We start from the raw sequence: 112,946 nt of genomic DNA, 5'->3' as shown, positions 1-112,946 counted from the left end.
CAATATGATTGAATTTAATTTCCTCTTAACTTAAGTAGGTATAAATTGTAGTTTTATAAATTAATTGAGATTTATAAAACAAAAATAAAGAAAAAAACCTATCCTAGTGTTTTAGGATAGGTTTTTAGTAAATTAAAAATTAATATATTTCATAGGATCTACTGCATTTGATTTAGCATAATTCCATTCACCTTTATGTAATTCAAAGTGTAAATGTTGTCCAGTAGAATGACCTGAATTTCCCATATAACCAATTTGCATACCTTTTGAAACAGTTTGTCCAGTTGATACATTAAAACTAGCCAAGTGAGCATATACTGTTGTCCATACTTGTCCATCAATATTATGTGTAATAAATACACAATTTCCATAAGAAGATGAGACATAAGCACGAATTACAACCCCATCGCCTGCTGCTACAACTGGTACAGTTCCCGCTGAGGCAATATCAACACCTTCATGGAACTCTCCACCCTCAAATGAACGTTGTCCAAATCCAGAAGAGACATAACCATTTGCTGGTCTTGTAAAGTTGCCACTAGACACGGTTGGTGTATTATCAGAACTACCGGCACTATCTGAATTACTAGAATTACCTGAACCACTTGAGCTTCCAGATCCACTTGAATGACTTGTACTTGTAGATGTCTTTTTACTTTTTGCAGCAGCTTCTGCTTTACGTTTAGCCTCTGCTTTACGTCTAGCTTCTGCCGCAGCTCTTTCAGCAGCTTGTTTCTTAGCGATTTCAAGAGCTTTTTGCATTGCAGCCTGCTGACTTGCTAATAATTGATCTTGTTCCTTTAAATCTAAAACATCTTCATGAGCTTCACTTTCTTTAGCTTTTAATGAAGCCATTAATTTGTTCTTTTCGCTAACCTGACTTGCAAGTTGATTATTTAGACTCTTTAAGTTCGCTAAATCTCTTTCGATTTTTGCTTGTTTTATAGTCAAATCATCTTTTTTAGCACTAACTTCTTTTAAGTCCAAGTTTTGCTGGTTAATTATGTCCTCGTCAGCCTTCATAATAATTTGTACGGCACTCATTCGTTGAATTAAATCTCCGAAACTATTAGCACCTAAAATGACATCAATGTATGATACCATTCCACCAGCTTTTTGAAGAGAACGCATACGGTTTTTCAATAATTCTTCACGAGATTTAATGCGTTCTTCAATAAACTTAATTTCTTCCTTTAGTTTTGAAATTTGCTTTTTCCCATCACTAACTGCATCTTCAGTTTGGTTAACTTTCTGCTTAGTCAGTTTCATCCGAGCATCAAGTTTTTCAAGCTCCGCAACAACTTCTTGCTGGTCATGCTTTATATCAGCAATTTTGTTGTTTGTTGCATCAGTCTTATCCTGAACTTCACTACGCTTCTTTTTAATGCGGTCAATTTCTGATTGGTATTTACTTTCAGCAAAAGAAACGGATGGGATAGCACCGACTATGAAAGTACTGCATAACATAATCGTTATTACTTTCGATGATTTTCTCTTACTCATCTAAGATCCCTCCTTATATGTATATAGAAAAGCCCTAGTACCTGTATCAACTCAGACAGACGTTAAATTGGGAACTAGAGCTTATCAATCGAATTACACTATTAAAACAATAGAACTACAAATGAAAAAATTTATCTTATTTACGTAAAAACTTACGAATTGACATGACAGAACCCCACATCCCGATTATTGCACCAATAGCTATTAATATTGCAGATAGCTGGTACACAAACGGTGAAAATGGCAATAATGTAAACATTGTTCCTGCTAATTTTGGCATTAGCATATTATAAATGACTTTATAGCCAGTTAATAGTAAAACAATCGGAATAACCGATCCTAACACACCTAGCAGTAAACCTTCTATTAAGAACGGCCAACGAATAAAGTTATTAGTTGCCCCTACTAATCTCATAATCTCAATTTCACGTCGTCTTGCCATGATCGTTATTTTGATAGTATTAGAGATTAAGAACATCGCAGTAAATAATAGTCCGAAAATCAGTACTAAACCGATATTGCGACCTACCGAAACTGCATTAAATAATTTTTGAACCTGTTTTTTACCATAGATTACTTCATCAATATATTTTAAGCCTTCAATTTTTTTGGCTACTGGTGCGATTTGTTCTGGAGAATCCGTTTTAACAATATACGTATCATTTAATGGATTTTGCTGTTCAAACAGTTTGAATGCTTTTCCATCTTCTCCCATACTTTTGATTAGATTGTTTAATTCTTGATCTTTCGACGAGAACTTTACAGTAGTTACATGATCTAATTTTTTGATTTCTTCTTTTAAAGTAGCTTGTTGCTCTTTGTTTGCTGTTAAATCAACTAAAACACGTACCTCTACATCTTTTTCTAAAGTTGTTCCAATGTGATTAACATTCATAATTACGGTTAAAAATACGCCAACAAGCATTAAAGTAACTGCAACAGCACTTATCGATGCAAACGTCATCCAACCATTTCGTTTTAAACTACGTAAACCCTCACGAACATGTCTTCTTGCAGTTCTAGCTTTCATAACCGTACACTCCTCTCGCTTGGTCGCGTACAATTTTTCCAGCTTCAATTGCAATTACTCGTCGCTTGATCGTATTTACGATATCTTTATTATGAGTTGCCATTACTATAGTTGTTCCACGATCATTGATTTCTTTAAATATATCCATAATCTCCCATGTAGTTTCAGGGTCTAGGTTACCCGTTGGCTCATCGGCGATCACTACTTGTGGTTTATTTACAATAGAACGAGCAATCGAAACACGTTGCTGTTCACCACCAGAAAGCTCTGTTGGTAAAAATCGAGCTTTATGTTTTAACTTAACAAGGTCAAGTACTTCCATAACTCTCTTCTTTATTGTTTTCGGGTTTTCTTCAATAACTTCAAGTGCAAATGCAATATTTTCATAAACTGATAAAGTCGGTAATAATTTATAGTCTTGGAAAACTACTCCAATATTTCTACGTAATAAAGGAACTTTTTTATCCTTCATATGGCTTAAATCCATTCCATTAATTAAGATTGCACCCTTTGATGGTTTTTCTTCGCGATACATCATTTTAATGAATGTCGACTTTCCGGCACCACTCGGGCCCACGACATACACAAATTCACCTTGGCGAATTTTTACATTAATACCATCTACCGCAAGAACACCATTAGGATAAGTCTTATAAACATCTTTTAACTCAATCATGACATTCTCCTTAATTTTTGTTCCGTTTTCTTCTATCAAACTATAAGATCCATTCTGGATGAAATTATAATTAACTTAACTTTACTTGATCTTGATCTTATTATTTCGCCTGCTATTTACATATTTCGATAATTTCAGCTAAGCTCCTCTATTATACCACTTAAAAAATGTCAAAATTGATAAATTTATGTTACATTTTAATAATAGGCTAGATTTTTTCCGAACGATTTATGGGTTTGTTTAACAAATTATGGCAAAATGTAACTAAAATGAAAAGAAACAGACCTTTTCTAATTAACAGAAAATTGTCTGTTTCTTTAATTCTTTTCGATAGAAAACATTTTATTTTTTAGTCGCAAGCCATTTCGCTACACTTTTCGCGTCATTTCCTTGAACAACTCCGCTAGGCATTGAACCTCTACCATCATGGATAATATTTTCTATTTCTTTTTCAGAATATTTCGCTCCGACCTTTTTTAAGCTTGGTCCAATTATACCTTCTAATTCTCCACCATGGCAGCTAGCACAGCTTTGTTTAAATAGCTTTTCCCCATTAGCAACTGAAACCGGCTCACCTGAATCATTATTTTTACTTGTATCATTATTTGAACCACATGCTGTAATCGTTAACAGCATACCACCAGTTATAAAAGCAAGAAGTAGCTTTTTCACAAAAATCATCGCCCCTTTAAAAATCCCATAACTATAGTCTACTACTAATGAAAATATTTATTTTACCTTTTTATGTCAAATTTGTGAAACCTTCTCCAAGAACTTCTGTTGCATCTACAACTGTAATGAAAGCATTTCGATCAACTGTCCGAACGATATCACGTAGAGAAGAAAATTCAGTTTGATCAAGTACACACATTAATACTAAACGGTCTTCATTTGTATATCCACCAACACCAGTTAGTTTTGTAACTCCACGATCTAATTGGTGAACAATTGCCGTTGTTACAGGCTCCACTTCTGAAGTAATAATAAGTGCCATTTTTGATCTAGCAAGACCAATTTGAACTAAATCAATTGTTTTACTCGTAACAAAAAGTGCAATTAGTGCATACATACCACTTTCAAGATTAAACACGATTGCAGATGTAAGAACAATTAATCCGTCAATAAAGGCTACACAAATCCCAAGTGATAAACCAGTATATTTATGAACAATTTGAGCTGCTAAATCTGTTCCACCAGTAGATGCTTTACCACGGAACACGATTCCTAGACCTAAACCAATAAATAGTCCACCAAAAATTGATGCTAAAAGTGGATTATCAGTTGCAGGTTTTATATTGTATAAATCAACTAAATAAACAACAAGTGGAATAAAGATTGTTCCAACTAATGTTTTAGCGCCAAATTGTCTACCTAAGAAAAAGACACCTGCTATAAATAAAGGAATATTAAATGCCCATTGTACAAATGCAGGATTAAATCCCATTGTACTCTTTAGAATTGTCGAAATACCACTTACCCCACCAGAAGCAATATGATTTGGTAATAAAAACACACAAAACGCGACAGCAATGATTGCAGAACCAATTAATACAAAAAAGTACTCAAAAAACGTTTTTCCCCACCCTACAGTTAGAGCAGTAGAATATCTGACCTTTTTCAAACTTATCCCCCTCAAAATTTCTCACTTACAGACAACTTTTCTATTTTATATCCTTTATATCGGATACTCTCTCTATTTTTTATTATGAAAAAAACAATAAGATTTAATTACATATAAACAAAATTTACTTTCTTCTATTTGTAAAACAACTTAAAAATAAATATGATTCATGTAACTCCTTCACATTAGTAAGGTAAAATCCTTATTAATCCTCTAAAGAAAAAAAGCTCAAAAGAATAACATCTCCATAATTAGAAGATGTCCGTTTAGACAAAGTCCAAAAAACTTGATGATCAGACTAATTGCAAGTGTTTGGCAGGCAGTCTGGTAGATGTTCTAGGTTAAAAGATGGATTTACAGCTAACGCACTGATAAAATATACCTCTTTTGTCCCCAAAGATTAGGGCTGGTAAGAAAGAAGTTTCCCCCAATCTTATCAGCCCATTTTTCAACATTAAATCTTAGAACGTAAGTAAGCATCAATAAATGGATCAAGATCTCCATCCATTACTGCATGTACATTACCAACCTCTGTGTTTGTTCGATGATCTTTAACCATTGAGTATGGATGGAAAACATATGAACGAATTTGACTTCCCCAGCCAATTTCTTTTTGTTCTCCACGGATTTCATCTAGTTGAGCTTGTTGCTCTTCTATTTTACGTTGATATAGTTTTGCTTTTAACATTTTCATTGCATGTTCACGGTTTTTAATTTGTGAACGCTCTGTTTGACATGTTACTACAGTGTTAGTTGGAACATGTGTAATACGTACTGCTGAGTCAGTTGTATTAATGTGCTGACCACCGGCTCCACTTGCACGATACGTATCAATCTTTAAATCTTCTGTACGAATATCGATTTCAATTTCTTCATTGAACTCAGGCATTACTTCGCAAGAAACGAAAGAAGTATGACGACGACCTGATGAATCGAATGGAGAGATACGTACTAAACGATGAACGCCTTTTTCTGCTTTTAAATAGCCATAAGCATTATGGCCTTTAATTGCTAAAGTTACGCTCTTAATACCAGCCTCATCTCCAGGTAGATAATCTAAAGTTTCAACTTTAAATCCACGTTTTTCAGCCCATCTAGTATACATACGTAATAACATTGAACCCCAATCTTGAGACTCGGTTCCACCTGCTCCTGGGTGAAGCTCAAGAATTGCATTATTTTTATCATATGGCTCGCTTAATAATAATTGAAGTTCAAAATCATTCAGCTTTCCAGTTAAAGATTTTACTTCAGTTACTAGTTCTTCAAATAGTTCATCGTCATTTTCTTCTTTAACTAACTCATATGTTACTTCAAGATTCTCATATCCATCATTTAAATCATTGAATTCATTAATGACTTCTTTTAAACCATTTACTTCACTTATTACTACTTGTGCAGCTTTTTGATCATCCCAAAAATCTGGCTCTGACATAAACGCTTCAAGCTCATCTAGTCTTGCTTGTTTTGTTTCGACGTCAAAGAGACCCCCTAAATGCTTGAAGGCGTTTCGCCATCTTTTCTAGTTCTTGCTTTACTTCTACTAATTCCATTACATAACACCTCGATTAAATTTTACGAACAATAAAAAGCAGGTAAAGACAAGTAGTGAAGTAAGAATAACCTTTGAAGGTTACTCTTCTTTCCTAATAACTACTTGCCCTTGCCCCTTTTCATATAGTTTCTATTTTATTAGATTCCTTTACCGTGGCAGTTTTTATACTTCTTACCTGATCCACAAGGACAATCTTCATTACGTCCAGTTTCTTCGCCTTTTACGATTGGTTTTTTCTTTACTTCACCATCACCATCATTACTTACATGAATTGCATCGCCTTGTATAGCTTCACGCTCTACATCAGCTTCAATTTCAGCTTTCATAATAATGCGAGATACTTCTTCTTCAATTGAAGCAATCATCTCTTCAAACATTGCGAAGCCTTCCATTTGATATTCACGTAGTGGATCAATTTGTGCATATGCACGTAAATGGATTCCTTCACGAAGTTGATCCATTGAATCGATATGAGCCATCCACTTGTTATCAACAGTACGTAATAATACAACTTTTTCAAACTCACGCATTTGTTCAATTGGTAAAGCTACCTGTTTTTCTTCGTAACGCTCGAATACTGTTTTTTGAATTAATTCAACCATTTCATCCGGTTCAATTACACGTAATTGATCAACTGTGATTTCATCTTCATTTAATAAGTTTGCTTCTAAGAAATCAATGATTCCTTCTAAATTCCACTCTTCTTGAAGCTGCTCGTTTGGAGTATGAGCTTGAACTACTCTGTTAATAGTACCTTCAATCATATTCTTAACGATTGGTTGTAAATCATTTGAATCAATAACTTCAGAACGTTGAGCATAAATAACTTCACGTTGTTGACGTAATACATCATCATATTGAAGTAATTGTTTACGAGCATCAAAGTTATTACCCTCTACTCGTTTTTGTGCAGATTCAACTGCACGAGAAACCATTTTACTTTCAATCGGTTGAGAATCATCTAATCCTAAACGGTCCATCATAACTGATAAATTTTCTGAACCAAAACGACGCATTAATTCATCTTCCATTGATAAATAGAAAGTTGTCACACCAGGGTCACCTTGACGACCAGAACGACCACGTAACTGATTATCAATACGACGGCTTTCATGACGCTCTGTACCAATAACAGCTAATCCGCCAAGCTCACGAATACCTTCACCTAATTTAATATCTGTACCACGACCAGCCATGTTTGTCGCAATAGTAACTGCACCACGGTGACCAGCTAATGCGATAATATCAGCCTCGCGTTCATGGTTTTTCGCATTTAATACTTCGTGTTTAACACCTTTACGTTTTAACAATTGAGATATTAACTCTGAAGTCTCGATCGCAACTGTACCAACTAGAACTGGTTGCCCAGCTTTGTGACGTTCAACGATTTCATCAACAACAGCATTAAATTTACCAGTCATTGTTTTGTATACTAGATCAGGTTTATCCATACGAGCGATTGGTCTGTTCGTAGGAATAACTAGAACATTCATATTGTAAATATTACGGAATTCTTCTTCCTCAGTTTTAGCTGTACCTGTCATACCCGAAAGTTTTTTGTACATACGGAAGTAGTTTTGGAAAGTAATTGTAGCAAGCGTCATACTTTCATTTTGAATTTTTAATCCTTCTTTAGCTTCAATCGCTTGGTGAAGACCTTCACTGTAACGGCGGCCTTTCATTAAACGACCAGTAAATTGGTCAACGATTACAATTTCACCATCTTGAACTACATAATCTACATCATGAGTCATCGTAACGTGAGCACGTAATGCCTGAGTAATATGATGGTTTAAGTTAACATTTTTCAAATCAAATAGGTTTTCAACGCCAAAAGCTTTTTCTGCACGTGAAATACCATCTTCAGTTAATAAAACTGATTTTGTTTTTACATCGTACGTATAATCTTTGTCTAGCTTAAGCATTCCAACAAATGCATTCGCTGCAATATATGATTGTGCAGACTGTTTTGCTTGTCCAGAAATAATTAATGGAGTACGTGCTTCGTCAATTAAAATTGAGTCAACCTCATCGATAATAGCATAGTTTAGTGGACGTTGAACTCGTTGTTCAGCGTATACAACCATGTTATCACGTAAATAGTCAAATCCTAATTCATTATTTGTACTATACGTAATATCACAAGCATATGCTTCACGCTTTTCATCTGGTTCCATACTATTTAAATTTAGACCAACAGTAAGTCCCAAGAACTCATATAATTGACCCATCTCACGAGCATCACGACTAGCTAAGTATTCATTGACTGTAACAACGTGAACACCTTCGCTACTTAATGCATTTAAGTAAACAGGTAAAGTGGAAGTTAAAGTTTTACCTTCCCCAGTTTTCATTTCTGAAATATTACCTTCATGTAAGGAAATTCCACCTAATAACTGTACAGGATATGGAGTCATACCAAGCACACGAGTAGCACCTTCACGAACAACGGCAAATGCTTCAACTAAAATATCATCAAGAGTTTCACCTTTTTGGATACGCTCTTTAAATTCAAATGTTTTACCTCTAAGTTCATCATCAGATAATTTTGCATACTGATCCTGTAAAGATAACACTTGATCAACTTGTTTTTGCATTTTATTTAATTGTCGCTGATTAAGATCAAAAACCTTTTTTATCATTCCAAGCATTCGTAACGCTCCTCTATTATAAAGTCATAAACTAAAATGTCATTAAGTTAGTAGATACTATTTCTAATTTTATCATTAAATGAAGATACGTGACAACCTTATGTCGAGATTGTTCTATTAGAATTAATTAATATTTTAGAAAATAAGCAAAAAAGGACTAAGCTAATTGTTCAGCTCAGTCCTTTTATTATTATTTTATTAATTTTTATTTGGCTTCAATTAAACCATAACGCCCATCTTTTCTAGCGTAAACGATGTTCGTTTTATTTGTTTCACCGTTTAAGAATACAAAGAAGTTATGACCTAACATATTCATTTGTAGCACTGCTTCTTCTGCATCCATAGGTTTTAAATCAAATTGCTTTGTTCGAACTAACTCAATATCATTTTCGTGTTCTTCTACTGCTACAGCTGATTCAGTAGTTGATGGTGCAAACATGAATTTTAATGATCCTTTTTCTCTTAACTTGCGATTTACTTTTGTTTTGTGTTTTCTAATTTGACGATCTAGTTTATCAATAACTAAATCGACAGCTGCATACAAATCTGAATGCTCTTCTTCTGCACGTAATAACATATACGTTCCAGGAATAGTTACTTCAATTCTTTGCTTGTCGTGGAATACCTTAGCATTAACTCTCGCCGTTAACTCTTCGTCAAAATAACGATCAAATCGCGATAATTTTTTATCTACGTAATCACGAATTGCTGGAGTAATTTCAATATTTTCGCCTCGGATGTTTAGCATCATATGGGTTTCCTCCTTCATCAAGCTCCAAAAATGAAAGCTGTCATACTTATATTCTACACCTCTATCTCAATTTCCTCCTTGAAATATTTGTCAAATATGAGAAAACTCTGTGTCCATTTTTTGAACTTTTATGGTTTATATCTGATTATATTTTTATAATAATTTAAAGATACTTAAAAATTTTCCAAAACAAACAAAGGCTTACTCAAATGAGTAAGCCTTCGTGGTCCGAATCTATATAAGCAAATACTTACTTATTAACGGAAAAAATTAAATTTTAGTCACATTAGCAGCTTGAGGTCCACGGTTACCTTCAACGATTTCGAAGCTAACTGCTTGGCCTTCTTCTAAAGATTTGTAACCTTCTGCGTTGATAGCTGAGAAATGTACGAATACATCGTCTCCATCTTCACGCTCGATAAATCCAAAACCTTTTTCTGCATTAAACCATTTTACTTTACCTTGCATTCAAATCCATTCCCTTCAGTCGAAAACTTGTGAATCTTCTCCACATTTCAACTATACATCATAAAACTAGGGCAAGTCAAAAGTAGCTTATCGCCTTTTTTTTCACGAATTCGACAAATAACGAAAAATTCTAATTATTTCCCTACCTATCTTATTCGCTTACCTTTTGACTTGTCCTATTATTTTTTTCCTATTTTTATAAAAAGTAAATTTATGCCATTTTTCCTGCAAAGTTTTTTTCTTCTATAAAAAACTTTACTATACCTTAAATCTATAAGGTACAGTAGTTACAATAACACTTCGTTTATGAAGTAAATACGCTCTTAGTAATAAGCTTGATTGATTATGTAAAACATTATGCCAATTTTTTCTCGTAATAAACTGTGGTATTAAAACTGTAATTTCAAAGCCTTGTGCATGAGCTTTAGCTTCCATTTCATCTATTACTTTTAAAAGAGGTCTAGTGATTTCTCGATACTCAGAATGTTCAACAATTAGTTTTACGTTAGGGTTCCAAGCTTCCCATTTTTCTCTCATTTGCTCTTCACTTTCTTTATCAAAAGAAATGTAAACAGCATAGACTTCATCAGCAATTCCTTGAGCATATTGCATTGTACGTTCAACTACTTTTGTGATCCCAGCGACAGGAACTACCATGATATTTCCACTAATTTTTTCAGGAATATCATTGTTTAATCGTAATTGGTCACCTACTGCTTCATAATGCTTACGAATTCTTAAGAATAGAATAACAATCAAAGGTAAGAAAACAAATATTGACCAAACTTGATTTAACTTAGTAGTTAAGAAAATAATCGAAACTGTTGCTGAGATAAATGCCCCAACAAAGTTGGCAGTTAATTTCGGTAACCAGCCAGCCGGTTTTTCCCTAATCCATTTAATTACCATACCAGTTTGAGAAAGTGTAAATGGTACAAACACACCAACAGCATATAATGGAATTAATGCTTCAGTTTTACCTTGGAAAGCAATAATTAATAAAATTGAAGCTACACCAAGTGTAATAATACCATTTGAATATCCTAAACGATCTCCTCGAAGTAAGTACATTCTTGGCATAAATTTATCACTTGCTAAGTTATAAGCTAGTAATGGGAATGCAGAAAATCCTGTATTAGCTGCTAATACAAGGATTAGCGCTGTTGTCCCTTGTATAAAGAAATAGATTATATTTCGTCCAAAAATATCAGAACCTAATTGGGACATAACTGTTTCTTCTGCATTTGGTACAATTCCATACCAGTAAGCTAAAAACATAACTCCCGAAAATAGTACTGCTAAAATCGAACCCATCAACAATAGTGTTTTTGCCGCATTTTTATCTGAAGGCACTTTAAAGTTCGGAATTGCATTTGAAATTGCTTCAACACCAGTTAAGGCTGAGCAGCCAGATGAAAATGCTTTTAAAAGAATAAAGAGAGAAATCCCTGGAACAACTGTACCAATCGCTGAATGTGCTGTTTGTGGTGCATGGCCTGTAAAGACATTATATAAACCTACGATAATGATAATAACAAGTGCTACAACGAATAAATAAACTGGATATGCCAAAATCGAAGCAGATTCAGTTAGTCCGCGTAAGTTTAAAATTGTAATACATATAACCAAAATAACAGCAATAAAAACTGTATGAGCGTGCAAAGCTGGGAAGGCCGACGTAATCGCGTCCGTACCTGCTGACACACTAACCGCTACCGTCAAGATATAGTCAACTAACAATGATCCACCGGCAACTAAACCAGGAATAACACCGAGGTTTTGTTTAGATACGACATAAGCGCCTCCACCGTGAGGATAACTAAAAATAATTTGGCGATAAGATAAAATTAATGCTAGTAATAAAATCAGTACGCCTATACCAATCGGAACCGAATACCAATACGCTACCGCCCCAACCGTAGTTAAAACGATCAGAATCTGCTCCGGACCGTATGCTACTGAAGAAAGCGCATCTGACGATAGAATTGCCAAGGCCTTCGTATTCGATAACTTTTGTTCACTTAACTCTGTTGACTTAAGTGGTTTACCAATTAAGTATCGTTTTAAAATCGATAACATATGTACACCTCTACATAAAAAGTAAAAAACTAAACTATTTGAGTTTATCACATTATTAGAAACAATTGTGTGATATATTAAGAAAATCTTTCCATAATTTTATTAAGTTTTTTTCAAAATAATTAATATTAACTTCCCTCCAAATCAAATTAAAATACAATAAAATGAAAGAGTACTTTAAAAACTTCAAGACACAAATAAGATAAGATTTTGATTCGTATGTAAATCCTTTTTATTTCCTTGCCTAGACACAGAAAGAACTTAACATTTTGCTAAGTTCTTTCCTATTTTTTACATATATAGCTTAACAATTTTAGTAACAATCCGGTTCGGTTGTTAACCTTTATTTCTTATTAAAATAGCTAAGCATTTTTTCAGCCACTTTCATTGGTTGAACTTTGTATGTTCCCTCGTCAATTTGTTTTTTTAATTGCTTAATACGTTCATCACGTTTTGCGATTATCTGATTGGCGTTTTGATTATCCTTTGCTTGAGGGGAGATTTCTATTTTTCCTTCTTGTTCTCGTTTATTTTGTTCATTTTTTTCTACTTTGTATCGATGTAAATGAACTTTATCCTCATCAGATGTATTACCCTTCATATTTCTCACCTCATCGCTAATCGTTTTATACCTCGGATTTAATATTAAATTACGATCCTTTATCTGTATTTTTTTTTTATTCTGTCCAATGACCACTATTTATATCGGTAAAACTCGTAGTAAAATTAAGTTCTTTTATAATTAACAAGCCGCCAAGCTTTATGCCCGAATTAATGTAAGAGAATGTACTTCAGTAGCACCATTTTGTAACAATATCGTTGCGGCATCTTGTACCGTTTTACCAGTTGTATACACATCGTCAAGTAATACAATCGGTTCGTTATCGATTTTTTCCGCACAACAATAAGAAAAAACTTGTTCTCGGCTAAGTCTTTCATAACGGTTTAACTTACTTTGTTTTTCCGTATGAATTCTTTCTAAACAATTTGTTAAGTTTAAACCTGCATATTGTGCAAGCACTTCAACTTGATTAAAGCCTCGTTCCTTTAGTCTCGCATCACTTAGAGGTATTGGAACTATTTTATAATTTTTGAAAGAATTTTCATAGTATTCCATCAAATCATCCGCAAATATAGATGCTAACTGAACATCACCACAAAATTTAAATTTATTGAGCCACTCTTTTATTTCATTTGTGTAATGAAAGATCGACTTATTAATAATTAACGGCATTTCTAGCTTTAAACTTATATACTCGATACAATTTTTACAAAGCTTTTGATTCTCTATAATGTAACCACAACAAATTTCACAAACAGGATCAATTATTTTTTTAAATTTCGATATACATTGTGAACAAGTTAATTCATTGGTTTGAAAAAACAATTTATGAAAGGAAAACTTCTCAACAAATCGAACACCACAATATACACAAATCACTTATTATCCAACCAGCCTTTCTTGATACCTAAATGATTCATTAGAAGTATTTGCTTTTTAGCTTTGACCATTTCTTCGCTTATTCCATTATGAAAAAAGATAACTTCTCCCTTTGCATAATTTATATGCCTACCAGCACGTCCAGCAATTTGGACTAATGCACTTTCAGTAAAAATCTCTTCATCAGCACCTAATACAGCTATTTGGCTATTCGGAATCGTAACGCCTCTCTCTAAAATTGTCGTTGTAATTAAAACTTGCGTATCACCATTTCGAAAAGCACTCACTTTTTCATGTCTTTGTGGATCTTGACTATGAACTGATGCCGATTTAACTGTTATCTTTTTAACGGCCTCTTCTATAAAAATACATTCATTAATTGTAGGGACAAACAAAAAAATAGGGCAGCCTTTCTGAATAAATAATTTAATCCATTTTTCTAAAGAATTTGGGAGTTTTTGTGTTTTGCGGATTGTTTTACGCCAGTTGCCAATCCATTTAAAGCTTGGTACTGGCAGGGGTTGCCTATGGTATCTTGCGGGAACCATTACATTTTTGATTTTATTTTTTAGCGCAAGTAGTTGTTGTTCACTAGTGGGAGTAGCAGTCATTTGTACTGTAGAACCTTTAATCGTTCTTGATTCATTTGCAACCCAGTGCAAATGTGTTTCAATATTATAAGGAAAAGCATCAACTTCATCGATAATTAATAAGTGGAAGGTATGTCTAAATTTCATTAACTGATGTACTGTACAAATCGTTATCCTATTTCCATCCCATATCTCTTCACTACCTCCATAAAGTACTGCAATTGAAATAGTAGGGAAGGCTTGTCTGAATCGAATCGATAGCTCCAAAACAACATCTACTCGAGGAGTTGTAATACAAACAAATTTTCCTTGCTGTAGTGCAGCTTCAATCCCTTCAAACAACATTTCTGTTTTTCCTGCACCACAAACTGCCCAAAGTAGCAAATTCTGATTTTCGTTCACAGCTTCAACTACTTTAATAGAGGCTTCTTTTTGCTGAGGTGAAAGTTTACCATCCCATTCGAGTCCAGAAATTGAGGGATCGAATCTCAAATCATCTTCATTAATGATTAACTCAGTACATGTCGACATCTTTCCCATAGTGATGCATTTTCGACAATATGTACAATGTGATGAACATTTAGCACAAAAATGAGTAGCGAAAAAGTGTTGATTTTGATTACCACAACGAAAGCATTGATAACGATTTTTAATTTTTTGAACCGCTTGAATGATTACACTTGTTGGAGGGATTTCCTGAAGGTTTATTGTGGGGAGAAGTTGGAGTTTTCTACCGTAAAATTTGTCCATTTTTAACCTACTTTCTTATATTATTTATTTTGAGGGATGAAACTTGGGAGCTTTTAAAAAGGTTCCACATAAATATGGCCATCTTCAAATATTACATCCAATCATTCACTAACGAAGTAAAATCCAGTGAAATTTCTTTGTCAAATATATAGATATATTGTGACGAGTTTTTAATGATAAAAATCCCTCTTCAATAATTCTACAGTTCGTTTGTAAAGTAGACTAAAAATAATTTAATTCTAGTTAAAAACGAAGCATTTTTGATCAAATTCTATATAAACTCTAAAAAAACTTTAAGTGAAATTGAATAAAATCTTCAATAATTTATCGAGTTTTTCTCTTTCATTGCGATTTCTCTGGTTTTATTTGTGATTTTCTATTTTTAATTGCGATTCTCATTATTTAATTGCGTTACCTAGATTTTATTTGCGATTCTCTATTTTTAATTGCGTTACCTAGATTTTAATTGCGATTCTCACTATTTAATTGCCTTACCTAGACTTTATTTGCGATTCTCTATTTTTAATTGCGTTACCTAGATTTTAATTGCGATTCTCACTATTTAATTGCGTTACCTAGATTTTAATTGCGATTTCTAGTTTTTATTTCAAATACTCACTTTTTAATTACAATAACAAATATTCACTGCTAAAAAAAAAGCCCCTAATCAAAGGAGCTCCTACTCAAACAACATACCAACCCAATCCTAAAGCACCTTCACCAAGATGCGTTCCAATTACTGGGCCAAAATATGAAGTTTCTATTTCAACATTCGGATATGTTTCACTAAGTTGTTGGGCTAACTTTTTTGCATCGTCTTCACGATTTGAGTGAATAACAACTGCTTTCATTTTTTCGCCTTTTGATGCAACTTCGCCAAATAAATCTGTAATTCGTTTCATTGCCTTTTTTTCAGTTCGAATTTTTTCAAAGGCAACAATTTGTTTGTCTACAAATGTTAGAATTGGCTTTACTTGTAGTAAACTTCCTACAAATGCTTGTGCACTTGAAAGTCTTCCACCGCGTTGCAGGTGATCTAAATCAAAAACCATAAAGTAAGCATCAGCAGATTGTTTTATTTCATCTAATCGCTCTATGATTTCAGTTGGTCCAGCACCATTCTTTGCCATTTTCGCAGCTTCAATGACATAAAACCCTTGGACCATGCAGCTAATTTCTGAATCGTAAGCGACTACTTCTAAGTTATCAATCATTGAACCTGCTGATACAATACTTTGATAGGTTCCACTAATTCCACTTGATAAAGTGATAGCAACTACTGCCTCATATTCTTTTGATAGCTGTTCAAATTTTTCAATAATCGTGCCATATGCAGGCTGTGAAGTTTTTGGAAGTTCCTTTTGTTCACGGACCTTGAGGAAAAATTGTTCAGCAGTAATTTCAACTTCTTCTTGGTAGGACGCGTCTCCGAAGATTACATTAAGAGGCAACATATGTATATCTAAAGAATCTCTTACTTCCTTTGGGATATAGGATGTACTATCTGTAACAATTGCAGTTCTCATGTTCATATCCTTTCTTATATATATTAACGTTTAACTATGTATTTATTGGTTTTAATTTTACACAACTAATTAAGTAAAATCATTGTATTTCATTCTCTTTACTCTTTAGCCCATTCGACAAGTCAGCTAGACTTAGAAAGACTATTATACTCAAAAGCCTATTTATTGAAAAGATAAAGTGGGCATTTATTGTTGCTATGTTTCAGACTAAAAGTGAAATATCAAATATAATGTTCTTTGTCTACAAACTAAAACAGAGTACCGATCCTCCGATACTCTGCTTTTTGTATCTAACTATTTCACTTCTACCCAAGCATTTCTAATTGCCGTCACTACAGCATGAGTACGGTCATTTACTTCTAGCTTTTGTAGAATATTACTTACATGGTTTTTGACAGTTTTTTCACTAATAAAGAGAGCTTCACCAATAGCACGGTTACTTTTACCATCTGCTAGCATTTGAAGCACTTCACATTCTCTTCTAGTAAGTAAATGTAATGGACGGCGCACTTCTACTTCGCGAGATTTAAATAATTGTTCTTTAAGTGATAGTCTTCTAAATTCTTCAACTAGGTTGTGAGTAATCTTCGGATGTAAATAACATCCACCTTTTGTAACGACTTTAATCGCTTCAATAAGTGTATCTGAGTCCATTTCTTTTAATAAATAGCCTCTTGCACCTACTTTCAGGACATGAGTTACATACGATTCATCATCATGAATTGATAAAATGATTACTTTTGCATCAGGATGTTTTTCTAGTAATGCTTTTGTAGCAGTTACTCCGTTCATTGTCGGCATGTTTATATCAACAATAAATATATCTACTTGATGTTGATCCATGATATTTACAACCTCTGTACCGTCTGAACCTTCAGCAACAACATCAAAACTCTCTTCAAAATCTAGGATTCTCTTAATTCCTTCACGAAACAATTTATGATCATCTACAATTGCAATTCTAGTTTTCATTTCATTACTCCTCTGTTTATTTGATCTAGTTTGCTAATCTATCGAAATTTGTAGAAATTGGTATTTTTTTCTAAATTATAGTATATTTTAACATATTTTCTTATTGCTTACGACGCAAATCTCCAAAAAACGTGAAATAAAATTTTACTTTTAGGAATTTTCAGACGCTTTATTTTGAAATGACATTTCTAATTCATTCTCTATTTCTACATCTAAAGTGATCCTAATTGTCGTACCTATGTCTAATATAGATTCGATTATAAAATCTCCACTTAATAACTCAACGCGTTCTTTCATTCCTATTAATCCAAAAGAGTTTTCACTTTGCCCTTTGCCAACGGGAAAACCAATTCCATCATCCTGTACGAAAACTTTAATTTTGTTTCTTAAAAACTCTAATCTTACAAAAATTGTTGATGGATTGGCATGCTTACATGCGTTTTGAACCGCCTCTTGGATGATCCGAAAGATTGCAACTTCTATTTTTGAATTAAGTCTTTTTTCGCTTTGACCGCAATAGTCAAATTTTATTTCAATATGCTTATACGACTCTAGCGATTTTAAATATTTATTAAGGGCTGGAACTAAACCTAAATCATCTAATGCCATTGGGCGTAGATCATATATAATTCTTCTAACTTCCCCTAATGCGCAACGGACTTGTTCCTTTATATCACCTAATTCTTTTCTTGCATCTTCTTCTGGTCTTTGGCGATATGTTTTTATTAAAAAGTCTGACTGCATTAATATACTGGCTAACGTTTGGGCTGGGCCATCATGAATTTCGCGTGATAACTTTATACGCTCCTCTTCCTGAGCTTGTATCAGTTGGAATCCGAACTCTTGTTTTTGTTTTGCCTCTTCATGTAAATGACTAACTTGCTTAAAGTCTGTATTAAGGTAGTTTAAAACAATTGAAATACGGGAAACTATTAATTCGGCTTTTTGTAGTTTCTCTAACAAAGTCTGAAGTCTATTTTCTAATTCTTTTCTACGATGATTTAGGACTTTTTCTTCCTTTAATGAAAGAAAGTGCTGTTCCTGAATGTTTTGGACAGTTTCATATACTGACTTTACTTGAGATTCAGTATACCGATTAAATTCCCCATCAACTTCAGTTAGTTTTTTGCGTGCCGCTCGGGCTAATAAATCTAATCTAACCGTATTTTCAATCTTCTCTACTACTTGTAATTTTACTTCTTCAAGCTCTACTCTTAATTTCTCGTATTCTGAGCGAGTATCTTCAACAATTCCAAACACATGGGACTTACTATCTATAACAGATGAGAGCATATTATCCATAATTTCGTCTAGTGTCTGATTGTCCATTTTTCTAGCTGTCATTCACCTTTTCCCCCATTAGCCTATTACTAAATGACTAATAAATTTATGTATATTTAATATTATAATGTAAATAGAATTATAATTGTACAAAAATTTGAAATAAGCAAAAATTTTAATTTTTCCGATTCAAACCTTATATTACCAATATATATTGGTATTTTATTATAAATTTTAAAAAATACATACCTTTATATAACATCCTTAACACAATGTTAACAAGTATTACAAATATATTACGATTGACCCAATAAAAAAGCTGATTCCTGTAAAAGAATCAGCTTTCTGCCTATTTATTTATTGGTACTATTTTCATTTTCAGAACTACTATCTGAATTAATTGTATTAGTTGTATTCGTTTTAGATGGTTTTTCTAAACCTAAGTGAACTCGGAATTTGCTAGTAATTTCTTTTACACTTTCCTCTTCAGGAACATAGTAGTAAATACCGTGAATCGTATCATCGTTACCTTTTAATTTTATTGTTTCTAAGTCATTTTCAGTAATATTAGGTAAATGCTTCGCAAGTGAAATACCACCGCTCATTTTCATATTCGTACTAATATTTTTACTGAACACTTTCGCATATTGATCCATTTTCATGATTGTTTCAGGTGATTTAATTTCATTTAAAATCGCTTTAATTACTTGTTGTTGTCTTTCTTCACGTCCAAAATCACCACGAGGATCACGTTTACGCATACGTGAATATGCTAATGCCTGTTGTCCATCTAAATGCATCATACCCTTTGTAAAGTAAACCTTTTTCCTTGGTGTAGTATCTGTATTTTCCCAGAAATCAAATGGTACATCAACATCAATTCCACCAACTGCGTCAACTATGTTTTTAAAGCCATTAAAGTCGACTGTAACGTAATAATCAATTGGTACATTTAAGAATTGCTCAACTGTATCAACTGTTAATTGTAAACCGCCATATGAATATGCATGGTTTATTTTAGTTTTATCTGCATGTCCAGGGATACTTACATATGTATCACGAGGAATACTCATTGTTTTAATTGTCTCTTCTTTTGGATTAAAGGTAGCAAGGATCATCGAGTCAGTTCGTCCACCCTTTCCACCGGTTGAATAGTTTTCAATCCCTAAGAAGAGAATAGATATTGGGTCTTTCGATATTGCAACTTTTTCATTTCTTAAGTTTGAAGAAATATCTTCCCCTTTTGTTGCTTTATTTAATTCAAGATATGTTCTAACGCCTTTATATCCTACAAACACTAAGGCTACTACAATGATAAGTAATAATACCCTAGCAATTATACCTCTCTTTTTCTTTCTTCTTTTCTTGGCCATTTTTCGAGAATGATTCTGATTCATATGTTCGAATAGACCTCCTTTAAAATTAGTATGATTGTTCTATTTAAAATTAGTCATAAATTTACTATTTATAAAGCTAGACTACTACATGTATTTAACAATACTTTCATTTATATGGCAACTACCATTTGTTAACTCAATCATCCAGTTTTTGAAGATATCTACTTCATCAATCTTAATCCAAAGTTCAAAGCTTACTTCTTCCATGTGGTTAACATTTTCTAAATGATAATGCGAGTTCCGTAAAGCGAACTCTACTTTACCTAACAATTTATAATTTATCTTTACGTTCATTACTTTAACTAATGACCGCTCAACAATTCCAACGGCGTTTAGCCCTTCACTGACTGCTTGTCCATATGCACGAATTAATCCTCCTGCTCCAAGCTTTTTACCGCCAAAATACCTTGTTACAACAACAACAGTATCTTTTAAATCTCTCTTTTTCAAAACTTCTAACATTGGAACTCCAGCCGTACCACTCGGTTCACCATCATCATTGGCTTTTTGAACTTCATCATTTTCACCGATTAAATAAGCTGAGCAATTATGTGATGCATCAAAATGCTTTTTTTTAATTTCTGAAATGAATCGTTGCGCATCAACTTCAGTTTTCGCTTCATTTATGTAACAAATAAATTTCGATTTTTCAATCTCAATCTCATGACTACCAAAGCCACAAACAGTGAAATAATTCGCTAGCATTTAACACCTAACCTTTCGACTAAATTAAACAAAATTTCGACTCACTTCAATATATTACTACAATTATTCATTCCATTCCTTAAAAAACACTAACATTCTTCAAAAGTAAGTATTTACTGACAAGATTTTATACAGTAACATTAGAAATAATGCTTAATAATTTAGTTTTAAATTTTAACCAACTTCAATGATCAACCATTATGATTTAATCATTTCATACAAAAAAGTAAAGATTTCATTTTCGCACGAATATCAAACTGTCTATCCACAATGCATAAAATTTATATCAATTACTGATACCACTTCAAGAGATTTCTACTCAATTTAAATTAAATTTAACAATATTGAAAACTAAGTGATAAATCCATTTCATCGTTGGTCATATCTAGGCATATCCCCACTAATTTATTTGTTTTTTCATTTAAAAATTAAAGTTTACACCTTTTTTAAGAAGAAGATTATCCTAAATGATCAAAAATATTAGAATCATATTTCTTCTGTGGTAATAAGTTTAATAATGCGGTAATTAAAAATGCAGTTAATAAGAGCATTTTATTTACAATCATATGATAAAAAAGCAATACTCCTCTCTGAATATTAATATAGTCCTTAATGGAACTACGTAAATTATAAATTGCGCCTACTTAATTCAAAATTAAACATAACAGCAATGAAAAGTGCTAAAAGAGGTTTTCAATAAGTAAAAAAATTCTTGAGCAATTACGAAGAGGGAGCTGATTTTTGGAGAAACAAAAAACAAGGTTTTAAAGGAAGGATAAAAAAACTATATTTATTCATAATAATTATAAGGAGAATCATCAAAATATTGTTATTACATACCCAATTACAAAACCAAGGTTATAAAAAAGATTAATCCCCACAAATAGTTAGATTCTTTGTTTATTTAACAAATGTTTTTATTTACTTATTTTCTTACAATAGCGTATGAAAATAAGGGAAGACAAATAGCTGATAAAATATCTATATGGGGTTTTATTCCTTTGGGAAAGTGCTATTTTAACGCGACGTATTATTCCACTTACTTTAAGCTAAAATAATAATACTTAAAAAGTCGACCTGGACAAAAGTTTGATCAATTACTAATTATTGTAATGCCGATTAATAATTCATTCTTGCACACACTATAAGTGTAAGGTACCCTTGTGAACTTTTTATGTGGAGTAATAAGCTTGTAACATAAAAATAATTTGATTTTTTTCTGCGAACATTTATAATTGTTATGATGTTATAAAACGTAAACGTTATACATTAGGACATGTTGCAATGTACTTGCAAGGATGGGCCTAAATTATAAACTGGGGTGTTTAAATGGCCTTACAGAATACTCAACAAAAGGTTGAAAGCCGCTACTCAATTCAACAACTTGAGTCATTAAAAAAGAAAAGTATTTTTTATTCATTTATAAAAAGAACATTGGATATAGTCTTTGCGTCGCTCGCGTTTGTGATTTCTTTACCATTCGTATTGTTCTTTATCGCATTAATTAAAATTGATTCTCCTGGTCCTGCTCTTTTCATCCAAGAACGAGTTGGATTAAATGGGAAGATTTTTAATATTTACAAGTTAAGAACAATGCGTATGGATGCAGAGATAAATGGACCACAATGGGCTAGTACGGATGATCCTCGCATTACAAAACTTGGTCACTTCCTTCGAAAAACTCGTATCGATGAATTACCGCAGTTCGTCAATGTCTTACGTGGAGATATGAGTCTTGTTGGTCCTAGACCAGAAAGAGCGTTTTTTTTAGTAAAATTTAATCATGAAGTACCAGGCTTCACTAATCGCTTAACAGTCAAACCAGGGTTAACAGGTTGGGCACAAGTGAATGGCGGGTATGAATTAACTCCGAAAGAGAAGTTAGTTTTGGATTTACACTATATTGAACATCGCTCAATTATGTTAGACATTCGAATTATGTTTAAAACAATTAAAGTTGTATTAACTGGTGAAGGTGCTCGTTAAGTAATTTAAGATAAGTTCAAAATTCTCTTATTAAAAATAATAGTTTAACACCAAAAGGCCATTTCTCAATTGGGAAATGGCCTTTTAATTTCTTTAATAATATATAGTATTGATCATAAAAATACTTTGTAAGGTAAAAAACATTTTAAATTCCGAAAATTACCCACAATTTCAGAAGTTTATTAACAATTTGTGGATAACATATAATACTTATCCACAAACCGCTTGTTTATAAATTAATTCAAGTAGGCAAGAAATATAAAGATACGACAAAATTCTATCAAAATGAAAATTGTTAATCTTTTCTTCCTGTCGATAAGTATTAATTTTATTCACAAGTTATCCACATATTAAAAACAAATTGCATTCTTCTTAAACATATTTTGTAAAAACAGATCCTCGTCTACTTAATTATCGAGCATTGGAAATGAAGCAATTGTATAGTCCGAAACAAATAAATTTACTCTTTCCAATAAGAACTTGAAAAATAAAAAAAATACAATGCAATAAGAAAAAAACTTATCGCATCGTATTTAAACTATTTTACAACTTTAATTGTACGAACACTTTTGTTTCCTGATTTATCAATGACATAAACCTTTAAATATGTGTTTGCTTTCTGTACTTTTATTGATACAGAAAATTTACCACTGGAATTAACCGAGCTTTGACCTATTAATGTGCTTCCTCGATAAATCTTCACTGAAGCATATTTCTCAGCACTACCTGTAACAGTTTTAGATTTTGAAGTAACTTTATTAACAACTGGAAGAGCTGGTGGTGTTTTATCTAATACTTTTAAAGACTTTGTTGTACTTACATTTCCAGCTTTATCCGTAGCAGTTACACTAACTGTCGTTCCACTTTTTTGCTTTGAAATTGTAAATTTGTAGCTTTTATTTGAAGCAGCTGTTGTGCTTTTTTGAAGCTTACTATTTATATATAGTTTAACTGTAGAACCTGCTTCTGCTGTTCCGGTAATAGTAGTTGATTGATCTGAAACTGTATTCATTGTTGGTGTTGTAGGTTTTGTTTTATCGATTGTAAAGATGATTGTCGTTGTGTTACTTTCTTCATCTTTCACAACTAAAGTGTATTTACCTGGCTTACTAACGATTTGACCATTTTTAAAACTTGCACCATTTAATAAAGCAGTACCTTCATCAAATGTAATCTTTACGTCTTTATTATAAGAAATATTGTTTTTCACCCCTGTTACGATTGGAGCTACAAAATCTTTCTTTTTGGCAATATATGAAGAAGCAATATAGCCTGACGTTTTTCCATCAGTTGATTTTACTGGGAACCATACAAAATGATTTAAGCTACTATTTGGATCAGTATATTTAAATTCTCCATCAATAACAAAAACCTTATTTAAAGGTTGGGATGTATATGATGATGAAGTATTTGGTTGAGTTCTTAGTTTTGTACCAGCTGTTGTTACCTTAACGATATCGCCTTTTTTCAATAAATACACAGACTCATGTAATCCACTTGTCATTGTATAATTCAATTTATTAAATTTTATACTTTCACTTAGATTTGGATCATAACTAAAATCATCATAGGCAAATGGAAATTGAGCAAGTTTTGTACTTCCTAATAAACTTTGGTCTTCAATGATTTTAAACACTTTATCTTGGTAAGTTTCCAAATTCCTTATGATTAAATGATCATCATTTCTTTTTAACGGACTATTCACAGGCATTGTACCGTTATACGCCATAACAGGAAAATACCAGTTTTCAATAATTTCTCTTCCCGCACCATTTATTTTCGGTAATGAAGATAATCCGTACTTCTGATTTAAAATATTAACGCCCGTCTCAATATTATAGACGATGTCATTTTTTAATTTCTCTGTATCAACGTTTGGATCTGTAACTTGCATAATTCCAAATCCATTATCTGAAGAAATAACCGGTTGCCCCTTTTCATCAAATTGTCTCCAAGATGATTCTTTCATTGCTATTGATTTTACAACTTCAGGTGGAATATTCTTACTTAATGCTGCATTCGTTAGTAAACAGTTAACTTGTTGATTAGATGGATTTGCATTTTGTTTCATTTCGCCCATTGGTAAACATTTTGTAGACCAATCTGTTGCTGCTGATGCTTTTCCAGCAACTAAGCCAATGGAAAGCGTCGTTAATAAGCCTACTTTTAACATTGTTGATTTCAAAATTTTACTCCTCCCCAATCTACTTAAATAATTTTCTATCTTTCATTGTATCATATAAACATATTTTTCTTTAAAGTTGTTACTCAATTAAACTAGTAAAAAAGTGACTCACAAGGAGTCACTTTTTTATTTTAATTCTTGCTTAACATAACTTGAAGATACCCATCCAAAGCTTCCATTCGCTAGTTTGATTTTATACCATTTTTTTGAACTATCCATTGTTAAAGTACCATCTGTATTTGTAACAATACTTACGTAATTATTAAGGTTTAATGTGCCAATTACATTATTTTCAATTGTAGTTGCAGTTGAGCGCACGTTTAAACCATCTGTTGTTACTCTACCTAAGTTTTTAACAGATAAAGTTTGGCTATATACATTTAATTTGATACTGTTTGTCCAAAAAACATTTCCATTTATTGATAATTTAAACCAATAATTATTTGTTTTTTCAAGAAGAAGGAAAGTTGTACCGGCTGTAATCGATTTCACTTTAGTCGTATCTCCCTTTGCGGTATATAGATCAATATTTCCTTTTGCAACCGCTTGGATATTAGCAGGGAATACATCACTACCAACAGGAGTAGTTGGACTGCCTGGAATCGTGGTATTCGGTTGAGCTTTATCATAATACGCTTTATCAAACGGTAGAATTTTTTGCATATGTTGAGCAATCAATTTACCCCAGTTTGGATCAGTCGCGTAATAAAAATTCATCCCTTCACTCGCTCCATCTATTCTTACATTGCTCATATCTTTTGTACTGAATCCAAGATATGCACCTTTATATTTCCAGTTACTTGGATTTAAGTAAGTAGATTTAATTGAGCGAGCAATATACTCTACATTCTCCTGAACGCTCATAAATTTATATGATGCTATATATGGCGTTGAATCATATGAACCAAATCCAAATAAGTTATTTTTTCCTAATGAAATTTGAGATGTACCAAATCCACTTTCATGAATGGCATGTGCTGCTAAATAAAGTGCATTTACACCATATTTATTTCCAGCATCAATAAATAATTGTCCTTGACCAGTCAGAATACTCTTAACTCCACTTTTCACATTATTAGCAATATAGGTATTAATTTGCGAAGCAGTTACAGGAGATTGTGTACGCAGATCAATAAACTGGTAGCTATCTCTTGATGTCATTGGGTCACCAGTTTTTACTTGTTTGATATATGTTCCGGATACATATCCCGTTTTCCCATTGTAACTAACCTTATACCAATTGTTAGAAGTTTTATCAGTTGCAATTAAAACCATATTAACCGGTATTACCGTAAGCAATGATGAAGAAGCATCATACGTTTGACGTAAATTTAATTCTGAAGTCGTAACATACGTCGTATCTGTTATATTCGTTATCGTCACGACATCACTTTTTCCGAAATCTCCTGCTCTTACATATCCATTTACACCGTTATAAGACACACTATACCAATTACCAATTTTTTTGCTAATCGGGATAACTGTATCTTTTGGAATTTGAATAAGCTGTTTTGATGCATCGCCGAACGATTCATATAAATATGTTGCATTTAGTGCCTTATAATTCGTAGTAGTAAATGTTGTGAAGCTATTTGCAGTTACGTCTTCACTCTTAACATAAAGATTTTGTCCATTGTAATTAATTCGATACCATATCTTCCCTACTAAATCTGTCGCTTTTTGAGTTGAAGCAAAGCCATTATCTCCATTAACTGTAGTTACTACAGGTTTTGTCGCATCTGGAGTTGCATATAAGTTAGTGACTGCTTTCGTAAAATAATATGCAGTACTTGTAGTTTCATATTTTATTTCATTTACTTTAGTAAAGTTACTTATATAAACATAACCTGTTATTCCATTAAACGTAACGTTATACCAGTTACCAATACGTTTTGATGATGAAACAACGGTACCAATTGGAATATGCGCTAGCACTTTATACGAATTTCCAAATGATTGATATAGACCAGCTATATTAATTGCTTTATACTTTGTCTGTTCAAATGTAGTTAAAGCACTTTTCGTAACATCAGCGCTATTTAGGTATAATGTTTTTTCATTATAACTGACGCGGAGCCAAGTTTGGCCAATGCTATTTACTACTTTTTGAGTACTGATAAATCCATTATTCGCTACTACAGTATATACTGAAGCATTTTTTGTATCAGGTGTTGGATATAGCTTTGTAGTTTTATTTGTTAAATAATAAGCCGTGTTTTGAGTAATATATGTATTAGTTACTTTAGTAAAGTTACTTATATAAACATAACCAGATTTTCCATTAAACGTAACGTAATACCAGTTACCAACTCGTTTTGATGATGTAACAACGGTACCAACTGGAATTTGCGCTAGTACTTTAGAGGCATTTCCAAATGATTGATATAGACCAGCCATTTTAATTGCTTTATACTCTGTCTGAGCAAATGTAGTTGCAGTACTTTTCGTAACATCAGTGCTATTTACGTATAATGTTTTGCCATTATAACTGACGCGGAACCAAGTTTGGCCAATGCTATTTACTACTTTTTGAGTACTGCTAAATCCATTATTCGCAACTACAGTATATACTGCAGCTTTTTTGGTATCAGGTGTTGGATATAGCTTTGTAGTTTTATTTGTAAAATAATAAGCCGTACTTTGAGTAGTATATGTATAATATTCATTTAAATAGGTACCATTTACCCAACCAGTTATTCCACTGTAGGTTACTTTATACCAGTTACCATTTTTCTGTGTTGCAGTAATTACTTTTCCTTTTGGAATAGTCAACAATGTCTTATAGGTTGCACCTGCACCTTGCCTTAAATTGAGATTTGCTGTCGTTTGATACTTCGTTTTAATATTTACGATCGCTGCACTCGCTTTTGATGTTTCCAGACCGATATTAGGACAGGATATGCTGGAGGTGCCTACTAATATACTTGTTGATACCAAAAGTACTCTTCCCATTTTTTTCATGTATCAAATTTTCCTTTCTTACCCTTTTTACATTTAAACCGTAGAATAAAACAATCCAATTCTATTAAACTAGTAAAATTAATAAACTATAATTTTTTTTAAATGAAATTAACAAAAAATTACACTAAAATTAAGTATAAGTCATAAAATGTCGGAATTTGAATTGTTTTTTCAATAATTATATCGGTAAAAAAAGGAAATTGTTTTATTTTATCGAAAGGACAACCATTTTGTAATTAAATTGACACAATTCTAGAATAAAAGTTAAAAAGTCCATAAAGAAGACATTTATCTCTTCTTAATGGACTATGGTTTTCCTACTATATTATTTTTAAGCGGAACTAAAATCTCGAAGTACTTTGTTTTCTTCATTACTTTTTGACTATATGTGAAGTCACCATAACAATATGGATATCTGAAATTTTTCTTATTATTATTACACGTATAAAGCTCAGGATTCTTCTCCACCATCGATAGAGAATAAGTTTTAGCAAGTTGATCTGTATGTTTACCTCCATGTGTTTTTACAAAATCAATATAAGCAATCCCCATATTGTAACTTTGTATTATGGTTTGTAAATCAACGCCTTGCTTTTTACCATAGGAATACACGTCTTTAAAGTGTGATACCCCTTGTTGTATGCTTTTTGAAGTATCTTGAATACTATCCTTTGCTAGCCCTAGTGATTCTGAAGCCTGCATTGGATCTTTTCCTTTACCCTTCGTTTCTTGCATCATTAGTCCTAGTAATAAAGGTGTATATTCTTCTAAATTAGACGTCTTTAATTCAGTGTAAACTTGTGTTTCATACTTCAATACATCTTGGAAATAGTAACGATAGATCGCAAATAACCCAATAATTGATATCAGAAGTGTAAATAAAAGAAGTTTTTTAATAAATTTCCACATTCTATTCTTTTTCATTACCTCCAAACATTTCTCTTTAATACATTATAACGAATATTCTTATTTAAAAAAGCAATGTGATAAAACTACATATATTTGACATTAAAATGTGAAAAAAGAAATATTTCTTATAATAATCATTTAATAAGGATTGTGCTCTTTTAATCTCAGTTTAATAATTGTGGAATCTTCCAATTCGAATTCAAAAAAAGAGCCCAACTTATTTGGACTCTTTTCACGCTATAGAAAAACAATCTTACCAATTTAATTATCAAATTTACGTAAAGGGGTAGGATGATGTTGATTTCCACTTCAGGGTGCTCGCTTTCCATGGGGCGAGACCTGAGCCTCCTTGGCAAGCCTGCGGGGTCTCAGCCTTCCCGCTTATCCCATAGGAGTCGAGCACCCCTCCGTTCCAATCAACTTATTCATCATAAAAAAGCCTAAAATAAAAACCTAATCAAATAGCCTTTACTTAGCGTATACTAGATAGTTGTTTGTTAATAAGTTTCAGTCAAAAATATCACTTGTTTTTCTAAAGATTAGCTCATAAATATATTCAACTTCTCAAGAGTATCGATTACTAGAGTTTGTTGATATTAAAAAACTGCTCAAACATACTAATCATAGAATAAATTATATTATCAATAAGTTTCACTTTATATACATTTGACGCTTTTATATTTCAACACTCTAAAAAGAGTCCAACCTAAATTGAACTCTTTTTTACAATTTACTTTATCTCTTTTACTTCTATTATACGATCCATTTTTAATTCATCTTTTTCTCTTGAGAAGTGGTAAGTAATTTCAAATGATTTCATTTTAGTTTTACCATGTTTATCAGTTATCTCATATGACTCATTTGTTGTAATGATCATACCTGAATCATCTTGCTTTGAATTTTTCATAGAAAAGCTTGTGAGTTTTTGCGTTGTATCTTTTTTCTTAATTTTGTCTTGATATTCCTTAGACTGTAAGAATGCTTGGCCATTTTGATTAAACAAGCCGTTGATTAGTTGCTTTTCTTCTAAATCAGAAGAAGGCTTAGGACTTGGTAAATACTTATCAAAAAATCGTTTAAGTCCAGCAAAGAAACCATCTTTTTGATCTGTAGTGTCTTGATTTTCTACTGGGGTATCAAACATTAAATCTACATATTTTCCTGTTACCGGAATATCATCCGTTTTAAATAATTCACCATTCTTTTCAATTTCAGCGTGAACTACTGTTTTACCATTTAATAAAAATGGACCAAAGCGGTCTAGTTCACTTACTTTTTGCCCCGTATCTTTTCCATTTACAAATAGTTCTGCCTCAGGTTCGTTTGAATAAATTTGGACATAACTAACATTAAAAGTTAATTCTTGTGATAACTTATTTTTTGAAGCAGACGAAAAATCTATATCAACTGAATCCTTAACATCACTATAAACACCTTTATATGAAACAGCCATAGTGTACTTTCCAGGTAAAATTTTGTGGTATGTTGTTTCATATTCGTCTTTATTCAAATGAGTAATATGATTATTTAATTTTAATTCAATGTCATCAATTGGCGAAGTAATCTTTAATTCGAATGGTTGGGCACTTATTAAATACGTTTGATAAATCCCTAAAAATTTACTACCCTTTTTAATTGAAAGTACATAATTTCCACGACCATCTATTAACTTACTATTAATTACTTTATTTTTTTGAACCATATCGTCTAATTTATCTAATACATTATAGCTATTTAAGTAATCCATAAATGCGATTACCGATTCTTCATCTAGGGATGCCCCGGTACCGCCTTTTTGTAACATATGTGTAACTTCTTTAAAATTATTATCTGACACAGCTTTATCAAAAATCTTCACTAATCTTTTAGGCGAATTTAAGTAATTTAACGTTAAATGTGTAATTAATATCACGATAATTGGTATTAAAATAAACATCCATTTTCTTTTAAAACTAGGTATTCGTGTTTTTCGCATTGTTCGTATACCCGCTCTTGACAAGGAATTTTGTTCTCTTAACTGAGTTTCCATTTATTTTTAACTTCCCCTTAAATTTTCATTCTATTATAGTGCATGTTTTTAATATATAAATTGAATCTAAATAAATACTTAAAAAAGTAAACTATAGTCTATCATACTATTTTTTATTTAAAGGGTAAAAAGAAATTTTTTTATTATTTAGTGGCAGTAATTGGTTTCATTTCTCTTAAATATATGTATGACATCCTTTCCATTTACTTGTTAAACTATAGGAATTGAGGTATAGGAGGAGAAAAATTGAAGCCGTTAATTAATAGGAAAGAATCGATTTATTTTATATTACTTTTACTTTTAAGTATTCCAATTTATTTTTTACTTATTTTAAGTGTTGTTGGTCTTATTATTTTAGGAATTTTAATTGTTTTACCACTCTTTGCCCATTTAATTTCCACTGCCCACATACGTATAAATGGCGTTAAGATTACTGAGAAACAATTTCCAGAGGTATATTTCAGAACAAGAGAAATTTCAAAGGAAATGGGTTTTTATTTTCTACCAGATGTGTATGTAGTCCAATCAGGAGGACTATTAAACGCCTTTGCTACGCGATTCTTTGGACGAAATATGATTGTTTTATATTCAGATCTATTCGAAGAGATTGAATCAAATCCAAAAGTAGTTGATTTCGTGATTGCACACGAACTTGCACATATTAAACGAAACCATCTTCTAAAACAGGCTTTAGTATTGCCTGCAAATTGGGTTCCTTTTTTAGGCTCGGCATATTCCCGTGCATGTGAGTATACAAGCGATCGAATGGCTAGTCATTATATAAATGATTTTGAAGCATCGACTCAAGCACTTACAATGTTAGCCGTTGGTCGGAAATATTATCAACAAATTGATCAGCGTGAATATTTATTAAATAGTAGTAATGAAAAAGGCTTTTTAATTTGGTTAAGTGAACGATTAATGTCCCATCCAACTTTACCTAAACGTATTAACGCTTTGCATCATTTTAATAATGTAGAAAGTGATATTAAATTTAAAACACCAAAACGCGTATACGGAATTGCAGTAATTGTATTCGGTTTGTCATTCGGGGTTATAGTCGGTGCAGGTTTATTAGTAGAAAAAGCGATTCCGCTAGCACAATCATTCGTTGATGGCTTTTTAGCTGCGGAAACACCATTAACGCAAGCAGTACTTGATAACGATATTGAACAAGTTAAAAAGTTAATTGACGAAGGAGCAGACGTAAATGAATTGAATGATAACTACGAATCTCCACTTCTCAAAGCTTCATATACTGATGAAGATCATCTTAACTTGGAAATTTTAAAGTTATTACTTGATAACGGAGCTAATCCTTCTATAGGAGATGCAGATGATTGGACAATCTTACACGCCGCTGCTTCTATGGGAGACAAGCAAGCAATTGACTTACTACTAAAATACGGGGCAGATATAAACCAGCAAGACAGTTCAGGAGAATCACCTATTTTTGATACAACTTATGAAGTTGATGATGTAAAAACATTCCAGTATCTAATAAAAAAAGGTGCCGACTTATCAATAAAGAATGTGGAAGGAATGACAGTAAAAGAAGTAGCTAAGAAAAATGGAGCAAAGAAAATCTTAAAATGGTTAGATAGTCAAGTAACCGAGATTAAACTTTAAGACATACTCAAGTATTTCCTTATCAAAAAGCGTCAGTAAAAAAGCAAAGTTCATCAATCACTGAACTTTGCTTTTTTACTAGCTTTTGATGTAACTGTCATTTTCCAACTATTCCCTAGATTTAATTAAACTTAAATTATATTTTTCAACATCATTAAGCTCTCCGCCATATGCTGGATTAGGTTTATACCAAGACTTCGAGCTGAAATAAATCGTCAAGTCACTAGATTTAAATACTAAACCATGCCTAGCATAAATCTCATTTCTAGCTAAACGCAATTCATTAGGAGCTAATTTTATTAGATCTGCATTCGTTAGTTTTCTACTATTACTTTCCGGTAAAACATAATCTTTTGATTGCTTTTCTTCATCGGTGACTTTTGTTTCCTTAGAAGTCGCTTCCTTCTTAGTTGTTTCTTTAGCAACTTCCTTAGTTTTTGTTTCAGTCGCCTTTTCACTCTTTGCTTCTTTTTTTACTTCCTTATCCGCTGCTGCCTGTGTAGAAGCATTTTGCGGATGAATATTACCTTCATTCATTATTTTTGGGTAAACATAAAAAATTGCTGTAGCACCAATTATAAGTACTCCAGCTATCGAGAGTATTAACGAAAAATATCGTTTACTACTTAAACCATCATCCTTATTCTTAAGTTTTCTATGTTCTGAACGACTTTCAACATTGTTTTCTGCCTTATTAGCCAAATTCTTTCACTCCCCTGATACAGTTATAAATAAATACACTTATCATATTATCTAATCTATTTGCTTAAAATCCAATTCTTTTAATAGAAGTTTAATACGTTATTAACACAATTGAAAAGACTTTATCAAATAAACAAGAAATCCCTAGCTCCGCAAACGGAATTAGGGATCATTCATCACTATAATTATTTAATATTGACGCTAATATATTTACCTCCTCTAGTTCCAACAATTACTTGTTGTCCAACTACAACTGGAGACGCCTCAATATTTGCACCTAGATTGATCTTATTAATAATTTTTCCGCTACCACTTATTAAGTACAGGTTACCAACGGAATCACCTTGAATGAAGTAAGCTTTATTGTCCTTTGTATAAACCGCTACTGTAGATGACCAAGCATAGTTTGGTAACTCTAAATGCCATTTTTCTTTCCCCGTAACAGTATCATAGCTAATTAACAAGCCCCCATTCATCCTTTTATACCTTGAAATATTAAAGATAACCTGCCCTTTTAATGGCCCGGTTCCAACAATTGGCGTCGCTAACAGTCCACCATTAACAGGATGATTACCTTTTATCGAATAACCGGGTATCTTCTTCTCCCAAATTACTTTACCAGTAAGCCCATTTAACTTTTGAATGCGTGCATAGCCTTTAGTTCCTTGTTTATCGATTTCAGAACCTGTGTATAAAAACGGTGTACCATTTGAATTCTCTATGACAATTGACGCATCCGTATCATCATATGCATTATTTGCCCAAATTGGCCTTTTCTTAATAATATCCAGCGCTTGAATACCACCACCATTATCGGCGAAGTATGCAATATTTTTAAATACCGCTACTGAATTTTCAATACCTTGATAAGAATTATTTTTAAGTTTATATCGATATTTTGAAATTACTGGAGAAATTTTTATCTTTTGAGCCTTTGGATCATATTTAGTATTTAGTTTTATAAAATAAACTAGTCCATTTTCCCCGCCGACTAACATAGCATCATCTTCACGGTTAAATAACGCAGAGCCATCAAAAGCTCCCCAACCGCGAAAAGAATAAGAATCAATTCCTGGAATAAATGCTAATTGAGAGCCATCAATCAGACTAAAAATCCTCATACCTATTTTTCCGGTTTGTGGTATACCTTGTCCAACATATAAAAGAGGATAACCACGTGGATCAAGAGCTACACTACCCTTAATTGGATTTTGAATATTAATTGGATTTCTTGTTTTCTTACCTGTTGCTAAGTCTAAAAAGTAAACTCTTCCATCTAAAGATCCATAGACTACTTCTTTAAAATTTGACTTTGTTTTAAATTGAGAATATAAATTCATAATTTTTTGTTCTTGTGGTTTCCATTCAATTACACTAGGTTGGCCAGTCCATCCTGATCCCCCGCCCCATCCAGATGAAGAAGAAGTTTGAAACGACCAGCTCTTAACTAACATTTGCTTTGAAATAATTGTCGTTCCCATCGAACCGTTATTTCGGAAAGGTCCGCCTCGAAAGCTCAATATTCCATTAATCGTTTGATACTGCTCTGGGAAAGGCCTCGTAAACACTTTTGTACTATTACTGAAACTATACGATAAGTTTTTACTACTTGGGAGTGGATTCAGTTGTAGTGCTTCCCATTTTTTTGTTTGATTTGTCTCAACCTTTTGAAGTGTCGATTGCTCACTACTCTTTTGATCTGTTGCAGCTTTTACTTCATTATTACTTATTAAATTGGTCTCATGTTTTGTGCCTCTATGTTTCAACGATGGTGAACTAAATATACTTGTTAAAAGTATTGCAGCAGAAAAGATTATTCCGATCTTTGTCTTCAATTAAGCTCTCTCCCTCATATCTTAGTAGACTATTAATATGAAACTACTAAGATTATATATAATAGGAAGTAAGCAATTTGTCACATTTTGAAATTAACTAGTTATTTTTACTTAAAGATTGATCGCTTCATTTTGATTCCTAATGATTTTTACTTTAGTATTAATAATATAATTTTCAATCTTTTCTATAAATTCCCACTATTTACACCTTGAGTCCCGTAAAACTTATGATACATTTAAAGAAGAGGCTTGATAGATTACCAGCTCAGGAGGGAACACCCTTGATCCAGACTTTGCAAAAAATTATTGGCAATCGAAAATTAAAAGAGTATGAAAAAGTTGTTCAAGAGATAAATACAAAAGAGCCATTCTATGAAAGTCTTCTAGATGAAGATTTGCGTAAATTTACTGATCTATTAAAGCAAAAAATTTCTAATAACGAAGCCGTTACTCATGAAATTACAATAGATGCTTTTGCTCTAGTACGTGAAGCATCAAAACGTGTTTTAGGGATGCGCCCTTATGATGTTCAATTAATTGGTGGACTTGCATTACTAGATGGAAATATTGCTGAAATGCCTACTGGGGAAGGAAAAACATTAGTTTCTTCATTACCTGCCTATACTCGTGCGCTTGAGGGAAAGGGCGTGCATATTATTACCATAAACGAATATTTAGCCCGACGCGATGCGGATCAAATTGGGCAAATTCACAAATTTTTAGGTCTTACAGTAGGTTTAAACATTCCCAACTTAACTCTAGAGGCTAAAAAAGCTGCTTACAATGCAGATATCACTTATGGAATCGGAACAGAATTTGGTTTTGATTATTTACGAGATAATATGGTTACTTCTTTAGTTGATCAAGTTCAACGCCCATACCATTATGCAATTATTGATGAAGTCGACTCAATATTAATAGATGAAGCAAAGACACCATTAATTATTGCAGGAAAAAAACCCGCACAGTCACACTTATACTCGCTTTGTGCACGCTTTATTCGTACGTTTATAAACGATAGGGATTATTTTTTAGATCAAGAAACTAAAGCAATTACTTTAACTGAAAAAGGGATCTCAAAGATTGAAAAAGCCTTTATGATTGAAAATTTATATGACCTAGAACATACAACGCTTTTCCACTATGTTCATAACGCATTGCAAGCCGATTTAGTATTCCAACGCGATGTTGATTATATTATTCAAGAAGGCGAAATTAGACTAATTGACTTATTTACTGGCCGAATTATGGAGGGACGCTCATTAAGTAACGGTCTCCATCAAGCAATCGAGGCAAAGGAAGGGTTAAAAACAACTGAAGAAAATCATACGGTTGCATCAGTAACAATACAAAATTATTTCCGGATGTACCCAATTCTTTCTGGCATGACTGGAACTGCAAAAACGGAAGAAAAGGAACTCCTACAAATTTATAACATGGAAGTTATTCGAATTCCTACTAATAAACCGGTAATTCGTATTGACCATGAGGATATTGTGTTTGAAAAAACAGAAGAAAAACTCAGAGCAGTTCTAGAAGATGTAAAATTACGACATAAAAAGGGACAACCAATTCTAATTGGAACAGCCTCCATTCGTCAATCTGAAGTACTCGCAGAATTATTAGAAAAAGAATCGATAAAGTTTCAGCTCCTTAATGCAAAAAATGTTGAAGAAGAGGCAAAGATGATTGCCATAGCTGGGCAAATAGGTATGATTACCATTTCAACCAATATGGCGGGTCGAGGGACTGATATCTTATTAGCTGAAGGTGTATCAGATTTAGGGGGTCTTCATGTAATTGGAACCGAACGTCATGAAAGTGAGCGCATTGATTTCCAATTAAGAGGGCGTGCAGGGAGACAAGGGGACACTGGTTCATCTCAATTCTATCTGTCATTAGAAGATGAATTATTTGTAAAATATAATCCAGAAAAGCTAGAGAAATTATTTAAGAATCTACAGGCTGATCAATTTGGTAAAGTACTAAATTCTACGATCCAAGACTTTGTTTCATCTACACAAAAGCTCTGTGAAGGAAAACAATCTTCAATTCGTGAATGGCAGCTTAAATTAGATGGTGTTGCAAATGAACATCGACGTATTATTTATAAATTAAGAAATAACTTGTTACAAAATGAAACTGGTTTAGACTGGTTTATTGGTCAAGCTGAAGAAACTGTTAATCACTTATTAATGCAATTCTATCCTAAAGATAGTACACCTGAAGATTGGGATCTACTTGAAGGAAAAATAGCACTTGAACAACTTATACCACCACTTCGAATAGATATTGAACATTTTAATACTGAACAAGAGATTTGGCATAACGTTAAAGAAGCTTTTTCAGTATATAAAGATGTATTAAGCGGTATAGAGGAAGAGAAAAAAATAATACTTATTAGTATTTTAAAAAGCACGGCATTAAGTACGATAGATTTATATTGGACTGAACATTTAGAGCATTTACAACAATTGATTGAGGGGATACACTTAAGACAGTATCAACAAGAAGATCCAATCCGACTATATGAATTTGATGGATTTACTCTGTTTGAACATACTTATAACTCGATACAACAAGAAATATCAGCAAATCTTGCTTCAACATTCCAAGAATTATCTTGTCCACAGGGGGTAGAAAAACAAAATGTTATCATCGATTAAGCGTTTATTACAAAAGGGTAAAGATTCAACAGTTTCATCGAGTGATTTATTGCAACAAACATCTACTGATCAAGCAGTTCAAGTTGAAGAAAATGAAGTGGTTGAAATTTTTCCTAAAATTTCATTCCATCCATTAATGCATATTGAGGATGAAAAGCGTTATGTTTATCAATTTTTAAACAACGAGCTTTCTCCTTTAAAACCAAATCAATTATCATTATCTGCAATCGAACTTGAAACTAATGATGACGGAAGTGCAACTGTTACAGCATTTGTTCGTAACAGTTTAGAAAAATTAGTTCGTTTAGAAGATGCTATTCTATTATTGATTAGTGAAGAAGGAGAACTATTAGCTAAAAAAGGCTTTAGACTAGAAGAGCTTGGCGAAATGCCTCCTTGCAGTAGCCGCCCATGGCGCTTTGTTTTTGAACGAGAGTATTTACTAAAAGAGGACTTGCCTGAAAAAGGTTTTGAGTTAGCATTTGATTTATCAAAAACTATCCACCGATTAGATATAGATCCAACATGGGAAGGTCGACTTACTGAAGAACAAATTACAGAATTAAGCAATCTTGTAAATTCTTTACCTAAATTACGTATAAATGAAGTGAGCTTACATGCTTTACGAGCAAGCTATAATGAAGAAGGCAACTTAGGCGTTAATATTTTAGTTCGAAATGGATCAACACAAGCTGTTAGTCTAGAATTACTACCACTGGAAATGTTAAATGAGAATGGCGAAATAATTGCGAAAGGCTTATTCACACTACCTCCATTAACAATCCAGGCAAATACGAGTAAACCATGGACATTTATCTTCCCTAAAGAACTAGTAGAAATAAATGCGTTCTCACAATGGACAATTAGAATTCCTGAACAAGAAGTTATTTAAGGCATAATTAAAGAATAGATTCACAGTGTTTAAAGCAGGATTTACGATCAATAAGATCTTAAGGCCTGCTTTTTTGTATTTCTTGCCTCTAGCCTACCCATCAAAAGAATATCCTTCTATTAATTCCTTAATCATCATTAACTTTTCTTCATCTGATTTTAGTTTATATTCCACTTTCTGACTTAAATACATACTAATAATCTTTGTTGCTTTACTAACTTGTTTATCAAAAATGTAATAAGAAATTGAGAATATCCTCTCTTCTCCATTCCTAAACTGTATTCTTGTTTTTCTTTTTTCTTTTATATATTTATTTATTTGGATAAAATTTAGCCATTTGCAAGATATGTTATTTTGCGAAGATGTAGGAATCATAATAATAGATAATGTGGGATTAATCATAAGAGGAATCTTTTTCATAGTTGGGTATTTACTTTTTACGACTTCGAGATGACCTTTAATAGATTGATTATGGTAGAGGGCTGATTCTTTCAAGATTACTTTCATTGGCCGCTTTGAATAGATCACTCCTTTGTTTTTATCTGTTATTTTGGTTAAATACTCTGGATGATCCGCAGCTTCAATCAGCATTGTTTCATACGATACAACATAATCTAATTTTGACATATGTGCCTCCTTTGAGGATTTTTTACATATCGATTATACCAAAATTATCTTTTCTTATTTTTGAAACTTCTATGACCGTTTTTCCAGTGTTTAGTAAACTTTACTTCTTTTAAAAATATAAATAGATAAGGTTTCATTTCATTATTTCTGGCAAATTTAACGTTTTAAATTCAATACTCACGTTTCACTCTATTTTATTTATTCTTAATTGATGTATCCAAATATGATATATTTCTTATATTTTTATATAGTTACTTCACCGCGGAATACACTCAGGGGGCATGCCTTTAAGAAAGGCAGTAAGCGTGAAATATAGTGAAGAACATGTAGACTATCAAGTTGTTTCAGGAAAAATGAAGCCAAATACATTCGAGGAATGCTTAAACCAGTATTCCCGAATGATAAAAGCAACTATGAAGAAGTTACATATATATAAAAATTTTGATGAATATTATCAAATTGGTCAAATAGCATTATGGATGGCTTATCAGCAATATCAAACTGAGAAAGGGAGTTTTTCAAGTTATGCTTATATTACAGTAAGAGGCTATTTATTAAACGAGCTATCCAAAGCAATTAAATATGATGAAAGAAACGTATTCTCCGAGCAAGGTATAGAAGATTTAATACATTTTGATGAGGCATTTCCACTTGTTAATTTTAAGAGTTTTCTAGATGGAATTTCCCCCTTGCAGAAGCAAATTCTTATTGAACGTTTTTATTTCAATCACGAATTTCCTCAAATTGCAAAAAATTTAAATATGAAAGAATCTAGTGTACGATCTAGTTATCGTTATGCATTAAAAAGATTAAGAGATTCAAAATAAACTTTTAAAAATAAAGTAATCTATTTATTGGTTACTTTCAGATTGTTGAAATAAAAAATGGTCAATAGGGAAAACGGACATTAAATGAACATTTATTAATGATGAAATTATCATTTTTTGGATGATCTACTAATGGTTTTAACTGTTAATATGTTTGAGCAGTTTTATGATACCAATAACAAAATTCAATTGATTGTTTAATTAATGTTCGATATTAATTCTTTCAAACTGATTAATAAACAGCTGTTAGGTTACTTTAAGTAAAGGCAATTTGATTAGATTTTATTGCAGACTTTTTTCGATGAATAAGTTGATTGGAGCGGAGGGGTGCTCGACTCCTATGGGATTAGCGGGAAGGCTAAAGACCCCGCAGGCTTGCCGAGGAGGCTAAAGAATCTCGCCCCATGGAAAGCGAGCATCCTGTAGTGGAAATCAACATCACTCTACTCCTTTTACGAAAATTTGGTAATTTAATTGACAAGGTTGTTTTCAGCAACATGAAAGTAATCTATTTATTGGTTACTTTATTTTTTAGTTTAAGTTTATCTATCCAAATTCCAATCAAATCCAAATAAACCATTACTTTCCTCCTACTTTTACAAATTTCAGAACTATGCCATTTTAAGTAGAACTTCATACATTTTTTAACGTAATCTTCCATTTTGGCCTACTCTAGAATATTATTCTAAAATTACTAAGTTTTTCCAGTGTTTTTTTGGTATTTCGACATTTTTTTTGTATATGTCGAAATGTTTTTCCTTAAAATTTTTCCTTTTATTTCAAATGTAAAAAAACACCTTGATTTATCTAATGTTTTTAATATAATTGAAATATTATTAATATTATTGTTTTTTTTGAAACTACAAATTACTACAAACTATGTATTGGATTCATTATATAATTGTTATATAAATTTTTTGAAAATTGTAATAAATCAACCAGAACTCTCTCTAGAAAAAGGCAAACCAATTGAGAGATTGGGACGCAAAGCCACTGATCTTAGTTGTAAATACAGTTAAAAAGAACTAGTTCACTGTATTTTTTTATTATCAAACGGACTAAGATAGCAGGGTTACCTAGGTATTTTATACCTTAATTTTAGGAGGCTATTATCCATGTACAGTCAATTGGAAAAACATTCTGCCGAATTAAACTGGATCGACTTACTTCTAGAGTGCATTGAAGTAGGCATAAGTCCTGATGAAGTGCGATCATTTCTTTACAATTGCGTTAAAGATTCATGTCAAAACTAGGATAACTACTCCCTACTATGATATACTTTTTGTAATAGTCAAAAAGATATGGAGTAGCTTATATGATTGGAGAACGAATTAAAAAACTACGTTTACAACATGGAATGTCACTTACAGAGCTTGCAGAACGTGCTGGTATCGCAAAATCTTACATAAGTTCGATTGAACGAAATCTACAAAGCAATCCTTCAATTCAAGTACTTGAAAAAATTGCTGGCGTCTTCAATACAACGGCAGAAAGCCTCCTGAAAGATGATATTGATCCAACAAAAATTATTGATTCTGAATGGATGGAAATCCTTCAAGAAGCAATTAATTCAGGTATACCAAAAGATGAATTATTAAAATTTATTGAGTTTAATAAGTATAAGCAAGGCAAATAAACCTTCGAATTAAAATGTTTCCATTTTAATTTGAAGATTTTTTTTCACACAAAAATAAGAAGGGCGCACTTCAAAATGAAGAGCGCCCTTCTTATTTTTTATTTACGTAAATCATACTTTAGAGAAATGTTATCGATATAACCAGCATCTTTACTAGAGCTGCCAGATTTATCCTTAGCATAAGTAAGTTTTAACACATGTTTACCTGGTTGAATAGTAAGTTTTTTATTTGTCCAATGGTTATCTGTACCTGATTCACTAACTAGTACATTGCCATCTAATGAAATCGTTAAGATATCTTTATCTAGTTGAGAAAGTACTAAATAATCAAAAGATAGGAATGCGTTATAGGCATTATCTGGTACATTAATTGTTACTTCAGCAGTAGAAGAACTATTATTAGGAATGTTATTGCTAATTAAATAATAGTCAGTTTTCCCATCTACTTTTGAATTAATTCTTCCCCAATCACCAGCAATTGAAAATGGTGAACTTGCACTTTCAAAGTCTGCTAGAAAACTATTTTGGGGAGTATATAATCCACTAGCTAAAGAATCTAAATCATTAAGTGTATCATTTTTAATAGATGTAGCTTTATTAGCTAGAGCTGTTGCTTTCTTAAGCTCTAATTGATCTGTTGCAGCGTTAATAATATTTGTTACTCTTTTTATTTCATCTGATAAATATGTTTTTACAGTTGCATCAGTCGATTTTTTTTGCTCATCAATTAGTTGTCCTAAAGTTACTTTTGCAGCATTTATAGCGTCTTCTAAATCATCAAGCGCCTTAGCTTGTTCAGCAGTAATTTTTTGTTGCCCATTTGAAACTTGTGAACTAAAGTCAGGTTTTAACCCGTTAACTTCACCTTCAACTCCAGCAGTAATTTGAGCATTTAATTGTGCTACTAGCTGCGAAAATTGGTCTGTAGTATTTTGATTAATTCCAGGTAAAGCATTGTTGATTGCTTTAATATGCTCATCTGACTGACTGTTAATTTTATTAACACCAGCTTGTTCTAACTCGCCTTGTTTATTATTAACGCCGTTTTCTGTATCAGAAGCATATGCATTTAATTTATTCTTTAATGCCCCAATCATATCTGAAGTTTTTGAACCTAATGTGCTACTAACCGTTGACTTCGCATCATTTAATAATTGAGCTGCATAATTTGTAAATAACTCCCCGGCATTAGTAGATGCAAACGCCAAACTAGAAGATGTTAAGATTCCAGCAGCCAGTATTCCAACTGCAATTTTCTTTTTCATTGATTTTTTTTCCATTTTCTTTCGTGCCTCCATTAGACAGATTACACTTTAAGTGGTTTTGCTATTTTATGAATAGGTAAAATTGAAACAAGTACATAACCTTTAATGTCATTAATAGGTATAAATCCAAAATCTTTACTTCGACTATCGAAGCTTATTCCCGGCTCTCGATTATCACCAACAACAAATATCTTGTTTTTAGGAACCGTTATTTTATCCATATCTTCAGAAGTTCCATTTGTAGAGATTTCTTGAACCGGTTGGTTATTCACATAAATAATTCCATTTTTTATAAAAACTGTGTCCCCAGGAACTCCAATTATTCGTTTTACAACATCAAATCCTTCTGCTCTTAATTTCATAATCGCAACATCTCCAAGTTCAGGATCATGAGTAAAACGCGCTAATTTATTCACAAAGACTACATCCCCATCGTTTAAAGTAGGGTACATTGAAAATCCACTAACTTTTGTAAGTCCAACTGTGTTTAGTAAAATAACTAAAAGAATACTTAAAATTAGAAAGAACCTCAACCATTCAAATAATGACTGACTAAAAGTTTGTACGTTTTTATCTTCCACCGTTTTTTGTTCTTCAATTTTTGAAGCATTCATTACTGTTGTCCTTCCCCGCTAGACTGATCTTGGCTGTTTGTATTTTGTAAATCATCATTTTTGGAGTCAGATGTTTCGTTGGATTTATTCCCATTATTTGAGTTCACCTTAGGAACCTGCTGTTTCATTTCTTCTTTTGCTTGTTCCTGAGCGTTCTGTATAATTTTATCAATTCTCGCTTTTGCTTCTTGTACATCTTTTTCGTTCTTACTATCAATTTGTTTAATCAATTGATCTCCATACTCTTGAAGCTCCGCTTGAGATTCTAAGCTTTTTTGTGTCGCATATTCTTGTATTTCATCAGCAGATTCTTTAGCTTTTTCTTGCACCTCTTGAATTAAGCGTGCTTTTTGCTTAATAGACTCTGCTTCGGTCATTCCAATAATATAATCACTTGCTTGTTTAGTTTGTTGGCTTGTCCATGCAGTCATCGCTGCAGGTAAATTTGTATCGGCAAATGAAAACGTCGTTGCAACGAGTAAACCACCACTTAACGTAACAGATCCAATTAAAAGCTTTTTAAATTTTTTAGAGACCCATGTTTGTTTTTCTGTTTTTTCAGTATGATTCTGCATAATTTACCTCCTAATGACTACATGAAAAAAAACAAACTCTTTAATTTTATGAATTTAAAAGTCATGTTTACTACTAATAATGTAAATTATCTTATTTATTAATAGCGTCCACTAAATCTTGCATATCTTTAATAGCATCATTAGTAGTTTTTGATTGTGTATCTTCTAAAGTTTTAAATGCTGCTTCTTTTTGCGTGTCAATTTCAGTTTTTAATGAAGCTTCAATACGATCAATTTCAGAAGATAAGTGCTCTAAAACAGCTTTTTCAGAATCAGATGCTTGAGTATTAATTAGTGTAGTAATTTCAGCTTTAGCATCTTGAATTTTTTGCGTTAAAGTGTTCACAGCTGTTGTGCGAGAAGAATTTAAATTAGATTGAAGTTTTGAATCCGCACTTTTAGCAACCGCTGAAAGCTGTGCGTTAAAGCTACTATTTAATGTATCTGCTAATGCATTTAAATCAGATGTTGTTTTACCATTTGTTGTTGAAACATAATTAGCAAAATCAGCAGGAATGCTCATGTTTAAAGCAGCCATAGCTTGAGAAATTGCAGTAATATGCTCATTTAAAGCCGCACTAATTTGTTGATTTGCCAATTTTGTTTGAGCGTCTCCTACTGATTCAATCGTGTTTGCAGCATTAACTTTGTAATTATTTACGTTAGTTTTCATATCTGCAACTGAAGAATCATATTTTGGTTTGTATGATGAAGATAGCTCTGTTTTTGCATCAGAAGTTTTCGAATTAGCCCAGTTTGTTAATAACTCCCCTGCGTTAGTACTTGCGAATGCGATTCCTCCAGAAATAACTAAACCAGCGGATACAATCCCTATTACAACTTTACTCTTAACCTTTTTCATCTCTTTCTCTCTCCCTAAATTGTATATAGTTTGTATTTTGTTCTCCTATGAGAACGTATACAATTTAACTATACAAAAGACTAAATAATCTAACAATTGAGTTGAATCTTTATAAAAAGTGCTATTTTGATAAAAAACGACAATGTTATTATTTTTTTTAATCACTTATTGAAGAATAATGTATTTATTTGTTTATTGTTGTTGTAAAAACAGAACTATACTAACTATCACACTGTTAACTAGTTCTTTTTATACATAAAATACGGAAATGATTAAACGTAAATACTGTTGATTCTCTATTTTTTTTCATATTTTAATGGAAAAACCAGGAATATGTACTAGGTCTATAGTAGCGTTCGGATTTACAAACAAATATTAATATGTAGAAATTTGTAGAAACCTCAGGGGATAAATGGGAGGAGTAGTCTTTCCTTTTAGATTAGAGATCTTATCTTGAACAAAGCAAAAAAACCCCGATTTGGTATATAGTTAAACTATTTACCAAATCGGGGTTCTTTCTCTTCATAAAAATTCACGCTATTGTGTTAATCCTAACTGATCGCGTAGTTCATTTGAAAGTGCTAAACGATTTTCTTCCGGTACTAAATAATAGTAGATTCCCTTGATCATTTTCCCATTTCCTTCTAGTTGCTGTTGTTCAATACTATCAGTGGCACCTCGATAGCTTTTCTGAATATCAAACATTTCATCTAGGGTTAAATTAGTTTCTAGGTTTTTACTAATCGAATTTAATATATCCTTATAACCCACTAAACTTTTAATTTTTGTTCCTTTGTTAATTACTTCTTGAATGATTTGACGTTGTCTTGCTTCTCGTCCAAAATCACCTTGTGGATCCTCGTAACGCATTCGCGAGAAACTTAACGCCTTTTCTCCATTTAGAGACAATAATCCCTTTTTAAAGTGATAACCGTCATTTGTAAAGTCTAGTGTATTCATAACCTCTACTCCACCAATTGCATCTACAATGCCTTTAAACCCCTCCATATTGACTTCTAAATAGTAATCAATAGGTATGTTTAAAAATTTCTCCACAGTGTTTACACTCATTTGTATACCACCGAATGCAAATGCATGATTAATCTTATCAGTACGATTTTTCCCTACTATTTCAGTACGAGTATCACGTGGAATACTAATAATTTTCGTCGTATGTTTTGTAGGATTTACGGTTATAACCATTAGCGAATCAGATCGCCCCTGGTCACCTGGTCGTTTGTCTACCCCTAGGAGTAAAACAGAGAATGGATTTTTTTCTTTAACGCTGACGGGTTCAACCCTTTTTTCCGTCTTTTCTATTGGGTGATAGATAACGCTCGTTGTTTTCGTTACTTCATGATAAATATAAAATCCAGTAGCCCCAGCTATAGATACCAGTACGGTCAAAACAATTCCAATGCGCAACATTATTTTTTTCCAGCTCACGGATATTGCTCCTTTTAGTAAAAATTAAAGTGTAGTTAAACAATATTTAAGAAAATATGTTTCAACGTCTTGTTAATTAATTTTTTGTTTTAATGTTAAAACATTGATTTCAGGAGGGTTAAATAAACGAAACTTTAGGAACCGAATAAAATTGCTACTTCCAAGACCTGTACTCACATATTGTTTAGTATGTTTGTACTCCCAAAGACCTTTAACGCGGTTTTGTGGAGGAAACAGACCACCCCACTTATACCATCCCTCTGGTACGAATGGTGCTCCTATAAAGGGTAAACGAATTTGTCCTCCATGATAATGTCCAGCAATAATCAAATCGTATTTCCGATCTCTAAACTTCAGACTTGCATCATTTAAAAGACTATCAATTCTCGCGTCAACTATAGGATAGTGATTAAGCGCAATTAAGACATCATTCTTTTTTAATTGATTAATACCGGACATCTCTTTAATTAATGATTTACGGTGCTCAATATACTGCTTGGTTTGTACATATTCAGGTAAGAAGATTCCATTTGTTTGTTTATCACTTTGAGAAGCGTTCAGGATTGACGTTTCAAAGTCAACGAAGTTAATTGTGGAATTGTTTTTTTTGACTGAATAAATAGATTCCAAGAATTTGACACCACGTTTTTCAATACCTTTTATGAACTTACTTTTTACTAATACATCTTTTGAATTTACATAATATGCCTCTGGATCTTCATTTCCAGGTATATAAATGGCATTCTCTTTGTTTTGTATTCCTTCTAATAATTGATAAAAAGGCTTAATATTAGTACTTTGGCTTTTAAGAATCATATCACCAGTAAAAACAATGGCGTCATAATCGGTGGAGTTAATGGATTTTAACAAGCGACTTTGATTTTTACCAAACTCTTTACTATGCAAGTCTGAAATTTGAAGAATTTTATATCCCTCAAATTCTTTTGGTAAGTGGTCTACTAAGACATCTTGTTTTGCTATTGTAATTCGGTTATTATCCCAAATTATATAAATTACTAGTGCAAAGATAAATAATATGATTAACCCTGCAACTACTTTTGCTAATCTATTTTTCAAAGTAACCGCTCCATTATCCACTTTTTATACAAAGTATTGATAAACCGTTTATATGAAATTAATACTTGATCTTCTGCTTTAATTCAAAAAAATCAAAGAGCTCCTCAACACTTTCAGTTACATAAACATTCTTGCATTTATCCGCGTCAACTTTACTTTCAAATCCGTAACCATACGTCACGGCAATAAAATCAATTCCCACTTTCTCTGCACCAATTGCATCATGCATGCTATCGCCGATCAATACTACCTTCGACAAATCATTTTGCCCTATCTCTTCTAAGCACATTAAAATTAAATCTGATTTACTAAGCGTATCGGCATCATCGACCCCGAAAATAACATCAAAGTGCTTACTCAATTCGAAATTTTCCAATATTTCTTTTGCTAAATCATCCCTCTTTAGCGTTGCAACTGCCGTATTACATTTTTTCTCTTTTAATGAAAATAGTAACTCTTTTATATAGCTATATTGCTTAGCCTCAAATTTACCCTTTTCTTTATATCTACTTCGATATATTTTTACAGCTTCTCTTGCCTTTTCTTCATTAAAACCGCACTCTCGCATAAATGATTCGACGGGTGGTGGACCAATAAATCGTCTCTGCTGTTGAACTGTTAATTCAGGTGCCCCCATTAGAATTGCAGTATGATTCGCGCCAATCATGATTCCTTGGGCTGTATCTAATAATGTTCCATCTAAGTCAAAAATGATTGTAGAATATTTCATATGCCCTCCGCTTTAATATGTCTTACTATACAAATGAACATCTTTATAAATCGTCGACGTTACATAGTGAATTCCCATATTCTTTTCTACATTGGCTAAGTAATTTTTTATTTCTTCATTCTTCTTAACAAGCTCGACCATTTCAATATGGTTAATTAAATCTGTTGAATAATAGTTTTTAGCCTTGTTTAGACTGAATCCATCAAATCCAGCAAGATATACATGATCAATAAATAAATGATTTAATAAATTAATAGCCATTAATCCTGCGTTATCTGAAATTAAGGAGTTTTCTAGCAGTAAATCAGAATAATTAACGACTATTGATGAATCGACTTTTAAGTTTGTAATATTAGATGTTGTTATTAAAGTTGTTGCAAATGATAAATCTTTTATTACATCTTCCATACTCTTAAATCTCTTACTATTGCTAATAAAAATGGCGTTACAGTTAAAAGCACTTGGTAAAAAATTTATGCTAATAATAAATGGATCTTCTTCGTTTATAAACGTTTTAATATTTTCTATTTCTTTTTTGATTGATTTACCTGGTGCTACAATAAGTACTTTTTTATTACCAATTAGCTTCCTTAATCTCTTCAAATTTTCTGTATCATCTACCAATTGCATTTGATGACTTATGTATAAATCTTCAATATAATTTTCATCAAAGATATCACGTTTTTTGTTCGGGATTTGCCTCAATATTGTATTGATTGACTTAACAGAAATCGTCTGTTTATTCATTAAATAGGATGCATAGTTAGGGTGACAATTATTGATTGCCGCTATAAAATAGGGAACGGAATAACCCCATTTGGGCTCATTAAAAAATCTACTCAAATGTTCATCTACAATTTCCAATAACGGTACTATTTTATATTTTTCCTCAATATTTTCATTGATGTACTCAGAAATTAGCTCCGTGCATAAATTTCCTGCTCCTCTTCCCATACCAAATACCGAAGAATCTATTATTATCTTTCTTTTAGTATGCAGCGTTAACAATTCTTGGGCATTTGAAAAAGATAATTGTAAATTATTATGAGAATGGAATCCGATGTTAATTGTTTTATCAAGATTATGATCTAGTAGATGGTACATTCTTAGTAAATTATTTTTGTACATAATTCCAAGTGTATCTACTAAGTAAAATGCATATGGTTTTAGCTCATTAACTTTTTCGATCAAAGCTAACAGATTTGCATCAGTGTAGCTTGTAGTACCAACTGGTTGAATAAACACTTTATACCCTTTTTCAATTAACATTTTTCCATATTCTAATGCTTCAGTAATTTCTTTTTCATTATCATGGAACGTTAATCGTATTCCATCGATTGAAGTACCATCATATACTTTTATTTTATCGATTGAGATGAATGGTTGATCAATCATAGCTACGTAAATAGTATCTTTATTTTTTGGCTGAATCAGTTCTTTGATGTTTTCAATATCATTGAAAATTGTAGTGTCATTATCATAATCCACATCCCTAAGAAATCCACATTCAATAATGTCTATACTAGATTGTGTCAACTTTTCAATTACTTTTTTAACCGTCCTCTTACCAAAGTTCCAATCATTGATGTATCCACCATCGCGTAAAGTACAGTCGAGTAGCTTTATATTGTTCACTCAAATACCACGCTTTCTAAACGATCTTTTATAATATCTCGCACTTTATCTAAATCTTTTGGAGTATCCACGGAAAGAGTCGTCACATTTGCTTCCACAAATTTTATCTTTTGGCCATTCTCAATAAATCTAAACTCATCAATGTCTTCGGCTGCTTCCAAAGGGCCTCTTGGTGCTGAATAACAAAACTCCAATGCACTTTTTGTGAAACATTGTACCCCAACAAACTTTTTATAATAAAAATCGTATGTCCCCTTTGGGTAAGGAATTGGGCTTCGGGCTAAATATAATCCATATCCAAATACATCTGTTGCAATTTTTATTTTGGAGAAGTCCACAGCTTCTAAAGGATTTTTTAATTCTGTCATTAAATTTGATACATATAAGGAATTAGGGTCAACCCCATTAGGTAGAATTCTACTAATCGCTTCAGTTTCTATTAAAGGTTCATCTCCGTTTACATTAATATAAAAATCTGCATCTATTAATGTAGAAACCTCGTATAGACGATCAAGATGTGTTTTATGATTTTCAGAAGTCATAATCGTTTTTATTCCGTAGCTTTCACAAACTTCTTTAATTCGTAAATCATCTGTTGCGACATATACCTCATTTAGTCCCTCTAATCCCTTTAATCGTTCATGAACCCACCAAATCATTGGTTTTCCACAAATATCTGCTAAAGGCTTGCCTGGGAATCTTGACGAATTATATCTAGCTGGAATAACACCAATGATTTTCATAAATTATCTTCCTCCTGATATCATCTTATATATTAAAAAGATTTGTTCATTTAAAAGAACATTCACTAATAAAATTCATCCTAAATATTTTCAACTAAATAATTATTAAATTTATTTTCGTATATTTTACTTTCAAACACTTGAAAAAATTTGATTCTATCCGCTAAATACTTAAAATATTTTTGCTCCCCTAAAGGATTTTCCACTAACCTTTGTGTAATAAATTCTAAGTAAAATATATATCTATATAATTCTGAATGCTGTACTAGAACTGCTGCTAACTTAGAATTTATAAAATGATTCTCTAAATAATTGCGAATAAAAGTCTGATAAGCATTTTCAATTTCCCTACTTACTTCGTAAAGATTTTCCTCATTTATACTAGAAACTTTATCAAATGTAATAAAGTAAAAATCAAAAAAAGCACTTCTGATTTCTAAAGTATTCCAATCTATTACCCTAGATTTTTTCCCACTTTTCAAAATATTACCTTCCCAAAAATCTCCATGTGAAAATCCTAAAACAATTTCTGATTGGGAGACAACTTTGTTCAGCTCTTGATGTATTACCGAAATAAAATCTGAAATAATTTTTATATTATTTACTAAACTAACATTATGATTTAGAAAAGGACTCAATAATTGCTCAATCCTCTTTGAAACATTTTGAATATGTTGACCTAAGAATATATTTTGATGACCTTTACTTAATAAAATCTCCTTTAAAATAGGTAGAGTTTCTAAATAAACATGCTTTATATCATTTAATTTGAAAGATACTGGCTTTAAATTTAAATAACTTTCCTTCATAAACCTACTATTAAGTTCCCAATCTAGTAGTTTAGGTGATAATTTGCAATTTTGTGCTTCTTTTAGTTTATAAAACCTATTCTCCATCACACTCTTTGGAAAATCATTAGGGTATACAGTTGTAACATATTTCTTTCTAAAATTTATTATTTTGTATTCACCTTGACCTCCTAAAATGAGACAGTGCCCACAATATACTGATGATAGAGTCGGAAATAAATCAGGAGACTTTTTATTTAAGTTCTTTTTTCTTTTATATAAATAAGTAAATTGCAATACGCGAATAAGTCTAACAATCGGAAGACACAAATTAATAATATGAATTTTTGTCTTCCTCTCAAGAAAACCAAAAGGTTTACCTTTGAAAAATAGGAAGTATATAAGACTAATTAAACTCTGATCTAGATTAATGTAGAGCGAACTATATAAAAAATTATCTACATAAATATATCTAAACTCCTCCATGTAAATCTCCCTCTATTGTATATTGTTGTAAGTAAATGATTTTTAATATTTGGAAACAACTTTTGAACAAACACTAAAAAAATGTATTAAGAAGTCTAATGAGAATGTTATTTTCTTAATTAAGAACATCTTATTTCAAAAATTTTCATCTTATTAAACGCCTTTCATTTTTTATTTGATTATAATACTTTTTAAGTGTTTTAGGATATTAAATTATGATAAAGGTTGTAAAGATTTTTCTCTTTTATTGTTCGCTATAACATCATCTAAATCAACTCTTTCAAATATCTCCAGCATTCCTCCTCTAGTAGCGTTAAAGATTTTAATATTATTTGAATCCGCATATTTCTTTGCCACACTATACGCATGAATCATTTTTATTCCGGCAACTGAATAAGTGGGATCAAAGCAATCGTAATTTTTAAAATGATGATTTAGATCACTAGAATAGTTGCAATCTGCGCCAAGCAAATAGATTTCTTTAAATCCCATATAAACTGCAATTTGTATAAGTGAATAAGCTATTGAATAACCATCATACACTACTGCAAATGCATCGTCGCTAAACTTTGTATTATACTCCGTATGCAGCCAATAATGATTTAACATGTTCATTGGATAAACATAATATTCTTCTGGGATCTCCGCTCTTTTTAAAATAGGTTCACCAATGAATTTACATTCTGAATCCAAATTTTTAATATCTTCTTCAAACCTAAGATAATTTCCAATACACTGAATCCCATAATATGTTGGTCTCCAGTCTGTTTCGTCAAATGCGAGGCAAATTGAATTCATACTAAAAGTAATTTCGCCACGAAGTTTTTCCAAATCTTCAATTTTCAAGCTTGGTCCCGTTGCTACAATAAAGCACCTTTCACCTAGATGTTTATTCTTTATGTCTTTTAATTTTTCGAAATGACTTTTTCTATTAATACAATTCACTCTTAAAAATTTATTAATACTAAACATAATATTTGGTATAATGACCGGTCTAATCATAGGAATAAAAGTATATCGAATATTTCTAATAAAATCATAAAAGTACAATGTGACCTTATTACTTTTTAAGATCTTTTTTATTGTCATAGTTCCCCATTCCCTTTTTTATTTAATTAGTTTGTTAATATGTCCCTGTCTTAGATTCGATATGGTCATTATTAATTTTTATTTCTTTTAACTTACTAAGTCTGTCTAATAGCCTATAATCCACAATACTATTATCGTATAGGTTAACTTTCTCCAAATTAGTTAGATATTGTAAACCGTCTAAATTTGAAATATTTTGACCGCTTAAATCTATTTCCTTTATCGAGCTCAATTCAGAAATAGTTATCCATTTTACATTTGGATTATGAAGATGCTGTCTGATACACCTTTCTAAGTTTTTATCTATAAAAGTGGCAATTCCAGCTAATTCAGCAGTAGTATAGAATTCAAACCCTAGCGCTTTAGCTTCTTTTATAATTTCTTCGATTAATTTTGTTGAAGTTCTCCACGTTCCAGCAAGGTCTGATTCTTCTCCCCATCCAAAATCTTCCCACTTTACATCTTCTGGTAATGTAGAATGTGACATTAAAATTAAATTTAGCCCAGTTTTCTTAACAACCCTCAAAATCCTTTTTATATACTTTTTATTCTTTAAAAATATACTGTCTATACAAACGGCAGGTGCAAATCCAGCATGGTTGAAAGGTGTTAAATGATTAGTAGATGAATGTCCCCTTACAACTTTAAAGTACTTCGGGACGATCTCGTTTATCATTTCATCATTATATGCTGCAAAAGGGAATGCATGGGTTACTGGTAATTTAAACTTTTCCTTTGTTTTAGAATGAGAGTGTTTGTCCATCCATTTAAACAATGATTCTATTTCATCTTCAACCCATTTTGCTAAACCATATTCATTAATATATGATTTAGCATTTTGGTGTTTTAAGCTATGGTGAGCAAGTTCATGACCATTTGCTTGTAATTCTAGTAACTGATCTATTTCCTTTTGATTATGTTCCCTTCCACCCTCAAATTGGTGAAAGGCATTAATATTAAATGTTACTTTCACATCATAATACCCAAATAAATCCATACCATATTTATACCAATGTCCTACTCTAAAACTGTCATCAAACGAAAATGCAATCCCAGGTTTATTTACGAAAGGAACTTCATTCTTTTCGTCTCTTGGAACTATTTTCTTTTCCATCTCCCTAATTAAATTCCCATAAAATCCATGCCAATACCAAGTTTCAGCCACTTTATTTTTTATTTTTTCTAATCCTCTCCTAAACATCACGTACCTCCTTTAATAATAGTTTAAATTAGATATTTTCCATTATTAAATAACCGAGTGCTTTAATTTATGGTCAACTGTTACTAATCTACCTTTATTCAATTTGAAAACAATATCACAGTTTTCAATTGTACTCAGACGATGCGCAATAATAATTAAAGTTTTTTCTCCCTTTAAGCCATCGATCGCTTTCATAATTTCTTTTTCTGTTTCATTATCCAGTGCAGATGTTGCTTCATCCATAAAAATTATTTCTGGATTGTGGTATAATGCCCTAGCAATTCCAATACGTTGGCGTTGTCCACCTGAAAGCCTTACTCCTCTTTCACCTACTGTTGTGTTTAATTGTTCAGGAAGTAATTTCACAAATTCCTTTAATTGAGCTTGCTCTAGCGCTCTCCACACTGCACTCTCATCAATTTGGTCCTCATCTAATCCAAATGCAATATTTCCTCGAATTGTATCATCTGATAGGAAAATTGATTGGGGAATATAACCAATTTTTTGTTTCCACAGTTCTCTTTGATTGTTTAAATCATTCCCATCAATTAAGATTTCACCATTTTCGGGATGGAATAACCCTAATATGATATCAACTAGTGTTGTTTTACCAGCACCGGATTCACCAATAAATGCCACAGACTGACCAATTGGAATAGTTAAAGATACATCCTTAACTGAAAAGTCTCTCTGATTAGGATATTTAAAGGAAATATTGTTCAATTTAATGGATTGAGTGAAAACTCTATCATTATGATCAACCACTTTTGAATTTTCCTTGCTAATTTGATCGTCAATATTTATGAGGTGATCTTTATTTAGGAATAAATCTTCATAAATGATTGATAACGCAGGTTCTGAATAACGTATCGCAGTTATAAACCCTACAATACGGGTAATTGAAGGCATTAAACGAAATGCTGCCATAGCAAAGAGTGCCATAGTTGAAACTAGACTTGTAGTATTACTACCCTTAAAGACAATTATTAACATCGTGATTAGTACGATTGTTACCATAGTTGTTTCAATAAAATATCTTGGAACTTGATTTAATATATTTAATTGTCTACTATTTCCTGCACTTTTTTGACTTTGATTAGTAAAAGCATTTACAAAGAAGTCTTCTTTACCCGATACCTTAACTTCTTTACTAGCACCTAATCCCTGATTTACCCATTTAATCATAGCAGCATTTACTTCTTGTTGTTCAGTACCTAAGCGACTAATCTTTTTACGAAAATACCTAAAAAATAGGAATACACTTCCACCCAGTAAAGTCGAAGCAATTATTGTTGCTAAAGGAGCAGTAATAATTAACAAAACTAATATAAATGAAGTAACAAGAATTTCTGTTAATAACTGAAAACCCGAAATGATGATTCCTTGAAATACTTTAGTAATTTCTGTATTTATATTGCGAAGTAATTCTGATGTGTTTCTTTCTAAATGAAATATATATGGTTTCGTTAAATATTCTTTAAACAAGTTTCTTGATAATCTAACTTGTTGGTTTAAAATGACACGTACTTGTAAATGGTTAAATATTAGTAAGTATATATTTTTAATAAAAAATACTGCAAGTAGTGCTATACCTGCAAATACGATGAATCCGTTTACCGATTGAAAATGAAGAAATTTATAAATAAATGATAAAATAGCTTGTTCTTTGATTACTTTTGGATCGGTTAATATCCCTACAAAAGGGAAGATTGCTCCTATTCCAATCGTTTCAAATACTGCTGCAGCTATCATCATGAGAAATAATATTAAAAGTTTATTCTTTTCTTTTTTATTAAAAAGCATTAGTAATTTACTTAATGAAGACTTCAAATTTATCACCCTTTTAAAAATAAATAAGACTAGTAAACTAATTTTTTAAAAGTTTCTTAGTCTTTTTTGAACTAAACTATCAAATAAGCTCGTATTGATCACAAAAATAAACCAACCTATTTTTTCTTTTTTTATAAAGTATGGATTTTTTATAAATGAAAAAAGACTAAAGCAGAATTCTGATTTTAATCTTTTTAACTCTTCTCTACTATTAGGTACTTCATTTTTTGCTTTGTAATAATACCTAAAAAATAATGGTATATAACTATACTCAGCTTTTTTTTGTAGATCAAACTGATTTATTGTCATAAAAAAGTTGACTCTTTCTTTATATGCTTTAATAAAGTCTAGATGTTTAATACAAAATTCGGCCTGTGTAATGCTATTTTTTCTTTGTAAATAAAAGTGTAATTGTATAGGTATGTATGTTATCTTCGAGCTTTTATAAAGTAATTGATGAGCGATAAATTCATCTTCGTGGATTTTGTTTTCTTCAAACTCTAAATTGTCAAACAAGTGTTTTTTGAACAATTTATTCCAAACAACGACAAATTTGACTCCTTTATTTCCGTATAATTCGTTTAAAGCTTCTATGTTCGTATAATGTTCTTCTTTATATCGAAGATTAGGTTCATCTGAGTTGAGTACATCTCCTTCATTTACTTTTAAATAGTCACAAATCACAATATCTGATGAATATTGCTTTGCATTACTATGCAAGACTTCATACATTTTTAAATGGATGAAATCATCGCTATCCACAAATGCAATATACTTTCCTTTTGCTATTTTAAGACCAGCATTCCTCGCTGATGATAAACCACCATTTTCTTTATGAATCACTTTTACTCGTTGATCGGTGGACGCATAGTCATCACAGATTTTCGGACAATTATCAGGCGATCCATCATTTACTAGTATTAGTTCAAAATCCTTAAATGTCTGCCCTAGTATTGAATCGATACATTTATTAAGATAATTTTCTACCTTATATACAGGAACGATTATTGAAATTTCACAAGCCATTCAATGTCACCCTATTCTAAAATTACGATATTCTAGAGATAATTTCTTCCTCATACTTAATGTCATTGATTCCATGAACATCAGTACCTTCGGGAACTTCACCTACATATTTATTTTTAATTGCTTCCTTTTCTACAGCTTTATTTAAAAACCATTCATATTCGATATCAATATGGCCAATATCAATTGCATGATAGCCATAGTTAGCCAAGTCATAAGCTAATACCGTAGCTGTAGGTCCAAGAGCAATTAATACTAGTTTTGACTTATCGTGTTTTATTACCTCTTCAAATATTTGATCATACTTTGCAAATGCGTCGGTAGCTGGACATAAAATTCTTTTTATTGATTTGGTATTATCGAACAAATTATTTCCAATCCCTAGTCTACTTTGCTCGCCTTCGATCATAATGACCTCTTTTTGATGCCACAGCTTTTTAAAAGTCTTAAACCTAAACTCAGCCTGACTTTTATCCTTATAGTCTATATAAAGGCGAGTGACCAATGAATCATAATAGACCTTGTTCTTTTGTAGTAGTTTATAGATCTTATATCGATTTAAATTTAAGTAACGGGTCCAATAATTTCTTGATTTGTCTGTACACCAGTCAACACTTTTAAAAACATTTGGAATAAAGACTTCATGATTTTCTTGATTACTTTTGATAATTTCCCTTAATCTCAGGCTTAACTCCTCTGAATATGGCTGAAATCTTAAGCTTTTTCCGTTCATTAAATTGAATTCACCATCGCCATACCTACTTATAGAACATTTATTTTGAACAATTAGGCTTAAACTTTCATCGGTTGTTTTTATAGAAGGTTGTCTAGAAAATAAAAAAACCATTCCATTAAATAGGGTGGTAATCTGTTCAATACTTCTTATTTTTATTTTCGAACCTAACACATACATTTTTCGGTATATGCTCATCCTCTTTTTCTCCTTGATAGGAAATTAATTATTAACTTATACAAAATAGGGTGAATGCGTGTTGCAAATAATAATATTTTTACATTTGTAACATACTCTTTTAGTTTGATTGTTTCGGTGAAGTAATTGTTTAAAATCTCGGTTACTTTTTTGTATTCATTTTGATATACAATATGATTTGGATCTAGTGATATTGTGTTTAAAACAGCCATAGCATTATTAGCCAGTTTTAATGTTATGATTGGTTTTAGTTCCGGATAGTATTGACTTACATAACGATAGATGTCGTCGTAAATCAGTACTGCATCAATACTTTTATTCTTTACTGCCAGATCCATTGTGCTATTTTCACGCTTAATATAGTGATATTTTGGTTCACCTATATAGCATACTTTTTCACTCTCATTAATTACTTTATAAGTAAATGCAGTATCCTCATACATAATCCCTTCTGGAAATCTAAGGTTTTCCAAAAGCTTTCTTTTCATTAATTTCGACCAAACAACTTCATCATATAGTGCACCTTCAAATAATGCCTTCATTGCTTGACTTCGATTATGAATTGTTAATGGCTCTGATCCATTTACGATTGTTTTGTCGTTATAATGAACGATACTCGTACAGTTTGCAATATCACAGTCATTCTCAATACAAATATTATAAAGTAGTTCATACATATCCGGTTCAATCCAGTCATCACTATCTACAAATCCTATATAATCGCCTTTAGCAATGTTTAAAGCAGCATTTCTAGCACTTGCTTGCCCGCCATTTTTCTTATGAATTACTTTTATTCGATTATCCTTTTTAGCATACTCATCGCATATTATTCCGCACTGATCGGGTGATCCATCATCGACAAGGATAAGTTCAAAGTCAGTTAGCGTTTGAACTAAGATTGAATCCACACATTTATGTATATATGGCTCTACTTTATACACAGGAACAATAATACTTATTTTGGGATTCATTTGTTCACTATCCTTTCCATTATTAATATTTTACGAATATTAGAGTATGTTCTTAAAAGGTAATTTAATCCCCACATATAATTCGTAAATATAAAGTTAAACTTGTTAATATTTAACTTCGAAGTCTTAACTATAGGATAAAATTTCTTTAAATTTGGATTTACTAAAAATTCTCGGTAACTTATTAAGATTTTGTTTTTTAAATCATTTCTATATTTCTTATTTGGATCAATTTCTTTATTGTTAAGTAGTTTTTGATAAAAAAATAAAATACGAGTAAAAAAATAAGATTCTGATAAAGTAAGTAATGATTGTTCACTAACTCGTTCCCGTATAAAATGAAATCTCTCTTCGTCACACTCTAAGCCATCTAAGTTCCTTAAAGTGAATTTTTCTTGTTTTGACATTGTACTCTCGTTTCTTTGTACGTAATAATATTTACTTGTACCAATAAATACGTATTTCTTTACCAAATAATATATTTTAAATGCTAAAAAGCCATCTTCATATAACTTATTTGGAAATCTAAGATCATCAAAGATTTCTTTTTTGTACAACTTATTACAAACTGAATTCCTGTATCCATTGTTTAATAGTCCTTTTAAAGCGAATATATTATCACCAATTTCAACTTGATTATTATTTTGAATTTGTTCTACCTTATTTCCATTTACAATTTTTATGCCGCACTCAACAACATCTGCCTCAAATTTCATTGCATTCTCAATTAATGATTCAAACATATCACTTTCAACATAGTCATCACTATCAACAAATCCTATATAATCGCCCTTTGCTATATCTAATCCCATGTTTCTAGCGCTGGCCTGCCCACCATTTTCTTTATGAATTACTTTAATTCTATTATCTTTAGAAGCATAAAGTTCACAAATTTCCCCACTTTTATCTGGTGATCCATCGTTAACTAGAATTAATTCGAAATCAGCAAACGTCTGATCCAATAATGAATTTATACACTTATGAAGATAGGGTTCTACTTTATATACAGGAACAATAATACTCATTTTTGGATTCATTAATTTCACTCCATCTTATCCGATATATTGATATAACTTATCTATTTCAGAAGTAGTATCTACAATTTCGTTTAATAGATTTCTAGATAAATCCTCACTTTTTCCAGGATTATTAATTAAATATGTTATTTTTTCAAATAACTCATCTTGGTCAAATTTGACAATTAACCCATCGTAATTATCAGTAATTTGCTCATTTGCACCTGTAAAATTTGTAGTAACGATTGGTTTATGTAAACACCTAGCTTCAGCTAAAGTAAGACAGAAACCTTCGTGTCTAGAAGTTTGTACATAAAGATCAGCATTCGCTACATACGGGTATGGATTTTGTTTTGCACCTAATAGGATAAAATTGGATTCTAACCCAAGTTTATGAATTAATGCCTCGTACTCCTTGCGATCCTCACCTTCACCAATGCAATACCATCTCACGTTGTATCCATTTTCAATTAATTTTGATAATACCTTTATAGCCATATCTTGACCCTTTTCCATGGAGAGCCTTCCAACCGTCAAAATTTTTATTCCTATGAAACTATTATCAAAGTCAACCTCTGCTAAAGACATATTATTAATGACACTTGATGAAAGTATATTTTTAAATACTTCTGTTTTATTTACATCTTGTGGTAATTTTTCAATTAGCCTTTTCTTTGCTTCCTCTGAAACAACAAAGATCTTATCGAACTTTTTATGAAGCTTTTTATATAATTTCGTATTGATTAGATGTTTTGAAACATCGAAGTGAACCCATGACACCTTTTTTTTAGCAGTTACTCTGTTGGCGATATAATAATCAATGATGTCAGTAGGACCTTGATATGCTATAGCTACATCATACAAAGTTAAATCTTTTGGAACATCCTTAAAAATATGATGATAATAAATATTTCGATCTGAAGTTTTTTTTGAAATTAGGTATTTACTTAAAAAAGATAGCATTTTTACGTATTGCTTATTATGAAAGTAATCTTTCAAAGTTTTGTGTGGAGGTTGTAATATAATATCTTTAATTGTGGTAAACCATGTAGCTTCTACTACATTAACCCAATCTGGGATATTCCCAAAAAATCCCCCTTTTTTCTCTAAGAGTAGGAGCGTAATATCATATTTATCTTTTGGAATTACTGATAATAATGATAGAAGAGATTTCTCCACACCGCCTATATTCATACTACTAAGCATAAATAAAACTTTTTTCTTCATATTTCACCCCAAAAATGAGTATTAAAAAACCAAAATATCTATCTAGATGACTAATGAGGTAAATTTGTTATACATTGAGTAAGTTCAACTTCTCTATTTCCTTTGTAGTATCTACGGATTCTTTTTTTAAATTTATTTTTATTTCATTTCTTAAAATCTCATTATCTAGTAATTCTTTCACTGCCTTATACATTTCCTCTACATCAAAATTAACAATTAAGCCTGTTTCCCGATTTTTGAGCTGTTCGTTTGCACCAGTAAAATTCGTTGTAATGATTGGATTATTAAAGCATCTTGCCTCAGAAAGAGTAATGCAATATCCTTCGTGGCGCGATGGCTGCACATATAGATCGCATTGCCTCATATAAGGATATGGATTTATTTTCGTACCTAATAAAATAAAGTCTTCCGAAACATTATACTCATCTATTAATTTGAGATATTCTACCTTACCTTCTCCATCTCCAATGCAATACCATTTAACATTGTATCCAGCTTTCTTTAGCTTCGATAATACTTTGATTGCTAAATCCTGCCCCTTTTCAATTGAAAGTCTTCCAACTGTTAGAATTTTTATTCCTTTAAAATCTTCATCAAATCCTGACTCTTTTTCCGCCATCTTTTCAATTAAACTTGAAGAAATAATATTTCCGAATGTATTTATTTTGTTTTTTATTCCAGATAACTTCTCTATAAGTTTTTCTTTTCCTTCATTTGATACAACGAAAATTTGATCAAACTTCTTATATAGATTTATAGCAAACTTGTTATTAAAAGAAATTTTAGTTACATCAAAATGAATCCACTGAACTTTCTTTTTGGCGTTTATTTTGTGCATAACAAAATAGCTTATTAACTCCATTGGACCTGCATAAGCTACTGCTATATCATATTCTTTTTCAAATTTGCGATAATCTTTTAATACATATTTAAAGTATGAACTTCTATCTTTCATAATCTTTGAAAGTAAGTGATAAAAGATTAAATTAATAGCGCGAACCGGTTTACCATCTTTTAATATTTCCATAGCTTCGAATAATGGAGGATTATTTAGTAAAGCTTTTATTTTTTCGTAATCTTTTACATATTCAATTTGAATATTACTTGGTAATTCATTTAAAAAACCACCAAACTCTTCTAACATAAGTACAATGATTTCGTATTCATCTTCATTCATCTCAGATAACATATTTAGTAGTGCTTTTTCAGTTCCACCAATATTCATATTAATTATCATAAATAATATCTTTATTTTCATAGGCTTCACTCTCTCTTCTTACATTAACCTATTAACTCATAAAATTTTTCTAATTCTTCGACATTGCCTTTTTTCTCCACTCGCAAGAATTTTACTATATTCTCTTTCAGTTCATTATCCGTGATTAATTTCAATATCCCGTTTGTAACACCTTCAGCCGTCATATCTACAACTAAACCATTTTTCCCATCAATCATTTGACTATAAACTGCGTCAAACCTAGTTGTAACTATAGGAATATTTAGCATACGTGCTTCAGCAATTGCAAGACCAAATCCTTCAAACTTCGATGTTTGAACATAAAGATCAGCATCTTTTATATATGGATAAGGGTTTGATTTTACCCCTAACAAGATAAAGTTTGTATGTAACTGATGATCCTCAATATACTTTTCAATTTCTTGTTGTAACGGTCCCATTCCTAATACATACCATCTAAAGTCAATGCCCTTTTCTTTCAGATTTTTGCAAGCTTCTAAAGCAAGATCATAACCTTTTTGTTGGGCCAACCTACCAATCGTTAAAATTTTAATGCCATTAAAATTATCTTGATAACTATCTCCACTTAATGCCATTTGGTTAATAAATTCTGGATTATTTATATCAAAAATAACCTCCATTTTACTGGAACAACTAGGAAAGGTCTTTATGAAGATTTCACGTGTAGAATTTGATACAGCTACAATTTTTTTATATTGATCATAAAACGGTTCTTGAAAATTCCTTTCATGATCAGTTAAATGATAGCTTACGTTTACCCATGCGTATTTTTCCTTTGCTATAACTTTATCAGCGACGTAAAAAGTAGGAATACCTTGTGCATAACTTATTGCAATATCATATACTTTTTCATTTTTCTCGATCACATTGGAAACACTTTCCCAAAATATTCTTGCTTCTTCCGCTATACTATAGTTTTTTCTCCTTATTTCAAAGGAATACTTTAGCCTTGAAAATAGCATATCAAATTTAAATTTCTTTAATGAGTTGATAACTGAGTCAGTCATACTAAGCTCAGTAAATTTGGTGTATTTAAGGGGGGGTAAAATATTTACATCCTTAGGAACAAGCTTCTCGAATTCACCACCGTGTGCAAATAACATTAGATCAACGGAGTATTCTTCTAGATTTAATAAATTCAATAGTGTAGTTAAACTTTTTTCCGCTCCTGCTATGTGTAAGGAATCAATTACAAAGAGTATATTTTTTTTCACTAGAAAAACCTCCCTTATACAGGTTTATATTTAAGCAAAAGCTGTCGCAAATTATATTAAGCTATAAAGTTTGTTTAGTTCATTTAAATTACTAAAAACTGTATCTTTACAATTGGTTACTAATTGCTCTCTCATTCGGGAATCCAAGTAAAGTTTTTCAATACCATCTGCAATACCCTGGACTGAGAGCTCACAGATTGAACCATCAAATCCATCTTTTACTTGGCTTTTAGCTGTTGGATAATTTGTTATAATAACCGGCTTCGAAAGAACTTGCGCTTCGACCACCGTAACTGCTTTTCCCTCATACCTAGATGGTTGTACGTATAAATCAGCTTCTTTTATAAATGGGTAGGGATTTATTTTTTTTCCTAAAAGAATAAACTGATCCGTTAAATTATTTTCCTCTATCAAATCTTTAATTTGTTGTTCGTCGCCCCCGTAACCGACTACATACCAACATATGTTTTTGTATCCTCGATCATTTAACATTTTCAGTGCTTTAACCGCGGAATCAATTCCTTTTGCGTATGAAAGTCTGGCCACAGTTATAATTTTAAATCTTGCATCTTCCACCATTGGATTATCGGCTTCTTCATTTGCTAATGTGTTAATCAATTCTGGAGTTGTAATGTTTTCCATTACGATGACTCGGTCCTCTAATTCTGAATATTTACTTATGAATGCATGTTTGCATTCATCTGAGACTGCTACGATATAATTGAACTTACTCCACAATTTCACATCTAATTCAATGTCTGTTTCCACTGTTGAAAAATCTGTATGAATCCATGCAATTTTGATCTTGGCATCTACTTTCTCCGCTACAAAGTAATGTGGCCATAGGTAACTAATTGCCACATCATATTTCTTATTTAGCTTTGGTAGAAAAGGAACTGAATACTTCCACATATATTGCATTTGTTTATATCCATTTTCGGAAGAGTGATTTTTATTTGCCAAGTACTTTGCTAACAGTCTAGAAAACGCAAGACTTAATTGCCCACTTTTTATGACATCTAGGACTGGCATCCGAAATGTCTTATATGCCTTACTTTCCGCGAGTAGATTTGCCTTATTAGGCAAAAGCTTCATAAATTCACCTGTATGACTATAAAGCATTAAATCAACTGTGTAACTCTTAAAATCAAAGTTATTTAACATACTGATTAGGCTTCTCTCAACTCCTCCAATCTCTAGATCAAAGGATGCCACTAATATATTCTTCTTCATTTAGTTCACCTGTCGAATATTGGTAAATAGCCAATAAATTTGATATTCCTTTAGAAACCGAATATCCTTCCGTTTCGAATCCATTAATTATTCGGTTAATATTGCCTTCCTTATTCCGAGAATTCATTAATATTGTATTTGCCCAAAGCTCTGGTCCTTCGCTTAACATGCGCTGTTCTACTAGTCCGATATTTAAGTTTGCCTCAGGCTGTACTGCTTCAGATACAATACAAGGTATACCACTTGCTTGCGCCTCTAAAAGAACAAGTCCTAATCCCTCGTACAAAGATGGAAAAACAAATAAATCCATACTATGTAATAGCGTTGGTATGTCTTCCCTAATACCTACAAATTTAATATTCTCATCGATTCCAAACTTTTTAACTTCTTCTTCAATACCTACTCTTAATTCCCCATCACCGACTAATAACAAGGAAATGTTTTTTTGCTTTTTTAAAATGTTCTTCATTATCTCAATTAAAAACAAGTGATTTTTTGCATCCATGAACCTACCGATATGACCAATTACAAAACTATTTTCTAAATCTGCTTCTTCTTTGAATTTCTTCACTTCTTTTAATGGCGGTTCTAGAAATTTTGTATAGTCTATTACATTCGGATAATAGGAATATCTTGTTTTTACTAATTCTTTCTCTCCAAATAAATATCGTCCGGCACCATTACTACATGCCAACAATTTTGTTGAAGTTACATTGATGAGTTTTCGCATTATTCCTTTATAGATTGTTCTAATTAAAGATTGATTAGTATCTAAAGTTGTATGTGCATGTGATATTCTAATCTTTACACCTGCTAATTGAGCCGCTAAATTGGCTATACCACAATTAAATAAAGTATGTGCATGAACTACATCATACGGACCGTACTTTTTAATCGCAGTATAAACTTCTTTTACTGAGTATGTTTTTACCAATCTTATAATACGTCCGCCTAATCTTTCTATTTCTTCGTCATAGTGTGCTTCTTTTTGACTATAAGAAATAAAATCAAATTGAATTTTGGTCCGATCTATATTTCGATATATATTCATTAGCATTGTTTCGGTCCCTGCTCTATTCATTGCACCAACAACATGAAGGACCTTTAAGGGCTTTGTTTTATCCATACATAACTCCCTTTAGCATTTCTTATCAATGATTTTTAGAATTCTTCCATTTTACAAATTCAAATACCTTTTTATATTCTCTTAACTCTTCTCTTCCAATGCCAATTTCAACTAATTCCTTTATAAGATCAATATAGTCATTTTCGAGTTTATTATTTTCTATATTAGTCCCCAGTAATGTTCTAAATTCAACTCCTAATACCTTCGAAATCTTTTCTACAACTTGAATAGACGGATTATCGTTTAATTCACGCTCAATATTGCTTAAATAAGACTTAGAAATATTAGCTTTTTCTGCAAGTTCTGATAAAGTAAGTCCCTTTTTGATACGAATTTCCTGAATGTTTTTTCCTATCATTTTTGGCACCTCAGCTGTTCTGTCATAGAATGCCCTCCCTACAAGCTACTTTATAAAATAATTTTTTGATACAGCTTATTACTCTACTTTGATCGTCAAACGATAGATTCGATCCTGAAGGTAAACAAATTCCAGTTTCGAACAATCTCTCTGCAACATGGTTATTTTCTTCATTAGGATAATAACGAACTCCTTTGAATAGGGGTTGCAAATGTAATGGCTTCCACACTGGTCTTGCTTCAATATTTTCCTCTTCTAATGCATCTAATAAATTATTTACTGATAGATTAGATTCTTCTTCTTTAATCGTTAATGCTGTAAGCCATCGGTTACTGCGTGTATTTGCTAACTCTGGCATAAAAGTTAGACCTGGTAAATCTTTTAGTTCTTCAAAATAGCGTTGAAAAATCCTTCTTCTAGCTTCAATTCGCTCCTCTAATACTTGCAATTGAGCTCTACCAACCCCTGCCAAAATATTACTCATCCTATAATTGTAACCAGCTACACTATGTTGGTAATGTCGCGCTTGATCCCTAGCTTGAGTGGCTAAAAATCTTGCTCTTTGTATTAACTCAGTATTATTTGAGACAAGTGCTCCGCCACCAGATGTCGTGATAATTTTATTTCCATTAAAGGAAAAAATACTAAAATGACCAAAAGTACCACTAACTCTTCCTTTATAAGTAGAACCAAGTGATTCAGCCGCATCTTCAATAATAGGTATATTATACCTGGAGCATAACGATTGAATTTCATCCATTTTTGCAACTTGTCCATATAGATTAACAACGATAACAGCCTTAGGAAGAGTTCCTTCTAAATATGAGTCATGCAATGCTCTTTCAAGTGCTTTTGGTGACATATTCCATGTATCAGGCTCCGAGTCTATAAAGATCGGTTCGGCTCCTTGATAAATTATTGGGTTAGCACTAGCCACAAAGGTAAGACTAGAACAAAATACCTTATCGCCTTTTGTGACATTTAATAAAGAAAGAGCCAAATGAATTGCAGCTGTTCCTGAACTAACAACTAACGCCCCATTGGCTCCTATATAATCAATAATATCTTTTTCAAATCCATCAACATTGGGTCCAAGTGGTGCGATCCAATTCGTATTAAATGCATCCTGTATATATTTTATCTCCTCTCCGCTCATATGGGGGGGAGATAAATAAATTCTTGATAAGGTCAACTCACTTACCACCTTTTCGAAAAATTTAATCTACAAATTTCAATTTTTAATAATTCTAGCTGGGCAGCCTACTACTGTACTAAGTGGTGAAATATTGTGAATAACCGTTGAACCCGCACCTACAATTGACCAACACCCTACTTTAATACCGGGAATAATAGTAGCTGATGCTCCGATATGTGCACCTTCTTCTACTAACACGTTTCCTGTTAAAGTAGCATTTGGAGAGACATGCGTATAGTCTCCGATTTGATTATCATGTTCAATGATTGCTCCAGTATTAATTACACAATGATCGCCTATTTGCGCTTCTGCATTAATAACTGCATTTGGCATGACCACTGTTCCGTATCCAATTCTAGTCGAAGTGCTAACAATTGCTGAAGGATGAATAACTGTTAAGTATTGTTCTTTTTTAATATCCATTGAAGTAACTATATTTTTTCTAAGCTTGTTATCTCCTATTGCAATCACTACTTTAGCTTCTTGATCTAGAAATTTTTTTAAAGAATCAAATGGAGCATATATAATTCCATTCTCACGTTTTTCAACTTTATATTTGTCATCTAATATAGCAACAATTTCATTTCCCTTTATCGAGTAGATGATGTCTTGGACAACTTTGCTATGTCCCCCATTACCTAAAATAATTACCTTCATACTACATCACTTCATTAGAACCAGTGAATTTTTCCATTGTCACTTGCCCCTCCTGTGAAATTCCTTCTTTCTTTATAACCTTAATAGCTGTTTTAATTAGGATTTTCAAATCTAAAAGGAGACTATTATTTTTCACATACCATACGTCCATTTTAAATTTCTCCTCCCATGTAAGTGAATTCCGTCCATTTACTTGGGCCCAACCTGTAATCCCAGGTTTTACATTATGCCTTAGCATCTGTTCTTCTGTATATAAAGATAGATATTCCATTAAAAATGGTCTTGGTCCAACTAAACTCATATCCCCTTTAACCACATTTATTAACTGTGGAAACTCATCAATACTATACTTTCTTAAAAACTTCCCGAAAGCAGTTAAGCGTAATTCATCCGATAAAAGGTTTCCTCCTGCATCATGCAAATCACTCATTGTTCGGAATTTATACAAGTAAAATGGTTTACCATTTAAACCAGGGCGCTGTTGAGTAAAGAGTATAGGAGCACCCATTTTTAATCTAACAAAAATTGCTACAACTACTAGAGGTAGCAATAGCAACAGCAATATTATCATTGAACATACTAAATCTATGACTCTTTTCATTTTTAGTCTACTCCTAAAAATTAATTACTTCGTTTCTACTAAATTGTTTGTGCTAATCATTATGATCGTATTTTTCATATCATTTATAAAATCAATCGTATTTAATTCATTCGAATGGCTTCCTCTATAGTAAAAGAGTTTTAGAATATCTATTAATTGTTGTTGTGATAAATTAATTGATTCCATTTTTTCCTCCCAAACCAAAAAAACACTGCATTATTGCACTGTTACTTGTTCAATCCCTTCAGTATATCCGTTCGGATTATTTTTTTGCCATCTCCATGTATCCTCACACATTAAATGAATTCCCTTTGTAGCTGTAAAGCCAAGTTTTTGCATAGCCTTTGTTGGATTCGCATAACAAACTGCCGCATCACCAGGACGTCTTTCTTTAATTCTATATGGTATCTTTTTACCAGATGCTATTTCAAAAGCTTCAATCATTTCTAGAACACTATAGCCATTGCCTGTACCAATGTTATATGCTTCAATTCCAGTGTTGTTTTCTAGGTTTTTTAGTGCATTCATATGACCAATTGCTAAATCTACCACATGAATATAGTCCCTCACACCTGTGCCGTCTTTTGTTGGATAATCATTTCCAAAAATAGTTAATTGCTCCAATTTACCTACTGCTACTTGTGAAATGAATGGCATTAAGTTATTCGGAACTCCATTTGGGTCTTCGCCAATTAAGCCACTATGATGTGCACCGATTGGATTAAAATATCTCAATAATGCTATCCTCCAAGTATGGTCTGATTCGTATAAGTCCTTAAGGAATTCCTCAATCATAAGCTTAGTTCGTCCGTATGGATTAGAAGCGCCTAAGTCACTACTTTCTAATATCGGTGATTCATTCTTTGAACCATAGACTGTGGCAGAAGAACTAAAAACAAGCTTTTTTACTTCATATTTTCTCATCATTTCGCAAAGATTAATCGTTCCTGTAATATTGTTATAATAGTATTCAATAGGATTTTGGACTGATTCACCTACAGCTTTAAGCCCGGCAAAATGGATAACAGCCGATATTCTATTCTGAGAAAATATATTTTCTAACTCATCTCTATTTAATAGGTCAATATTATATGTTTTAAATGACTTACCCGTTATCTCTGACACCCTTTTTAATGCTTCTGGCTTACTATTTGAAAAATTATCTAGAACAATAATTTCATTGCCACTCTGTAACAGCTCTACGATTGTGTGACTCCCAATATATCCTGCTCCACCAGTTACAAGAATTGCCATTTATTTTTCCTCCTATAAAAGACTAAAAAATAATCACTTTTACCAGTTTAAATTAATATAATCGCTGAAATATTGTATTTGCAGACTAATTACATTTTCATAGTAATAATAAAAAAAGTAGCAAATTAGTATGCCATAATAGATTAACTTTTGATCTCTTACTCGAAATAATTTCACAATCCATGAAATTAAAATTAGCTGATAAAAACTAAAATAAATTGAAATTCTTGCAAAGATCCAATTTTGCGTTGAAATAAGCATAAAGACAAATCCAAGTAAAGCCATATTGACAACAATATCACTCTTTGGATTCATTTCTCTTAACCTCTCTCTTCCCACAAAAGCAATTAAAAGTGGAATTGCTGTTACTGCAACCCTAATAATGCTAGCTCCACCTTCTTGAAAGTTTTTATAGACTGCATACTGGGTATCTTGAATAGCGTTAAACAAATAAGTTGAAAGTTGATTAAATCCAATTATGAATACGATTGATAATAATAATAGAGCGATTGTTACTTTTGACCATGCCTTAAAGCGCACAAGAAAATAAATTGGAATTAAAATAAGTGCAGTTTGATGAAATAAAGAAGCAAATAAAATAACGAGTAGATAGCGTTTAAAGCTACCTTCCAGCAATAGTCGTATACCTGCAAAAGCAATGGATGCAGCAAGTACTTGTCTGATACCATTCATAGAGACCAAAAACAAACCACCAGTAATATACACATAAACGCTCAATTCAAAAATTCTTGAATAATTATATAAAGTAAAAATAACTAATACATTTGTGATAATCGCTGTTGTAATTAACAATATTTGAGGATTTGAAGAAAAATATTTTAAAATCATTTGCAGAATGCCGAATCCAATATCCTTAGACTCTAAAATATAGTTCCATGTAAAGTCATGTCTTTTATAGATATCCACATATGCATATGTGTCCCCGATATTTGATCTAAGTCCCGATACGCAAACTAGAGTTACTAATACAACAAATGCCAACGTTTTATTAGGTTTTATATAGACCGATGATAATGTTGCGGTGCTAGATATGCTAACCCTTGAGGTTACCCGTGCCATGAATGAAAAAACAAATACAATTGCTAAATTGAACCAAAATATAGTCATACCAATATCCTTCCAAAAAACAAAACCACTTTTTAGGCGGCTTTTGTTTTTGTCGTAATATAAATATATAAAGTTATCCCAAATGGAATCGCCAAGATTGTTAAACCTTTTTTAGGCGTCTCGTCTAAAAAACTCCAGTTTCTACTCATAATGCTACTAGAAACATAATGAATGGCTTGTCTGAATTTAAACAACTGACTTGCAAATGGCAATTTCATCATTTCTTTTCGATAAAATGCAAATCCATTCGGATTTTTAATATATTGACTTAACATATTTAAAGATGATCCATCTGCAAGATACTCTACATAGCATAAAGTTTCATTCATTAATAGCATTTCGTATTGTTTATCAAGCATGTGATATTTGTATGCTAGACCAACATAACGTTCATTTTTAAATAGTGGATATGGAAATTTTTTTGTTAACTCTGTTCGATATACAAGTTTTTTATCACCAGTTACTCCAAATTTATTATATAAATCAAATAATCTAGACTGTTTTCTATTAACCGGTAACTTTGTACCAATAATTTTTCCATCTGAATATGCATCTAGACCAATAATTCCACTCACATGATCGTTACCAAATTGATTCCAGTGCTTAATAATTTTTTCAACCGCATCTAAAGGCATATAATCATCTGAATCAATACAAACATTAAGTTCTGTGACAATTTTCTGGTAAGCGGTATTATGAGCACCATGCATTCCTTGGTTTTTCTGCCAATAATACATAATTTCAATTTTATTTTCTTCGATCCAACCTTCAACTAATTCTTTAGTATTGTCAGTTGAACCATCATCAATAATTAACCAGATAAATTCTTTGCATGTTTGATTCTTTAAACTCTCGTAACATTTGTGAAGGCAGTATGCTCGATTAAATGTTGGAGTAAATACAGTTAATTTCTTCATATCCTACCTCCCTAACGAGATATATGTCTTTTGGGTATTCTCCGCTGTTATGCGAATATCATATCCTTTTTGGATCAATGCACTTCCCGCATTTCCTCTTTTAAAATTTCTTTTTGCTTCTTTCAAGATTTTCTCAACCCATTTTTCACTGTCATTTAATGAACAGTATTGAATTAGTCCCATCCCCATATCAACTTCTGTTGTAATCGTATCTGAAATAATACAAGTTAAACCTGCACCTTGTGCTTCTATTAACGTTACAGGTAAACCTTCGTGTAAAGATGGGAAAACAAATACATCCATTGCTTGTAAAAGTTTATAAATATCATCTCTAATACCAAGTAACTTTACATTTTTCTCTATTTGAAGTTCTTTTATTTTCGATTCTATTTTTGCTTGAAGGGAACCTCCTCCAACTAAGATTAGAACTGCACTCGGCATTTCTTTTAATAGTGAAGCAAAAATTTCTAGTAAAAAGAGATGATTTTTTTGTTGATTAAATCTTCCAATATGGCCAAGTACAAATGCTTTGTCCGAGATATCTAACTGATCCCTAATTTGTTTTCTTAAATTTAATGAGAATTGAAACCTCTCACTTTCAATTCCATTTTTTAAGATTAGTGATTCACTTGAACGTTTAGTAAATAACCACCTACTTGCTGACTCCGAACAAGCAAATAAATGGGTAGCATTGGGCTCAATGTATTTACCCGCATACCATTTATAAACCTGTGAAGCCAACCCACCTTCACTTTTTGTATTATGGCTGTGGGCAATTCTCGTGGGTATATTAGCTTTTTTTGCAGCTCTTAAAACTAAGCCACTCATTTTATCCATATGAGAATGTACGATTTTATAATTAGGATTTAGCCTAAAAAATTTATCTAGTTTTCTTATATAACCTATATGACCAACGTCCGTTATATATGGAATTCTATGAATCTTTCCACCCATGGCAATTATTTCAGAGTCATATGCCCCCTCTTTACACGTTAAAAAATCGAACTGTATTTTCGTTCGATCAATATTACGATACAAATTCATTATTAATGTTTCCGCGCCACCTCTGTTCATATTAACAACGGTATGTAAGATTCTTAAAGGGTCGCCCACATTGTATCCTCCATTTCCTTCATATAGCTCTTATATACCTCACTTTTTTCCAATATTACTTTATCAATGCTATATTTTCTCATAATGATCTTTCTACTATTGGCCCCAAGCCTCTCTTTGAGACCCTTTCTTTCGGCAAGGTCTTTTATAGCGCTTGAGAAACCAGTGGAGTCATTACTCTTTACAAGCCATCCATTTTTGTTATTAATTACAAGCTCTCTATGCCCTCGGTTATCTACTGCTATAATCGGTAAGCCACAAGACATGGCCTCCATTATATTGACCGGCAAACCTTCACGTAGACTAGACCCAACTGCAACGTCACACATAGGTAGGATTTCTTTAATATCCTTTCTAAAACCTAAAAACTCTACCATATGTGAAATTCCAAGTTGATTTGCTAACTGTTTACATTCATTTAGTAAAGCACCTTCCCCAGCAAGTAGAAGTTTTACATTCAACAATTCATCTTTCATTAGTGCCAATGAATTAAGTAGAAATTGTTGATTTTTATTTTTATTAAATTCTGCTGCATAAAAAAGCAAAAAGTCATCTGGTTGATATCCAAACGACTCTCTTACTACCTTTTTATTTAATTCATCAATTGGCTTAAAATCCTCTGTATCAATTCCAACCCCATGGATATGTACGATTCTTTTAATATTAAAACTTCTATTTGATAACTCATAATCTTCTTTATTAATCGTTATTAAACAATCTGATAGGGGTGCCATGAATTTTTCAATTGGATAATATAATAGCCAGTTTAATATTGGTGCACCCTTACAAAAATGGAATCCATGTGCTGTGTAAATCAATTTTGTTGTTCCTTTAGCCCTGGACTTACGAGCCGCAAGGCGAGCAAGTATCCCACCCATAGGAGTATGGCAATGTATGATCTCATAATTATTTTCATCTATTATATTTTTAAGGTCTTTTAGTGCCCTTATATTTTTAAAATTAAAAGGCGATCTTTGAATAGGTAGATTAAACTTTTTGTCGACATAATGAATATTGTTTTCTCCATTAGCAGCAATATGTACTTCCCAGCCATTATCCTTGAACCACTTTATATATGGCATATGAAATGCCGTAAAATGATAATCCACAGTTGCACAAAAGAGCACCTTTTTTTTCATCTTTTTCACCTATCAACATTATTTTCTAATCATTTGACCCGCTAATTAATTCTTTTTTCATTAGTTCCGTTAAATAATCTAGAACACTATGTCTCAAGTCCTCCCTTTTAAGAGCAAACTCAAGAGTCGTTTTAATAAAACCTAATTTCTCGCCTACATCGTATCGAGTTCCTTCAAATTCATAAGCATAGACTGCTTCTTGTTTGTTAAGTTCAGCAATTGCATCAGTCAGTTGAATTTCATTTCCAGCCCCTGGTTTCTGATTACTTAAAATATCAAATATTCTCGGCGTTAGTATATAGCGGCCTAAAATCGCTAAGTTTGAAGGAGCTTCTTCTTGCTTTGGTTTTTCTACTAAACTATGAACATTATAAAAATGATTATCTATTAAACTCCCGTCAACAATTCCGTATCTAGAAACCTCAGCTTCATTTACAGTTTGTACACCTAATATAGAAGCATTATATCGATTAAATTGCCCAATCATCTGCTTTAAACATGGTGTATCGGCTTTAACAATATCATCGCCCAATAACACTGCAAATGGTTCATCACCTATAAATTTGCGTGCACACCAAATCGCATGACCTAAGCCCCTTGGTTCTTTTTGGCGAATATAATGAATGTCTACCATCTTTGATGATTTCTGAACCTCTGATAATAATTCAAATTTACCTTTTTCTAATAGATTTTGTTCTAATTCAAATGAATTATCAAAATGATCTTCAATCGCTCTTTTACCTTTTCCGGTTACAATAATAATATCCTCAATTCCTGATTCAATGGCTTCTTCAACTATATACTGAATAGTAGGCTTATCTACAATTGGCAACATCTCTTTTGGCATTGCTTTTGTTGCCGGTAGAAATCTAGTTCCTAATCCAGCAGCAGGTATTATGGCTTTTTTAATTTTCATTTTTTTCTCCCTTAATTTAAAATTGGTGTTGTAGCGTTCGTTTGAGAAATAACTTTATTATTAGCCAAATTTAATAATCTCTCTCTGAGGTCGTCCTTCTCTAAATCTGAAAAGTTATCAATAATTTCATGTATTTCACTTATATGCAAATCCGTTGTTTTTCCAATATAAATCTTCGGATAAATTTGTTCTTCATGAATTTCTTCTTCTTTTAATAATTCCTCAAATAGCTTCTCTCCCGGTCTCATTCCTGAGAATTCAATCTCTATATCCTCAAGTGAATTACCTGATAATAAAATTAAATTTCTAGCAAGATCTACTATTTTTACTGGATCGCCCATGTCTAATACGAAGATTTCGCCGCCCTTTGCTAATGCCCCTGCTTGTATCACTAGCCTAGATGCCTCGGGAATCGTCATGAAATAACGCACCATATCTGGGTGAGTAACAGTGACAGGGCCTCCATTTTCAATTTGCTTTTTAAAAAGTGGAATAACACTCCCTCTACTACCTAGCACATTTCCAAATCGAACTGCTACAAATTTGGTATCACTATTTTTATCCATATCTTGAATAATCATTTCTGCAAGTTTTTTTGTTGAACCCATTACACTCGTTGGATTGACAGCTTTATCAGTTGAAATCATGACAAATGTTTTTACACAATGCCAGCTAGCTGCTTTTGCAACATTCATAGTACCAATTACATTATTTTTAATTGCTGCCTCCGGATTTCGCTCCATTAAAGGTACATGCTTGTGTGCTGCTGCATGGTAGACAACATCCGGACTATATTGTTCCATAATTGACATCATTTTCTTTTCGTCTTGTAAATCAGCAATCTCTGTTATAAATTCAATGCTAGAATCCTTAAAACTATTCTTTAATTCCATTTCAATTGAATAAATGCTATTTTCACCATGGCCAAGTAAAATTAATTGTTTTGGATTAAAGTTAGAAATTTGTCGTGAAATTTCCGAACCGATTGATCCTCCCGCTCCTGTAACTAATACAACATTATTTGTAATTGATTCAGAAATGCTGCCCATATCCATTACAACAGGATCCCTTCCTAATAAGTCCTCTACTTGAACATCACGGAATTGATTGACTGAAACCTTACCAGTAATTAGATCTTCTAACATAGGTAGTATTTTAGTACTAGCGTTTGTTTTAGAGCATTCCTGAAAGATAATATTTAACTCCTTTTTATGTAACGAAGGAATTGCAATAATAATATTTTCAATTGAATATTTACTTACAACACTTTCAATTTTTTCAACCCCACCTAAAACAGGAATTCCTAGTATATCTAAGTGATGTTTTTTTACGTTATCATCTATAAAAGCAACAGGATGGAGATGACTATAATTATCGTTGCTCTTTAAAAGCTGTCTTGCAACCATAGTGCCTGCTGCGCCAGCACCAATAATTAGGGTTCTCTTCTTAATAATATTTTTTCTAACGAGTGAATCTCGATATAACCTCCAAGTAAATCTTGAACCACCTATTAATATCATATGAAGTAACCAAGCGACCGCAAATAACCTGAAATATGTTTTTTGCATAATCATTTGCTGGATAATTAAAGATGTAACTATTGAAGACGTTACAATATTAAAGATAATAATTATTTCACCTATACTTGCATATTCCCATGCCTTTTTATAAAGTTTAAAAATTAAAGAAAAAATATGATGGCTTAATAAAAGAAAAAGTGAACTTATAAAAACAGGTTTAATAAAAATATCAATTGTTGCGTCTACCAAAAATCGACTAATAAAAATGGATGTGAGTGCAATACATGAATCAATAATTATAAATAGAGATAATCTTTGCCTATAAGTCACTTGAATGCTCCTCTCATAAACCATCCTACGTTATATAATTCAAGCTTTTTTCTACCATCGTCATTTATTTTATTATTTGGTAATCCGTTAGTTTCATCTAGCCGTTCAAATTGTTGAATGATTCTAATTCTATTCTTTAGTGTTTTAGGTAGCCTATCCTTAATTTTCATATTCACATCCCCATACTGTATTAATAAAGTGCTTATTTTTGCACTCTTTTAAAAAAAGCACATAAATAAACACTTTATATAAAAAACGGGCATTCAACCCACCCTCACACCACACTCTTGACGACTTGCGTCTAAGGTATATTTCAACCCACAGCATGATCGAGTGCCTACATTGATAAAGGAAAGTAGACATTACCTAAACTATTCTATTAAACATCGTTCTTAATTAAGAACAAAACAGTAAAAATTTTACTTACTTTTCATTTATAATTGCACCGATCAATCGGCCATGTGATAGCTCAATTACTCTACTAGCCTCACTCGTCTTCTCTATTTCAGTTTTACCACGGTTAAGTACTAAAACTACACCATCACATTGATTTGCAAGTACTCTTGTCTCTGTATAGTCTAATATTGATGGTGAATCAATTAGTACAATATCATAAGAGGTAATCAATTTTTTAAATAACTCTTTTACCGCTGAATTCGCCAAAAGTTCTACAGGATTAAAGTTAATTGTGCCACTAGTCAATACATCCAAATTTTCAAAATCTGTACTTGTTACTACATCTTTAAGCTCTATACGTTTTGTTAACAAATCTGTTAAGCCAACATTGTTCTGTAATTTAAAAATTGTATGTATTGAGGCTTCCCTTAAATTAGCATCGATCAATAAGACTTTTTCTTTCTGCTGGGCCATCGATACAGCTAAATTAGCGCTAATTGTTGAATTTCCTTCACCTTTACCAGTTGAAGTAATTAAGAGGATTTTATTTTTGATTTCCTCAGTTAAAAAGTGTAAATTTATACGTATTGTTCGAAATTGGTCAGATATAATTGAATTTGGATTTGTAAACGTTACTAGATTTCTTTTTTTAAAGGCTGTGTTTTGTTTTCTTTTATTAAATATCAACATTCTCACCTTCATTTTTTAATAATTTATATTTCTTTTTCTCAGTTAGTAACTTTTTCTTATTCATATTTGGAACAACGCCAATTACAGGTACCCCTAGGATTTCTTCGACTTCGCTTCGTCTTTTAATTGTTTGATCTAAAGAATCCATTAAAAATACTAATGCAATACTAATAACGATCCCCATAACAAATGCAAAAATAATGACTTTATTACTTTGCTGATTAATTGGCAATGAGGCTGCCTCTGCTGGGGTTAACAATTGAACATTTTTAAAATTTAATAGATTACTAACTTCATCTTTAAATGATTTTGCAGTTTCGTTCGCAATATTTTTAGCAATAGTTGAATCGGTATCTTGTACTGTAATACTAAAAATAGTTGAATCACCTATTCTTTGCACGTCTAATTTTTTTGCTAAAGTGTCTTTAGAAATATTAAGGTGTAAATTATTAATTACTCTTGCCAAAACAGTTGGATCATTAATCATAACTGCTAACGTACTTAAATCATCCTTTGTATTAATCATTATTCTAGTAGAAGACTCATACACAGGAACATAATTGTTATAAAATTTCTGATATAGGTAACCAACTGATGTAGTTAATATAGTAAAAACAATAATAATCCAAAATCGACTTTTAATTACATCAAAATATTCCTTTATATCAATTTCCTTAGGCCTTACACTATTCATCCATTCACCTTCACTTTTTAGTATTTTTTACTTGATATAAAACATGACGAAAGATTCTATATAACGAACAACGTTTTAATAAGCTACCAAAAATAGTATGTACGCATATAATTATGCATAATAAGTGCTCTTATGACTAACTAAAATCTGAAAATTAGGGTAATTATGAACTTAATTTTAATTCTTTATAATGAACTAGTCAATAATATTTTCGCTCCAATTTATACCTATTTTACTACACTTTAATAATAGTAGATTCTAGTAAATTAATTATAAATTCCTAGTAAATTTATTGTTAATAAATTATGTTTAGTACTAAACATAAGAACAAAGATGTTCTTTTAAATGAACATTTACCATACTAAATTACTAGGAAAAATTAGTTTTTTTTAATAATCTTCCATTTACTTACTAGATAGTTTCACCATCTTTTATGCTTTCTCTTAATTAGTACAAGCAATTTGGACTGAAATAAATATACTACTCCTATAAATATACTAATTTATAAGGAGTGTCATGTTATTTGGCAATTAGTAGTCCAAAGATTAATAGTTTACCTGTTGTAACAAGTATCAACGCAAGCTCCTATACTGTAAGTGGTAGCGGAATTGCAAATGCTACTATTTATTTAACGTTTAAAGATCCTAACAAAAATACGATTTCTACTACTGTTAAAGCAACTTCAAGCGGTACCTTTTCTACAAAATTTAATCTCATTACTCTAAAAGATGGCCAATTAAATTTGGAAGCTTATCAAAAAGATACAAAAGGTAATACAAGTGGAAAGGTTAATAAGACTGTTTTAAAAGATACCGTTGGTCCAACGATTCTTTTAAGTGTCTCAAATATTACTTTACAAAATCAAAGTGCTTATCCAGTAAATGGAAAAGTGGAAGCAAACCAAAAAGTAACAGTAACTGTTAGTGATGGTATTCATAGTCCACTCTCTAAAGTAACTACATCTGATACAAGTGGCAATTTTTCAGTATTATTTAATATGAGTTCTTTAAATAATGGAAGTATTACAATCACTGCTGTCTCGAATGATCAATATGGCAATCAATCTACGAGTTCCACAGTTGTCACAAAAGATACTACGGTTGTATCTCCTCCAGCTGGAGTATATGAACTAACTTCGCAAGAAAGAACTAGATGGGGAATTTATAATGATAATTCTCATCCTATTGAAACTACAAATGGATTTAACCAGGCATTACAGTGGGCAACTAGTAACGGATACACTACCTTTCATGTATTAGGTGGTACGTACTTGATAGCTAAGGGCGTTGAAGATAAAGATCATAATGCTCAAATTAATATGGTAAGTAATATGACATTTTTAATGGATAGTGATACGGTTCTTCAAAAGGAAACAAATAAATGGGAACAATACGCTATTATTTCGCTAAGTAAAGACATTGTGAATGTGACTATAAAAGGTGGGACCTTGAAAGGTGACCGATATACTCACGATTACACTTATGTTGGTCCTTACACTTCAGGTACGCATGAGTGGGGATTTGGAATCATAACAGAGGGAGCAAGTAATGTCATTATTGATGGTGTTAATTTTACAGATTTTACCGGTGATGGTGTTCAAGCCGGTGGTACAACAGTCACAGGCGAATCGATTGATTCAACCAACCTAGAATTAGGTGGATTAGATGCAAATGGAAACCCTATTAGCCAATCAGGAAAAATTCGCACTAAACCTTATACGCTTAGTGATCCAGCGTATCAAAATCCTCATTTTAGAAATATTATGATGTGGAATCCTGAAGGTGTATCCGGGAAATACGATTTATATTATTATCGCTCAGATGGAAGTTTAATTAAAACTGATAAAGATCAAGATTTCAATTCATCTTTTGGATATTCTAAGATTCCAGATGACGCGGTTAAATGGCGTGCTGTTTTTAATGCTACAAGTACAGCAAATGTTGGTGTTCAAATGATGTCCGTTGCTGTTACAGAAAATTTATTGATACAAAATTGCAATATCGGCAATAACCGTCGACAAGGCATAAGTTTAGTAGGTACTGATGGTGTCAAAATACTCAATAATAAAATACACGATATAAGTGGAGTCGCTCCTGGAAGTGGAGTTGATTTAGAGCCTGGATTTTACCCGGGTATAAATACGGAGATAAGCGGAAATGAATTTTTAAATAATAAAATTCATATGGTACTCTCTTATGGTGGCCATGCAATAGCAAATAATAACTACTTTGGTCCTGATGCTGCTTTTGCTTCAACTAGCTGGGGTGGCGTTTCTGCTTCTAATAACACCTTTGACAATTCTTCATTTGTAAGTTCTGACGGCTCTTCTAATATTACTTTTACAAATAACAAACTAACAAAAAGTGGAGCAGTTTTTGACGGTGGAGAAAATATAATTGTTGATGGTCTTGTTGGTGTTGATTCAGATATCAGCTTTACTCAGACTGTTGAAAACGGCATAAGCGCATCCAATATTTCTCTTACATCTTCTGGACAAGATTCAGAATTACATGGTTTTGCTATATGGGGAGACAAGCCAATAACGTTAAGTACTATTTATCTAGAAGGAAACAATGGTCTAAGTGGCAATGGACTCGCTTCGAATGTATACTCGAATGTTACATTTAATAATACTACTGAATCTCGATTAGCTTCTGGAAACTATAACAATCTAATTGTTACAAATGGAAAGATCAATTTCTATCCTGGAAAAGTAACTATTAATCAGGGACAGTTTAAAAATAGTACTGTCATACTTGATAATGACAATGGATATCCAAATGTTACTATATCAAGCTCAACATTCGACTTCGATAAATCTGTATCAGGTAACATTATTTTAGTAAATAATGCAACAAGTTTTTCCTTTCTTAACAATACAATAAATGATAGTGTAACAACTTCTGCAGATCATCCAATCATTCAAATCGGCCGTGACGCATGGAAAAATTCTCCTACTCAAGTTAAAGGAGCAGTAATTAAAGGAAACAAAATAACATCCAAAATAAAAAGGGTTGGAATTGACACAACTAACGGTGGTATCGGTGCGCCTCCTTATGATATTGAAGACAACACATTAATCAATAATACACTTGCATTAACATCTAAAGATATTAACAAAAACAATACAGTCACTTAAAAAAATAGTTGAAACAATAGGTGCGTTAATTATTTATTAAAGTAAAATTCAACTACTATTAATTTATCTGATATTACTATACAAAAATATTCATTCTGACGATTACACATATTACTTCATACACAGTTTAAAACTTTCTACAAAGTAAGTTCTAGTTATGGATAGGTGGTTGAATCTATAATGGTCTAATCAATTTGTTTAAACGGATTGATTAGACTTACATATAAGCGTTAAATTATAAGAAGCATAATTGTTTAGCAAATGTATTTTCATATCATGAATTAATCGTTAAATAGACAGTTTTAAATTGTTAATTTAGGGGATTCTACTTATATCTTATTTTGAAAGGAAGCTACTAAATGGAACAAACTCTTTATGAAAAATATGGTGGAGAAGAAACAGTTGGAAAAGTAGTAGATTATTTTTACGATGAATTAGTCCTAAAAGATGAAACAGTTAATCATTTCTTTGATCAAACGGATATGGACAAGCAACGTCGTCACCAAACAAAGTTTATTAGTTTTGCTTTAGGTGGACCTAACAAATATACTGGCAAATCCATGTCAAAAGCTCATGAAGGAATGAATATTCAACCCGAACATTTTAATGCAATTGCTACCCATCTCCATGATGCACTAGCTCACTTCGGGGTAAGCGAAACAGACATCGATCAAGCCCTAACAAAGGTTGAATCACTAAGAGATGACATACAATATAAATAATAGTTCAATAAAAGCTACTATCTATGATAGTAGCTTTTACAGAGTGTTGAAATATAAAATGGTCAATAGGGAAAACGGACATTAAATGAACATTTAATAATGATGAAATTATCATTTTTCTGGATGATCTTTTAATGGTTTTAAATGTAATATGTTCGAGCAATTTTATGATTCCAATAACACTAGACATGTTTTTTTCAGAAGTTAAAAAATTATGAGCTTATTCTTAGAAAAACAAATTCATTTGACTAATTTAGTTTAATGTTCGATATTAATTGAACTACAAACTGATTAATAAAAACTGCTAGATTAATCTAAGTAAAGGCTATTTGATTAGGATTTATTGTATACTTTTGCTGATGAAAAAGTTGATTGGAATGGAGGGGTGATCGACTCCTATGGGATTAGCGGGAAGGCTGAGACCCCGCAGGCTTGCCGAGGAGGCTAAAGAATCCCGCCCCATGGAAAGCGAGCATCCTGTAATGGAAATCAACATCACCTACTCCTTTTACGAAAATTTGGTAATTTAATTGACAAAGTTGTTTTTCAACAGCGTGTAAAAGCTACTATCTATGATAGTAGCTTTTAATTTTCACCGTACTATTTCCAAAACGCACCCTCAAACTCAACTAAATCGTGATATGGGTACAAAGGTTTCAACAATCTTGCTTTTGTCCATAAATCTGTTGTTTTTTCTAAAGCAGTTAAAGACGTTTTATAATTCTCATCAACTGTAATATATTTGATATTACCGAGATGCTGGAGTGAGTACCCAGTTATTTGTTTAAAAAAGGTTTTATTGGCGTAGTCCAATGGGTCACCCTTTACAATGTAATTTGTAAAAAGTGGTTTAAACGTTTTTTGGACTTTTTGTGACTTTGCATGAAGTTTTTTCGAACCATCATCTAAAAGTACACCTAATGAGTTAAATGTAACGCCCTGTACAAATAGATGATTTTTCAATTTTTTATCATTCTTAAGCTGATAACCTACAAATTGAGCTAAATAACCTCCAAAGGAATGACCAGTAACATATACACTTGAATGCTTATTCTCTTTTTTATTTAATATTGATGTAACCCAGTCATATGCTTGCTGAGCTTGTTGATCTATTACAACTGGTGAACCATTCTCAGGAGTTTCAAATTCAACTAATCTTTGATAAATATCTTGTATATTAATTTTCTTTAATCCACTAAAAGCAAATAGTAAACTATTATTTTTATTATTTTTTAATGCTATTGCAGAAAATCCAATATTACCAGATGTAATGGAAACAAGCCTATAATCGCTAAGATTCTTATGAACTTGAGTAAGTAATGGATCAGCAATCCCTTTATGTTCTCTTAAGCTTTTGCCTATTTCTTTACTTAGAAATGCTTCATAAGAAAGCTCAGATGCTGATAATAATACGCCATCTGGAAGCTTCTCTAGCTCTCTTTGCTCTTGTTGGCTACATCCGGTGGTCGTTGTAAAAAAAGTAAGTACTGTAACGATAAAAATAACTACACGAAAATTCATTAGTAACCTAACCTCCTTTCGACAGTCTCTTTCTTCCATATTATGTCCACGACCATATGACATGTTCATCTTTTCCCCAAAAAAGTAAAAAATTATACATAAAATTATTGACAGTTTTATTTTACAGATGTTATCATATAAATTTTGATATTTCATTTATTAATGTTATACTTAAGTTATAAGAATTTTCGGAGGTGGGTACATTGTTCAAAATTGGCGATCAAATTATTTACCCAATGCAGGGAGCTGCAGTAATTGATTCCATCGAAGAGAAAGTTATACAAGGTGTAACACAACAGTACTACATTATTAACATACCATCCAGCAATTTAAAATTGATGGTCCCTCAAGGGAATGTGTCAAATACGAAAATTCGTTTAGTCGAAGACAAAGAATATTTAAGTAATGTATTAGATGACTTTTCAAATGGTCTTCCTGACGATTCCTTATCTTGGAAACAAAAATATGATACAAACATGAAAAAATTAAAGTCTGGCGAATTACTCGCTGGTGCTCAAGTAGTACGTGATCTAACACTTCAAAGTAGGGAGAAACCTTTAAACCCTAGTGAAAGAGAAATGCTAGACATGGCTAAACGCATGTTTGTTGGTGAACTTAGCTTAATTAAAGGCATATCGCAGCTTGAAGCAACCGAATTAATTGATTCTGCATTAAAATAAAGATTTTTTTAGGAAAAAGAGCTTACTTTAAGCTCTTTTTTTTGATTTTCGAACTTTTTAGTTACTTTAATGAATACCTAGGATGATCAATAATCAAAATAAAGTATGAGTATAGTTTTAAGTCCGGTATGATTTCTATTGTCTTTACCAGTTTTAAAACCAGTTTTAGTTGATTTAGTATTATTATAATAGAAAATCCGGAAGACATTTGAAGTTTTAATATTTTTTTCGAATTCGCTTAAATAGTTTATTTACGGTTGTGGTCATTTTATTTGTAGGCGACGCCATCACTTCACTTCTCTATACAAAATAAAAAAAGACTGCTAACAAAAATGCTAGCAGCCTTTTACTCACTCAGAAGTGAAAATTATAATTTAACTACGTTTTCAGCTTGAGCGCCACGGTTACCTTGAGTGATCTCAAAGCTTACTTTTTGGCCTTCTTCAAGAGATTTGAAACCGTCGCCTTGGATAGCTGAGAAATGTACGAATACATCGTCTCCACCTTCAACAGCGATGAATCCGAAACCTTTTTCTGCGTTAAACCATTTAACTGTACCTGTGTTCATTGTACGAACCTCCATATATACCTGTTTTTTTACACTTAATGAGTATTGTTAAGAAAAAATACACACATTAGAACAGGATGAAAATTCGTCCCTTTTAACACATGAATTGAATTAACCAATTTCTTATTAAGTATGTTCCTATCTTAACATAAAATGAAATGAAAAACAAATTGTGCACGAAGATTAATTAAATTTAGTAATTTTATTATAAAAAATGTGATTTTTTACTTTTCGTTAGCAAGTATTAAACCAACTGGTAAGTTTTTCTTCATAATACTACTAAAGTAACTATTTGGCACTGGTTTGTTCCCTACATAAGGAGAAATTTCAATAGTAAATCCTGGTCGTTTTTTTGCAGCAACATACCAGTCTTTATATCCACCGCCTCCACCTTTGGCAGGAGCGACCAAACTATACCCTGTTTGTTTTGATAATTTTGTAGCAATTGCCTTATCTCTAGCCATTTGAGTTCCTGTTTGATTATAATGCCAGAAAATAATATTTCCTGATGAGTGGTATGCAACTGTATTTTTGAATGAATGTTTATTAGTGAAATCATATAAAGCTTTAGCTTCTGGTTCACTTAAAGCCTTAGTACCTTTATAGTTATCAGGGCCGGGCTTTGACTTATTACCAGAAATTGTACTCCACCCAGCTGGATATTGTCGATTTAAATCTACACCACGTACATTTGCCTTCCAAGCTTTAAAATTCTTGCTACCATTATTTAATTTAATGACCTGATTTGGATTCTTTGCACTGCTCGCACCTTTTTGTACAAGCATTACACCATCAGGATTTACCATTGGTACAAAATAAATAGACGTTTGAGATAATGTTTTTCTTACATCAAAACCAGAAATTTTTGTATTTTTTTCATAAGCACTTGCATATTGATCGAGCATTTCCATTATGACATTTGTTGTCATATGCTCACGAGCATGATGCGAACCATTTATACTAATTTCAGTTTTTCCAGTCCCTAGTTTAAACGCATATAAACTTCTACCATCTACCGATTTACCAATTTTTTCAACTTTAGTAAATCCAGGATACCAAGCATTCAGTTCCTGTAAATCCGCTGTCAATTCTTCATATGAATAATCACCATTTGGGTCAACGTAGTTATAGGTTTTTAACGAAATATCTGCTTTAGGGATCAGTCCCTTAAGTCCTCCAACTTTTACGACATAATAAGAGGAATAAGCTGAATCAATTACTATTTTTTGCTTAGCAGGTATGTTAACCATTGTTGGTTTATTATCACGCGGGAGGACAATTTTAGAATTTCGCACTGCAACACCCGCCGTAATTTTAACAGGCTGCGTCACGATACTGATCACAGGCAAGGTCCCATTTGGTAAAGGAATAGTTTTATTTTTATCAATATAAGCAGTTTGATTAGAATATTGAATCATTAAATACTGATCCTTCACACCTATTTTACTAAAAACCGTATTTGCTTTAACTGTTCCCCTATTCACTAATTTACCATTTTCATTTAATAATAGAGGTGTATCATTCGTTACTTTAAAGACTTTCGCCGTTGGGTAGATTTCCCATGGAGTTGCATTTCGGACTGCACTTTTCAAAATAGTCCCCGCATTCCCATTATAAGTAACATAGTAAAGGTCATTCTCCTCTTTATCTACTTTTAACTTAACGTTTGCTGGTATTGTTATTGTAGTAGTTGTTGTACCAGTTGTTCCTCCAGTTGTCTCACCAGTTGTTGTGCCGCCGGTTGTTCCTCCGGTTACCTCACCAGTTGTTGCGCTGCCGGTTGTTCCTTCAGTTGTCTCACCAGTTGTTGTGCCGCCGGTTGTTCCTCCAGTTGTTGTGCTACCGGTTGTTCCTCCAGTTGTCTCACCAGTTGTTGTGCCGTCGGTTGTTCCTCCAGTTGTTGTGCCGCCGGTTGTTCCTCCAGTTGTCTCACCAGTTGTTGTGCCGCCGGTTGTTCCTCCAGTTGTTGTGCTACCGGTTGTTCCTCCAGTTGTCTCACCAGTTGTTGTGCCGCCGGTTGTTCCTCCAGTTGTTGTGCTACCGGTTGTTCCACCAGTTATCTCACCAGTTGTTGTGCCGCCGGTTGTTCCTCCAGCTATCTCACCAGTTGTTGCGCCGCCAGTTGTTCCTCCAGTTCCAGTCTGAATCGTCAATTCTGTAGGTTTTAGAGTTACCACCCATTTGTCTGCAGCTTTAGTTTCCGCAAATACATCTTTAAACATACTAAAAATAAGTACTAAAACAATTAAACTAGTAAAACCTTTTTTCAAATCCTTCACCTCTCTAGTTAATTCAAAACAATTGTGTATATGTAAATAATTGTTTTTTTACTATTGAAAAATCTCATAACAGACGAAAAGCCCCCTGTTTAGGGGGCTTTTTTTGACTGTCTAATATATTAATATTTTATTATATTAGCATTTTCTTTGCATATTAAAATTGTATTACACACTTGCCTATTCTTGTTACGTTTTTTACTTTTAAATTTAGGTAATTAGGTATGTTTTTATAGATTTAAGTTGAAACTATGAGGATTTTACATATAAGTGCGTTTTAATTGTTGAATTAATTGAGGTTTGATGGTTTTTATTTGCGATTTCCGGATTTTAATTGTAATTCTCACTTTTTATTTGCGATTCCCGAATTTTAATTGCGATTTTCACTTTTTATTTGCGGTTTCCGGATTTTAATTGCGATTTTCACTTTTTATTTGCGGTTTCCGGATTTTAATTGCGATTCTCACTTTTTATTTGTGATTCCCGAATTTTAATTGCGATTTTCACTTTTTATTTGCGTTCCTTGAATTTATTTGCGATTTTCACTTTTTATTTGCGTTCCTTGATTTTAATGCGATTTTCACTTTTTATTTGCGTTCCTTGAATTTAATTGTGATTTTCACTTTTTATTTGAGTTCCTTGAATTTAATTGCGATTTTCACTTTTTATTTGCGATTCCCGAATTTTAATTACCATCCACTCTTTTATTAATGATTTCAAAACTACAACATAAAAGTAACAATCTATATCAACTTTCAATTTTTCCCTTTTCGGCTATGTGTATCGTATTTGTTTAGGGTATAATTACCAATAAGAATGTTTCGAGTAAGGAGGCATCGAATGCTTCAGCGTGATTTAAGTAAAGATATTATTTATGAACTTTCATATTCACTCTTTTCAAAGCTTTCTCCTCAAAATACGAGGGACGCAGAGCTTGTTGAAACTGGCCTACAGTTGTATCGACTAGGTCAGGTATATAATGTTTCAGTTCGAGAAGGTCGTCTAGTTGGTGTTGTTGAAGAAGGGGATCAAATTCATTTACCAATTTTACATATTGAAAACCATGATCAAAATGGATGTGATTGCTACGAAGCTCCTCCATGCCAACATCAAATTGCACTTCTTTGCTATGCTGCCGCTTCATTTTCTTTAGTCGGAGATATTATGAGGAAGTTTAAGCAGTCTTCTTTAAAAAGTATCCCGAATATAATGACTGGTCGCCAACTGCTAGATCAAATGAGTATGTTTGAGCAGGATCGACCGAAAGAGACAGTAGCGTTATTTGAGCAAAAGTATAAGGAATATATAGAACAGCAACGAACGTCATTTTACCAAGATGTTTATTTTGTATATCCATTATATGAACGGTTTTATCATGGATTATTGAATCAACAACCACGTCAAGAAAAGGAAAAGCTACAATATCAGTTACTTGCGTCAATTTTTACAATGAATAAAATGGTCGGACAAATCGAAATTCAAAGTACAGTTTACGACAATGCGCATTTACCGCGCGAAATGACAATGCTAGAAAATCAAATTGACGCTGTAAGTAGACAATTACATAATTTAACTGGGGGCTCCGTGTCTACTCAGTACGAAGAAGTTCTTCGTGAGCAGTTGCAGGATCTTTTATTAGAAAGAAACCTTTGTTTAGTTCCTCGTTATAACTCTTTTCGTCATGTATATAAAGAGCTATTAAATAGCCCAAAGATTTTATATAAGGATTTAGAAACATTATCAAAGGTTGAGGACAACTATTATGCAGATTTAGGAAAAGCTCATCTATATTATTTATTAAAAGAAGATGAAGCAATGCTGCCCATTATAAAGCACTACAGCGATAATGAACGCACTCTATATTGCTTTACTTACTGGATAGAAAATCTTCGAAAAAACAATGAAACAGATCGGCTAACATTATTTTTACCATTGTATTACGAGATGCTTTTACACTTTTTAAAAAATGGCGATGATGAATATGCAAAAACTACTTTTGCGAAACATTTCCTTACTAATTATGAGTACAATAGTTTTTACACTAATGAAACGGCCGGCTTAGAAGTAGTTTATCAAGCACTACTTCCATATAGTGTGATGCAGTACACTGATTATTTAATGCATAATCGGGAATACAAACGATGGGTTGAGCTGCAAATGCACTTATATTCTTACAATCCTGATTACATTGATAAACATGACCTTCAGGAAGTACATAAGTACTCACCTCAATCTGTATTACCTATATACCATCACTTAGTTCTTTATTACATTGATTTAAAAGGCCGAGCAAACTATAAAATAGCTGTTCGATATTTGAAAAAACTAAGAACAAATTATAAAAAATTAAAGCGCATGAATGAGTGGGAAGACTATATTCAGTATGTTGAATCTCAATTTATTCGTTTACGTGCACTTCAAGAGGAATTAAAGAAAGGAAAATTAGTCAATGAAGCGACTAGCAAATCTTAGTATTGCCGTAAAATGGGTTGAGCGAAAAGGCTTACTCATTTATGGAATGCAAAGTCACGGTGTCATTTTACCGGTAACCGCATGGAAGCATCTAGTGTTTCAATGGCATGAACCTTCATATTATGGGACATTATTGCAACCGACCCGAGTCGGTCAGATTGAAGGAATTCTTTTAACTCCAATCGAAGCACTTACTTTTTTTAGAGAACACCAAGAAAACTCATTAGTAGAGATTACTTATTTAGATGAAGCAAATGAGTTTCATTCGATAATCTCAAGCTTATACAATGATTTTAACGAGGGCCACGTTTCGCCAAGTTTTGCTCATTATCAGGCTGGCGAAGAGCTATGGAAAATTGATGGATTTGAACAATTAGAACCAACTTTACAGGAATTGGTTTCTTCTGCAATAAAACAGCAGTTTGAAATAGAAACTTTACAGTCTAAACGCTGGGATATTGCTAGGGGCTTGTATCATAATCCAAGTTATATAAAACAGCAACTCACACATAGTATTGATGAAGACGATTGGCATGTAAAAATTGGTCTAAGAGACGATGATGTTCCATTTTCGATTCGATTAGTACTTGAAGAGCCAATGAGTGAGCATGATGATTGGAATCTTCGTACATATTTAATAGATGAGCGAAAAACGATAAAACCTTATGAATATAACGGACATGAATCATTACATAAAAAGCATTCTTCTTATGCTGAGTATTTAGATCGAACGTTCCAAGGTGTAGGATTATTAGCACCAAACTTAATCGATAATCATATGCCAAAAGAAGTTTTAAGTGAACAAGAAGCTTGGACATTTTTAACAGAGGATAGTGAAAAAGTACTTTCAGCAAATATTCAGGTTCTTTTACCAAGCTGGTGGCAAGCTTTAAAACAAAATAAGATGACTTTAAAAGCAAGTGTAAAAGGTAAACCTGCTGGAAATTCATTTTTCAATATGGAAACATTAGTTGACTTCAACTGGCGAATCTCTACAAATGGAATGGAGCTTTCGGAACAACAATTCCAACAATTCGTTGAAAATCAAAGACGTTTAATTCAATTTAATGGACAGTGGATTGCACTTGACCCTGCTTTTATTGCACGTATGAAGAAAATGATGGCAAAGGCTGAAAAGCAAGGACTTAGATTTCACGAAGTTCTTCAACATGAGCTACTACAAGGGACTGAAAAACTTGAGGATGACCACTCACCTTTTGCCGAGGTTGAAATTGAAGTTGATGAGGTATTCCGAGAATTAACTAAACGATTAACATCCATTTCAGAAGTTCCTGAGCTTAATGTTCCTCATGGTCTACAAGCAACATTACGAGCATATCAGCAAAAAGGATTCGAATGGTTGGTTCATTTAAAAAATATGGGATTTGGTGCACTACTTGCTGACGATATGGGGCTTGGTAAAACAATTCAATCGATCTCTTATTTAGCTTATCGTAAAGAAAACGAAGAAAATCGAGGAGCATCATTGATTATCTGCCCTACTTCTGTTATCAACAACTGGAAACGAGAAATTGAATTATTTTATCCTGATTTAACTGTTCATGTTCACTATGGAGGTAACCGTTTAAAAGGTGAAGACTTATTTTCAATAATGAGAGATTTCGATATTGTCATCACCTCCTATGCTTTAAGCGTGTTAGATTATGAAGACCTAAAGCAATATGTTTGGAAAAGTATCATTCTTGATGAGGCTCAAAACATAAAAAATCCAACCACAAAGCAGTCTCGCGCAGTTCGTGGGTTAAAAGCTGAGCACCGGATTGCTCTTACTGGTACTCCAATGGAAAACCGCTTAACGGAGCTTTGGACAATCTTTGATTTTATAAATAGAGGATATCTTGGTTCACTAAACCGTTTCGCAAGCAATTATGTAAACCCTATAGAGAAGGACCGCGATGAAGAAAAAATAAATGCTGTTCATCGTTTAATTTCACCTTTCTTACTAAGACGAACGAAGCAAGATGAAGATGTTGCTTTAAATCTTCCACCAAAACAAGAACAAAAGATGCTTTGTCCTTTATCAGTGGAACAAGCTGCATTATACGAGCAAGTTGTTCAAGACAGCTTAAAACAAATCGATACATTAACTGGTATCGAACGTCGAGGCCGCATTTTATGGATGCTAAATAAATTAAAACAAATCTGTGATCACCCTTCTTTATTCTTAAAGGAATCACAGCTTGTTGAATTCGAAGAAAGATCAAGTAAAGTTGAACGACTATTCGAATTAATAGACCCAATCCTTGAACAGAGCGAAAGCTGCCTAATTTTTACTCAGTATGTGAGAATGGGTGATATGCTTAAAGAGGCAATCCAAGCAAAATTTGGTGAAGAGGTATTATTCTTAAACGGTAGTGTTCCTAAAACTGCCCGTGATAATATGATTTCTCGCTTCCAAAACGGCGATGTAAAAGTATTTATTCTTTCACTCAAAGCTGGTGGAACAGGATTAAACTTAACAGCAGCAAATCACGTAATGCACTTTGACCGTTGGTGGAATCCAGCAGTTGAAAATCAAGCGACTGACCGAGCATACAGAATAGGGCAAACAAAATTCGTTCAAGTCCATAAATTTGTAACGATCGGAACGCTAGAAGAAAAAATTGATGAAATGCTACAACGGAAACAATCACTGAACGATACAATCATAACGAGCGAACAGTGGATTACAGAATTGTCTATGGATGAGCTTGTTGATTTGTTAGGTGTTTAATATGAATGAAAAATGGGATTATTGTATAGAGATAATCCCATTTTCTCTTGAATAGAGGTTATATTATGGGCACAAATAGTGGAAGGAACGTAATTGTCAAAAACCATGATGAAAACTGGAAAAACTTATTTCAAATAGAAGCTAACCGTGTACGTGAAATCTTAAAAGATGAGATTATTGAGATTCATCACATTGGTAGTACATCAGTTCCAAATTTAAAGGCGAAACCGATTATTGATATGTTACCCGTCGTTAAAAACATAGAAAACATAGACAAGTATAATGATCAATTGGCTGAAATTGGTTATGAGGGACTTGGTGAGTTCGGTCTTCCAGGTAGAAGATACTTCCGAAAAGGTGGTGAGAATCGTACCCATCAAATGCATATGTATCAGTTTGATAATGCAAAAGAAATTGAGCGTCATATTGCTGTTCCTGCCTATTTAAGAGCACATGAAGATGAGATGAAAGCATATGGCGAATTAAAAGCGCAGCTTGCTGAAAAATTTCCAAATGATATTTATGGATACATGGATGGAAAAGATGCTTTTGTGAAGGAAATAGAGCGAAAAGCTATAGAGTGGAGAAAAACGAATAAAGCTCACTACACATTTAATCATGATAACTAATTGATCAACATAATTATACGGGCAAAAACCTTTTAATTGCAGATTCGGCTTCTTTATTTACAGTTCATCAATCTCACTGGTTGCTTAACAATATTTAATAATAAAAAAATCCTATTTTTTCAAAATAGGATTTTTTCTAATTTAATTCGATTTATTTAAGTGCAAATGTAAGTTCAGCTTCACAAGCGATTTGTCCGTCAACCGTTGCTACTGCTTTACCTTTACCGATTGGTCCACGCATTTTCACTAGTTCAACCTCTAGTCTTAGCTGGTCGCCTGGTACTACTTGTCTTTTAAAACGGCAATTATCGATACCAGCAAATAATGCTAGCTTTCCTTTGTTTTGCTCTAAGCTTAATGCTGCAACTCCACCAACTTGTGCTAGGGCTTCTACAATTAGTACTCCCGGCATTACAGGATAATCAGGGAAATGACCATTAAAAAACTCTTCGTTAGCTGTAACATTTTTAATACCAATCGCACGTTTACCTTCTTCATGCTCAATGATACGATCTACTAATAAAAATGGGTAACGATGAGGAAGAATTTCTTTAATTGCTTTAATATCTAACATTTTATGTAGTCCTCCATTTGTAAAGATTCAATATGTTAATAAAAAAGAAGCAAGTCTTAAGACCAGCTTCTATGCGCTATTAATATAATACTATCTTATTTTGTATGTTAACGCAAACCAATAATGAAACCGCTCATTTGCTTACTCAATTAAACCAATCATGGCACTCAATATATTAACTATTACTTTTAAGTCCAATTATTCGTGATCACCTATAAGCAAAGGGTCATGCCTAACTTATTCAAGTTACCTACCATGTTCAACTATTATATGCTTTATTTACAGAAAATTTATAAAAGTTAGAAATTTTGTAAAGTATTTGACAGACGAAAGGAACCGATTTTTTTATCATTAAGTTAGAACAAGAAAGAGATGTTGCTCTTTAGGACAACAGTGTGTATCGCCCATTTTGTTTCTCAATGAATCCTTTTTCACATAATTCATTCATTACATAGGACACGCTTACACGTGATGAACCAACTACATAAGCAAGTTCTTGGTGAGTGAATGGAATCGTAATTGTTATACCCTTTGGTGTTTTAATACCATATGAGGATGCTAATTGGCGCAACATTGTTAAGACACGCTCTCCTACATCTGAAAAACTCATTAACCTTGTTTGAAGAAGTAGAGCTGATTGTTTATTACTTAGCGAACTTAGCGTTTTAAGAATGAGTTCTGGCTCACTCATTACGATATCGCGGAACGTTGATTTTGGAATTCTAAGGACACGTGCGATTGACGAGGTAGAAGCGTTATATCCATATGCTTCATCTGCCCATACGTTTGATTCTCCAATTATATTACCTGAGCCTACGATATATAAATGGCGCTCGGCTCCATTAGGTGATAACAAGTAAATACGAATTCGCCCTTCAAGGACGAGATAAACAAATGGATGATTTTCATCTTGTTGGAATAATACGACTTCACGAGAAAATGACAGTTCTTTACCTACTTCAAGAAAAGGTTCTGCTGTCCATTCGCCTTGTTCAAACCATAAGGATTGATGATTCATATGTCACCTCAAATTAATTATGTATCAAATAATGAAAACGCTATCAAAGCAGTGAAAGGATGAATTTAATATGACTAGCCCATTTTTAGAGAAGCGTTCTCTTTTTCCAACCTTATCTGAAACAATTCATTTATCAAGTTGTTCCCAAAGTGCAATCTCATCACCTGTGAAGGAAAGTATTCAATCTTACCTTACAAGCTGGACCGAAAAAGGTATGGACTGGGAAGGATGGATGGACAAAGTATATGAAGCAAAAGTCGCCTTTGCTACTTTAATAAATGCTTCTCCTGATGAGATTGCGGTGTTATCTAGCGTATCTGATGCCGCTTCATCATTTGCAGCGTCGTTAGATTTTACTGGAAGTCGAAATAAAGTTGTTACAACAGATATTGATTTCCCATGCATTGGTCACGTTTGGCTATCACAAGTACCGCGTGGCGCAAACGTCACGTTTTTAAATGAAAACCTTCATCAAATTCAAATCGAACAATATGAAAAAGCAGTGGATTCAAACACACTCATTACCTCTGTCCCACATGTGTCTTATTATAATGGGTTTATTCAGGATATCAAAGCTATATCAAACATTACTAAAGCGAATGGATCACTACTATTTGTCGATGCCTATCAATCTGCTGGAAGTGTTCCAATCGATGTAAAGGAAATGGGAGTCGATGCACTCGCAACAGGTGCACAAAAGTTTTTACTAGGTATTCCTGGGATTAGCTTTTTATATGTAAGAAAAGAGTTAGCAGTGTCTCTCCAACCACCAACGACTGGTTGGTTTAGTCGAGTGAATCCATTTGCTTTTGATCAGCATCTTCTTGATTATGCGGAAGGGACAAGGAGATTTGATACGGGTACTCCAATGATGATAAACGCTTATGCAGCTGGAGCAGGAATTTCTTTATTAAATCAAATTGGTGTTCCATCTATTCAGGATTACCTATCTTACTTATCTACTGTTGCAATTGAAACAGCGCATTCTCTTGGATTGACCGTTGTTAGCCCAACAGATTTATCAATAAAAGGTAGTAACACTGCAATTCGAGTGGAACAAGCAAACGTCGTTGAGCAATACTTAAAAACAAAAAAAATAATTGTCTCTGCCCGAAATGACGTTTTACGTGTAGCTCCTCATTTCTACAATACAGAAGATGAAGTTGTACGCGCGATTGAGGAAATTGCTTATGCAATTAGGAAAAGCTAACCAAAAACTATATTTCAAAAAATCAATTATAGTAATTGTCGGAACAATTTTGGTCGCACTTACCTATTACTTTTTCCAGGTTCCAAATGGAATTGTGGCTCCTGGACTTGGTGGGATCTGTATGTTGCTTGTTAAATTTATGCCTATTCCACTGGGGATTCTTTATTTTTTATTAAACATACCACTATTTTTAATTGGATACCGAGCAGTTGGTGTACCATTTGCATTGCTTAGTTTACTTGGAATGTGTAGTTTATCACTCTTCTTAACTCTCTTCTCCTCACTACCAGGCCCACATCTTCCGTTAATAGGATGTATACTCAGTGGGATTTTGTCTGGAATCGGAATTGGAATCGTGATTTTAGCAGGTGGTACAACTGGAGGACTTGATATAGCAAGTGTAGTAATCAATAGAAAATTCCCGAATTTTTCTATTGGAAAAACGATGATGGTTATAAACGGAATTGTCCTTTTGTATTCCTTAATTGGAGAAGGATTACAGCGAACTTTCCTCACGTTTTTTAGTATGCTGGTTGCCGGAAAAAGTGTTGATTGGACGTTATCTTATAGAAAACAATTCAAGAAAGGTGGCGAAACAATATGAATGAAAACAAAACTGTAATTGAACGAGAAGGAGGACTAAGTCGTTCGCTTACTAGTAAACAGCTGACCATGATTGGGATTGGTGGGGCAATTGGTACAGGTTTATTTATGGGAAGTGGCATTGCAATCGGATACGCTGGACCTGGGGTTATTCTAAGTTATATTATTGCTGCATTCATAGCAGTCATAATGATGTTTAGTTTATCTGAAATGGCAGTTGTGCACCCGACAGCCGGTTCATTCGGTACTTATGCAGAGATGTATTTAAATCCTTGGGCAGGTTTCCTTATTCGCTACACATATTGGGCGGCACAAGTAATCGCAATTGGTGGAGAAGCTGTTGCGGTTGGACTGTACATGCAGTATTGGTTCCCGAGTATTCCTGTTTGGTTATGGACACTTGGATTTGGTATTGCTTTAGTCCTTGTGAACAGCAGATCTGTTTCCAACTTTGGTCAAATCGAGTATTGGTTTGCAATGATTAAAGTCGTTGCTATTGTACTATTCATCGTTTTTGGTGTTTCGCTCCTATTTGGAATTGGACATTCACACTCTGTAGGATTCCACCATTATACCGATCAACACGGGTTCCTACCAAATGGATTTAAAGGCGTTTGGATGGCAGTACTTATGGCAATCTTTAGTTTTTATGGTGTAGAGATTGTCGCTGTAACAGCAGGGGAATCTAAAGACCCCCAAAAAGCTATTCCTAAAGCAATGAAGAGCATGGTTCTACGTTTGTTTTTATTCTATATTCTATCATTAGGAATCATCGTTGCTGTTATTCCTTGGATGCAAGCAGGTGCCCATGAGGTTTCTGGATCACCGTTTGTAAAAGTCTTTGAGAGTTCTGGTGTGAGATATGCGGCTGGCATTATGAATTTTGTTATCTTAACCGCTGCACTATCCAGTATGAATACTAATTTATACTTAACATCTCGTATGTTATTCTCCTTATCTCGCGGAGATTATGCACCAAAGTCATTTGGTAAATTATCTAAAAATGGTACGCCAGTAACAGCAATTTTCATTTCAAGTGCAGGTGTATTAATCGCAACTGTATTGTCTATGTACTACCCGGATACATTTAACAAATTATTTGGTATCTCAATCTTTGGTGGGATTTTAGTATGGCTTATGATTTTAATTAGTCATCTTCGTTTTAGAAAAACCGTTCACCTTCATTATCACGAGCCTTTACCAGTTAAAGCACCGCTCTTTCCATTTCTTCAATGGATCGGAATACTACTACTTAGTGGTATTTTAATTACAATGGCATTTTCACCGGATTGGAACTCCGCTTGGAAAATTGGTGTGCCGTGGGTCATATTAGTATCAATTGGCTACTGGATCCAAAAAAGTCGCAAATCGAATTTATACAAACATAATTCAAATAATAAATCGGCACTTTAAATATTTAGCTCAAATTTTTTAAAGATTGTTAGTTTATAAATACAAATTCATACAAAAAGACAGGTATAAAAGAGGAAATTGCCTTTTATATCTGTCTATTTTTTATTCTATTTATTGATTTACCGATTTCTCAACCTTTACGGTTTTAATAGACTCAGCTCTAAGAAACTTAGGAAGTATAAATAAATAATAAATACCAACAATCGACAAGCTAGCACCGACTATGGCATGGAGCCATTCAATTTTTAAAATCGAAGGATAGAAAGCTGCAATTAATCCCAATGTGATGCTTTGGGAGAATAAAATAATAGGAGATATCCACCCTTGAACTCTTCCCATCATCTTTTTTTCAACAATTTTAGGGAACCATCCACCAAGTCCAATATTAATAATAGGTAAAGCCAACCCGATTATGAATTGCCAAATGATATAAGCATATGTGGTATTAGAAAAACCTCCTGCAATAACACATAAACCAGAAACAATTAGCCCACTTATAATCATATATGGTAGTGGCATTTTCTTCGCGAGCATTGATCCAACTATACTTCCAATTAAAACGCCCGAACCAAAAGCTACTCCAATATAAATTAACATTTCTTCATAGTTTGATGGTGCCAGTTTATATTTTAAAATAAATGATGGCATAACTGAGAATCCGCCATTAATTACACCAAATAAAAAGAAACCAGATATAAGTGATCTAAGTAATGAATGATTAATTATGTAGTATATTCCCTCTTTAAAATCCTTTAAGACTAATGTAAATTTTAAATCTTTAAGCTTATGCTCTCCATTCGGATTCGTAATGTCCTTTGAAACTTTTGCTAATAAAATAAATAGTCCCGATGCAATGAAGGAAATCATATCAATGACGATGGCTGCTTCTACTCCCAGTGTCCAAAATATGAATGTTCCAATTGCTCCGCCAAAAAGCATAAATAAGCTACTAACTAGCTGGTTTAAACCGGCTGATATCGCATACTGATCTTCTGTTAATATTCCCTGTAATAAAGCAGACTGAGCCGGTTGGAAAAATTTCGAAACGCCACTTCTTAAAAAGAGAATTCCGAATGATAGGTAAATCCAATCCTGCATAATCGTAATTAGTAGAATAATTGATAAAATCGCGCTTATAAAGTCACAATTAACAGCTATTTTCTTTCGATTTAAACGGTCTGCTACTACACCTACTAAAAAGAAAACAAAAATCATTGGTAGAGTATACATTAGCTCGGTTATCGTAGCATAGTATGGCTGATTTGAAAATTTTCTTAATAAGTACAACATAAATGCTGTCATCCCTACTACAGAACCAATCTGAGAAGTAAAATTCGCTAAAAATAGCCATGAAAGATTTTTGTTTTTAAATATTTGGATCAATTAATCACCCCTTTTACACTCCTTTTATTATATACCGAATTTTCAGATAAAAGATCATAGACTTTTCTCGAAGTTTCCCTAACTTTTCGTATAATCACTGCCATCATATACCAAAATAATTGTAATTAGTCATTATAAATGGGGTGCTTAGCATTGAAGGTGTTTTGGGTTTTTCTTTGTTTATTTATACTAGAGATGTGCTTATTGGAAGGAATCGACTTATATAATGGAGATCAATTTCCTCACTTATTAACAAATATAAAGCTTAGCAAAACTGAACTAGTAGGTGAAGATTATGTATTAATTTTCTTCTTTACCGTTCCATTCGGCGTTGCCAAAATCGTCCTATCTTATATGAAAAAACTAAAAAAGAAACGAAATCAAGAACAAAATCAAAATACTTCAAATTAAAACGAAAGAGAATGCAGTTAGAGCTTCTATGCTGCATTCTCTTTTGTTTTTGTTTTTGCTTTTTTTTGGATGACTGCAATGACCAACAGAACAGTAGGAATAATGATTTGTAAAGGAATATGTAAATAGTAAGGAACAATGTCGAACCCTTCTTTATAGTGCTCTAAATAATCAGGTGCCATCCATACAGAACAAACTACTATGATTACTGCAATTGGATATGTAAGTGTATCCGATTTTTTCACTTTAAATAAATCTGCCGCTCCAATGATTGCACAAAAGAAAAAAACCGTTATCTTAATAAATCCCCCTACAGCAATAACAATGACAACGACTGAATCGAGTCTTTGAATAAAATCAGCAATATTGATATAACTAATTGCCGTTAAGATCGGATAAGTAGCTCTCACCACCGTATTTGCACCTAAAACACAAATATTAAGAAATGTTACTAATGTTAAAAGCAGACCTGCAAAAATTAGCCCAGGAATGCCGACCTTCCATGCATATTCCGGTTTCTTTAAATAAGGTAAAATCATTGTAAATACAATCATTTCACCAAATGGAAATGTAACGGTCAAAGGATACGCTTCTTTTATTATGATTTTCCACCCCGTCTCTAGGACGGGTCTTAGATTATCAGTTTTTATTATTCCTGCAATTACTTCAAAACCAATTATTGATATCATTATAAACAGGATTACGATAAACAAAAACTCACATACTCTACCGAATACTTCAAAACCTTTAAAGACTGCATACATACATAAGAACATAAATAATATACCGATTGAAATAAGAGAGGACGCGTTATAAAGTGTAATCACTAGTAATTCTTCAAAGTCTCTAAGTACTCGTGCTCCAATATAAATAAAATAGAGAATATAAACCATTGCTAGTAATTTGCCTGCAAACTTCCCTAAAATAGATTGAATATATCTCGTGAATGGTAAATCAGGATACAGATCAAATAATTTAAGGTATACACATAATAGTAAGCATCCAGTAACCAAAGCTATTAAAACACTAATCCAAGCATCCTGCATTGCACCGGATGCAAGCCCTACTAATGTAGCGCTCCCCATTTCAAATAAAAATATAATACTAAAGAATTGGTAGGCACCAATTGATAATTTTCGATTCATTAGCATTCCCTTCTTTTCTAAAATGGATAAGCTTTTTTTCTCATACCTACATTATTTATTTGAACATCAACATCAATTTTCACTTTAGCTTTTTGAAATTGATCATTCCAATTTTTCTCATATTTTTTAAACACCTTTGGATCTGATAAATGTAGTTTATCGCCAAACCCAAAAATATCTGCACCGTATCCTTGTGCTTTTTTAATTCCTTCATCTAGCGTTTGCTTTATCGCTTTCTCACTTAATACTTCATATTTTTTTAGAGTGTTTGCTTTATCAAAATTATCATTACAAAGTACTTCATCAATAATGGCGATCGATTTTACTTTTATGTGAATTATTGGTATTTTACCTTTCATTTTAACCTTCGTGTCCGTTTTCACACGTGTGAGCTCCATCGAATCATATTCATCTTTGCTGCATTTTATTTGTAAATTTGTTTCTTTTATTACATTATCAATTATTTGTACCGATTTTGCAGGTCCGCCATCTAACCACCCTACTAGCCTTCCTTTTTTAATAACGCCTAGCCCCTCAATTTTGTTATAGGATGATTTCACAGTTGAAAAATTATCAAGTGTTTCAGAAGTCTTGGTTTCATGTTCTAAAATTGCACCATTAATGACTGGCTCTCTACCACTACTTGAAAGAGCTGATATTACTTGGCGCATTTGTATTTCTTGATTTTCTCCTAGTAGTGAAGACGTATTTTTAATTTTCCCTACCATTGACTTAGCCGGTAATTTATCAAGTGCTGGCAAGTTATTCATTACATGATAAACACTGTCGTTCCTTGCAATAACAACTGGAATATTAACACGTATTTTGGAATCCCGCTCAAACACATCAAATATATAGTTCAACGTTTTTTCCTTTGCTAATTTTTCACCAATGACAACGAGCGCTACATGAGAATATATATTTGATCGAGAAACACTTTTTGTAATGTTTCGAGCCGCTTCCGAAATTGTTCTACCTTTTTGTTCTAGGGCAATAACTGGTGTACCTATTGAACCAGTAACACTGGCAATTGCACTCGGATTAATGATTTGAAGAACCATATTGTATTGATTATCTTTAGGTATATAATCGACACCCATAGCTACCACGATTGATACACTGTTTAATTCTTTATAATTAGAACAACTCACCAAAAGTAAACTTGTAATTAGAATTAAGATCATACATTTTCTCTTCATACTTATTCTCCAGTACTTTGTTCTTTAACGGTTTTTGGGTTTCCTTGACCAGGTACAACTAAAATAGTATCTTTTTGACTTTTTATACGGAATGGAGCAAATGGTGCAAAATATGGCTCTCCAAAAGATCGTAGGCTACACATATGTAATAATATAATTAAACCGCCAATCAACATTCCAAATAAACCAATATAAGCTGCTGCCAATAATAATATAAACCGAAGAATCCTAGCGGCTGTTGACATATTATAATAAGGGATCGTAAAGCTAGCAATCGCAGTAATTGATACGATGATTACCATTGACGCAGATACAAATCCTGCTTGTACAGCTGCTTGCCCCAAGATTAAGGCTCCAACAATAGAAAGCGCCTGCCCAACCGCTCTTGGCATTCGAATTCCGGCTTCCCGTAATACTTCAAAAATTAGTTCCATTCCAAGGGCTTCAACAATCGCTGGCAAAGGCACACCTTCACGTTGGGCCGCTAAGCTTACTAATAAAACCGTTGGAACTACTGCTTGATGAAATGATGTAATTGCAATGAAAATTCCAGGTGCAAACAATGCAGTCCAAAAGGACATATAACGTAGTAACCTTAAAAAAGTACCAATATATGAGCTTTGATAATAATCCTCTGGAGATTGAAAAAACTGTGTAAATGTAGCTGGTAAAATTAAGACAAATGGTGTACCAGCTATAAAAATTGAAACACGTCCTTCCAGTAAGTTACCTACTACAGCATCAGGTCTCTCTGAGTTAATCATTGTAGGGAAAATAGTCTTTTGATCGTTTTGAATATAGTTTTCAATATAGCTGGATTCTAAGATTTCATCTGCATTAATAGCCTCTAAACGATGTTTTACTTCCCTTAATAAATCTTCATCTACAACACCTTTTATATACATTATTTCTACATCAGTTCTCGTTACTTCACCTATTTTCATTGACTCGATTCGCAGCGCTGGGTGTTGAATTCTATTACGAATTAGAGAAGTATTTGTACGTAAGCTTTCTGTAAAGCTATCCTTTGGTCCTCTGATTACAGTTTGTGTTGAAGGCTCTGATATACTTCTAGATTGCACCATTTTTGTACATGCAACTAAGAAATTACTATCATGGTCTAAAAGAACAACGGTATCTCCAATTAGTAATGCCGATAGGAGATTTGTATAGCTTGATTGTGATTTTAAACTTGAAACGGCGATTACGCTTTTTAAGCCATTCTCTAAATCTGTTAATGACAGCGTTGTTTCTTTTTCTGCATTAATTTTAACGATTTTATTAATGATTCCATCATTCACTAATTTCTCATTTGAAATTCCGTCAATATGAATTACAGCAAAAGAATACTGCATGCCTTCTCCAAGTGTTTCATGACGAATCACAAGATCAGAGCTATCTCCAAAATCATCTTTTATTCTTTTTATATTCTCTAAAATGTCTTTACTTAAAGAACGTGATATATTATTTTGAAATGGAATTTTTTTATTTGTAGCTGCACTATTGGTTTCTTTGTAGTTAAACACTTTTTCCACCACCCCATAATCATGGCTTATTATTCTTATACTTTTTCCAAAATATTTCATTTAATGTATTGTTTTCTATGTGGTTTATTTTGCATACAAAAAAAGGCTGTCTCATGAGACACCCCGCTTCACTTTTGTTATAAGAATTTTTTTCATCTAGGTTGCTCGACCTCCGAAGTACCTTGACATATCCAAGCAACTTAAGAGCCCAACTCCTATTAAAAAGTCATAGATTTTTCAGTTCAAAAGAGACTTAACTTTATTTATATTTATTTACTAATAAGCTGTGGGATCGGATTCACTGGCTTTCGACCGATTGAGTAATAGTGGATGTTCTTTTTTTGCATTTTAGTTAATTCAAAACAATTACGTCCATCAATTACTAACGGAAGCTTCATTAGCTCCTCGTATAATTGGAGATCTGTTTCTACGATTTCTCTCCATTCAGTCAAAATAAATGTGGCCTCTTTTTCATGAATAGCTTCCTTCACATTAACTGAATAATTTATGGAATCTCCGAATACTTTTCTTAATTCAGGTAAGGCATACGGATCATATACTGTTATTTTAGTACCTTCTCTGATGAACTGATTAATTAAATCGATAGAAGGTGCATGTCGAATATCATTTGTATTTGGTTTAAAGCTAACTCCTAAAATTGCAATTTCTTTATTTTTTAAATTTCCAAAAAGAGATTTTGTTAATTCGAATAGTTTTATTTTTTGTTGATTATTAATTGTAATAACAGATTTTAATAATTTTAAGTCTAAACCTACTAGCTCAGCTTCTTTTACTAAAGCAGTCGTATCCTTTGGGAAACAAGATCCGCCATACCCAATTCCAGCTTTTAAAAACTTTGAACCGATTCGATGGTCTAGCCCGATACCATGAGCAACATGATCAACATTAGCATCCAACTTTTCGCAGATCATGGCAATTTCATTAATAAAACTTATTTTAGTCGCTAAAAATGCATTAGATGCATACTTAATCATTTCCGCACTTCTTGCATCTGTTGTATAAATAGCCGTATTAAATGGTTTATATAATTCCTTTACTAATTCTGTTGCACTTTGACTTTCGGAACCAATGACAATTCGATCACCATTAAATAGATCGTATAGTGCAGAACCTTCTCTTAAAAATTCAGGATTTGATACGATATCAATCGTTAAATGTCGAGGGGCATTTTCCAACATAATTCTCTTAACTGCCTCATTTGTTCCAACTGGAACAGTGCTTTTAATAACAACTGTAAGATTTTTTTTAGCATTAATTGCAATCTCTTTTGCAACGCTTTTTAAATAGTGCAAATTTGCTGTTCCATCTGGAAGTTCTGGTGTACCGACCGCAATGAATATGATATCTGCATGGCTATAAGCTTCTTTGTAATTTGTTGTAAACTCAATTTTATTAAGAAAACTATTTTCTAATAAAGATTCTTTCAAACCCGGTTCAAAAATAGGACAAATTCCTTTTTGCAGTAATTGAATTTTTTCAACATCAATATCAACACACGTTACATTGTAACCAACTGTAGCAAATGAAACTCCTGTAGTAAGACCAACATATCCCGTACCAGCAACAACTATATGCGTCATGGTTCATCCCCATCCTATACAATTAATCAGTAAAGATAAAAAAACTTTAACTCTGCCTAAAGTGAAGATTAATGTAAGCTTTAAAATTTACTTTTAATTGCAAATTCAGTTTTGATTTTTATAGGTCTACTGCCTTTTAAAGAGATAAAATCTCTACTTATCTTGAAGTTCGATCATCATTTATACGAGTTAAATTAACTATCTACCAATCAACCCTTTTCGATTTTCTTTCGATCAAGTCCCAAGTTAAACTAGAGGAGCGTTTTACATTATTTTTAAGATGTTGGAGTTTTAAGTATTAAATCATATGTACTGGTTACCTAGATAATCCACGTTTTACAATTACTTAATTTAAACTTTAAATGGAGCGTTTTAAACTTTGATACTTTCCTTTTCTCTATTCCAACTTTGACTACCTTCTTGTTCATCTTAACTTTACAAAACCTAAACATTATTCTTACAAAGATAACTGCTCCTAATAAATTCCAAACAAAAAAATCCCAAGCTCTATATGCTTGAGATTTCAGTGTGTATCAATATAGCTTGAGATTTTTATTTTAAGTAACGACTTGGAATTTTATCAATATTTTCTAACATAATTCCAGTACCTACTGCAACACATTGCATTGGATCTTCAGCGATGAAAACAGGTACTTTTAATTCTTCAGCAAGTAAAATATCTATTCCATGAAGTAATGCTCCGCCACCAGTAAGAATAACTCCACGATCAATAATATCAGCTGATAATTCAGGTGGTGTACGCTCTAATACTGTTTTTGCAGCTTGTACGATTAAGTAAACTGGTTCACTTAATGCTCTTTGAATTTCATCAGATTGTACAGTAATTGTACGAGGTAATCCAGTTACCATATCACGTCCACGGATATCGATTGATTCATTTCTTGCACCAGGGAAAACAGTACCTACTTCAATTTTAATTTGCTCTGCAGTACGCTCTCCAATTAGCAGTTTGTATTCACGCTTGATATAGTTTAAAATCTCCATATCAAACTTGTCCCCTGCCATTTTAATTGAAGAGGCGGTGACGATATCTCCCATCGATAAGACTGCGACATCGGTTGTCCCACCGCCAATATCAATTACCATGTTACCACTTGGTTGGAATATATCCATTCCAGCACCGATTGCAGCAACCTTTGGCTCTTCTTCAAGATAAACTTGTTTACCGCCGCTCTTTTCAGCAGCTTCACGAATTGCTTTTTGTTCAACAGATGTAATGTTTGTTGGACAACAAATCAAAATACGCGGCTTTGACATGAATCCCTTTACATCTAATTTATTTATAAAATGACGTAGCATTGCCTCAGTAATATCAAAGTCAGCAATTACACCGTCTTTAAGTGGACGAATTGCTACGATATTACCAGGTGTACGACCTACCATGCGGCTTGCTTCTTCCCCTACTGCTAATACTTTACCGCTACTACGCTCTATTGCAACTACAGAAGGTTCGTTTAATACGATTCCCTTACCTTTAACATGTATTAAGACATTGGCTGTACCAAGATCTATTCCGATATCCTTAGAAAACATTCCTTTTGGCTCCTCCTTATTCACTATACTCATGAGCAGTTCCCCGAATACGTTCCATACCAAAATATAATTTTACCATAAAGAACTACTTTTAGTAATTAATATTTGTGAACAGGAGGTTAAATATTTCTAATTTTGTTTTCAAGGCTCAGAAACCTATTTAGTTACTTTCTCAACGTCTTCTTTTTGATACTTTTGCTTTGTAGCCTCTCCACCGCGTAAATGACGAATTGATTTGTGATAATCTAAAATTTCCTTTACTTCATTTGCCAAATCTGGATTGATTTCCGGTAGGCGTTCTGTTAAATCTTTGTGTACTGTACTTTTTGACACTCCAAACTCTTTTGCTATTACACGAACTGTTTTCTTCGTCTCCACGATATATTTCCCAATCTTGATCGTTCTCTCTTTGATGTAATCGTGCACACTACTCTCCTCCTCTAAATGGATGTGAGAAGCGTGAAATGAGACTCGTTTTGACTGACTAAGCTGCTCTTTTTCCTGCTCTGACTGACCTGCTGAGGTACATTTATTTTGACTAGGTAGAAAATCCACGATTCCTCACCTCAAACACCTCTTTGATGGGTTTATAACATTGTATTAGCAAAGGTGTCTAACTATGCACAATTATCAGAAAAAAACAAGTGCCCAACACATATGGGGTATGATTCCCACGTGTTAGGCACTTTGTGAATTGCTTAATTATTATTGTTGAATTTTATTTCCATCTGAATCAGTATTAGAAGAACCTTCTTCATTGTCATCTGATACATTACCAGAAGTATTCATTGTATTAGATTCTTTTGTTTCGCTTTTTGTATTTACAGAACTAATAATTGACGAAACATCTTGTCCTTGGTATTTCTCTGGATTAATTGCTACACCATCTTTACGTAATTCATAATGAACATGAATGCCATTTTCTTTGCCAATTAAAGCTGTTCCAGCTGTACCAAGAACTTGTCCTTGTGAAACTTTTGTTCCTGGCTCAACACTTACAGATTTTAAGCTTTGGTAATATGAAACTAATCCGTTACCACTTTCTACTACAACTACATAACCTAGCTCAGCATCTTTTTGAGCTTTTGTAACAGTACCACTTAGTGCTGCAGTCACATCAAATTCTTTTCCACTTTTATCAACTAAATCCATACCAGTGTTGATCGTGAAAGTATTATTATCCATTTGGATTAATGATGCTTGTTGCTCATCTTTTGAAGCAGAGTCATCATAATAATGACTTTTAACTTGAACTGTTGCATCCTTTGAAACTGGGTACGTTAATTTTTCTTCTGGCTGTGAAGCTGGAATTGCTTCAGGCTCTCTCGTATCAACTGTAGTTCCAGTTTTTGTTGGAGTTGGAGCATTACTGTATTGATACCATAACGCACCTGTCAAAATTACTGCCGCACTCACTAAATAAATTGCTGGTACTACCCAACGCTTTCTTAACATTTTAATAACTTTTTGAGAAGTTTTTTTGTTTTGTTCCTCTCTCATCCTTATCACCTCTGCAATCATTGTCAACAGATTTCTGGAATTATATACGCAATTTAGAAAATTTTAGTTCGACAAAATTCTTATTTTTCCACACAATTTCAAACTAATTCACACTAATCCACAAAATACTTGAACAATATTAACAAATGAAAGCGATTTATCCACAATTCTAAAAGGTTTATACACAATATTTGTGGATAAGTTAATAAATCTCATTATGAAGTTAATAAAATATTTTTCTTGCATTTTTCTTTTTTACAAAATATAATCACACTACAAGCTTGTACGATGTATTAAAAACTTAAACTTAAAAATTATTTCAGTCATTATATATTTTTTGCGATGATGAAGAAGAGTAGATTATATGAAAGTTTCAGAGAGCTGACGGTTGGTGCAAGTCAGTACGGACATATTTTTGAATGGGCTTCTGAGCACCCAAACCGAACCATTTATTTATGCAGTAGGCTTTGGCGGACGTCTCACCGATAAAAGAGACAGGTATTAAAAACTCATGTTTCGATACTGCTTTTTTGTCACAAGGTAGTTCAATTCATTTGTTTTGATACTGCAAAGTGAGTCTAATCGTTTTAGGCTAATTAAGGTGGCACCACGGGAGTCCTCGTCCTTTCTATAAGGCGGGGACTCTTTTTTTGTACCCAAAAATAAGGAGAGAAAAAATAAAATGATATTTACTAAGAAAACTTTCATATCAATTACTTTATTACTCACATTGGCACTAGCGGGCTGTGGACAAGAATCAAATCAGGCAACTTCGAATTCAAATGATCACACGCTACATTTAATGGATACTTCAGATATTGTAAGTCTTGATAGTTCATTAGCTTTAGATGGACCATCATTGAACGCACTTAATAGCGTAATGGAAGGTCTTTATATGCCAAATGAAAAAGGAGATTACGTTCCCGCTGCTGCATTATCACATAAAGTTAGTACGGATGGTAAAGTCTATACATTTACTTTAAGAGATGCTAAATATTCAAATGGAGACCCAGTAACGGCAAAAGATTTTGTTTTTGCAATGAAACGAGCTGTTGATCCAAATACTAAAGCTCAGTTTGCATACGATTTATATGATATTGAAAATGCAAAAGAAATTAACCAAGGAAAGTTATCTGTGGATAAACTCGGGGTAACTGCACTAGACGATAAAACATTACAAATTAAACTTGAACGCCCTATTCCATATTTCATTCAACTGACTAGTTTACCGATGTTCTTCCCGTTAAATGAAAAATTCGTTAAGGAGCAAGGTAGCAAATATGGTTTAGAAGCAAATACAACTTTATATAACGGTCCTTACGTTGTAAGTAAATGGGATCATGAAGCTGGATTCACAATGACAAAAAATCCACAATACTATGATAAAAAGAATGTCCATGTAAATAAAATTGACGTTAAAATCATGAAAGAAACAACAACTGCAGTTAATCTCTATGAAACTGGTGAACTTGACCAAGCGATTATTGATTCTAATGTTATCGATCGTTATAAAGGTAATAAAGAATTAAACAAATTAGCAATGCCAATTATCTCTTACATTAGCTTTAATCAAAAAAATCCATTTTTAGCAAATCTAAAAGTGCGTAAGGCAATCGCAAATGGCTTTAATAAAGAGGACATTAGTACAACGCTATTAAACGATGGTTCTATTCCTACTGATCGAATTATTCCTAAAGGTTTAGTAAAAAACTCTAAAGGCGTCGACTTTGTTAGCTCAACGTCTCATCCTTCTACAGTAAGTTTAGAGGAGGCTAAATCACTCTTTAAAGAAGCTTTATCTGAAAGTGGTAAATCAAAAGCTACAATTTCATTACTTGTAAGTGATAACAATACATCGCGTAAAATCGGTGAATATTTAAAATCACAATTAGAAACAAATTTAAAAGGTCTAACAGTTAATATTGTCGTACAGCCTGCACAACAAAAATTCGAATTGCGTCAGCAAGGAAACTATGATCTCTCTCTAGATACATGGGGTGCTGATTATCCAGATCCAACGACATATTTAGAGCTATTTACCTCTAAATCGGCTTTAAATGTATTAAATTATAAAAACTCTCAATATGATGGATTTATTCAAAAAGCAAATACAATCAGCTTACAAAACGAAAAAGAACGTACTCAGCTCCTTCATAATGCTGAAGATCTTTTACTAGATGATGCTGCGATTGCTCCAGTTTACCAAGCTGGCTATGTATACTTGCAAAAATCAAATGTAAAAAACATAAAGGTACGTCCATTTGTTGGGTATTTTTATTATAAATATGCTCAAAAGCAGTAAGAGATAAGAAAAGAAGTGGAAATGTAGTGTAATCTTCTGTATCGTAAGGAACTGAAATTGAACCTGCATGTTGCAAATAACACTAGTATTTCTGCTATTAACTTTTTAATTTCCAAAGGTAAATACTTTATTTAACCAAAAAACACTCTAAATGGACGAATATTAGTTCAGTTTAGAGTGTTTTTAAGTTATTTTCTTCTTTTCATATAATACCAATAGTAGCGGTTATACAAAAAAACAGACCTAAATTAGGTCTGTCTTAATGTACCGTACTTAAAGCTTCTCCAGTTGATCATAATCCTTCTTACTAAGCTTCTTTATGTTGATACCCTTATAATAATACTTAACGATCTCAGCGTATGTTTTTCCTTGTTTAGCAAGCTCATTTGCTCCGTATTGACTCATACCTACTCCATGGCCAAAACCTTTTGTTGTAATGATGATTTCATTACCTGAACGCTCCCAAGAAAAATCTGTTGAACGTAGGTCTAGTTTTTCTCTAATTTCTTTCCCTGAAAGAGTTTTTTTACCAAACGCCACTTGTTCTACACGTTTACCTTTTGTTCTCGAAGTGACTTTCCCTATGTCTGACTTATTAATTTTTACATTAAGTTTCTTTTCAAAATCACTTATTGTAAATGATTTTTTTGATATATAGTCTGGAGCAACAGAATCCCAAGGACTCGGTACGCTTTTCAAATATGGTACACTATTTTTCCAATATTCTTCGGAGTTTTCTGTGTATCCATTGCTTGTGGAGAAGAATGAAGCAGTTATAGGTTGTCCATTGTAAGTTAGTATTTGTCCTTCAGTGGCTTTGACAGCTTTTTCAATTTTAGCTATATTTTTATCGTATTCAGCGCCATATCTTTTCTTCAGGTCATCACGATCCTGAAAGACTTGAAAGTTAACTGAATCATCAACAATTCCACCCTCATCAAGCGGTTTTCCTTCTTTCAATCGTTTGATGATAAATGTTCTTGCACTTAAACTTTGTGCTTTTAGTGCTTCTGTTTCAAATTTTGCTGGCATTTCTGATGCTACTACTCCTAATACGTATTCCTCGAGTGGTAGTTTTTCAACTTTTTGTGTTTTTGTTCTAAAAACTTCAATACTTAGATTGTCATTTTTGTTCGCTGCTGCGACTTGGTTTGCTTTTTTCTGTAGCTGATCAACCAATCTACCATCTGTATGGCTATGAAATGGTAGAACAAGCAATGTAGGGATAATAATAACGACTGAGCAAGTAGTTAATCCTGCAGTGATTAATGTTTTAAATGACTTCATATTTTCCTCCTATCCATTTCAAAACAACTTTAAATGACAATTTCCAACTAATTGCCCTTTCTAAAGATAATTTATGTATATGGACAAGCATTTAGAACAAATAATAGATTGATTCCAAATTAGATTCTTTTAACAAAATGTATTATTTTTTTTTATTTTTAGAATATTTTATAAGGTTTCTGTCTATAACTGATAGTAGAAAGTTGCATGAAAATGCAAAAATGCCCGACTCTATGTGGGGTAACACAAAGTGCCAGGCATTTGAATTAGTTTTTAGTTTACGCTTGTAAATCTTTTAGTGTTTCTTCCTCTACAGCTGTGCTTGGTTCGTTTACACGTTCAATGTCC

Annotated in this window: 94 protein-coding genes, 1 riboswitch and 1 other annotated feature (1 of these 96 only partly in view); of the genes, 17 read left to right on the top strand and 77 right to left on the bottom strand. The window is 32.6% G+C overall.

Annotation, left to right across the window (positions count from 1 at the left end):
• Positions 1 to 132: 132 nt before the first annotated feature.
• The 18 genes from BED47_RS11830 to BED47_RS11745 form a co-directional block, all read right to left on the bottom strand.
• Positions 133 to 1,503, bottom strand: coding sequence for a murein hydrolase activator EnvC family protein (locus BED47_RS11830; RefSeq protein WP_069033822.1), 1,371 nt, complete (start codon positions 1,501 to 1,503; stop codon positions 133 to 135).
• A gap of 136 nt (positions 1,504 to 1,639) precedes the next feature.
• On the bottom strand, positions 1,640 to 2,533 hold the full coding sequence (gene ftsX, locus BED47_RS11825; RefSeq protein ID WP_069033821.1) for a permease-like cell division protein FtsX: 894 nt from the start codon (positions 2,531 to 2,533) through the stop codon (positions 1,640 to 1,642).
• On the bottom strand, positions 2,523 to 3,209 hold the full coding sequence (ftsE, locus tag BED47_RS11820) for a cell division ATP-binding protein FtsE (protein WP_069033820.1): 687 nt from the start codon (positions 3,207 to 3,209) through the stop codon (positions 2,523 to 2,525). Before ftsE ends, ftsX begins: the two co-directional genes overlap by 11 nt.
• 342 nt (positions 3,210 to 3,551) lie before the next feature.
• Positions 3,552 to 3,890 carry a cytochrome c551 gene (cccB, locus tag BED47_RS11815; protein WP_069033819.1) on the bottom strand — a complete coding sequence of 113 codons (339 nt, stop codon included), beginning with the start codon at positions 3,888 to 3,890 and terminating at the stop codon, positions 3,552 to 3,554.
• Positions 3,891 to 3,951: 61 nt separating this feature from the next.
• Positions 3,952 to 4,830, bottom strand: a complete 879-nt coding sequence (locus tag BED47_RS11810) for a YitT family protein (protein WP_069033818.1) — start codon at positions 4,828 to 4,830, stop codon at positions 3,952 to 3,954.
• 454 nt (positions 4,831 to 5,284) lie between these two features.
• Positions 5,285 to 6,383, bottom strand: a protein-coding gene (gene prfB / locus BED47_RS11805; protein ID WP_248267333.1) for a peptide chain release factor 2 whose coding sequence is annotated in 2 segments (ribosomal slippage) — positions 5,285 to 6,319 and positions 6,321 to 6,383 — 1,098 coding nt in all. Because the reading frame shifts where the segments join, the coding sequence is not laid out codon by codon here.
• Positions 6,384 to 6,522: 139 nt separating this feature from the next.
• Positions 6,523 to 9,036 carry a preprotein translocase subunit SecA gene (secA, locus tag BED47_RS11800; RefSeq protein ID WP_069033816.1) on the bottom strand — a complete coding sequence of 838 codons (2,514 nt, stop codon included), beginning with the start codon at positions 9,034 to 9,036 and terminating at the stop codon, positions 6,523 to 6,525.
• Between the two features lie 205 nt (positions 9,037 to 9,241).
• Positions 9,242 to 9,787, bottom strand: coding sequence for a ribosome hibernation-promoting factor, HPF/YfiA family (hpf, locus tag BED47_RS11795; protein WP_069033815.1), 546 nt, complete (start codon positions 9,785 to 9,787; stop codon positions 9,242 to 9,244).
• Between the two features lie 270 nt (positions 9,788 to 10,057).
• Positions 10,058 to 10,255, bottom strand: a complete 198-nt coding sequence (cspD, locus tag BED47_RS11790; RefSeq protein ID WP_056469532.1) for a cold-shock protein CspD — start codon at positions 10,253 to 10,255, stop codon at positions 10,058 to 10,060.
• 258 nt (positions 10,256 to 10,513) lie between these two features.
• Complete coding sequence (locus BED47_RS11785; protein ID WP_069033814.1) at positions 10,514 to 12,334, bottom strand: APC family permease; 1,821 nt, start codon at positions 12,332 to 12,334, stop codon at positions 10,514 to 10,516.
• Positions 12,335 to 12,677: 343 nt separating this feature from the next.
• Positions 12,678 to 12,935: a flagellar biosynthesis anti-sigma factor FlgM gene (locus BED47_RS11780; RefSeq protein WP_069033813.1), complete on the bottom strand. Its 258-nt coding sequence runs from the start codon at positions 12,933 to 12,935 to the stop codon at positions 12,678 to 12,680.
• Between the two features lie 159 nt (positions 12,936 to 13,094).
• Positions 13,095 to 13,775: a ComF family protein gene (locus tag BED47_RS11775; RefSeq protein WP_069033812.1), complete on the bottom strand. Its 681-nt coding sequence runs from the start codon at positions 13,773 to 13,775 to the stop codon at positions 13,095 to 13,097.
• A complete protein-coding gene (locus tag BED47_RS11770) occupies positions 13,772 to 14,905 on the bottom strand; it encodes a DEAD/DEAH box helicase (protein WP_175403489.1) in 1,134 nt (377 codons plus the stop codon). Before BED47_RS11770 ends, BED47_RS11775 begins: the two co-directional genes overlap by 4 nt.
• Before the next feature lie 893 nt (positions 14,906 to 15,798).
• Entirely contained in the window at positions 15,799 to 16,641 is an 843-nt protein-coding gene (locus BED47_RS11765; protein WP_069033810.1) for a DegV family protein, read from the bottom strand.
• A 294-nt stretch (positions 16,642 to 16,935) separates the two neighbouring features.
• Positions 16,936 to 17,613 (bottom strand): response regulator, encoded by a 678-nt coding sequence (locus tag BED47_RS11760; protein ID WP_069033809.1) that lies wholly within the window; start codon positions 17,611 to 17,613, stop codon positions 16,936 to 16,938.
• A 150-nt stretch (positions 17,614 to 17,763) separates the two neighbouring features.
• Positions 17,764 to 18,957, bottom strand: a complete 1,194-nt coding sequence (locus BED47_RS11755; protein WP_069033808.1) for a sensor histidine kinase — start codon at positions 18,955 to 18,957, stop codon at positions 17,764 to 17,766.
• A 290-nt stretch (positions 18,958 to 19,247) separates the two neighbouring features.
• Positions 19,248 to 20,291, bottom strand: coding sequence for an LCP family protein (locus tag BED47_RS11750; RefSeq protein WP_084006880.1), 1,044 nt, complete (start codon positions 20,289 to 20,291; stop codon positions 19,248 to 19,250).
• A gap of 84 nt (positions 20,292 to 20,375) precedes the next feature.
• Positions 20,376 to 20,996 carry a YigZ family protein gene (locus tag BED47_RS11745; protein WP_069033807.1) on the bottom strand — a complete coding sequence of 207 codons (621 nt, stop codon included), beginning with the start codon at positions 20,994 to 20,996 and terminating at the stop codon, positions 20,376 to 20,378.
• A gap of 1,329 nt (positions 20,997 to 22,325) precedes the next feature.
• Here BED47_RS11745 and BED47_RS11740 point away from each other — a divergent pair.
• Positions 22,326 to 22,982: a sugar transferase gene (locus BED47_RS11740; protein WP_025671303.1), complete on the top strand. Its 657-nt coding sequence runs from the start codon at positions 22,326 to 22,328 to the stop codon at positions 22,980 to 22,982.
• A gap of 538 nt (positions 22,983 to 23,520) precedes the next feature.
• On the opposite strand, the gene BED47_RS11735 is transcribed toward BED47_RS11740, so the two are convergent.
• The 4 genes from BED47_RS11735 to BED47_RS11720 form a co-directional block, all read right to left on the bottom strand.
• A complete protein-coding gene (locus BED47_RS11735) occupies positions 23,521 to 25,167 on the bottom strand; it encodes an Ig-like domain-containing protein (RefSeq protein WP_069033806.1) in 1,647 nt (548 codons plus the stop codon).
• A 126-nt stretch (positions 25,168 to 25,293) separates the two neighbouring features.
• Positions 25,294 to 28,104, bottom strand: coding sequence for an SH3 domain-containing protein (locus BED47_RS11730; protein ID WP_175403488.1), 2,811 nt, complete (start codon positions 28,102 to 28,104; stop codon positions 25,294 to 25,296).
• A gap of 330 nt (positions 28,105 to 28,434) precedes the next feature.
• Complete coding sequence (locus BED47_RS11725) at positions 28,435 to 29,052, bottom strand: lysozyme family protein (RefSeq protein ID WP_025569083.1); 618 nt, start codon at positions 29,050 to 29,052, stop codon at positions 28,435 to 28,437.
• 715 nt (positions 29,053 to 29,767) lie between these two features.
• Positions 29,768 to 31,066 (bottom strand): TcaA 3rd/4th domain-containing protein, encoded by a 1,299-nt coding sequence (locus BED47_RS11720; protein WP_069033805.1) that lies wholly within the window; start codon positions 31,064 to 31,066, stop codon positions 29,768 to 29,770.
• A gap of 246 nt (positions 31,067 to 31,312) precedes the next feature.
• Here BED47_RS11720 and BED47_RS11715 point away from each other — a divergent pair, with 246 nt between their 5' ends.
• Positions 31,313 to 32,695, top strand: a complete 1,383-nt coding sequence (locus tag BED47_RS11715) for a M48 family metallopeptidase (protein WP_069033804.1) — start codon at positions 31,313 to 31,315, stop codon at positions 32,693 to 32,695.
• A 108-nt stretch (positions 32,696 to 32,803) separates the two neighbouring features.
• Here the strand turns inward: BED47_RS11715 and BED47_RS11710 are convergent, their stop codons facing one another.
• Positions 32,804 to 33,397 carry a YARHG domain-containing protein gene (locus tag BED47_RS11710; RefSeq protein WP_069033803.1) on the bottom strand — a complete coding sequence of 198 codons (594 nt, stop codon included), beginning with the start codon at positions 33,395 to 33,397 and terminating at the stop codon, positions 32,804 to 32,806.
• Between the two features lie 185 nt (positions 33,398 to 33,582).
• Positions 33,583 to 35,232, bottom strand: coding sequence for a PQQ-binding-like beta-propeller repeat protein (locus tag BED47_RS11705; protein WP_069033802.1), 1,650 nt, complete (start codon positions 35,230 to 35,232; stop codon positions 33,583 to 33,585).
• Positions 35,233 to 35,513: 281 nt separating this feature from the next.
• On the opposite strand from BED47_RS11705, the gene secA2 reads away from it, so the two are divergent.
• Both secA2 and BED47_RS11695 read left to right on the top strand, forming a co-directional pair.
• Positions 35,514 to 37,898 carry an accessory Sec system translocase SecA2 gene (gene secA2, locus BED47_RS11700; protein ID WP_069033801.1) on the top strand — a complete coding sequence of 795 codons (2,385 nt, stop codon included), beginning with the start codon at positions 35,514 to 35,516 and terminating at the stop codon, positions 37,896 to 37,898.
• Positions 37,882 to 38,790, top strand: coding sequence for an accessory Sec system S-layer assembly protein (locus tag BED47_RS11695; RefSeq protein ID WP_069033800.1), 909 nt, complete (start codon positions 37,882 to 37,884; stop codon positions 38,788 to 38,790). The genes secA2 and BED47_RS11695 overlap by 17 nt, the downstream gene beginning before the upstream one ends.
• A gap of 93 nt (positions 38,791 to 38,883) precedes the next feature.
• Here BED47_RS11695 and BED47_RS11690 read toward each other — a convergent pair whose 3' ends face one another.
• Entirely contained in the window at positions 38,884 to 39,417 is a 534-nt protein-coding gene (locus tag BED47_RS11690; RefSeq protein WP_069033799.1) for a competence protein ComK, read from the bottom strand.
• Positions 39,418 to 39,698: 281 nt separating this feature from the next.
• Here BED47_RS11690 and BED47_RS11685 point away from each other — a divergent pair, with 281 nt between their 5' ends.
• Together BED47_RS11685 and BED47_RS11680 are read left to right on the top strand one after the other, a co-directional pair.
• Positions 39,699 to 40,244: a sigma-70 family RNA polymerase sigma factor gene (locus BED47_RS11685; RefSeq protein ID WP_084006878.1), complete on the top strand. Its 546-nt coding sequence runs from the start codon at positions 39,699 to 39,701 to the stop codon at positions 40,242 to 40,244.
• Positions 40,245 to 41,193: 949 nt separating this feature from the next.
• Positions 41,194 to 41,324: riboswitch (cyclic di-GMP riboswitch) on the top strand.
• A 235-nt stretch (positions 41,325 to 41,559) separates the two neighbouring features.
• Positions 41,560 to 41,880: a helix-turn-helix domain-containing protein gene (locus BED47_RS11680; protein ID WP_069033798.1), complete on the top strand. Its 321-nt coding sequence runs from the start codon at positions 41,560 to 41,562 to the stop codon at positions 41,878 to 41,880.
• 98 nt (positions 41,881 to 41,978) lie between these two features.
• Here BED47_RS11680 and BED47_RS11675 read toward each other — a convergent pair whose 3' ends face one another.
• The 37 genes from BED47_RS11675 to BED47_RS11505 form a co-directional block, all read right to left on the bottom strand.
• Positions 41,979 to 43,160 carry a hypothetical protein gene (locus BED47_RS11675; protein ID WP_069033797.1) on the bottom strand — a complete coding sequence of 394 codons (1,182 nt, stop codon included), beginning with the start codon at positions 43,158 to 43,160 and terminating at the stop codon, positions 41,979 to 41,981.
• A gap of 26 nt (positions 43,161 to 43,186) precedes the next feature.
• Positions 43,187 to 43,759, bottom strand: coding sequence for a signal peptidase I (gene lepB / locus BED47_RS11670; protein ID WP_069033796.1), 573 nt, complete (start codon positions 43,757 to 43,759; stop codon positions 43,187 to 43,189).
• Positions 43,759 to 44,334: a hypothetical protein gene (locus BED47_RS11665; RefSeq protein WP_069033795.1), complete on the bottom strand. Its 576-nt coding sequence runs from the start codon at positions 44,332 to 44,334 to the stop codon at positions 43,759 to 43,761. Before BED47_RS11665 ends, lepB begins: the two co-directional genes overlap by 1 nt.
• Positions 44,335 to 44,425: 91 nt before the next feature.
• Complete coding sequence (locus BED47_RS11660) at positions 44,426 to 45,196, bottom strand: hypothetical protein (RefSeq protein ID WP_069033794.1); 771 nt, start codon at positions 45,194 to 45,196, stop codon at positions 44,426 to 44,428.
• 537 nt (positions 45,197 to 45,733) lie between these two features.
• Positions 45,734 to 46,642: an LCP family glycopolymer transferase gene (locus tag BED47_RS11655; protein WP_286143768.1), complete on the bottom strand. Its 909-nt coding sequence runs from the start codon at positions 46,640 to 46,642 to the stop codon at positions 45,734 to 45,736.
• A 72-nt stretch (positions 46,643 to 46,714) separates the two neighbouring features.
• Complete coding sequence (locus BED47_RS11650) at positions 46,715 to 47,719, bottom strand: metallophosphoesterase (RefSeq protein ID WP_069033793.1); 1,005 nt, start codon at positions 47,717 to 47,719, stop codon at positions 46,715 to 46,717.
• Between the two features lie 58 nt (positions 47,720 to 47,777).
• Complete coding sequence (locus tag BED47_RS11645) at positions 47,778 to 48,449, bottom strand: HAD hydrolase-like protein (protein WP_069033792.1); 672 nt, start codon at positions 48,447 to 48,449, stop codon at positions 47,778 to 47,780.
• 12 nt (positions 48,450 to 48,461) lie between these two features.
• The gene (locus BED47_RS11640; RefSeq protein ID WP_069033791.1) at positions 48,462 to 50,084 is read right to left on the bottom strand and encodes an aldolase catalytic domain-containing protein; all 1,623 of its coding nucleotides are present in this window, start codon (positions 50,082 to 50,084) and stop codon (positions 48,462 to 48,464) included.
• Positions 50,081 to 50,827: a 3-deoxy-manno-octulosonate cytidylyltransferase gene (locus BED47_RS11635; protein ID WP_069033790.1), complete on the bottom strand. Its 747-nt coding sequence runs from the start codon at positions 50,825 to 50,827 to the stop codon at positions 50,081 to 50,083. The genes BED47_RS11640 and BED47_RS11635 overlap by 4 nt, the downstream gene beginning before the upstream one ends.
• A gap of 80 nt (positions 50,828 to 50,907) precedes the next feature.
• On the bottom strand, positions 50,908 to 52,101 hold the full coding sequence (locus BED47_RS11630) for a hypothetical protein (RefSeq protein WP_069033789.1): 1,194 nt from the start codon (positions 52,099 to 52,101) through the stop codon (positions 50,908 to 50,910).
• A gap of 213 nt (positions 52,102 to 52,314) precedes the next feature.
• Complete coding sequence (locus BED47_RS11625; RefSeq protein ID WP_069033788.1) at positions 52,315 to 53,190, bottom strand: 6-hydroxymethylpterin diphosphokinase MptE-like protein; 876 nt, start codon at positions 53,188 to 53,190, stop codon at positions 52,315 to 52,317.
• A 34-nt stretch (positions 53,191 to 53,224) separates the two neighbouring features.
• Positions 53,225 to 54,391: a polysaccharide deacetylase family protein gene (locus BED47_RS11620; protein WP_069033787.1), complete on the bottom strand. Its 1,167-nt coding sequence runs from the start codon at positions 54,389 to 54,391 to the stop codon at positions 53,225 to 53,227.
• Between the two features lie 45 nt (positions 54,392 to 54,436).
• Entirely contained in the window at positions 54,437 to 56,230 is a 1,794-nt protein-coding gene (locus BED47_RS11615) for an ABC transporter ATP-binding protein (protein WP_439097781.1), read from the bottom strand.
• A gap of 36 nt (positions 56,231 to 56,266) precedes the next feature.
• The gene (locus BED47_RS11610) at positions 56,267 to 57,247 is read right to left on the bottom strand and encodes a glycosyltransferase family 2 protein (protein ID WP_069033785.1); all 981 of its coding nucleotides are present in this window, start codon (positions 57,245 to 57,247) and stop codon (positions 56,267 to 56,269) included.
• Positions 57,248 to 57,269: 22 nt separating this feature from the next.
• On the bottom strand, positions 57,270 to 58,178 hold the full coding sequence (locus BED47_RS11605; protein ID WP_069033784.1) for an SP_1767 family glycosyltransferase: 909 nt from the start codon (positions 58,176 to 58,178) through the stop codon (positions 57,270 to 57,272).
• A complete protein-coding gene (locus BED47_RS11600; protein ID WP_069033783.1) occupies positions 58,175 to 59,149 on the bottom strand; it encodes a glycosyltransferase family 2 protein in 975 nt (324 codons plus the stop codon). The genes BED47_RS11605 and BED47_RS11600 overlap by 4 nt, the downstream gene beginning before the upstream one ends.
• On the bottom strand, positions 59,146 to 60,186 hold the full coding sequence (locus BED47_RS11595) for a glycosyltransferase family 2 protein (RefSeq protein ID WP_069033782.1): 1,041 nt from the start codon (positions 60,184 to 60,186) through the stop codon (positions 59,146 to 59,148). Before BED47_RS11595 ends, BED47_RS11600 begins: the two co-directional genes overlap by 4 nt.
• Before the next feature lie 15 nt (positions 60,187 to 60,201).
• Positions 60,202 to 61,392 (bottom strand): glycosyltransferase, encoded by a 1,191-nt coding sequence (locus tag BED47_RS11590; RefSeq protein WP_069033781.1) that lies wholly within the window; start codon positions 61,390 to 61,392, stop codon positions 60,202 to 60,204.
• Positions 61,393 to 61,459: 67 nt separating this feature from the next.
• The gene (locus tag BED47_RS11585) at positions 61,460 to 62,650 is read right to left on the bottom strand and encodes a glycosyltransferase (RefSeq protein ID WP_069033780.1); all 1,191 of its coding nucleotides are present in this window, start codon (positions 62,648 to 62,650) and stop codon (positions 61,460 to 61,462) included.
• A 23-nt stretch (positions 62,651 to 62,673) separates the two neighbouring features.
• On the bottom strand, positions 62,674 to 63,864 hold the full coding sequence (locus BED47_RS11580) for a glycosyltransferase (RefSeq protein WP_069033779.1): 1,191 nt from the start codon (positions 63,862 to 63,864) through the stop codon (positions 62,674 to 62,676).
• A 51-nt stretch (positions 63,865 to 63,915) separates the two neighbouring features.
• Positions 63,916 to 65,097: a glycosyltransferase gene (locus BED47_RS11575; protein ID WP_069033778.1), complete on the bottom strand. Its 1,182-nt coding sequence runs from the start codon at positions 65,095 to 65,097 to the stop codon at positions 63,916 to 63,918.
• Positions 65,066 to 66,223 (bottom strand): glycosyltransferase family 1 protein, encoded by a 1,158-nt coding sequence (locus BED47_RS11570; RefSeq protein WP_069033777.1) that lies wholly within the window; start codon positions 66,221 to 66,223, stop codon positions 65,066 to 65,068. The genes BED47_RS11575 and BED47_RS11570 overlap by 32 nt, the downstream gene beginning before the upstream one ends.
• A gap of 25 nt (positions 66,224 to 66,248) precedes the next feature.
• Complete coding sequence (locus tag BED47_RS11565; RefSeq protein WP_069033776.1) at positions 66,249 to 66,581, bottom strand: helix-turn-helix domain-containing protein; 333 nt, start codon at positions 66,579 to 66,581, stop codon at positions 66,249 to 66,251.
• A gap of 22 nt (positions 66,582 to 66,603) precedes the next feature.
• The gene (locus BED47_RS11560; RefSeq protein ID WP_069033837.1) at positions 66,604 to 67,737 is read right to left on the bottom strand and encodes a DegT/DnrJ/EryC1/StrS family aminotransferase; all 1,134 of its coding nucleotides are present in this window, start codon (positions 67,735 to 67,737) and stop codon (positions 66,604 to 66,606) included.
• 75 nt (positions 67,738 to 67,812) lie between these two features.
• The gene (locus BED47_RS11555) at positions 67,813 to 68,433 is read right to left on the bottom strand and encodes an acetyltransferase (RefSeq protein ID WP_069033775.1); all 621 of its coding nucleotides are present in this window, start codon (positions 68,431 to 68,433) and stop codon (positions 67,813 to 67,815) included.
• A 1-nt stretch (position 68,434) separates the two neighbouring features.
• A complete protein-coding gene (locus BED47_RS11550; protein ID WP_069033774.1) occupies positions 68,435 to 69,034 on the bottom strand; it encodes a sugar transferase in 600 nt (199 codons plus the stop codon).
• 24 nt (positions 69,035 to 69,058) lie between these two features.
• On the bottom strand, positions 69,059 to 69,220 hold the full coding sequence (locus tag BED47_RS23715; RefSeq protein ID WP_175403487.1) for a hypothetical protein: 162 nt from the start codon (positions 69,218 to 69,220) through the stop codon (positions 69,059 to 69,061).
• A gap of 30 nt (positions 69,221 to 69,250) precedes the next feature.
• A complete protein-coding gene (gene galE / locus BED47_RS11545; protein WP_069033773.1) occupies positions 69,251 to 70,288 on the bottom strand; it encodes a UDP-glucose 4-epimerase GalE in 1,038 nt (345 codons plus the stop codon).
• A gap of 39 nt (positions 70,289 to 70,327) precedes the next feature.
• Positions 70,328 to 71,416, bottom strand: a complete 1,089-nt coding sequence (locus tag BED47_RS11540; protein ID WP_069033772.1) for an EpsG family protein — start codon at positions 71,414 to 71,416, stop codon at positions 70,328 to 70,330.
• A 32-nt stretch (positions 71,417 to 71,448) separates the two neighbouring features.
• Positions 71,449 to 72,333, bottom strand: coding sequence for a glycosyltransferase family 2 protein (locus tag BED47_RS11535; RefSeq protein ID WP_069033771.1), 885 nt, complete (start codon positions 72,331 to 72,333; stop codon positions 71,449 to 71,451).
• A 3-nt stretch (positions 72,334 to 72,336) separates the two neighbouring features.
• Entirely contained in the window at positions 72,337 to 73,446 is a 1,110-nt protein-coding gene (locus tag BED47_RS11530) for a glycosyltransferase family 1 protein (protein WP_069033770.1), read from the bottom strand.
• Positions 73,431 to 74,585, bottom strand: coding sequence for a glycosyltransferase family 4 protein (locus BED47_RS11525; protein ID WP_069033769.1), 1,155 nt, complete (start codon positions 74,583 to 74,585; stop codon positions 73,431 to 73,433). The genes BED47_RS11530 and BED47_RS11525 overlap by 16 nt, the downstream gene beginning before the upstream one ends.
• Positions 74,586 to 74,610: 25 nt before the next feature.
• Positions 74,611 to 75,501, bottom strand: a complete 891-nt coding sequence (galU, locus tag BED47_RS11520) for a UTP--glucose-1-phosphate uridylyltransferase GalU (protein ID WP_069033768.1) — start codon at positions 75,499 to 75,501, stop codon at positions 74,611 to 74,613.
• An 11-nt stretch (positions 75,502 to 75,512) separates the two neighbouring features.
• A complete protein-coding gene (locus BED47_RS11515; RefSeq protein WP_069033767.1) occupies positions 75,513 to 77,351 on the bottom strand; it encodes a polysaccharide biosynthesis protein in 1,839 nt (612 codons plus the stop codon).
• Entirely contained in the window at positions 77,348 to 77,521 is a 174-nt protein-coding gene (locus BED47_RS23710; protein ID WP_175403486.1) for a hypothetical protein, read from the bottom strand. The genes BED47_RS11515 and BED47_RS23710 overlap by 4 nt, the downstream gene beginning before the upstream one ends.
• A 253-nt stretch (positions 77,522 to 77,774) precedes the next feature.
• A complete protein-coding gene (locus BED47_RS11510) occupies positions 77,775 to 78,437 on the bottom strand; it encodes a CpsD/CapB family tyrosine-protein kinase (protein WP_254664591.1) in 663 nt (220 codons plus the stop codon).
• Positions 78,424 to 79,131: a YveK family protein gene (locus BED47_RS11505; protein WP_069033765.1), complete on the bottom strand. Its 708-nt coding sequence runs from the start codon at positions 79,129 to 79,131 to the stop codon at positions 78,424 to 78,426. Before BED47_RS11505 ends, BED47_RS11510 begins: the two co-directional genes overlap by 14 nt.
• A 523-nt stretch (positions 79,132 to 79,654) precedes the next feature.
• Between BED47_RS11505 and BED47_RS11500 the strand changes: the two genes are divergently transcribed.
• Positions 79,655 to 82,270 carry an Ig-like domain-containing protein gene (locus BED47_RS11500; RefSeq protein WP_084006876.1) on the top strand — a complete coding sequence of 872 codons (2,616 nt, stop codon included), beginning with the start codon at positions 79,655 to 79,657 and terminating at the stop codon, positions 82,268 to 82,270.
• 359 nt (positions 82,271 to 82,629) lie between these two features.
• Positions 82,630 to 82,992, top strand: coding sequence for a group I truncated hemoglobin (locus BED47_RS11495; protein WP_069033764.1), 363 nt, complete (start codon positions 82,630 to 82,632; stop codon positions 82,990 to 82,992).
• A gap of 600 nt (positions 82,993 to 83,592) precedes the next feature.
• Here the strand turns inward: BED47_RS11495 and BED47_RS11490 are convergent.
• Positions 83,593 to 84,513 (bottom strand): lipase family protein, encoded by a 921-nt coding sequence (locus BED47_RS11490; RefSeq protein WP_175403485.1) that lies wholly within the window; start codon positions 84,511 to 84,513, stop codon positions 83,593 to 83,595.
• 194 nt (positions 84,514 to 84,707) lie between these two features.
• Here BED47_RS11490 and BED47_RS11485 point away from each other — a divergent pair, with 194 nt between their 5' ends.
• Positions 84,708 to 85,193 carry a CarD family transcriptional regulator gene (locus BED47_RS11485; protein WP_254664590.1) on the top strand — a complete coding sequence of 162 codons (486 nt, stop codon included), beginning with the start codon at positions 84,708 to 84,710 and terminating at the stop codon, positions 85,191 to 85,193.
• Between the two features lie 367 nt (positions 85,194 to 85,560).
• Here BED47_RS11485 and cspD (BED47_RS11480) read toward each other — a convergent pair whose 3' ends face one another.
• Together cspD (BED47_RS11480) and BED47_RS11475 are read right to left on the bottom strand one after the other, a co-directional pair.
• Entirely contained in the window at positions 85,561 to 85,761 is a 201-nt protein-coding gene (gene cspD / locus BED47_RS11480) for a cold-shock protein CspD (RefSeq protein WP_025568675.1), read from the bottom strand.
• 224 nt (positions 85,762 to 85,985) lie between these two features.
• Complete coding sequence (locus BED47_RS11475) at positions 85,986 to 88,031, bottom strand: M14 family metallopeptidase (RefSeq protein ID WP_069033761.1); 2,046 nt, start codon at positions 88,029 to 88,031, stop codon at positions 85,986 to 85,988.
• 846 nt (positions 88,032 to 88,877) lie between these two features.
• Between BED47_RS11475 and BED47_RS11470 the strand changes: the two genes are divergently transcribed.
• The 3 genes from BED47_RS11470 (at position 88,878) to BED47_RS11460 (ending at position 93,872) form a co-directional block, all read left to right on the top strand.
• Positions 88,878 to 90,509 (top strand): hypothetical protein, encoded by a 1,632-nt coding sequence (locus BED47_RS11470; RefSeq protein WP_069033760.1) that lies wholly within the window; start codon positions 88,878 to 88,880, stop codon positions 90,507 to 90,509.
• Positions 90,487 to 93,243 carry a DEAD/DEAH box helicase gene (locus tag BED47_RS11465; RefSeq protein WP_069033759.1) on the top strand — a complete coding sequence of 919 codons (2,757 nt, stop codon included), beginning with the start codon at positions 90,487 to 90,489 and terminating at the stop codon, positions 93,241 to 93,243. Before BED47_RS11470 ends, BED47_RS11465 begins: the two co-directional genes overlap by 23 nt.
• A 65-nt stretch (positions 93,244 to 93,308) precedes the next feature.
• Positions 93,309 to 93,872 carry a GrpB family protein gene (locus BED47_RS11460; protein ID WP_069033758.1) on the top strand — a complete coding sequence of 188 codons (564 nt, stop codon included), beginning with the start codon at positions 93,309 to 93,311 and terminating at the stop codon, positions 93,870 to 93,872.
• A gap of 151 nt (positions 93,873 to 94,023) precedes the next feature.
• On the opposite strand, the gene fabZ is transcribed toward BED47_RS11460, so the two are convergent.
• Together fabZ and BED47_RS11450 are read right to left on the bottom strand one after the other, a co-directional pair.
• Positions 94,024 to 94,446, bottom strand: a complete 423-nt coding sequence (gene fabZ / locus BED47_RS11455; RefSeq protein WP_056469377.1) for a 3-hydroxyacyl-ACP dehydratase FabZ — start codon at positions 94,444 to 94,446, stop codon at positions 94,024 to 94,026.
• 382 nt (positions 94,447 to 94,828) lie between these two features.
• Complete coding sequence (locus tag BED47_RS11450; RefSeq protein WP_069033757.1) at positions 94,829 to 95,464, bottom strand: Crp/Fnr family transcriptional regulator; 636 nt, start codon at positions 95,462 to 95,464, stop codon at positions 94,829 to 94,831.
• 70 nt (positions 95,465 to 95,534) lie between these two features.
• Between BED47_RS11450 and BED47_RS11445 the strand changes: the two genes are divergently transcribed.
• Genes BED47_RS11445 through BED47_RS11435 form a run of 3 tightly spaced genes read left to right on the top strand, consistent with a single transcriptional unit; the run spans position 95,535 to position 98,690 of the window.
• Positions 95,535 to 96,674: an aminotransferase class V-fold PLP-dependent enzyme gene (locus tag BED47_RS11445; RefSeq protein ID WP_069033756.1), complete on the top strand. Its 1,140-nt coding sequence runs from the start codon at positions 95,535 to 95,537 to the stop codon at positions 96,672 to 96,674.
• On the top strand, positions 96,655 to 97,278 hold the full coding sequence (locus tag BED47_RS11440) for a YitT family protein (RefSeq protein WP_069033755.1): 624 nt from the start codon (positions 96,655 to 96,657) through the stop codon (positions 97,276 to 97,278). The genes BED47_RS11445 and BED47_RS11440 overlap by 20 nt, the downstream gene beginning before the upstream one ends.
• Positions 97,275 to 98,690 (top strand): amino acid permease, encoded by a 1,416-nt coding sequence (locus tag BED47_RS11435; protein WP_069033754.1) that lies wholly within the window; start codon positions 97,275 to 97,277, stop codon positions 98,688 to 98,690. Before BED47_RS11440 ends, BED47_RS11435 begins: the two co-directional genes overlap by 4 nt.
• 111 nt (positions 98,691 to 98,801) lie before the next feature.
• Here the strand turns inward: BED47_RS11435 and BED47_RS11430 are convergent, their stop codons facing one another.
• Positions 98,802 to 100,073: an MFS transporter gene (locus BED47_RS11430; protein ID WP_069033753.1), complete on the bottom strand. Its 1,272-nt coding sequence runs from the start codon at positions 100,071 to 100,073 to the stop codon at positions 98,802 to 98,804.
• A gap of 153 nt (positions 100,074 to 100,226) precedes the next feature.
• Between BED47_RS11430 and BED47_RS11425 the strand changes: the two genes are divergently transcribed.
• A complete protein-coding gene (locus tag BED47_RS11425; RefSeq protein WP_098231086.1) occupies positions 100,227 to 100,484 on the top strand; it encodes a hypothetical protein in 258 nt (85 codons plus the stop codon).
• 26 nt (positions 100,485 to 100,510) lie between these two features.
• Here the strand turns inward: BED47_RS11425 and BED47_RS11420 are convergent, their stop codons facing one another.
• From BED47_RS11420 to BED47_RS11385, 7 genes are all read right to left on the bottom strand, one after another.
• Positions 100,511 to 101,629, bottom strand: a complete 1,119-nt coding sequence (locus BED47_RS11420) for a GerAB/ArcD/ProY family transporter (RefSeq protein ID WP_069033751.1) — start codon at positions 101,627 to 101,629, stop codon at positions 100,511 to 100,513.
• Between the two features lie 17 nt (positions 101,630 to 101,646).
• Positions 101,647 to 102,828: a Ger(x)C family spore germination protein gene (locus BED47_RS11415; RefSeq protein ID WP_069033750.1), complete on the bottom strand. Its 1,182-nt coding sequence runs from the start codon at positions 102,826 to 102,828 to the stop codon at positions 101,647 to 101,649.
• A gap of 2 nt (positions 102,829 to 102,830) precedes the next feature.
• The gene (locus tag BED47_RS11410; protein WP_254664589.1) at positions 102,831 to 104,354 is read right to left on the bottom strand and encodes a spore germination protein; all 1,524 of its coding nucleotides are present in this window, start codon (positions 104,352 to 104,354) and stop codon (positions 102,831 to 102,833) included.
• Between the two features lie 269 nt (positions 104,355 to 104,623).
• The gene (locus tag BED47_RS11400; protein WP_069033748.1) at positions 104,624 to 105,955 is read right to left on the bottom strand and encodes a UDP-glucose dehydrogenase family protein; all 1,332 of its coding nucleotides are present in this window, start codon (positions 105,953 to 105,955) and stop codon (positions 104,624 to 104,626) included.
• 552 nt (positions 105,956 to 106,507) lie between these two features.
• The gene (locus tag BED47_RS11395; protein ID WP_025569003.1) at positions 106,508 to 107,509 is read right to left on the bottom strand and encodes a rod shape-determining protein; all 1,002 of its coding nucleotides are present in this window, start codon (positions 107,507 to 107,509) and stop codon (positions 106,508 to 106,510) included.
• 156 nt (positions 107,510 to 107,665) lie between these two features.
• Positions 107,666 to 107,935 carry a sporulation transcriptional regulator SpoIIID gene (spoIIID, locus tag BED47_RS11390; RefSeq protein WP_025569002.1) on the bottom strand — a complete coding sequence of 90 codons (270 nt, stop codon included), beginning with the start codon at positions 107,933 to 107,935 and terminating at the stop codon, positions 107,666 to 107,668.
• A 279-nt stretch (positions 107,936 to 108,214) separates the two neighbouring features.
• The gene (locus BED47_RS11385) at positions 108,215 to 109,009 is read right to left on the bottom strand and encodes a M23 family metallopeptidase (protein ID WP_025569000.1); all 795 of its coding nucleotides are present in this window, start codon (positions 109,007 to 109,009) and stop codon (positions 108,215 to 108,217) included.
• 333 nt (positions 109,010 to 109,342) lie between these two features.
• Positions 109,343 to 109,639, top strand: a binding site (T-box leader).
• Between the two features lie 52 nt (positions 109,640 to 109,691).
• Here BED47_RS11385 and BED47_RS11380 point away from each other — a divergent pair.
• The gene (locus BED47_RS11380) at positions 109,692 to 111,311 is read left to right on the top strand and encodes a peptide ABC transporter substrate-binding protein (RefSeq protein WP_069033747.1); all 1,620 of its coding nucleotides are present in this window, start codon (positions 109,692 to 109,694) and stop codon (positions 111,309 to 111,311) included.
• 273 nt (positions 111,312 to 111,584) lie between these two features.
• On the opposite strand, the gene spoIID is transcribed toward BED47_RS11380, so the two are convergent.
• Together spoIID and murA are read right to left on the bottom strand one after the other, a co-directional pair.
• Entirely contained in the window at positions 111,585 to 112,598 is a 1,014-nt protein-coding gene (gene spoIID, locus BED47_RS11375; protein ID WP_069033746.1) for a stage II sporulation protein D, read from the bottom strand.
• A gap of 278 nt (positions 112,599 to 112,876) precedes the next feature.
• A protein-coding gene (gene murA, locus BED47_RS11370) for a UDP-N-acetylglucosamine 1-carboxyvinyltransferase (RefSeq protein WP_025568969.1) crosses the window boundary here: on the bottom strand, positions 112,877 to 112,946 show its 3' end. Its footprint extends 1,235 nt past the window's final position; 70 of the gene's 1,305 nt are visible here — the last part of the coding sequence; its start codon lies beyond the right edge, outside the window — the gene reads right to left on this strand; it ends in the stop codon at positions 112,877 to 112,879.

The sequence above is a fragment of the Gottfriedia luciferensis genome (assembly GCF_001712755.1).
GTDB classification, from domain to species: Bacteria; Bacillota; Bacilli; order Bacillales; family Bacillaceae_G; genus Gottfriedia; species Gottfriedia luciferensis_B.
This window is presented reverse-complemented; position numbering and strand designations above follow the sequence as displayed.

Excerpts from the sequence above, each read along its gene's own strand:
- BED47_RS11380 (WP_069033747.1), top strand. The coding sequence starts at position 109,692 with ATGATATTTACTAAGAAAACTTTCATATCAATTACTTTATTACTCACA.
- BED47_RS11605 (WP_069033784.1), bottom strand. The coding sequence starts at position 58,178 with ATGAGCATATACCGAAAAATGTATGTGTTAGGTTCGAAAATAAAAATA.
- BED47_RS11600 (WP_069033783.1), bottom strand. The coding sequence starts at position 59,149 with ATGAATCCCAAAATAAGTATTATTGTTCCTGTGTATAAAGTAGAGCCA.
- BED47_RS11750 (WP_084006880.1), bottom strand. The coding sequence starts at position 20,291 with ATGAATCAGAATCATTCTCGAAAAATGGCCAAGAAAAGAAGAAAGAAA.
- BED47_RS11740 (WP_025671303.1), top strand. The coding sequence starts at position 22,326 with ATGGCCTTACAGAATACTCAACAAAAGGTTGAAAGCCGCTACTCAATT.
- BED47_RS11510 (WP_254664591.1), bottom strand. The coding sequence starts at position 78,437 with ATGTTGATATTTAATAAAAGAAAACAAAACACAGCCTTTAAAAAAAGA.
- spoIID (WP_069033746.1), bottom strand. The coding sequence starts at position 112,598 with ATGAAGTCATTTAAAACATTAATCACTGCAGGATTAACTACTTGCTCA.
- BED47_RS11645 (WP_069033792.1), bottom strand. The coding sequence starts at position 48,449 with ATGAAATATTCTACAATCATTTTTGACTTAGATGGAACATTATTAGAT.
- BED47_RS11630 (WP_069033789.1), bottom strand. The coding sequence starts at position 52,101 with ATGGAGGAGTTTAGATATATTTATGTAGATAATTTTTTATATAGTTCG.
- BED47_RS11540 (WP_069033772.1), bottom strand. The coding sequence starts at position 71,416 with ATGACTATATTTTGGTTCAATTTAGCAATTGTATTTGTTTTTTCATTC.
- hpf (WP_069033815.1), bottom strand. The coding sequence starts at position 9,787 with ATGATGCTAAACATCCGAGGCGAAAATATTGAAATTACTCCAGCAATT.
- BED47_RS11495 (WP_069033764.1), top strand. The coding sequence starts at position 82,630 with ATGGAACAAACTCTTTATGAAAAATATGGTGGAGAAGAAACAGTTGGA.
- BED47_RS11450 (WP_069033757.1), bottom strand. The coding sequence starts at position 95,464 with ATGAATCATCAATCCTTATGGTTTGAACAAGGCGAATGGACAGCAGAA.
- BED47_RS11385 (WP_025569000.1), bottom strand. The coding sequence starts at position 109,009 with ATGAGAGAGGAACAAAACAAAAAAACTTCTCAAAAAGTTATTAAAATG.
- BED47_RS11550 (WP_069033774.1), bottom strand. The coding sequence starts at position 69,034 with ATGAAAAGAGTCATAGATTTAGTATGTTCAATGATAATATTGCTGTTG.
- BED47_RS11445 (WP_069033756.1), top strand. The coding sequence starts at position 95,535 with ATGACTAGCCCATTTTTAGAGAAGCGTTCTCTTTTTCCAACCTTATCT.
- BED47_RS11505 (WP_069033765.1), bottom strand. The coding sequence starts at position 79,131 with ATGAATAGTGTAAGGCCTAAGGAAATTGATATAAAGGAATATTTTGAT.
- cspD (WP_056469532.1), bottom strand. The coding sequence starts at position 10,255 with ATGCAAGGTAAAGTAAAATGGTTTAATGCAGAAAAAGGTTTTGGATTT.
- BED47_RS11620 (WP_069033787.1), bottom strand. The coding sequence starts at position 54,391 with ATGTTTAGGAGAGGATTAGAAAAAATAAAAAATAAAGTGGCTGAAACT.
- BED47_RS11660 (WP_069033794.1), bottom strand. The coding sequence starts at position 45,196 with ATGAAAAAGGTTAAGAGTAAAGTTGTAATAGGGATTGTATCCGCTGGT.
- BED47_RS11610 (WP_069033785.1), bottom strand. The coding sequence starts at position 57,247 with ATGGCTTGTGAAATTTCAATAATCGTTCCTGTATATAAGGTAGAAAAT.
- cspD (WP_025568675.1), bottom strand. The coding sequence starts at position 85,761 with ATGAACACAGGTACAGTTAAATGGTTTAACGCAGAAAAAGGTTTCGGA.
- BED47_RS11565 (WP_069033776.1), bottom strand. The coding sequence starts at position 66,581 with ATGATAGGAAAAAACATTCAGGAAATTCGTATCAAAAAGGGACTTACT.
- BED47_RS11590 (WP_069033781.1), bottom strand. The coding sequence starts at position 61,392 with ATGAAGAAAAAAGTTTTATTTATGCTTAGTAGTATGAATATAGGCGGT.
- BED47_RS11760 (WP_069033809.1), bottom strand. The coding sequence starts at position 17,613 with ATGAAAACTAGAATTGCAATTGTAGATGATCATAAATTGTTTCGTGAA.
- BED47_RS11400 (WP_069033748.1), bottom strand. The coding sequence starts at position 105,955 with ATGACGCATATAGTTGTTGCTGGTACGGGATATGTTGGTCTTACTACA.
- BED47_RS23715 (WP_175403487.1), bottom strand. The coding sequence starts at position 69,220 with ATGGAATCAATTAATTTATCACAACAACAATTAATAGATATTCTAAAA.
- BED47_RS11585 (WP_069033780.1), bottom strand. The coding sequence starts at position 62,650 with ATGAAAATAAAGATATTATTTATGATAATTAATATGAATATTGGTGGA.
- BED47_RS11435 (WP_069033754.1), top strand. The coding sequence starts at position 97,275 with ATGAATGAAAACAAAACTGTAATTGAACGAGAAGGAGGACTAAGTCGT.
- BED47_RS11595 (WP_069033782.1), bottom strand. The coding sequence starts at position 60,186 with ATGAATCCAAAAATGAGTATTATTGTTCCTGTATATAAAGTAGAACCC.
- BED47_RS11690 (WP_069033799.1), bottom strand. The coding sequence starts at position 39,417 with ATGTCAAAATTAGATTATGTTGTATCGTATGAAACAATGCTGATTGAA.
- galU (WP_069033768.1), bottom strand. The coding sequence starts at position 75,501 with ATGAAAATTAAAAAAGCCATAATACCTGCTGCTGGATTAGGAACTAGA.
- BED47_RS11665 (WP_069033795.1), bottom strand. The coding sequence starts at position 44,334 with ATGCAGAATCATACTGAAAAAACAGAAAAACAAACATGGGTCTCTAAA.
- BED47_RS11635 (WP_069033790.1), bottom strand. The coding sequence starts at position 50,827 with ATGAAAATCATTGGTGTTATTCCAGCTAGATATAATTCGTCAAGATTC.
- BED47_RS11415 (WP_069033750.1), bottom strand. The coding sequence starts at position 102,828 with ATGAAGAGAAAATGTATGATCTTAATTCTAATTACAAGTTTACTTTTG.
- BED47_RS11830 (WP_069033822.1), bottom strand. The coding sequence starts at position 1,503 with ATGAGTAAGAGAAAATCATCGAAAGTAATAACGATTATGTTATGCAGT.
- ftsE (WP_069033820.1), bottom strand. The coding sequence starts at position 3,209 with ATGATTGAGTTAAAAGATGTTTATAAGACTTATCCTAATGGTGTTCTT.
- secA (WP_069033816.1), bottom strand. The coding sequence starts at position 9,036 with ATGCTTGGAATGATAAAAAAGGTTTTTGATCTTAATCAGCGACAATTA.
- BED47_RS11465 (WP_069033759.1), top strand. The coding sequence starts at position 90,487 with ATGAAGCGACTAGCAAATCTTAGTATTGCCGTAAAATGGGTTGAGCGA.
- BED47_RS11780 (WP_069033813.1), bottom strand. The coding sequence starts at position 12,935 with ATGAAGGGTAATACATCTGATGAGGATAAAGTTCATTTACATCGATAC.
- BED47_RS11720 (WP_069033805.1), bottom strand. The coding sequence starts at position 31,066 with ATGGAAACTCAGTTAAGAGAACAAAATTCCTTGTCAAGAGCGGGTATA.
- BED47_RS11695 (WP_069033800.1), top strand. The coding sequence starts at position 37,882 with ATGTTATCATCGATTAAGCGTTTATTACAAAAGGGTAAAGATTCAACA.
- BED47_RS11770 (WP_175403489.1), bottom strand. The coding sequence starts at position 14,905 with ATGGGAAAGATGTCGACATGTACTGAGTTAATCATTAATGAAGATGAT.
- BED47_RS11785 (WP_069033814.1), bottom strand. The coding sequence starts at position 12,334 with ATGTTATCGATTTTAAAACGATACTTAATTGGTAAACCACTTAAGTCA.
- BED47_RS11555 (WP_069033775.1), bottom strand. The coding sequence starts at position 68,433 with ATGAAGGTAATTATTTTAGGTAATGGGGGACATAGCAAAGTTGTCCAA.
- BED47_RS11625 (WP_069033788.1), bottom strand. The coding sequence starts at position 53,190 with ATGACAATAAAAAAGATCTTAAAAAGTAATAAGGTCACATTGTACTTT.
- fabZ (WP_056469377.1), bottom strand. The coding sequence starts at position 94,446 with ATGTTAGATATTAAAGCAATTAAAGAAATTCTTCCTCATCGTTACCCA.
- BED47_RS11745 (WP_069033807.1), bottom strand. The coding sequence starts at position 20,996 with ATGCTAGCGAATTATTTCACTGTTTGTGGCTTTGGTAGTCATGAGATT.
- BED47_RS11755 (WP_069033808.1), bottom strand. The coding sequence starts at position 18,957 with ATGACAGCTAGAAAAATGGACAATCAGACACTAGACGAAATTATGGAT.
- BED47_RS11570 (WP_069033777.1), bottom strand. The coding sequence starts at position 66,223 with ATGGATAAAACAAAGCCCTTAAAGGTCCTTCATGTTGTTGGTGCAATG.
- BED47_RS11395 (WP_025569003.1), bottom strand. The coding sequence starts at position 107,509 with ATGTTTTCTAAGGATATCGGAATAGATCTTGGTACAGCCAATGTCTTA.
- BED47_RS11460 (WP_069033758.1), top strand. The coding sequence starts at position 93,309 with ATGGGCACAAATAGTGGAAGGAACGTAATTGTCAAAAACCATGATGAA.
- BED47_RS11575 (WP_069033778.1), bottom strand. The coding sequence starts at position 65,097 with ATGAAGAAGAATATATTAGTGGCATCCTTTGATCTAGAGATTGGAGGA.
- BED47_RS11535 (WP_069033771.1), bottom strand. The coding sequence starts at position 72,333 with ATGAAGAAATTAACTGTATTTACTCCAACATTTAATCGAGCATACTGC.
- BED47_RS11560 (WP_069033837.1), bottom strand. The coding sequence starts at position 67,737 with ATGAGCGGAGAGGAGATAAAATATATACAGGATGCATTTAATACGAAT.
- BED47_RS11440 (WP_069033755.1), top strand. The coding sequence starts at position 96,655 with ATGCAATTAGGAAAAGCTAACCAAAAACTATATTTCAAAAAATCAATT.
- BED47_RS11680 (WP_069033798.1), top strand. The coding sequence starts at position 41,560 with ATGATTGGAGAACGAATTAAAAAACTACGTTTACAACATGGAATGTCA.
- lepB (WP_069033796.1), bottom strand. The coding sequence starts at position 43,759 with ATGAATGCTTCAAAAATTGAAGAACAAAAAACGGTGGAAGATAAAAAC.
- BED47_RS11490 (WP_175403485.1), bottom strand. The coding sequence starts at position 84,513 with ATGAATTTTCGTGTAGTTATTTTTATCGTTACAGTACTTACTTTTTTT.
- BED47_RS11725 (WP_025569083.1), bottom strand. The coding sequence starts at position 29,052 with ATGAAAAAGAATAGAATGTGGAAATTTATTAAAAAACTTCTTTTATTT.
- cccB (WP_069033819.1), bottom strand. The coding sequence starts at position 3,890 with ATGATTTTTGTGAAAAAGCTACTTCTTGCTTTTATAACTGGTGGTATG.
- BED47_RS11765 (WP_069033810.1), bottom strand. The coding sequence starts at position 16,641 with ATGAGAACTGCAATTGTTACAGATAGTACATCCTATATCCCAAAGGAA.
- BED47_RS11685 (WP_084006878.1), top strand. The coding sequence starts at position 39,699 with ATGCCTTTAAGAAAGGCAGTAAGCGTGAAATATAGTGAAGAACATGTA.
- BED47_RS11420 (WP_069033751.1), bottom strand. The coding sequence starts at position 101,629 with ATGAATCGAAAATTATCAATTGGTGCCTACCAATTCTTTAGTATTATA.
- BED47_RS11525 (WP_069033769.1), bottom strand. The coding sequence starts at position 74,585 with ATGAAAAAAAAGGTGCTCTTTTGTGCAACTGTGGATTATCATTTTACG.
- ftsX (WP_069033821.1), bottom strand. The coding sequence starts at position 2,533 with ATGAAAGCTAGAACTGCAAGAAGACATGTTCGTGAGGGTTTACGTAGT.
- galE (WP_069033773.1), bottom strand. The coding sequence starts at position 70,288 with ATGGCAATTCTTGTAACTGGTGGAGCAGGATATATTGGGAGTCACACA.
- BED47_RS11675 (WP_069033797.1), bottom strand. The coding sequence starts at position 43,160 with ATGGAAAAAAAATCAATGAAAAAGAAAATTGCAGTTGGAATACTGGCT.
- BED47_RS11470 (WP_069033760.1), top strand. The coding sequence starts at position 88,878 with ATGCTTCAGCGTGATTTAAGTAAAGATATTATTTATGAACTTTCATAT.
- BED47_RS23710 (WP_175403486.1), bottom strand. The coding sequence starts at position 77,521 with ATGAAAATTAAGGATAGGCTACCTAAAACACTAAAGAATAGAATTAGA.